Source organism: Streptomyces griseus, from assembly GCF_001715295.1.
In the GTDB taxonomy this organism is placed as follows: Bacteria; Actinomycetota; Actinomycetes; order Streptomycetales; family Streptomycetaceae; genus Streptomyces; species Streptomyces griseus_G.
In genome coordinates, this window is sequence record NZ_MDKB01000001.1 from 266,017 (window position 1) to 381,359 (window position 115,343).

A 115,343-nucleotide genomic window follows, 5' to 3' on the forward strand; every position below is an offset into this window, starting at 1 on the left:
TGATCGCTCATCGGCGTGCCCTCCCCCCGCAGCTCCCGGGCCGCGGCCCCGACGGTCTCCGCCGTCCAGGGCCTGCCCTCCAGGACCGCCTCGGCGGCGAGGGAGCGGATCGGGGTGGCGGCCACGCCGCCCAGGCCGATGCGCGCCTTGCGGACGATCCCGTCCTGGACGTCGAGCGCGAAGGCGACGGCCACGCTGGAGATGTCGTCGAAGCGCCGCTTGGCGATCTTGTGGAAGGCCACGACCGGCGACAGGGGCAACGGGATGCGCACCGCGCGGATCAGCTCGCCGGGACGCCGTACGCTCTGCCGGTACCCGGTGAAGTAGTCGGCCAGCGGGACCTCGCGCTCGCCGTCGGCGTCCGTGAGCACCACCGACGCCTCCAGCGCCAGCAGCACGGGCGGGCTGTCACCGATGGGGGAGCCGGTACCCAGGTTGCCACCCAGGGTCGCGCCGTTGCGGATGAGCCGGGACGCGAACTGCGGGAACAGCTCCGCGAGCAGCGGGACGTCGCCGCCGAGTCGGCGTTCGATCTCGGTGAGCGTCAGCGCCGCCCCGATCACCAGGGAGTCCGGCTCGACGCGCAGTTCGCGCAGTTCGGGCAGCCGGTCGACGGCGACCACGCAGTCCGCCCGGCGGGCCCGGAGGTTCACCTCGACGCCGAAGTCGGTGGAGCCTGCGATCACCACCGCGTCGGGCCGCTCGCGCAGCACCTGCAAGGTGTCCGCCAGGGTGTGCCTGCGCAGGAACACCCTGCCGTCCTGGACGTACTCGGTGGCGACCGGTGCGGGCGGGGCCTGCTCGCGCCGCTGCGCCAGCGGGTCCCCGTCGGCGGGCGTGCCCACGGCGAACGCGGCATCGCGGATCGGGCGGTATCCGGTGCACCGGCACAGGTTGCCGCTCAGCGCGTGCAGGTCGAACCCGTTCGGGCCGTGCTCTGCGTCGGCGCTGCCGGCCGGGTCCGCGCCGCCGTCCTGGGGCGCGCCCTCGACCCGCTCCGTGTGCGCGCAGCGGTCGGAGCGGTAGTACTCGGCGGCCATGCTGCAGACGAATCCCGGGGTGCAGTAACCGCACTGGGAGCCGCCCCGGGCCGCCATCTCCTCCTGCACCGGGTGCAGGGCGGCCGCGGTTCCGGCGGGGGCGAGGCCCTCGGAGGTGATGACCTCCTGGCCGTCGAGCGCCGCGGCCGGAATCAGGCAGGCGTTGACCGCCACCCAGTCCGTGGGCCTGTCCACCCCGGGTCGGGCCACCAGGACCGAACACGCGCCGCATTCACCCTCGGCGCAGCCTTCCTTGGTGCCGGTGAGGCCGCGCTCGCGCAGGAAGTCCAGCGCGGTGGTGTGCGTCGCGGCCGGTGTGAGCGGGGCTTCTTCTCCGTTGACAGTGATCCGCGCCGCTACCATGACAGGCCTTCGCACCTGTGCACGATCGGTCGATCCATGATGTTCGCCAATGGTCAGGCAGCTTTCTGTGTGCAGACACGCCACACGAGGGACGCGGGCGCAGAGAGGCGCGCGGCGGTGACGTGCTGGAAGGCAGGGAGGAAGAACCAGGGACGTGCCGGAACAGGCACATCAGAACGGCGCGATCAGCAGCCGTGCGCGATCCGGCCCGGGACCCAGACGGTGCACTGGGCAAGGCGACCGAGGTCGGAGCAGGTGTACATCCGGCGGTCGCCTCCTTCCGGCAGTCATGGACCGATGGTCACCGCAAGTTAGTGGCTTGCGCCACAGAGGTCAAGGGTCCCGCTCGGCCGCGGCACGCGCAAGCGGTCGCGCGCGGAGGGGCGGCATGACCGCCGGGGCAGAACCGCCGGGCCCCTCGACGGCATCCGGCCGTCACCGGTTCCGGCGTGGCCGGGGGGCGGTGTCGCGGCCCCAGGTGCCCGGAAGGCCGGTACGGCCCCGGAAGAACGATCCCGCGGCGCGGGCCGGGATGTCTCTGCTCCTGGACGCCGCGCACGCCGTCGGCGGGCCGGAGCGGGACCCGCTGGACCGCGTGACCGGCGATGCGCTTCAGGTCGGACCGGCTCCGTCCCGCCCGCGGAGGCGTTCCCGGGGCCCGAAGCCAACACGTGCCCGATCGTCCGAGGCGCGCTCCCGCGCGTTTGGCGGCCGGGCCGAGGGCAGGCGTGAGCCGCCCGCCGGCGGCGGTGGGGGTACGCCGGGGAGCGCCGGCCGTACCCTCAACCGCGTGCCCCGGGTCCTCGGGCCGGTGGACGACGGATCAGTGGATCAGTGGATCACTGCGCCGGCGCGTCGGCCGGTCAGTGGTCGGAGTAGCTGAAGTCGCCCATCGTCCAGGCACTGACGTCCTCGATCGCCACGCGGTACATCCCACCCGTCTCCGGGATTCCCACCTCGCCCTGGAGGATGCGCGCCACATGGAAGTGCAGGTGCGTGGGCGGCCCTTCCTTGCGCGCCGCCGCGGTGAACACGGCGGAGAAGTCGCTCAGGCGGGCGGAGTCCGCCAGCACCTCCGACACCCGCTGCCGCCACACGGCTTCCGGGGCGAGCCGCCCCGTGATGACCGCGCCGCTGGCGACCACGGTCAGGGACATCTGATTGCTGTGCCCGGACTCCACCAGGGCGGCAACGTCAACGAGCAGTTCGTCAGGCTTCGACATGACAGAGGATTTTAGACCGTGTCCCCGCGTGCGGTTCCGTCGCCTGACGGGTACGGGCATCGGGCACGAGACGGCGGACCCACGCCGTGGCCGGCCGGCAGCGCTCCTGCGGACTGCCGGAGCGGAGGCGGAGAACCGGAGCGGGTGGGGTGGTCAGGCGTCCGCGGAGCCGCCCCGGACGACGCAGGACCGGTTGTTCTCCCAGCCCCAGCCGGCGCCGTCGGGGTCGGGGGAGCTGCTCGCGCAGTACGGGTAGCCGTTCGGTGCGGTGCCGCCGTTCGAACCGTCGCCGTGGACGGTGGCGCGCTGAGATGGGCTTCGCCGTTCCCGAGGACCTCTCGCTGCTCGCGTGGGACGACTCCCAGCTCTGCCGGATCACGCATCCCACCCTTTCGGCCATGAGCCACGACGTGCACCAGTTCGGAGCGGAGGTGGCCCGTTCGCTCTTCGCCCTGCTGGACGGCACCCACAGCGGCCCGCTCCAGGTCGCCACCCCGTCACTCACCCCCCGCGGCTCCACGGGGCCCGCGCCCCTGTAGAACACCGGCCACCCGCGGAACACCCGCCGTGTCCCGTGCCCGCCGCCGTTCGGCACACGCACGCGTCGGTGCGGGAAGCGGTGCGGTCCCCGGGGCGAGTCGGGCAGGCGCCTCCGGTCGCCGGACGGGTCCCGTGCAGCACGTCGGCCCGGGCGTCGCCGCCCGGCGGGGGAGCGCCCGTAGGCCCTCCTTCTCCGCATCGAGGAACGGCACTCCCCATGGCCCTGCCTGCCTCCCGGTGTACGGGGCGCCGGGGGCTCGTCGTGCTCGTGCGTACCGGCACGGGCGGCCGCCCCTCCCTGCCGCCAGGGGCCTCCGCAGGGCTGAAAAATACCCCCCAGGGTATTGCTGTTACAGTGGGGTGGACGATACCCCCCGGGGTAACAGCCTACGAAAGGAGTCCTCCGTGTTCTTCGTGGACACCCTGGAGACCGAAGGCCTGGGCAACCGCAGCTACCTCGCCGGCGGAGCCGAGACGGCGGTGGTCGTCGACCCGCCGCGCGACGTGGAGCGGGTCGTGGCCGCGGCGGCCGGCCGCGGGGTGCGGATCGCTCACGTGGTGGAGACCCACGTGCACAACGACTATGTCACCGGTGGTGTGGAGCTGGCACGGCTGACCGGCGCGCACTACCTGGTGCCCGCCGCGGCGCGCGTCTCCTTCGAACGGGTCCCGGTCGCCGACGGCGACACCGTCACCGTCGACTCCGGCCTCGGCCTGCGGGCGCTCGCCACTCCCGGCCACACCCCGCACCACACGTCGTACGTACTGGTCGAGGACGGTCGGGAAGTCGCCGCGTTCACCGGGGGATCGCTGCTGATCGGCACGGTGGGGCGACCCGACCTCGTCGAGCCGAGGCTGACCAGGCAACTGGCCCACGCCCAGCACGCCTCCGCGCACCGGCTCGCCGGAGAACTCCCCGACGACGTGCGCGTGCTCCCCACCCACGGGTTCGGGAGCTTCTGCTCCTCCTCCCAGGCGGAGGGCGACGCGAGCACCATCGGCACGGAGCGGGCCACCAACGACGCCCTGACCCAGGACGCCGACACCTTCGTGGCCCGGCTGCTGGCCGGCCTGGAGGACATACCCGCCTACTACGCGCACATGGGCCCGGTCAACGCGGGCGGCCCCCCGCCGGTGGACCTGACCCCGCCGAGGACGGCCGACGCCGAGGAGATCGCGGAGCGCCTGGCCGCCGGTGAGTGGGTCGTCGATCTGCGCAGCCGTACCGCGTTCTCGCAGGGTCACGTCGCCGGGACCTACAACTTCGAGGCCGACGGCAAGCTGGCCACCTACCTGGCCTGGCTGATCCCGTGGGGGAAGCCCGTCACGTTGCTCGCCGAGTCCGCCGCGCAGCTCGCCGACGCCCAGCGTGAGCTGGTGCGCGTCGGCATCGAGCGGCCCGCTGCCGCCGCGACGGGCGAGCCGTCCCACTGGGTGCGGGCGGGCGAGAGCCTGCGCTCCTTCCCCCGCGCGGACTTCGCCGCCCTCCGGGAGGCCCGGGAGCGCGGCGAAGACGTCGTGGTGCTCGACGTGCGCCGCGACTCGGAACGCGCCGGCGGGCACGTGCGCGGCTCGGTGCACATCCCCGTGCACGAACTGCGCGGGCGCACCGGCGAGGTCCCGGACGGGACGGTGTGGGTGCACTGCGCGGGTGGGATGCGGGCCGCCATCGCCGCCTCGCTCCTCGACGCGGAAGGACGCGACGTGGTCGCCGTCGACGACGGCTTCGACGCCGCCGGGGACGCCGGCCTCACGGTCGCCCCCACCAGCTGATCCTCCACGAGCAGAAAGGCACACCACGATGTTCTTCTTCCGACGCGGATCCGGCCGCGGCACTTCCGGCCGCCTCACCCCTCACCAGGCCCACCGGCGCACCCGTAGCGGAGAAGCGGTGCTCCTCGACGTCCGCGAGATATCCGAATGGAAGGCGGGGCACGCGCCGGACGCGGTGCACCTGCCGCTCTCACGCCTGCTCACCGGCGCCGAGCTGCCCGTGGGCGTGGCCGGCAGACCGGTGGTGGCGATCTGCCGTTCCGGGAACCGCTCCCAGCAGGCCGCGAAGCACCTCGCGGCGAAGGGGATCGAGGCGGTCGACGTCAGGGGTGGCATGACGGCGTGGACCCAGGCCGGTCTGCCCGTCGTCGGTGTGGGCAAGGGCGGCTCCGCGGCGTGAGCGTGCTCATCCTGGCTGTGGCGGCGGGGGCCGTGGTCGGCCTGGCGCTCGGCGCGCTCGGAGGGGGCGGCAGCGTCCTGGCCGTACCGGCCCTGATCTACCTGCTCGGCTTCACCCCGGCCGCGGCCACCACCGCGAGCCTCTTCATCGTCGCCGCCACCTCCGCGACCGCCCTGTACGCGCACGCCCGCGCCGGACACGTCCGCTGGAAGGCCGGAACGGCGTTCGCCGCCGCGGGCATCGTTCCCGCCGCGCTCGCAGGGTCGGCCGCCGCCCGTATCCCGCAGCCGGTCCTGATCTCGGCCTTCGCCGTGATCGCCGCCCTCGCGGCCGTACAGATGCTGCGACCCGCGTCTGCCGCCGGCCCGGCGCCGACCGTACGGCCCCTGAAGGCGGGAGGCGCCGGAGCGGGGCTCGGGGCGGTGACGGGGCTGCTCGGTGTGGGCGGCGGATTCCTCGCCGTCCCCGCCCTGGTCACCGTCCTGGCGTTCGAGATGCAGGCCGCCGTCGGGACCAGCCTGCTGGTCATCACGGTCAACTCGCTGGCGTCCCTGTTCACCCGGGCAGGCGGAGCGGCGGGGCTGGACTGGGCGGTGGTGGCGCCGTTCACCGGGGCGGCGATCCTGGGCGCCTGGGACGGCAAACGGCTGGCTGCCAAGGTGTCCGGAGCGGGGCTGCGACGGGTGTTCGCCGTCGTGCTCCTCGCGGTCGCCGCCTTCATGCTCGTCGACGCGCTGCTCTGACCGGCAGCGGAGCACGAGCGGGCCGGCAGCCGGGTGCGACCGGGCGTCCGGGTGTGGCACCGGCCCCTGTCACAGGATCTGACAGGTGTGATCGCGCGATGGCGCCCGGTGCGGGACGGCAGGGGCCCGGCAGCCGGCGGGGCCGGCGGTGTCAGGCGAGGGAGAGGAAGAGCTTCTCCAGGCGGGCCCGCATCTGGTCACGGTCCCCGGTCGCCTGTCCGCCCTCGGCCATGCACTGCTGGAGGCCGGTCGCGATGATCGCGAAGCCGGCCCGGTCGAGAGCGCGGGAGACCGCCGCCAGCTGCGTGATCACATCCTCGCAGTCCCGGCCGTCCTCGATCATCTTGACGATCCCGGCGATCTGGCCTTGGGCCCGCTTCAGCCGGTTGAGCACCGACTTCAGCTCGTCGGCCGCCATGTCCAGTTCCACACGTCCTCCTGTTTTGATACCCCGAGGGGTATCTATCCTACCGTGTCCGGTGACCTGCTCGTGGTGTGCGTCCCGCCGGGCCGTTCAGGGGCCGGGTGGCGGCCCGGGCCGCGCGGCAGACCCCCTGAACTTCGGGCCCGCACGCATGGGTCCCACAGGTCCGACGAATTCTGGCCGGGGGCGGGTTCCGGAGGCGAGGGGTCCATGTTCGGGATCCGAAGGTGAGGCCGACCCTGTGGACCGGCGAGCCGTCACGTCTTCGATCCGTACTCGCGGGGGCCCCATGGTGGGGGTGTCGTCCCGGCGCCCCGGACCCGGTGGATTCCGTGCGTGTCCAGCACCTTGCCAGCCCGCCCGGAGCAGCCCTATTCTCACCTGGAGAAAGCGCTTTCCCCCTCTGTGGGGCCCCGTACCGGTGAAGTGGAGTCGCGCAGCGGACATGCGGCGCGACGCGTGAGCCGCCATCGAGTCGGCACGGGGCTGACCAGGCTGTTCAGCGGTGAAGGCTCGCCGTGGTGGGTGGCTCCTCCTGTCTCCCGCCGCAGTGGCCGCCGCCCGGACGGCACGGCCCGGGCGGGCGGGGGTGCGGCAGCGGTGGCCCCGCGGCCGGTGCCCGCGCACGTGCCGGCCCGGGCTGTCGCGGAACGGCCGGTCGGATGTGTTGCAGGGCACCGTCAGCTGGGCCGACCGGAACCTGTCCGGCGGGGAAGGGTGACTCGACGCCTCGTCGTTGAATGTCATGCCCACGCCAAAAGGGACGGTCCCCGGTATCCGAAGGACGAGTAGGGAGACAGACATGGGACGACCAGTCGCTCGGCGACTCTGTGCGGGACTGGCCACGATGGCCCTGGCGGCCGCCACGGGAGCGATCCTCACGATGCCTCAGGCGTCGGCCGCCACCGGCGGTGCCACCGGTTACGCGACCCAGAACGGCGGAACGACCGGTGGGGCGGGGGGCCGGACGGTACGGGCCACCACCGGGACCGCGATCCACGCGGCCCTGTGCGGCCGCGCCAGCAGCAGCACTCCGATCACCATCCAGGTCGAAGGGACCATCAACCACGCCAACACCGCCAAGGTGTCGGGTAGCAGCTGCAACACCGCCGCAGGTGTGATCGAGCTCAAGCAGATCAGCAATGTCACCCTCGTGGGCGTCGGCAGCGGAGCCGTGTTCGACCAACTGGGCATCCACATCAGGCAGTCGAGCAACATCATCATCCAGAACGTGACGGTCCGGAACGTCAAGAAGTCCGGCTCGCCCACCTCCAACGGCGGTGACGCCATCGGGATGGAGAGCGACGTCCGCAACGTCTGGGTGGACCACGCCACGCTCGAAGCCTCGGGCGGGGAGTCGGAAGGCTTCGACGGGCTCTTCGACCTGAAGGACAACACCCAGTACGTGACGCTGTCCTACAGCTCGCTGCGCAACTCCGGGCGGGGCGGTCTCGTCGGGTCCAGCGAGACCGAGCTCTCCAACGGCTTCATCACCTACCACCACAACCTGTACGAGAACATCGACTCCCGTGCACCCCTGCTGCGTGGCGGCATCGCGCACATGTACAACAACTACTACGTCAAGCTCAACGAGTCCGGTATCAACTCCCGGGCCGGGGCGCGCGCCAGGGTGGACAACAACTACTTCAAGAACTCCAAGGACGTCCTTGGCACCTTCTACACCGACGCGGCCGGATACTGGCAGGTCAGCGGCAACATCTTCGACAACGTGACCTGGTCCGCCCCGGGAAGCGAGAACAAACCGGCGGGCCCCGACGTGAAGTCCACCACCACCGTGAGCATCCCCTACTCCTTCGGCCTCGACCCCGCCGGCTGTGTGCCGGACGTCGTCAGCCGTACGGCGGGCGCCGACAAGGGTCTGAAGGTCTCGGACGGCACGTGCTCGCCGCAGAGTCCGGACCCGACCACTCCCACGCCGGACCCGACCGACCCCACGCCCGACCCCACCGACCCGACCCCGCCCAGCGGCACCAACCTCAGCCTCGGCGCCGGTTCCGACGGCAGCAGCAAGGCCGACGGGACGAGTTACGGCAACGTACGGGACGGCGACCTGAACACCTACTGGTCACCCGTCGGCTCGACCGGTTCCGTATCGGTCAAGTGGGGCTCCGACACCGCCATCTCCACGATCAGCATCCGGGAGGCGGCGGGTTCCGCGGGCACCATCCGTTCCTGGAGGCTCGTCAACGGGGACACGGGCGCCGTTCTGACCTCGGGAACCGGGGCCGGCGTGATCGCGGTGCCCCGGACCTCGCTGCGCAAGGTCACCTTCGAGATCACCGGTGCGACCGGCACCCCGAAGGTCGCCGAGTTCGAGACCTACGCCGGCTAGCCGGCCGTCTCCTCCCCTGCCCGGGGATCGGAGGGACGGCCCGGAGCGCGGTGCCGGTGTGATCACCGGCCCGGCCTCCGGGCCGTCCGCCGGTCCCGGCGCCGCGCCCCGTCCACGCGACCTGTCACTCGAAGAACTTCAGACTCCAGCCCGTGTCGGTGGTGGGGCCGGGGACGTTGGCCCGCCGGTAGGTCGTGTCGCCCCACCAGGCGAAGGTGCCCGTGTACCAGTAACGGTTCTCCCAGGAGTACGGCGTCCCCTTGGGGACGGCGTGGAACATCAGGGGGAACCTCGGGCCCGCCGGCGGGCTCGTGGCGATGTCACCGTCGAGCAGGACGAAGCTGTGGTGGCCGGGGCCGTTGACGTACAGGGTGGGGTCCCAGCCGGACATCATCGTCGCGCGGTGGGAGCCGAACAGGCAGCCGTTCGACTTGTACCAGTCCCATACGTACGTCGGGTCGCCGCCGGCCCGTAGCCTCAGGTCGGCCAGGCAGTACTGGTCGCTCCAGCTCCCGTTGGCCGAATAGGTGATGTGCAGCTGGCCGTTCGGGTCCTTGACTGGCTCCGGCCCCTCGTTGATGTACGGGTTGCCCACCACCCGTTCCCAGCTCTCCCGCGGCTGCGAGATGACACTGCGCGGGCCGGTCGGAGTGGTCGGGCTGCTCATCCGTGCGATGTAGAGGTTCTGCTCCACGTTGGTGTCGCCGGCCCAGCCGGACCAGACGAACCAGCGCTGTCCACCGAAGGTGAACATCGTGCCGTCGATGGCCCACTTGTCGTCGGGCAGGGCGAGTTTCGTCTCACCGGTGTATCCGCTGTCCGGTGCGGCGGAGCTGATGACGTACATCCGGTGGGCCGGTCCGCGGCCGGCCGTGAAGTAGATGTAGTAACGGCCCGCCTCCCGGACGATCTCCGGGGCCCAGACCTCACCGAGGCCACGGGTGTCCGACCAGACCTGCCGGGCGGGGGCCGAGGCGAGGGCGGCCGTCGACGACGCCTGACGCACGGCGATGCCGCCGCCGGCCGACTGCACCGAGATGTAGGTGGCGCCGACCCGGAGCACGCTCGGGTCGGCGGCCCGGAGACCGGTCTGGTCCGCCCGGGCGGTTCCGGGAGTGGTGAGGGACAGCAGGGCGGTAAGGATTCCGGCGAGCGCAGCTGCGGCGGCGCCGGTCAGGCAACGAGAACGCGTCATCATCCCGTCCGTGGTCGGCCTCCGTGTCCGGCCGGAACCGGCGGAGGGGTGCGGGTGCGAGGGGCAGGGTTCCGGCATGGACGACGCGGCGCACGGCAGGGGAGGGGGGTGGTTTCCGTCCTGCGGCCGAGCCCTACGCCGGTGTGCCCGGGTGGGCTTCCGTGCCGGGCACAGAGATCTGCACAGGCCGCCGTCCCGCGTCTACATCGATGGAAAGAGCGTCCATACAGGATTGCGTTCGGTTGTGAGCATGTCAATAAGCTGGTCGGGTCGGCATCGTGCCGGTTTCCGTACGGCCCCGCACGCGGTGCGGTCCGCCACGTGGCGCGCGCCCGCTCAGGAGAGCGAGGTCGCGGGTGCTGCGGAAGGGCCCGTGGGCAGCGGGCGTTTCGAGCGGCCTCCGTCGCACTGCAGGGAGATCACGACCAGGGTGGTGGGGGAGCCCGCCGACCCCGTGCCGGGAAGCATGGTCGCCGCGGTCCAGTCGGCCCTGCGCAGGGTGAGCCCTCCGCTGTCCGGGGCCGACTTCCAGCCGAACTCCGAACGGGCCCGCGCGAAGCCCGACGTGAGGGCGATGTCGGCCGTGTCCGGCGGCAACTCGGCCGACAGGCTCTCATGGCACTCGAGCGGGATCAGTTCCTGTGGTGCCCGTTCGAGAGTGACACCCTCCGCCTTCATGGCCGAGGTCAGTTCCGCCACCACCGTGTCGGCGGGTACCGGGGGGCCGGAGGAGGTGGAGGGAAGCGGGCCGAGGTCCCGGAGGAGGAAGGAGCAGCCCGTCAGCGTCACCGTCGCAGCCACGACCCAGGCCGCCGCCCCGGTGAGGCCCCGTCGCACTCGCATGATCCCGCCCGCTCCCTGTGGTGCCGCCCGAGGCCGATCAGTCTCCCATCCGGGCGGACGGGACAGGGCGTCGGCCCTGAACGGCGTCCCCGGTCCGCGTTCCGCACGTGAGGAACCGCTCTCGTGAACGGTGTGTTCGCGGGTGGTACCGGCGGGTCCGGGCGGAGGACGCTCCTCCCCGAGGCGGGCCGCCTGAAGCTGTCCGCGCTTCTCGGTGGGCATGCGACGGGCGCCGACCTCCACGGGGTCACCGCCCCGGCGGAGGGGTGTCCGGCGTGCACGACATAGCCACGAGGAGAACAGGAAGTTTCACCCGCCTTAACGGCGGTCCACTTCACAGGTATCGCCACACGAATTCGTCCCGGAGCAATGGAATGTGGCTCGCGACGCATTCGGAAATCATGGGCGGAGATCACCTTCCACGGTTAGGCTGACGGCGCTTCGCCGAGTGGCGTAGCAGCTGCTCACGCACTCCGGGGAGGGTGCTGGACGCAGTGGCCTGGGGGTGCGGAGCGACTCGGGGACGGCGCTGTCGGTGGGGGAGTCCTTTCCGGCGGGTTGCGGGAAATCCCTCAGCCGTGCATTTCCCGGGAAGGTGAGTCGAGACCTGGTGTGGGCCCCTTGCTACGCCGCCCCCGGAATCGGCCCGTTCTTCCGCGTACGGCGGTTCCTGGGAGGGCTTCGCCTTCGAGTGGAACGCGACCACCGAGACGTACGCCCTGAAGTCCCTGGCGAACAACCGCTACGTGGCGGTCGAGAAGAACTTCACCGGCAGCGCGCAGAACGTGCTGCGCGCCCGCTCGGCCGGTGCGGGCGGCTGGGAGCAGTTCGTCCTGTACTACAACGAGAGCCTGGACCGCTGGGCGCTCCGGTCCACGCTGAACGGGCTCTTCGTCGCGATGGAGAACGGCTACACGGGATCCCTTCAGTACGCACTGCGCGCCCGCTCCACCGAAGTCACCGGTTCCTGGGAGGAGTTCACCCTCTACGGCATCGGTGCCTGACCTGCGCCCCCGCCCACCGGTATCCGCCACCGCGCGGGCGCCGGCGGGCCGGGGCGCTCGTACGGGCGGCGAGAGCCACGAGCACGGCGCACGCCGGCCGGCTTCCCGGGAGGGGCGGCGCGGTGGAGCCTCCCGGCGACCTCGGCATCCCGTACGGGGCGGCGGCCCTGCGCCGACTCCGCGACGCCGCCCGCCCGGAGCGCTCGTCCCCGCCGTACCCCCAGCGGTGGTGGACGGCGACAGGCCGTCGTGCTCGCTTGCGGCCGGGGGACCGGGACGGCAGGGTTCGGGAACGTGGCCACCTTGCTGATCGTCCATCACACGCCCTCGCCGAACTGCCAGGCGCTCTTCGAGGCCGTCGTCGCCGGCGCGACGACGGACGAGATCGAGGGGGTACGCGTCGTCCGACGCGCCGCGCTCGCCGCGACGGCGTCCGACGTGCTCGCCGCGGACGGCTTCCTCCTCGGCACCCCCGCGAACCTCGGCTACATGTCCGGGGCCCTCAAGCACTTCTTCGACCAGGTCTACTACCCGTGCCTGGACACGACGCGCGGCCGCCCGTTCGGCTACTACGTGCACGGCGGCAACGACGTCACCGGAGCGGTGCGGGGCGTTGAGTCGATCACGACGGGCCTGGGATGGCGCCGCTCCGCCGACGCGGTGACCGTGACCGGTGAGCCGGGCAGGGCGGACATCGAGGCCTGCTGGGAGCTCGGGGCCACGGTCGCCGCCGGGCTGATGGCCTGACGGAGCCGGGCTGCCGGCTGAGCTCGCCGGGGGACGGGCGGGCCCCCAGCCGCTTCTACCCGTCGGCCCCCGGACGCCCCGGCCCTCCGCCGCGGCCGGGGCTTCCGCGGCCTGAGCCGCGCCGGGTCTGCGGGCCCTCCGCCGTGCTGGGCCGCGCACCGGAACCGTACGCCCCGATTCCCTGGTCCGGCACCTGCGCCGGGCACCGCCGGGCTCGGGGGCCGCGGTGGCCCGGCCCCGCGGTCCCGGCCCTCCGCGGTGTGATGCGCGGGCCCCCTGCGTCGCTGGGATCTGTGGGAGGAGCGGACCCTCCCACGGGACGACAGGTGGGGAGTCGCGAAGTGCTGGGACGGAGCGTCAGCGGCTGGATTCCGGTGGCCCGGCGGGGCCCGCACCGCGGGGGGCGGAGCCGGCCGGTGTTACCCGCGTCCATCGAGGCGCTGGGGCCCCTGCTGCCGACGACGTACGGAATCGACGAGCAGGTCGACTGGGCGGTCGCCGAAGCCCGCTGGGGCGCCCCTTTCCCGGCCGACTACAAGGCCTTCATGCGGGCGTACGGGGAGGGCTCCGTGGACGGCGCGATCGTCGTCCACCGGCCGTTGCCCACGGACGCCGAGGGTGGACGGACCCCCGATGCCATGGCCGAGGGGACCGGCGCCGTACAGGAGGCCTGGAGGGTGGAGGCCGACGAGGTGTGGGCCGATCCCGCCGGCCCCGACCTGGTACTGGATCCCGGGTCCCTGCTCGCCTGGGGGACGACGACCGAGGCCGACATCCTGTGCTGGCTGACGATGGACGAGGACCCGGACCGCTGGCCCGTGGTGGTCTGTGGGCGTCACACCGTACCCACGTTCGCGCTGTACCGGTACGGGATGGCCGAGTTCCTGCGCAGACTGCTGACGGGCGCGTTCGAGATGTCGCCGATCACCGTGGACGGGGTGATGGGGCGCAGCCGCCACGCCTTCGTGAGCAGGGCCGTGCAGCGGGCCCGTCGCAGGGCGGGCCTCGATCCGTGGACCGGCGAGCCGCCGGCCGGCTGACGGACGGGGGTCCGGGGTCCCCGCGCCCGGGCCGCCATGCGGCTGCCGGGCGGGTCCGGCCGCCGCACGGAGGAGTGACCGGGGCCTGGGGAGTGCCGCCGGCAGCCCCAGGCGCCGCGCTCCCGCTCAGTGCCGCCTCCAGGTGAGTTTGCCGCCGCCCACCCACCGCACGACCGCCGGGTCCTCGAGGTCGTGGACCGTGATGCCGGCGTCGGCGGCGAGGAGCAGGAGGTCCGTCATCGACGTCGCCGCGCCGGCGACCTCTCCGTCGATCTCCACGACGCGGAAGGGCGGATGCCCGGGCTGAACGGGCAGGACGGTGATCCGCGGGTTCGCCAGGTCGGGGTTCACGCTGTCGGTCATACGAGGACGCGTTCCACACGGGGGCCATCGATATGCCCGCCAGTGGCACAAGTGAGTCGTATGCCCGTTTTGATGTCTTTTCTTAAATTAACACCTTAATATCCGCCTGGGTGTCGAGTGGCGGCGACGGCCCTGCGGTCCACCGCAAATCGCCCTTATCGGGCGCGGTGACCAGGGTCACGCTTCTCGCCCGGGACGCCGTGACGTGCCTCCCGGTTCCCTTGCCTGCCGGGAAAGTTGGGAGCGCCGTGTGGGGCCGGTCACGCGAATTCCCGTGAATTGATCTTGCCGATGAATTGTGATCACGAATTCGGGGCTTGTTCCTTTCGGCATTTCTCGCCTACGGTCACCCTCATTCCGGACGGAACGCCGAATCCTGCCGCCGTCCGGGAACCCGACCACATCTCGTACGGCAGGAGCGGGGGACCCAGGTAAGCGCCGATCCGGTATCCGGAGCGGCTCGGGGTGAAGTCGCATTCGTGTGCGGCCGGGCATCTCCAGCCCGAACCCGACAGCTCACTTCGTAGGCGGCGGAGAGGAATTCAGCATGCCCGCAAAGTTCAAGACCCGTCGTCCCGGGACCCGTTCGCTGACCCGCGGCATCATCGCCGTGAGCACGGGCGGAGCCGCCCTCGCCCTCCCCGTGATCGGCGCGACCGGAGCGTTCGCCGCGCCGGCGCATCCGGTGGCGGCGGAAAAGTCGATCACCTCGACTGCCGTGTCCGGCAAGGAAATTGCCGCGCAGAAGTCCGAGCCCGTCACGTATTCCGTGATCTTGGGTGATTCCCTTTCCAAGATCGCACGCGACCATTCCGTGAGCGGTGGCTGGCAGGAGCTCTACAACGGCAACCGAAAGGCTGTCGGCGGTAACCCGAACCTGATTCACCCCGGTCTGAAGCTGACCATCGGGGCCAAGGCCGAAAGCAATGTGCCGGACGCTGCGGACAAGGCCGGGAAGAAGGCCGAGCCGTCCGCCGACCGCGCCGCGCAGAACACCGGCCGCGCCGACCGTTCCGAGCGGACCACGGAACTCGCCGCCCAGGGCGCGCCCGCCGCCGCGGAGGCCGTCGCCGCCGAGCCGGTCACCTACACGAACGACCTCGACGGCTGGATCAAGGAGTCGCTGGCCGTCATGGCCGAGCACGGCATCCCCGGCACCTACGAGGGAATCCACCGCAACATCATGCGGGAGTCCTCGGGTAACCCCCTGGCCATCAACAACTGGGACATCAACGCGATCAACGGCGTTCCGTCCAAGGGGCTGCTCCAGGTCATCGACCCGACCTTCCAGGCCTACCACGTGCCCGGTACGTCGATGGACAGCTACGACCCGGTCGCCAACATCACGGCCGCGTGCAACTACGCCGCCGACCGGTACGGCTCGATCGACAACGTGTTCGGCGCCTACTGAGGCTGACCGTGTGACAGCGGACCACGCCTGACGGGTGGTGCGGGTTCTGACGGACCCGCACCACCCGTCCTTCCGTGTGCGGGGACCCGGGCGCGCGGGCCGGCCGCCGGCGCGGGACGGGGCCCGCACGCGGTTCCGGGGTACGGGGGCGCGGATCCACGCCCCCGCGACTGGTCTCGTACAGGTTCGTCGTCCATACTGCCCGCCGTGGAGCAGCGCATAGATTCCAACACCAAGCCAGAGTTCGCCGCGGGCACGGATCCGGCGTACATCCCCGGCCTGACGGCCCCTGCCCCCGCCCGGACGGAGGGGAAGGCGGACGAGGCCGCCGACGCGCGTGCCGGGGCGGAGGGCCGGGAGGAACCAGCGGCTGCCGCCGGGCGGGCGCCGGTCGCGGACGACGCGGACCCGGTGGCGGACGACGCCGGCGCGGCGGTGCGGGAGGAGGGCGAGCGCGGTCCCGGCGCCGGTAAGGAGGACGGGCCCGTCTTCGAGGTCAGCGACCGGCGCGGATCGATCCGGGTGGACCGCGAGGGCGTGCGGTTCCGGCTGGACGACCAGGAGGCGGACTTCGACTGGTCAGAGATCGGCGCGGTGGAGGTCCGGACCGCCCGGTTCGGACGCCGGTTCACCGTCACGGTCCATCTGTCGAGCCGCCGCTGGTTCAACGCCGAGGTCGAGGCGGCGGCCCGGAGCAGCCTCAAGGAGTGGACGGCCGACCTCGACGCGGCGCTGGACGCCTACTTCGACGAGGCCGCCTGACCCGGTCCTCCGCGGGGGGTGCCGGGCGGACGGACCCCGCCCGGCACCCCCCGCGTGCGCAGGATCAGGCCCCGGCGGCCTCGTCGAGGACCACCGACCGGGTGAGGTGACGGGGCAGGTCCGGGTCGAGGTCGCGGGCCACCGCCCGGGCGATCGCGAGCCGCTGCACCCTGACCAGCTCCGCCAGCGGGTCAAGGCCGCTCGCCACCCAGCGGGCTCCGGTTGCCCGTACCTGCTCGGCGAGGCCTTCCGGGGCGGCGCCGAACATCCACGTCGCCGTCCCGGCCGTGGCGATGCTGATGGGTCCGTGGCGGTACTCCATCGCCGGATACGACTCCGTCCAGGACAGTGACGCCTCCTTCATCTTCAGCGCCGCCTCGTTGGCGAGCCCGACCGTCCAGCCGCGCCCCAGGAAGCTGAACTGCGCGCACTGCGTGAGCCCTTCGGGTAGCGGCTCGGCCAGCGCGGTCCTCGCATCCCGCACCACGTCGTCGGTGTGCAGCCCGAGGTGGGCGCGGAAGAGGGTGAGCGCCGTCGTGGCGAACCGGGTCTGCACGACGGACCGTTCGTCGGCGAAGTCGAGCACCACCACCTCGTCGGCGGCCGCCATGACGGGGGTGTCCGGGTCGGCGGTCACCGCGAGGGTCGGCGTGGTGCCGCGCAGCCGGGTCAGCAGGCCGAGCACCTCCGTCGTCGTGCCCGAGCGTGTGAGGGCGACCACCCGGTCGTACCGGCGGCCGAAGGGGAACTCCGAGGCGGCGAAGGCGTCGGACTCACCCTGCCCGGAGTCCTCGCGGAGCGAGGCGTACGCCTGGGCCATGTAGAAGGACGTGCCGCAGCCGACCACGGCGATGCGCTCACCCGTGGCGGGCAGTACGGCTGCGCGGTCGGCCGCCACCTGCGCCGCTCGGCGCCAGCACTCCGGCTGGTCGGCTGTCTCGGTTTCGACGTGGGACATGTCCGCGCTCCGCTTCCACTGCTGCCCGCACCCGGGAGGTGCGGGGCCTGGGGTGTGCCGTGCCTGGTGTGCCGTGGCCGGGCCCGGTGCGGGTCTGCTCCGTACCGGCCTGGTTGAAGTCGTCATTTTGATGATTGATTCTGCATGTTACATGGGTCAAAAGAGCAAGAACAAGCATGAGTCCCGTGGTCCGGAGGGGAGATGTGCAGCTGTTTTCGGCCAAGCTCGGTGGGTAATCGGCTCAATCTGGTTCTCTGCGTCCGAGCGGGGTACCACCGTCCCAGCCCCGGGCCGGTGACCGTTACGGGAGGGATCGGGGGATAGGTCCCGTACCGGCTCCGCGCCCGGCGACCTCGTACGGTCACGTCCGGACGCCGTTCGGCGGGTGGAAGGGTCGGTTTCGCGCCACCGGGCGGACTTCATGGCCGAGTTCGAACGCGCGAGCGCACCACTGTCGGCATAATCGCCCCATGTCGATCACGGGTGGGGACGTCGTTGACCTCGGCACAGGCCTGTACGCCTGGCTGCCGCCGAAGCGCGGCTGGGGGCTGGCCAACTGCGGCCTCCTGGTGTCCCCGAGCGGCGGGCTGTGGATCGACACCCCGTACGACCCGCTGCTGGCGGGCCGGTTCCTCGTGGAGAGCCGGAAGAGGCTGCCCGACGGGGTGGACATCGACCGGGTGATCGTGACCCACGCCAACGGCGACCATTTCTGGGGCGCCGGCGTGCTGCCGGACGCGGAGATCATCGCGACCCGTGGGGCCAGGGAGCACATCCACTACGACCCCACCCCGCAACAGCAGCACGCCCTGGTGACCGGGGGTGACCGAACCACCCCGCTCGGCGCGTACCTCGCCCGCCACTTCGGCGTCTTCGACTGGTCGGACACCGCACCGGTGCGGCCGACGACGTACTTCACCGGAGAGCTCGAACTGACCCTGGGCGACCACGTCGTCCAGGTGTCGTCGCTGCCGCCCGCCCACACCGCGGGTGACCTCATGGTGCATCTGCCCGCGCAGCGCGCCGTGTTCAGCGGTGACGTGATCTTCTCCTCCACGGCGGGGCAGCCCGGGGACCACCCGGTGCACTGGGCCGGCCCCCTGGACAACGTGATCGCCGCCTGCGAACGCGTCCTCGCCACCGGTGCCGAGGTGATCGTGCCCGGCCACGGACCCGTGCTCGACCCGGCCGGAGTCCGGGAGCACATCGGCTACCTCGCCCACGTACGCGACCGGGCGCACGCCCTTCACGCCGCCGGAGTGCCCGCCACCGAGGCGGCCCGCCGGGTGATCCGCGAAGGCCGTTACCCGGACCTGGGCCTGCCCGAGCGCCTCGTGGTCACCATCGGGAGCGAGTACCGGCACCTGGACGGCTCCGAACTGCCCGGCGTCCTGCAGGTGATGGCCGAGGTCGCCGTCGTCGCCCAGGAGACCGCCGCCGGCGTCACCACCGGCGGCGAACCGGCGTGACGGCCGAGCCGAACGGCCGCCGTACGCCCTCCCGCCGCACGGCGTGCGCATCGTGCCCGACCACAGAGAAGCGGTGACGCCGTGCCGGCATGGATCACGACCCTGATCGCCGTCTGCGTGGCGGTATGGGCGTCCACGCGGACCCACCAGGCCAGGCGGGACGCCTACGGGGCCGCCACACGCGTCGAGCTGATGGAGCGTCAGCTGAAGGCGGCGGAGGCCCGCACCCTCGCCCTGGGCGAGGAGATACGCCAGCTGGCCGAGAAGCGGATCCCGGCCGCCGCGACCGCGCTCTCCCACCGCTCCGCGCCCGTCCCCGGACTGCGGGAGGCGGCCGGGGTCGAGGGTGACGCCGCGCGGCTGCTGACCGGTGCGGTCGAAGCGGCGCGCACCGCGATCCTGGAGGAGCGGGGCCGGGTCGACGCGGCCGCCCGGTCGGCCATGCGCGGCACCTCCGCGAAGATCCAGTCACTGCTCAACCAGTCGCAGCACCTGCTGCAGGAGCTCCAGCACGAGTACGACGACCCGCGGATCCTCCAGCTCGACTTCCGCAACGAGCTCGCCCTGCGCCGCACCCAGGCCACCGCCGTCCTCTGCGACGCCTGGCCGGGCCTGGCCCGGCAGAACTCCTCGCTCGTCGAGGTCGTGCTCGGCGCCCAGTCCCGGGTAGCGGGGTACGAGCGGATCAAGGTCGCCAACCACCTCCGCCAGGAGCGGCTGGCCCTGGTCGCCCGGGCGGCCGAGCCCTTCGCCATCGCACTCGCCGAGCTGCTGGCCAACGCGACCGCGTACTCGCACCCCGACACGGAAGTACCGGTGACCGTCCAGCAGACGGCGGGGCGCGGTGCCCTGGTCCTGGTCGACGACGCCGGTATCGGCATGGACGACGACGCTCTGAAGCGCGCCCGGACGCTTCTGGCGGGGCCCTCCGAGGTGCTGCTGACCGAGCTGGGGGATCCGCCGCAGACCGGCTTCGCCGTGGTGGGACGGCTCGTGGCGCGCTACGGATTCAGCTGCCACATCGAGGCGTCCCCGTACGGCGGTATGCGCACGATGCTGCGCGTACCGGCCCACCTGCTGACGGTGATGGACGACGACCGGACGCTGTCCGTGCTCGCGCCGAAGGCAGTCGACGCCCGGGGGCCCCTCGCGGAGCCGGAGCCCGGGGCCCGTACCCCGGCGCCCACCGCAGAGCCGGCCGGCGACGGCACCGGGGAGCCCGCCACCGGCCGGACGGCCGGACCCGCCGCCGGGACCTCCGCGACCGGACTGCCCAGCCGTCGCCGCAGGACCCCCCGCCGGGCGCCGGCCCCGGGCCCCGCCCCGGAGACGCACGAGGAGCGGCCCCCGCTCCGGACACCCGAGCAGGCCGAGGCCTCCTGGGCCGCCCTCCAGGAGGGCACCCTCAGCGGCAGGAACGCGCCCGCACCCACAGCTTCCTCATCGGACGACCAAGGAGACGACGAGACGTGAGCGCCACCCCCACCCCCACCGGTGATCTCGCCTGGGTGCTGACCCCGCTGCTCGAACTCCCCGGCGTACAGCACGCCGTGGTGGCCACCGGCGACGGCCTCGTCGAAGGCGCGTCACCCGGCCTGGAGCGCGCGTCCGCCGAGCGGGTCGCCGCGATGACTGCCACGCTGCACGCGGCGGCCCGCGCCTTCACCACTGCCTTCACCGAGGCCGAGTCGCCGCGCCTGGCCCAGACGGTCGTGGAGTCCGATCAGGGCTTCGCCGTCGTCGTACCCGCGGGCCGCAACACCACCCTGGCGCTCTTCGCCGCACCCGACGCGCACCTGGGGAACATCGCTTACCAGATGCAGGTGCAGGTCACCGCGCTGACCCGGGCCATGCACGCACCCACCCGCCAACCGGACGCTGCCACCCGGCCATGACCCCCGGTCCAGGGCGCCGCCTGATCCCCGCCTATCTGGTCACCGGTGGCCGCTCGGCTCCCACCGGCCCCGCGCTCGACCGGCTCGCCGTGCTCGTCCGTACGGACGAGGCACTACCGCCGAACGCCGGTTCGGAGCAGCGCAGACTGTGTGAACTCCTGGAACCGGGAGCCCTCACCGTCGTCGAGTGCGCCGCCCATCTGGAACTGCCGGTCAGCGCCACGGTGTTCCTGGCCACGGATCTCGTGGCCGGGGGACACCTGCACGCTCGGCCACCGATCCCCCGTGCCGGTGAGATCGACCGGTCGCTCGTCGAGAGGCTGCTCGTTGGACTCCGTACCCTCCACTGACCGGCGCGGCGTCGGCTATCTGCCGAACGCCGCCGAGACCCTGATGAAACTGGTCGTCACGGGTCCCTTCGGCGTGGGCAAGACGACCCTGATCCGTACCCTGTCGGAGATCCCGACCCTGCACACGGAAGAGGCGATGACGCAGTCGAGCGCCGGACTCGACGACACCGCCGGTCTTCCGGGGAAGACCACGACCACGGTCGCCGTCGACTTCGGCCGACTGACCGTCCAGGACGACCTGGTGCTCTACATGTTCGGTACCCCGGGGCAGGAACGCTTCCTTCCCCTCTGGGAGGACATCGCGCGGGGGGCCCTCGGCGCCCTCGTCATGGTCGACACCCGCCGCCTGGGGGACTCCTTCGCGGTCATGGACATGGTGGAGGACCAGGGGCTGCCCTACGCCGTCGCCGTGAACCGCTTCCCGGACGCGCCCGCCCACACGGACGAGGTGCTCCGCACGCACCTCGACCTCGATCCGCGGACCCCGCTGGTCCAGTGCGACGCCCGCGAACGCCACGGAAGCATCCACGCACTGATCGCCCTCGCCGAGCACGCACTGACGTGCCTGTCCCCGACCCAGGACCCGGCATGAACCTCCCCGAAGCCGGTACGCCCTCCGGAGCCGCACCCGGTGCGGGCACCCCTTCCCACGAGCCGCTCCCGCTGTACGGCCCCGCCTTCGCCGCAGATCCGCACGGCCACTACCGCCGGCTGCGCGCCCAGGGGCCGCTGGCACGCGTCCGGATCGCTCCGGACATCGACGCGACCCTGGTCACGGACTACCAGGCCGCCGTCGACCTGCTGAGGGACACCGACACCTTCACCAAGGACCCGCGGGCCTGGCAGGCGGGTGTGCCCGCCGACTCCCCGGTCCTGCCGGTGCTCGGCCACCGGCCCACGGCGCTCTTCAGCGACGGCGCCGTGCACGCCCGCTACCGCGAGGCCATCAACGACACCCTCGCCCTCATCGAGCCGCACCTGCTGCGCGCGGAGGTGGCCGGGATCGCCCGGCGGCTCATCGGCACGTTCTCCGCCACCGGCACCGGCGACCTCATCGCCCAGTACGCGCGCAGGCTCCCCCTGCACGTCTTCACCTCGTCCTTCGGCGTCGCACCGGGCGACACCGAACGGATCGTCCGCGGCGCCTCGGGCATGATGGACACCGCCGAGGACGCGGCGGCCGCGTACGCCGACCTCGTCGGAGTCGTCAGCGGACTCGTCGCCGAGCGCCGGGCGCGCCCCGGGCGCGACCTCACCAGCTACCTCCTCGCCCACCCGGCGGGCCTCGACGACGACGAGGCCGTGCGCCAGATCACACTGATCATGAGCGCGGGCCACGACCCGACGACGAACCTGATCGGCAACGCGCTGCTGCGCATGCTCAGTGACACCCGGTACGGGGGTTTCCTGCACGGCGGGGCGATGACGGCGCAGGAGGCGATCAACGACGTGCTGTGGCGGGACCCTCCGCTGGCCAACATGGGGGCGCACTATCCCCGGCGCGACACCGAGTTCCACGGTGTCCCGCTGCGCGCCGGACAGCTGGTCCTGGTCTCGTTCGCCGCCGCCAACACGCAGTCCCCGCCGGCAACTTCCGGGCTCGCGGTGCGTTCCGGGGACAGCGCCCATCTGGCCTGGTCGACGGGGCCGCACCGGTGCCCGGCGAAGCAGCCCGCCCTGCTCATGGCGATGACCGCGATCGAGCAGCTCACCAGCCAGCTCTGCGACCTCGAACTCGCCGTCGACCCGGAGGGACTTCTGTGGCGGCCGGGCCCCTTCCACCGTGCCCCCGCCCATCTCCCGGTGCGCTTCACCCCGCTCGACACGCTTCCCGGGACCCCGGCCGGCACCGCGCCCGGGAGTGTCGATCACGGTCAGGCCCGTGTCGGTGGTACGCCGAACGGGTGAGGGAGGTCAGAATTGCCCGATGGACAACGAGCGCAGCCGGCGCACAGCCAACCGGCATACCGACGGGGTGGTTCTGTGAGCAGGTACGACAGGTACGACAGGTACGACGCCACCGACGAACAGTGGGAAGGGCTCGCACAGGTCGTACCCCTGAGGGGGCGCAACGAGTGGCCGTCGCGGGTCGACCACCGCGCCGTCCCGGAGCAGCGGGAGGCGGCGGAGCAGCGCCGCCTGGTCGTCCTGCGGGTCCAGGTCTTCGCGGACGCGCGTGAGGTGGCCGAGTACCTGGTGGCGCAGATTCCGGTCCTGCTGGACCTGACCGGGGCGGAGAGCGACGTGGCCAAAAGGATCCTGGACTTCAGCAGCGGTGTCGTCTTCGGGCTCGGCAGCGGGATGCACCGCGTGGACCGCAACGTGTTCCTGCTCGCGCCGGTCGGCATGGAGGTCGAGGGGGTCACCGCGGCGGGCGTACCTCAATCGTAGGAAGGTCGTGCGGGCGGAACGGTTCGCCGGTCGCGGGCGTGCGTACGGTCCGGTCATGACTGTGACCTCCACGGCGACGGACCGGTCCCCCGCGCCCGGCCGAGCCGCCCGCCCGCCCCGCCCGTTCGTCGGTGAACTCAGGCTCCCCGCCTTCGGACCCCACCGCCGCACCGTGCTCCCGCTCGGTCCGCTCACCCTGCTCGCCGGGGGCAGCGGCAGCGGGAAGTCGACTGCCCTGCGCGGGTACGAGGCGCTGGCGCGGCTCGCCGCCGGAGATCCGCTGGAGGACGTCTTCCCCGACCCGGCCGCCTGGGTGCCCGAGCGGGCGGGGGCCGACGCGCAGGGGCGAAGGGGCTTCCGGCTCGGCTGCACGGTGGAAGGTCCGGCCGGTCCGGTGAAGCTGGAACTGGCAGTCCAGGCCGAGCCCACCCTGCGCATCGTCGGGGAGCGGCTGACGGACCACGGCGAGACGCTGCTGACCACGGCACTGCGTGATCCCCGGGGCTCCGCCGTGCAGGCGGCCTGGCACACCGCCGGGGCGGTGCCCGTGACGCGCGCGCCCTTCCCCGACGACCGGCTGGGCACCGCCCTGCTGCCGCTGCGGGTCGCGGGCACGACGGCGGGGCAACTGCGGGTACTGGCTGCCGCGGAACAGGTGGTGGTGGCGCTGCGGTCGGCGTTCGTCTGCGATCCCGTGCCCGGCCGTATGCGCGCGGCGGTCCCGGTCGGGGAGGGCCGGCTGACCTCCGGCTGCGACAACCTGGCCGAGGTGCTGTACCGCACCCACAGCCAGTGTGCGCAGCGGCACGCCCGGTTGGTGGCCGGTGCCGACGCGGGGTGCGCGGGACGGGTGACGGGACTGGGCGTCGAGCGCCTGGAGGACGGGAGGGTGCTGGCCCGTACGGAGCGGGGGCCGGGGCACAGCACGCCCCTCGGCCGTCTCGGGGACGGGGAGTTGCGGTACCTGGCGCTCGCACTGGTCCTGCTGACGGGGCCTCATGTCCTGGTGGTGGACCCGGTGGCGGAGGTGCCCTCGGCGATGCAGGCGCTCACGGTCCTGGCCGACGGGTTCGACCGCTGCATGGACGCGAGGCAGACGGGAGAACTGCTGGCGCTGGCCGCCTCGGTCTGCGCGGGCGGGCACATGCGCCTGCTCGGAACGGTCACGGAGGCGACTGCGGCGGTGGCCCGTGCGACGGCCGGTGTGGCAGTGGTAGACCTGTCCCGGTGACGGAACTCGACGTAGCACGACTCCAGCGGCGGCTGGCCGACTTCGCGGCGGCCCGGGCCTGGGAGCGGTACCACACCCCCAAGAACCTCGCTGCGGCCCTGAGCGTCGAGGCCTCCGAACTGCTGGAGATCTTCCAGTGGCTGACGCCCGAGGAAGCGGGGCGGGTCATGGAGGACCCCGGGACGGCGGACCGCGTGGAGGACGAGGTGGCCGATGTCCTGGCCTATCTGCTGCAGTTCTGTGAGGTGCTGGGCGTGGACGTACTGGCCGCGCTGGCGGCCAAGATCGAGCGGAACGAGTCCCGTTTCCCGGTCGCGGACCGACCCGCACCGCAGCATCGTCACTCTTCGGAGTGATCGACTTATCCACAATCGGTTTCCTGTCCACAGATTTCCGATTTCCTCTGGCTTTACGGTGCCGTCGACCTCACTGTGGGTAATGAGAAAGGTGAGCGGGTTTTCGGCGGACGGGGGAGTGTCATGGAAGCGGAGCGGCTCATCGAGGACGGTCGGCGGTCTCTGGCTGCGAGCCGGGGTGCGCCTGCGGTGATGACGGAGGCCTGGCAGGCCCAGGCCCTCGCGCGGGCGGTGGGCGGGCAGTTGGTGCGGTGCGGCCCGGCGGAGTTACGGACGGACGCCCGCGGCCTCAGCGAGATCGGGGCGGCGGGAGCGCCGGTGCTCGACCACCCGATGGTTCCGGCAGGGGGCGTGCGTGCGACCCGGCTCACCGAAGTCGCCGACATCCCGCGGACGCTGGACGTGCTCGCCCTGCTCCTCGGCGAGGTGGGGATCGCCCTCGTCGGCGTCGCCTGCGGGACTGAGGAGGAGGGGCTGTACTGGCAGTGCATCGAGGCCATAGACGCCGTCGACGAGTCGGTGGACCGGGTGCAGGGGATGCAGCGACGGCTCGCCGAGCAGGAGTGGGAGCGGGATCCGGACCAGGAGCGCGCCGGCCCGTACGGGGTGATCCGGGGACCGGCGGGCTCCGTGACCGGCCGGCCGTGAGCCCGCGGGTCCGGGTGGCCGGCCGCGGCCGACCACGGCTCGGGCGGGGACAGGCCGAGTCGTGCGGTGCCGAAGGTGCAGGATGGAGGCATGGATCTTCGAATTTTCACCGAGCCCCAGCAAGGGGCGAGCTACGACACACTGCTCACCGTCGCCAAGGCCACGGAGGACCTCGGCTTCGACGCCTTCTACCGGTCGGACCACTATCTGCGGATGGGCTCCGGCGACGGCCTGCCCGGGCCGACCGACGCGTGGATCACGCTGGCGGGGCTGGCCCGCGAGACCAAGCGGATCCGGCTCGGCACCCTGATGACGGCGGGCACGTTCCGCCTGCCGGGTGTGCTGGCCATCCAGGTGGCACAGGTCGACCAGATGTCCGGCGGCCGGGTCGAGCTGGGGCTGGGGGCGGGCTGGTTCGAGGCGGAGCACAAGGCGTACGGCATCCCGTTCCCGAAGGAGAAGTTCGGCCGGCTCGAGGAGCAGCTGGCGATCGTCACCGGCCTGTGGGGGACCGAGACCGGCAAAACGTTCAGCTACGACGGCGCGTACTACCAGCTCACCGACTCACCGGCGCTTCCGAAGCCGGCCCAGGCCAAGGTGCCGATCCTGATCGGCGGGCACGGCGCGGTCCGCACCCCGCGCCTGGCCGCGCAGTACGCGGACGAGTTCAACATCCCCTTCGCGTCGATCGAGGACAGCGAGAAGCAGTTCGGCAGGGTCCGGGCCGCGGCCGTCGCGGCGGGCCGGGCGGCGGACGACCTGGTGTACTCCAACGCCCTGGTGGTCTGCGTCGGGAAGACCGACGCGGAGGTGGCGCGCCGTGCCTCCGCCATCGGACGTGAGGTCGAGGACCTCAAGGCGAACGGCCTGGCCGGCTCGCCCGACGAGGTGGTCGACAAGATCGGCCGGTACGCAGCTATCGGGGCGTCGCGGATCTACCTCCAGGTCCTGGACCTGGACGACCTGGAGCATCTGGAGCTGATCTCCTCGCGGGTGCAGTCCCAGTTGCGGCGGGAAGCCTCAGCCGGGAAGTGACCGCCGCGGGAGCCGGCCTGGGGAGGGGCGCGCGGAGAGGCCGGCCGGCGGCAGGATCGTGAGCCGCCGGCCGGTGGAGGGGGCCGGGCGCCCGTCGGCCCACGGGGGACGACGGAGCGGCCGGTCCGCAGGTGACCGGTGGGGGAGCAGCCGGCCGGCGTGGAGCGTCGGCGGGGACAGCCGATGTCGAGGAGCAGCCGTGCCAGTCGTCCGAATCCCGCCGGTGCGGCCGGCCCGTCCGCTCGGTGAGGCGCTCGCCGAGGGCCCCGTTCTGCTGGACGGCGGCCTGTCCAACCAACTGCAGGCGCAGGGCTGCGATCTGTCCGGCGAGCTCTGGTCGGCCAGGCTGCTGGCCGACGCGCCGGAGCAGATCGAGGCCGCCCACGCGGCCTACGTGAGGGCCGGGGCGCAGGTGCTCATCACCGCCAGCTACCAGGCGACGTTCGAGGGCTTCGCGCGGCGCGGTGTCGGGCGGGCCGGGGCCGAGCGGCTGATGGCGCGCAGTGTGGACTCGGCCCGCAGGGCGGGGGCGCTGACGTCCCGGGACGTCTGGGTCGCCGCCTCGGTCGGTCCGTACGGGGCGATGCTCGCGGACGGCAGCGAGTACCGGGGCCGCTACGGGCTGTCCGTCCGGGAGCTGGAGCGCTTCCACCGCCCCAGAGCCCGGGCGCTGGCCGAGGCGGGACCGGACGTGCTGGCTCTGGAGACCGTGCCGGACATCGACGAGGCCGAGGCCCTGCTGCGGGCGGTCCAGGATCTTCCGGTGCCCGTCTGGCTTTCGTACAGCGTCGCCGGGGACCGGACGAGGGCGGGGCAGCCGCTGGAGGAGGCCTTCGGACTCGTGGCCGGGAACGACCAGGTGGTGGCCGTGGGGGTCAACTGCTGCGCACCCGAGGATGCGGGCGGCGCGGTGGAAGCGGCGGCTGTGCTCGGCAAGCCCGTCGTCGTCTACCCGAACAGCGGCGAGACGTGGGACGCCGCACGCCGGGCGTGGTCGGGCGGGAACACCTTCCGGCCTGAACGGGTGCGGGACTGGCAGCGGGCAGGGGCCCGGCTGGTCGGGGGCTGCTGCCGGGTCGGCCCCTCGGAGATCGCGGAGCTGGCCACCGTGCTGGAAGGACCGTGTCCCTGAAAATCCCTGGTGGGGGGTGGAGGGCGGGATCATACTCGAGCGTGTGTTCCTGACTATCGGTACGACCGGAAGCCCTGAACGTCCCGCCACCGATCTCGGATACCTGCTGCACAAGCATCCCGGGAAGGCGCAGGAGTTCTCCACCTCGCACGGCACCGCGCACGTCTTCTACCCCGAGGCCTCCGCGGAGAGGTGCACGGCCGCGCTGCTGCTGGAGGTGGATCCGGTGGCGCTGGTCCGGCGCGGCAAGGGCAAGGGCCGGGGCGGCGCTCCCGACGCGGCCCTCGCGCAGTACGTCAACGACCGGCCCTACGCGGCGTCCTCGCTCCTCTCGGTCGCGATGGCGGCGGTCTTCACGACCGCGCTGAACGGTGTGTGCCGGGCCAGGCCCGAACGGGCGCTGGAGCCGTTGCCGCTGCGCGTCGAGGTGCCCGCACTTCCGGCGCGGGGCGGTGCCGAACTGGTCCGCAAGCTGTTCGGACCGCTCGGCTGGACACGGGTGGACGCGGTGACCGTGCCACTGGACGAGGAGTTTCCCCAGTGGGGTGACTCGCGTTACGTACGGCTGGTGCTGGAGGGGGAGATGCGGCTGGCCGACGCGCTGCGCCAGCTGTACGTGCTGCTGCCCGTCCTCGATGACGCCAAGCACTACTGGGTCGCCCCCGACGAGGTCGACAAGCTGCTCCGGGCCGGCGAGGGCTGGCTGGCCGAGCACCCGGAGCGGACACTCGTCACCAGCCGCTATCTCTCCCGCCGCCGGGGTCTGACCCGGCAGGCGATGGAGCGGCTCGAACTGGTGCGGCTGGCGGAGTCGGACGACCTGGAGGTGGAGAGCGTCGACAACGCGGTGGACGAGACCACCGACACGGAGGAGAAACCGGTGCCGCTCGCCGAGCAGCGGCGCGAGGCGATCCTGACGGCGCTGCGTGCCTCGGGCGCCGCCCGGGTGCTCGACCTCGGCTGCGGACAGGGCCAGTTGGTGCAGGCGCTCCTCAAGGACGCGCGCTACACGGAGATCGTGGGGGTGGACGTGTCGATGCGGGCGCTGGCCGTCGCCTCGCGCAGGCTCGAGCTGGACCGGATGGGCGAGCGGCAGGCCGCCCGCGTCCTTCTCCGCCAGGGTGCGCTGACCTACACCGACAAGCGGCTGAAGGGGTACGACGCGGCGGTGCTCAGCGAGGTGATCGAGCATCTGGACCTGGAGCGGCTCCCCGCCCTGGAGTACGCCGTGTTCGGCTCGGCACGACCCCGCACCGTGCTCGTGACGACGCCGAACGTCGAGTACAACGTCCGCTGGGAGACGCTCCCGGCCGGACACGTGCGCCACGGCGACCACCGCTTCGAGTGGACCCGGCAGGAGTTCCGGGACTGGGCGGGACGGGTGGCGGGACGCCACGGTTACACGGTGACGTTCGTGCCCGTGGGGCCGGACGACCCCGAAGTGGGACCGCCCACGCAGATGGCCGTGTTCACGATGAGTATCTCCTCGGCGGGACCCGCACCCGGGGCAGCCCCCACGACGACCGCGACGGCCGCCACGGCGGGGACGAAGGAGGCGAAGGCAGCATGACCGGTACCTCACGCACGCTGCCGGTGACCGACCTGTCCCTCGTCGTGCTCGTCGGCGCCAGCGGATCGGGGAAGTCCACTTTCGCACGTCAGCACTTCAGGCCCACGGAGATCGTCTCCTCGGACTTCTGCCGCGGACTCGTCGCCGACGACGAGAACGACCAGAGCGCCAGCCGCGACGCCTTCGAGGTCCTGCACTACATCGTGGGCAAGCGTCTGGCCGCCGGACGGCTCACCGTCGTCGACGCCACCAACGTGCAGCCGGAGAGCCGTAAGCAGCTCGTGCGGCTGGCCAGGCAGTACGACGTGCTGCCCATCGCCATCGTGCTGGACCTGCCCGAAGAGGTCTGCCGGGCACGCAACAGCACCCGCCCCGACCGCGCGGACATGCCCCGCCACGTCGTGCAGCGGCACCGCCGTGAGCTGCACCGTTCGCTGCGCGGCCTGGAGCGCGAGGGTTTCCGCAAGGTGCACGTCCTGCGCACCGAGGAGGAGGCCGCCTCCGCCGAGATCGTCCTGGAGCGCCGCTACAACGACCTCCGCCACCTGACCGGCCCGTTCGACATCATCGGCGACATCCACGGCTGCAGTTCCGAGCTCGAGTCCCTGCTCGGGAAGCTCGGTTACGTGGACGGCAGGCACCCGGAGGGGCGCACCGCCGTGTTCGTCGGCGACCTCGTCGACCGCGGACCCGACAGCCCCGGGGTGCTGCGCCGCGTCATGTCCATGGTGGCGGCGGGCAACGCCCTGTGCGTCCCCGGCAACCACGAGAACAAGCTCGGCCGTTACCTCGAGGGACGCAAGGTCCGGCACACCCACGGCCTCGCGGAGACCGTCGAGCAGCTGGAGCGGGAGGACGTCAGGGACCCCGCGTTCCGGGCCCGGGTGGCGGAGTTCATCGACGGCCTGGTCAGCCACTACGTCCTGGACGAGGGCAGGCTGGTCGTCTGCCACGCCGGGCTGCCGGAGAAGTACCACGGCCGCACCTCCGGACGGGTCCGTTCGCACGCGCTGTACGGGGAGACCACCGGCGAGACCGACGAGTTCGGGCTGCCGGTGCGCTACCCGTGGGCGGAGGAGTACCGCGGGCGTGCTGCCGTGGTCTACGGTCACACGCCCGTGCCCGTCGCCTCGTGGCTCAACAACACCCTCTGCCTGGACACGGGAGCGGTCTTCGGTGGAAAGCTGACCGCGCTGCGCTGGCCGGAGCGTGAGATCGTCGACGTGCCGGCCGAGCGGGTCTGGTACGAACCGGTGAAGCCGCCGGCCACCGAGGCGCCGGGGGGCCGGGAGGGGCGGCCGCTCGATCTCGCCGACGTACAGGGCCGCCGTGTCGTGGAGACACGGCACATGGGCCGTATCGCGGTGCGGGAGGAGAATGCCGCGGCCGCGCTGGAAGTCATGAGCCGCTTCGCCGTGGACCCACGGCTGCTGGCCTACCTCCCGCCCACCATGGCCCCGACCGCCACCTCGCAGGAGCCCGGCTTCCTGGAGCATCCGGCGGAGGCCTTCGCCCGGTACCGCGCGGACGGCGTCGGTACGGTCGTCTGCCAGGAGAAGCACATGGGCTCGCGGGCGGTGGCCCTGGTCTGCCGCGACGCCGAGGCGGCACGCGAGCGGTTCGGCACCGACGGCCCCACCGGCGCCCTGCACACGCGCACCGGGCGGCCGTTCCTGGACGACGTGGCGCTCACCGAAGTCGTCCTCGGCCGACTCCGCGCAGCCGTCACCGCCGCCGGCCTCTGGGAGGAATGGGACACCGACTGGGTGCTGCTGGACGCCGAGTTCATGCCCTGGTCCCTCAAGGCCGCCGGGCTCCTGCGCGCGCAGTACGCGGCCGTGGGTGCCGCCTCCGGAGCGGTGCTCCCCGTGGCCGCTGACGCACTCACCGCAGCGGCCGCCCGAGGGGTGGACGTCACCGCCCTCGCCGGGCGGCAGAGGGAACGGGCCGCGGACGCCGCCGCGTTCAGGGAGGCGTACCGGCGGTACTGCTGGAGCACCGAGGGGCTCGACGGTGTCCGGCTCGCGCCGTTCCAGGTCCTCGCCGTGCGGGGCCGCTCGCTGGCCCGCGCACCGCACGACGAGCAGCTGGCCTGGCTGGACCGGCTCGTCGAGCACGACCCGACCGGGCTGCTCCAGGTCACCCGCCGCCTGATCGTCCACACGGGCGACGAAGCCTCCGTGCGCTCCGGCATCGACTGGTGGCTGGAGATGACGGGGCGCGGTGGGGAGGGCATGGTCGTGAAACCCCTCGGCGCCTTCGTGCGGGATGCCGGGGGACGGCTCGTCCAGCCCGGCGTCAAGGTGCGCGGCCGGGAGTACCTGCGGATCGTCTACGGTCCCGAGTACACGCGGCCGGAGAATCTGGAGCGCCTGCGGTCACGGTCCCTCGGCCACAAGAGGTCGCTGGCCTTGCGCGAGTACGGCCTGGGTCTGGAGGCGCTGGACCGGCTGGCCGACGGGGAACCGCTCTGGAGGGTCCACGAGGCGGTCTTCGCGGTCCTGGCCCTGGAGTCGGAGCCGGTCGACCCGCGGTTGTGAAGACGACGGCGGTGGCGGGGCGCCCGGTTGCCCGGTCCGGTCGGTCGTCCGGTCGTCCGGTCGTCCGGTCGGTTCGTCACCACGTTGTTCCGTCACCGCATCCGTCAGCTGCGCCCGGCTCGGCCACCCTGGTCCGGTGGCCGGCCGGTGACCACTGGTGACCGGAGGCCGGCGCACCGCCGCCCGGTCCTCCCCCACGCCGGTGCGGGGGAGGGAATCAGCGGGCGGTTCGAAGGGGTGAAGGGCGCTCCACGCGGTGAGGATGGAGGCATGGGATTCCATGTCGACTCCGAGGCCGGGCGGCTGCGCCGCGTCATCCTGCACCGCCCCGATCTGGAGCTGAAGCGGCTGACCCCCAGCAACAAGGACGCGCTCCTCTTCGACGACGTGCTGTGGGTGCGCCGCGCCAGGGAGGAGCACGACGGCTTCGCCGACGTGCTGCGTGACCGGGGTGTGGAGGTCCATCTCTTCGGTGATCTGCTCCGGGAGTCCCTCGACATCCCGGTGGCACGGCGACTCGTCCTCGACCGGGTGTTCGCGGAGAAGGAGTACGGGCCGCTCGCCACCGAGCACCTGCGCGCGGCCTTCGAGGAGCTGACCGCCGCCGAGCTGACCGAGGCCCTCGTCGGAGGCATGACGAAGAGGGAGTTCCTGGCCCGGCACTCCGAACCGACGTCCGTCCGCTTCCACGTCATGGACCTGGACGACTTCCTGCTCAATCCCCTGCCCAACCACCTCTTCACCCGTGACACCTCGGCATGGATCTACGACGGCGTGTCCATCAACGCGATGCGATGGCCGGCCAGGCAGCGCGAGACCGTGCACTTCGAGGCGATCTACCGGCACCACCCGCTGTTCACCGGAGCCGAGGCGGGCGTCTTCCACCACTGGTCGGAGGGGCAGGACGACTATCCGTCCACGATCGAGGGCGGTGACGTCCTCGTCATCGGCAGGGGCGCGGTCCTGATCGGGATGAGCGAACGCACCACCCCGCAGGCCGTGGAGATGCTGGCCAGGGGCCTCTTCGACGCCGGCTCGGCCCGGGCGATCGTGGCCCTCGACATGCCCAAGCGGCGTGCGTTCATGCACCTCGACACGGTGATGACGATGATCGACGGGGACACGTTCACGAAGTACGCAGGTCTCGGGATGCTCCGCTCGTACACCATCGAGCCCGGGAGCGGTCCCCGCGAGCTCAAGGTCACCGACCATCCGCCCGAGCACATGCACCGCGCCATCGCCGCGGCGCTGGGTCTGGACTCGATCAGGGTGCTCACCGCCGTCCAGGACGTCCACGCGGCCGAGCGCGAGCAGTGGGACGACGGGTGCAACGTCCTGGCCGTGGAACCCGGAGTCGTCGTCGCCTACGAACGCAACGCCACCACCAACACGCATCTGCGCAAGGAGGGCATCGAGGTCATCGAGATCCGCGGGAGCGAGCTGGGCCGGGGACGGGGCGGCCCGAGGTGCATGAGCTGCCCCGTGGTCCGCGATCCGGTATGAGCTCCGGGGAGGACTCCGCCCCGGGAAGCCTTCGCACCGGGCGCTCTGTATAGCAATGCGAACCTTCGTATATACTTCCGGTTCCGGTGTGCACATCTGTGCACACCGGAACCGTGCGGCGCCCGAGCGGAGCGGCACGGGTCCACGCCCGCCGCCCGCCCGCGGTCCGACCCAGGAGAAGCACCATGGCCCTAGACCTCGCAGGCCGCCACTTCCTCAAGGAGCTGGATTTCACGGCCGAGGAGTTCATCGGCCTGATCGCCCTGTCCGCCGAGCTCAAGGCCGCCAAGAAGGCCGGCACCGAGACGCGGCGGCTCACCGGCAAGAACATCGCGCTGATCTTCGAGAAGACCTCGACCCGTACCCGCTGCGCCTTCGAGGTGGCCGCCGCGGACCAGGGTGCCTCGACGACGTACCTCGATCCCTCGGGCTCCCAGATGGGGCACAAGGAGTCGGTGAAGGACACCGCCCGGGTGCTCGGCCGGATGTTCGACGGCATCGAGTACCGGGGCGACAGCCAGCAGGCCGTCGAGGAGCTCGCCGAGTACGCCGGTGTCCCTGTCTTCAACGGGCTCACCGACGACTGGCACCCCACCCAGATGCTCGCCGACGTACTCACCATGACCGAGCACAGCGAGAAGCCGCTGCGGGAGACCGCCCTCGCCTACCTCGGCGACGCCCGCTTCAACATGGGCAACTCCTACCTGGTCACCGGCGCACTGCTCGGCCTGGACGTCCGGATCGTCGCCCCCGCCTCCTACTGGCCGGCCCAGGCCGTGGTGGACCGTGCCCACAAGCTCGCCGAGTCCAGCGGAGCGCGCATCACGCTCACCGAGGACGTCTCCGAGGGCGTCCGGGGGGCCGACTTCGTCGCCACCGACGTCTGGGTCTCCATGGGGGAGCCCAAGGAGGTCTGGGACGAGCGCATCACCGCGCTCGCGCCCTACGCCGTGACCATGGACGTGCTGCGCGCCACCGGCAACGCCGACGTGAAGTTCATGCACTGCCTCCCCGCCTACCACGACCTCGGCACGAAGGTGGGCCTGGACATCCACGCCCGGCACGGCCTGACGGAGCTCGAGGTCAGCGACGAGGTCTTCGAGTCGGCGCACTCCGTCGTCTTCGACGAGGCGGAGAACCGGATGCACACGATCAAGGCCGTCCTCGTGGCGACACTCGCCGACGGCGGGCACATCGCATGAGAATGCACCCAATGGGGTGAACATGCGCGGTAGTGGCTACGATGGGGCCACTTGGTGGGGTTCGGGCTCGCACGCTCGAACCCCCTTTTCGTGGTCCCGCCCCCGGCCGCTGTCCCGCCCGGTGCGGGCCGGAACCCCCACCGTTCCGTACGCCGCGCACCCGCTCCCCCTTGCACCGCCCTGCCCCACCCCTGCCCCACCGGAGATGAGAACGCCCGCCATGAGTACGGCCCCCCACATCCCGCCGGGTCCCGCGAGCCCCTCGCGCCGCGAGGGCGCGCGCATCAAGAGCCCCGCCGTACTGCTCGCCGAGTCCGGAGCCGACCTGGAGGGCCACGGCCTGCGCCGCACCATGGGCCTGTTCCAGCTCGTGTGCTTCGGGGTCGGGGCCATCGTCGGCACGGGGATCTTCGTCGGCCTGTCCGACAGCGTCGCCGAGGCCGGTCCCGCCGTGGTCGTCTCCTTCGTCCTCGCCGCGGTCACGTGCGTCTTCACCGCCTTCTCCTTCGCCGAACTCGGCGGGGCCATCCCCGTCTCCGGCAGCTCCTACTCCTTCGCCTACGCGACCCTCGGGGAGCGCGTCGCGTTCCTCGTCGGGTGGTGTCTGCTCCTGGAGTACGGAGTCTCGGTCTCGGCCGTCGCCGTGGGCTGGAGCCAGTACGTCAACCAACTGCTGGACAGCCTCGTCGGCCTGCGCCTCCCCGACGCCCTCTCCGCCGGGCCCGCAGACGGCGGCGTGATCAATCTCCCGGCGGTCGTCGTGATCGCTATGGCCGCCACCCTGCTGGTACGCGGCATCCGGGAGAGTGCGGGCGCGACGGCGGCGATGGCCGTCCTGAAGATCGGCATCCTCATCGCCTTCTGTGTGATCGCCTTCACCGCGTTCCAGGACGGGCACCTCTCCCCGTTCGCCTCCCAGGGTGTGGCCGGGGTCACCGCCGGCGCGTCGGTGGCGTTCTTCTCCTACATCGGGTTCGACGCCATCACCACCGCGGGCGAGGAGGTCAAGAACCCCCGGCGCAACATCCCGATCGCGATCATGATCTGCCTCGGTCTCGTCACCCTGCTCTACTGCGCGGTCGCCCTCGGGGCCATCGGCGCCCTGGGTCCGGACGCCGTCTCCGACAAGCCCGCCGCACTCTCGCTGCTGGTCGACCAGGTCACCGGCTCGGCCGTCGGTGGCGGCATCATCGCCTTCGGGGCGGTCGTCGCCATCGCGTCCGTCGTGCTCGCGGTGATGTACGGCCAGACCCGCATCCTCATGTCGATGTCGCGCGACGGACTCGTCCCCAGGGTCTTCGAGCGGGTCTCGCCCCGCACCCACACACCCGTCGCCAACACGTGGATCGTGGCGGCCGTCTTCGCGGTCCCGGCCGCGTTCGCGTCCCTGGGCGTCGTGGTGAACCTGACGACCATCGGCACGCTCGCCACCATGGCGGTGGTGAACATCGCGGTGATCGCGCTGCGCCGCCGCGAACCCGGGCTGAAGCGCTCCTTCCGGGTGCCGCTCTACCCGCTGAGCCCGGTCCTGGGCGTCGGCTTCTGCCTGTACCTGATGTACGGGACGGGCTGGACGACCTGGCTGCAGTTCCTGGTCTTCCTGGCGGCCGGCGCCCTGCTGTACGCGGGATACGGGCGCAGCCGCTCGCGCCTCGTCAGTCCCCGGACCGGCCCGTCGGAGCCGTCGGGGGAACCGGAGCCGTCGGCGCCGCCGGCAGAGTGAACCAGACGGCCTTGCCGTGCTCCGTGGCGCGGTGACCGCAGGCGGAGCTGAGCGTGCGGATCAGGAGCAGGCCCCGGCCGTGCTCCTGCCAGAGGTCCGGCGTGCTGCCCGGCCGGAGCGCCGACAGGTCGCCCGGCGGGCCCGGGTCGTGGTCGTGGACCTCGACCTGGCAGCCGGTCGCCAGCAGCTCGACCACGATTTCGATGGGGCGCGAGCCGTCGGTGTGCTCCACGGCGTTCGCGACCAGCTCCGCGGTGAGCAGTTCGGCGGTGTCCCTGTCCGCGACCGCCCGGATGTCCGCCAGCACCGCACGGACCAGGGCACGGGCGATCGGCACGGCGGCCGTTGAGTGCGGCAGGGCGACGCGCCAGGAGGCGGGCCGGGGCGCGGGTGCGGGGGCGTCGGACGGCAAGGCGAATTCCGTTCGGGTACGAGACATCCGGTGACGGGACTCCTGATCCAGGGGCGTGCGTCCCGGTGCCTGGGGGCTGCTTGCCCGGGACGGCTGCTTCAGGGGTTCTGTTCCGAGACTTCCTGCGTTCAACCATACGAAGGGCGCCGTGCCGGACCTAGGGGCGGGCGACCAGTACGAAAGGGACTTTCGCCACAGTCACCGCACGGATCGCTGACCGGGCAGCCCCGACGACCGCCGCGTACGGACGCCTGGGGATCACTGCCTCCACGGCGACCGGGGGGCGCGCCGCCCACCGCACCCTGGCCCCGCCCCCCGGCGTACGACCCCCACCGGACGCCGGAGCCCGGCGCCCCCCGCTGCGGCGGCCGGATACCTCTGCTCCGCCGGAGGGCTCCCCGGGCCCGGCCGTCACGCGGGCTCCGCGGTGATCAGCAGCCGGTCGGAGACCGGCGCGCAGCCGATGCGCCGGTAGACGCCGTTGCTGGTCGGGTCGGCGAGGTCGGTGAAGAGCAGCACCTCCCGGACGCCCGCCCCGCGTGCCGCCCGGCTGACCTCCGCCGTCACCGCCGCCGCGTACCCGTGGCCGCGGTGTTCCGGCGGGGTGTAGACCGTCGACACCCGCACGGTGCCGGCGATCCGGGGCGAGACGCCCGCCATGGACACCGGGACGCCCCCGTCCTCCCAGAGCGTCAGCCCGCCATACGCGATCCGGTCGTCGACGATCCGCCCGGCCCGGTCGCCCGGCCGGCCGGTCTCCTCGCCGAAGGCCAGCAGCCACTGGACGAGCAGCGTCCGGTCGGCAGTGGTGGCGGTGCGCGGCCGGCCGCCGGGTGCGGGGGAGGGCGGCACCGATGCGCCCAGCCGGTACAGGCGCAGCTCCTCGTCGACCCGGTGGCGGGGCCAGCGGGCAGCGAGGGCCTGCGCGGTGGCGCGGTCCGCGTCGACGCCGGGCAGCGGGAACACCTCGGCCAGCGGGCCGAGGGCTTCCGGGGCGACCGTCCCCAGGAGCGGCAGACGGGGCGGCGTCCGCACCAGCGTCCCCGCCACCTCGCCGTCCTTCCCGCGCCACCAGCCCAGCACCGGCGGGGCGTCGCCGTAGGCGTACGGGCCGCTGTCGCGCAGGGTCGCTGTGACGGTGAGGACCAGCGTGTTCTCGGCGGGCCGGGCGGCCAGTGACGCGCCGGCCGAGTCGAGGAAGGCGTCGACGTCATCGGTGAAGGTCCAGGGCATGCCTCATACTGCCGGGTCCTGGGGCGGCCGGTCATCGGGGTTTCCACCCGGCCGGCCGGGCTGCGTGACTCGGGCGCCGGGACACGAGTCACCCTGCGGAGCGGGAAGCCGGCCGGACGTGGGCGTGTGCGAGGCGCGCTCCCGCACGCACGTCTGCCGTCGGACTGCCGGGAGCGCCGGTGTCGTACCGGTAGCGGCCGGTGTGCCGTGGGGCGAACCTGAAGGGGGCGCACACTGCCCAGTACCGGCGGGAAGGGGGCGGCGGTGACCGGAGAACCGGGCGCGCACGGCGCGGAGATGTCGCGCGAGGGCGAGGGCATCACGATCCGTGACGACGTGCACTGCTGTCCGCACCCGGCCCGAGAGGTGCCGCCCATGCCCGACGAGGTCCCCGACGTCCCGGCGCATCTGCCCCTGACCTCCGGACGGGCCCTGCGGGCGAGGGAGGACGACCGGGGGACGGCGGCCGGGGAAGGCGGTCGGCGTTCCGCCGTGTGACCGGCGGCCGACCGGGCAGACGCCGTTCTGTGACGACAGCGGGGCGAGGGACGACCACGGCCGGCGCGCACCCGGATCACCGGGCCGCGCGCCGCGCGGCGCGCCGGACGGGTGAACCGGGCAGGGCGATATATCTGTATTCGGTGCCCTTCGTTCCGGACCTCTCGTCGTGATCGCGCTCATCGTCTGCCACTTCGCCCTGGCGGCGTGCGCGGTCCCGCTGGTGCGCCGGCTCGGCAGGTACGCCTTCGTCGTGCTCGCCCTGCCCCCTGCGGCGGCCACCGTCTGGGCGGCCACCCGGTGGACGGACGCGGCCTCCGGACACCCGGTCACCTGGTCGTGGGAGTGGATCGGTACGTACGACGTAGCGCTCGCCCTCCGCCTGGACGCGCTCGCCGAACTGATGGTCCTGCTCGCCGCGGGCGTGGGCACGCTCGTCCTGCTGTACTGCGCCTCGTACTTCACCGACGACTCCCCGCAACTGGCCTCCTTCGCCGGGAATCTGCTGGCCTTCGCCGGTGCCATGCTCGCCCTGGTCCTCGCGGACGACCTGATCTCGCTCTACGTGTTCTGGGAACTGACCACCGTCTTCTCCTACCTGCTGATCGGCCACGCCAGCGAGCGCAAACAGAACCGCCGCTCCGCCCTCCAGGCCCTCACCGTCACCACGCTCGGCGGCCTCGCCATGCTCGTCGGCTTCCTGATCATCGGTCAGGCGGCGGGCACCTACCGCATCTCCGCGATCGTCGCCGACCCGCCGGAGCCGACGCTCGCCGTGTCCGTGGCCGTCGCCCTCGTCCTGTGCGGGGCGCTCTCGAAGTCCGCGATCTGGCCTTTCAGCCTCTGGCTGCCGAACGCCATGGCCGCCCCCACGCCCGTCAGCGCCTATCTGCACGCCGCGGCCATGGTCAAGGCCGGCGTCTACCTGGTCGCGCGGCTCGCCCCCGGCTTCGCCGACGTACCCCTCTGGCGGCCGGTCGTCCTCGTGCTGGGCGGCGCGACCATGCTCCTCGGCGGCTGGCGCGCCCTGCGCCTCAACGACCTGAAACTCGTCCTCGCCTACGGCACCGTCAGCCAGCTCGGCTTCCTCGTCGTGCTCGCCGGGGCGGGCAACCGGGACGCGGCGCTCGCGGCCGCCGTGCTGATCCTGGCCCACGCCCTCTTCAAGGCCGCGCTGTTCCTCGTCATCGGCATCGTGGACCACGCGGCCGGCACCCGCGACCTGCGCAGGCTCTCCGGAGTCGGCCCGGCACTGCCGTACGTCCGCGCGGTCGCCGTGCTCGCCGCCGCGTCCATGGCCGCCCTGCCGCCCTTCCTCGGATTCGCCGCGAAGGAGGCGGCCTTCGACGCGTTGCTGCGCGGCGGCACCCTCGACCGCTGGCTGCTGGCCGTCACCGTCCTGGGCTCGTTGCTGACCGTCGCCTACACCGCCCGCTTCGTGTGGGGCGCCTTCGCCCGCAAGCCCGGGGTCGCGGACACCGCGGTCCACCCCGTCGGCGCCGCCTTCCTGGCACCGCCCGCGCTGCTCGCCGTGGCCGGACTGGTGCTGGGCCCCGGTGTCGGCTGGACGGACCGGCTGCTCGCCGCGTACGCCGACTCCTTCCCTGCCTCCGCCCACCCCTACCACCTGGCGCTCTGGCACGGCTTCGGGAGCGCCCTGCTGCTGTCCGCCGTCGCCTGGGCCGGCGGTGCCGCGCTCTTCGCGGGACGGGCCACCGTCACCCGGGTCTCCCGGCGCCTCGCCTGGCCCACCGCCGACAGCGTCTTCGGTCACCTCCTGCTCGGTCTGGAACGGATCGCCCTGCAGATCACCGGCTTCGTCCAGCGCGGCTCCCTCTCCGGCTACCTGGCGATCACCCTGATGGTGATGCTGGCCGGGCAGCTGGCGGTCCTCCTCACCGACCGCCCCTGGGAGGGAGCGGTCGCCCCCCGGATCTGGGACGTGCCACTCCAGGGGGCGGTGGCCGTGCTGACGTGCGCGGCCGCGCTCTGCTGTCTGATCGCCGGGCGCCGGATGAAGGCCGTGGTGCTGGCCGGGCTGACCGGCTACGGGGCCGCACTCCTCTTCGTCGTCCAGGGCGCCCCCGACCTGGCGCTCACGCAGTTCTGCGTGGAGACCGTGTCGATGATCGTGTTCGTCCTCGTCCTGCGCCGCCTGCCGGTGCGCTTCGAGGAACCGCTCGGCGGCTGGCGCCGGACGCTGCGGATTCCGGTGGCCCTGGCCGCCGCTGCGACCGTCGGCGTGGCCGTGTGGGTGGCGGGAGCCGCACGCGTGGCCGACCCGGCCGGCGCGGCGATGATCGAGGAGGTCTCCCACCACGGCGTCAAGGACGTGGTGGCCACGATCCTCGTCGACCTGCGGGCCTGGGACACGATGGGGGAGTCCGCCGTCCTGGCCGCCGCGGCGATCGGCGTGACCAGCCTCATCTACCTGCACCGCCGCGGCGAGGCCTCCATGAACCGGGAGGAACTGACGGGGGAGACGGCGTGGGCCCTGTCCGGCCACCGGCTGACCGGACTGCCGCAGGGCGACGACACCGCCCCCGAGCGCAGCTGGCTGGCCGCCGGCTCCACCCTCGCCCCCGAACACCGGTCCGTCGTCTTCGAGGTGGTGGCCCGGCTGCTCTTCCATCCGATCCTGGTGCTCTCCCTGTACCTCCTGTTCTGCGCGGAGAACGTGCCCGGCGGCGGCTTCGTCGCCGGACTCGTCGCCGGACTCGGGCTCATCACCCGCTACCTGGCCGGCGGCCGGTTCGAGCTCGCCGAAGCGGCGCCCCTGCAGCCCGGACTCTTCACCGGCTTCGGACTGTTCCTGTCCACCGGGGTGGCCCTGGCCGGCCTCGCCGAGGGGACGGTGCTGCACGCCTGGACCTACCACGGACACCTGCCCGTGCTGGGCGACTACCACCTGAGCACCGCGGTGCTCTTCGACTGCGGGGTCTACCTGCTGGTCCTCGGCGTGGTCCTGGACATCGTGCGGGCCCTGGGCGCCAAGGTGGACCGGCAGATCGAACGGGCGGCGGGCGCGCTCGCCCCCTCGGCCGGCACCGGGGCGGGGGACGCCCGCCGATGACCATGAGCGTCTCACTCCTCGCCACCGCCGTGGTGCTCTGCGCCGTGGGCGGCATACTCATGCTCACCCGCCCCCTCACCCGCATCCTGCTCGGAGCGGTGGTCGCCGGCAACGGCATCAACCTGCTCGTGCTCGCGTCGACCGGTTCGGCGGGCGTGGCGCCGCTGCTCTACGGGGCGCCGCTGCGCCGGATGACCGATCCGCTGCCCCAGGCCATCGCCCTCACCGCCATCGTCATCACCCTCGCCACCACCGCGTTCCTGCTCGCCATGGCCTACCGCAGCCACCAGCTCACCGGTACGGACGAGGTCCACGACGATCTGGAGGACCGGCGCATCTTCCTGCGCGCCGAAGTCCTGGGGGAGCGGGCCGAACTGCGCGAGGAGTACCGGTCGGAGTCCGGCCGCACGCGCGAGGCGCGCGCCCGCTACCGGGCGGAGCGCCGCCGGCTGCACGCACGCCTGCGTGCCGACCGCGCCCTGCAGGCGCGCGGCCGGGACGCGGGCGGCAACCTGTGGCACGACGTGCTGGGAGCCGATCCGGAGGACTACGTGAACCACGAGGACGACCCCCGAGGAGCCGCCGGATGAACGCGCTCGTACCGCTGCCCGTGCTGCTGCCGCTCAGCGCCACCGGGCTGAGCCTCGCCTTCGGAACCCGGCTCGCACGTTTCCAGCGCGTCATCAGCGTCGTCGTCCTCGCCGCCGTTCTCGGCCTCTCGGTCACCCTGATGATCGCCGCCGACCGGCAGGGGCCCCTCTCCGTCCACCTCGGCGACTACGCCCCGCCGCTCGGGATCACCCTGGTCGCCGACCGGCTCTCCGGGCTGATGCTCACCGTCTCCTCGGCGGTCACCCTCTCGGTCCTGGTGTACTCGCTCGGCCAGGGCATGACGGAACGGGACAAGGAGACGCCCGTAGCCGTCTTCCACCCGGCCTACCTGATCCTCGTCGCCGGGGTGTCCCTCACCTTCCTCGCGGGCGACCTCGTCAACCTGTACGTCGGCTTCGAGATGATGCTCGTCTCCAGCTTCGTCCTGCTCACCCTCGGCGGGACCGGCCCGCGGATCAGAGCCGGCTCCACGTACGTGATCATCTCGCTGTTCTCGTCGATGGTGTTCCTGACCGCCATCGCCATGACGTACGCCGCCAACGGCACGGTCAACCTCGCCCAGCTGGCCGTCCGGCTGCCCGAACTCCCGCTCGGCGTCCAGACCCTGATCCAGGCCATGCTGCTCACCGTCTTCGCCGTCAAGGCCGCCGTCTTCCCCCTCGCGGCCTGGCTGCCCGACTCCTACCCGACGGCGCCCGCGCCCGTCACCGCGGTCTTCGCCGGCCTGCTGACCAAGGTCGGCATCTACTGCATGCTGCGTACCGAGACGCTGCTCTTCCCCGGCAACCGTCTGGGCGACCTCCTCATGGCCGTCGCCCTCGCCTCGATGCTCGTGGGCATTCTAGGGGCGGTCGCCCAGACGGACCTGAAGCGGCTCTTCTCCTTCACCCTCATCAGCCACATCGGCTACATGGTCTTCGGGATCGGCCTCGCCACCCGCGCCGGGTACGGGGGCGCGGTCTTCTACGTCGCCCACCACATCACCGTCCAGACCAGCCTCTTCCTCGTCGCCGGACTCATCGAACGCCGGGGCGGTACGAACGAGCTCACCCGGATCGGCGGACTGGCCCGGTCGGCCCCGCTCCTCGCCGTCCTCTTCTTCGTCCCGGCGATGAACTTCGCCGGGATCCCCCCGCTCTCCGGCTTCATCGGAAAGCTGGGCCTCATGCGGGCCGGCGTCGCGGACGGCAGCCTCTGGGCCTGGATCCTCGTCGCGGGCGCCACGGTGACCAGCCTGCTCACCCTGTACGTGATGGCCAAGGTCTGGAACCTGGCGTTCTGGCGCGCGGAGCCCCCCGGCCAGGCCGCCTACGGCACCGTCCTGGAGTCCCCGGACGACAGCGACGACGACGACGACAGCGGACCGGACCGGGTTCCGGGCACGGGGGACGAGGGGATCGCCCCGCCGCGCGAGCCGGCCGGGGCGACCGCGGTCGCCACGCTGCACGGGCGGGTCGTCACCACCACGACCCGGCCGCCCACCGCGATGACGGCCGCCACGGCGGGCGCCGTCCTGCTCGGCCTCGCGTTCACCGTGCTGGCCGGCCCGCTGACCGCGTTCACCGATCGATCGGCAGCCGAACTCATCGCGCGCCGCCCCTATGTGGAGGAGGTGCTCGGCCGGTGAGGAACCTGATCACCCTGTCGTTCCGCAACCCCGACCTGCCCCCGTTCAGCTGCGAGTTCGCCGGCCGCCGGCGCCGGGTGCTCGACCTGCCGCTGATCGCCTGGCTCACCCTCATCTGGGTCCTGCTGTGGTCCACCCTGAGCTGGGCCAACGTCGTCACCGGGGTGGTCGTCGCGGTCGTTGTCTGCCTGGCGTTCCCGCTGCCCCAGGTCGACTACGGGCTGCGGCTGCACCCCTGGGGCATCCTGCTGTTCGGCGGCTACCTGCTCTACGACATGTACACCTCCGGAGTGAAGGTGACCCGGCAGATCTTCGCCGGCCGCCCCCACCGGCCCGCGGTCATCGCCGTTCCGCTGCGCTGCCGCAGCGACCTGATGCTCGCGGCGACCGCCGTGGCCGTGTCCAACGTGCCGGGCGGCTCCGTCGTCGAGGTGCGCAGGGCCACCGCCACGCTCTTCCTGCACGTCCTGGACGCGGACCGGCCGGAGGAACTGGACGCGGCCCGGCGCTCCGTGTGGCGGCTCGAGGAGCTGACGGTACGGGCGTTCGGCACCCCGGACGAGATCGGCAGGGTGTCCGGACCACCGCCGTCGATCGAGGGGGACGACGACCGGAGGGAGGAGGCGTGAGCGGGCCCGAGACCGTCGACCGCGTGCTGCTGACCGCCGCCGTCGTGATCATCCTCGTCGCGGGTGGGCTCCTGCTGGTCCGGATCGCCCGCGGGCCCTCCATGCTGGACCGGGCCATCGCCCTGGACGTGTGCGCCGCCCTGATCATCGCGGGGCTCGGCACCAAGTCGGCGTTCGCCCGGGACTCCTTCTACTTCCCGATCATGCTGGTGCTGGCGTTCCTCGGCTTCACCGGGTCGGTGGGCATCGCCCGTTTCATCGCGGTGCGCGACCGGCCCCGGCCGAGGCGTGGGCCGGCCGGCGAGGAGGGGCGGCGGTGACCGTGTGGCAGCAGATCGCGGACACGGCCGGGGCGGTCCTGGTGTTCATCGGCGCCGCGATCTGTCTCCTCGGGGTGGTCGGCATGCTGCGGCTGCCCGACGTCCTGTCGCGCAGTCATGCCGCGACCAAGCCGCAGACGCTGGGCCTGCTGCTGGTGCTGGCCGGGGTCGCGCTGAGGCTGCGCGGCGGCATGGACGTGGCGACGCTGGCCCTCATCGGCTTCTTCCAGTTGCTGACCGGCCCGGTGGCCGCCCACCTGGTCGCGCGGTCCGCCTACCGCACAGGCCAGATCGAACGCTGCGAGCTGCTCTTCGACGACCTGGACGCGCAGCTCACCGAGATCCAGGACGCGGGGCCGGCCCAGGAGCCCGGGCGGAGACCGGAGGACGGGCGGGAAGGAGGCGGGGAACCGGGGCAGGAGCCGGGCCCGGCTCCCGGCCCTTCACGGAGCTGAACCGCTCCCGGCACGCACGTCCGAACGGCCCGCACGGCCCGCACGGCCCGCACGGCCCGCACGGCCCGCACCGGGCCCGTCCGGCGCTCTCACGCCCCCGGCAGCCGGTCCAGGAAGCCGCTGACCGAGCTGATCCGGCCGTCCTCGGCCAGGGTGATCACATCGAAACCCGCGGCCGGCGCCGAGCCGTCGGCCCGCGAGACCAGGTCCCACGTGAAGCGGACGAGATGGTGGTGGGCGTCCGGGGTGCCGGTGGCCACGAAGTCGAAGCCGGGGAACTGCTGCCGCGCACCGCCGATCGCCGCGATCAGCGCGTCGTGTCCGCGTACGTCGGCCAGCGGATCGGTGTAGGTGGCGTCCTCGGTGAAGGCGGCGGCCACCGCCCTCGCGCGCTCCTCGTCGGTGCTCGCGTTCCAGGCGGCGAAGTAGCGCTGGACGGCGTCCTGATGCACAGTCACGATGGTGTCCCTTCCCGGTGCTGCGGTGACCGCCGCGGTCTTCCGCCGCGGTGGTACCAGCCTGTCCGGGTGCGGGCGGGGCGTCGATTACCCGCCGGGTAATGCGGCCGTACCCCACGTCCTCCGCCGCCGTTCTGTCATGATGCAGCGGTATCGGGCCGGGGCGCTGGGGGGCGTATGGAAAGTACGGGTACGGTGCTGCGCGAGTTGCGCGGCGCACAGAAGTCGTCCAAGGGCGTGTCCCTCTACTCGCGGTTCGTGAACCGGCCGGCCGGGCGGCTGCTCGCCGCCGTCGCCTTCCGGCTGGGCCTGACGCCCAACCAGGTCACCTCGGTCAGCGCGGTGTTCACCTTCGGCGCCGTCGCCGGTGTGGCCCTGGCCGAACCGTCCTGGTGGCTCGGGGCCGCCGTGTACGCGGGGCTGGCCGTCGGCTTCGCCCTCGACTCGGCCGACGGGCAGCTCGCCCGGCTGACCGGAGGGGGCGGGCCGGACGGGGAGTGGCTCGACCACGTCGTGGACTGCGCGAAGATGATCCTCGTCCACGTCGCCGTACTGGTCTCCTTCTACCGCTTCGGCGGGCCCCCGGGCGGCGCGTGGCTCCTGCTGCCCCTCGGCTTCCTCTTCGTCGCGGTCCTCACCTTCTGCGCCGGGCTGCTGCGGGAGCAACTCGGCAGGAGCGCCGCCCGTGGCGCGGCGGCGTCCGCCGGCGCCCCGGCGTCCCGGGTGCGGGCCGTGGCACTGCTGCCGGCCGACTACGGGGTGTTCTGCCTTCTCTTCCCGCTGCTCGGCGCACCCGCCGTCTTCCGGGCCGGGTATGCCGTGCTCGCGGCCGTGCACACCCTGTTCCTCGTGGCCTTCCTGGCCAAGTGGTTCAGGGAGCTGAAAGCGCTCCGGGCCGGCTGACCAGCACGTCCAGTGCCCGGCGCAGCTGGGTGCTGGAGGTGTGCACGGTGTACGGGAAGTAGACGACTTCGACCCCGACCTCCGCGAAGTCGCGCTCCAGGCGCTTCCCCCGCTCCGTGCCCTTCCAGTCGTCGCCCTTGAAGAGCACGTCGAAGCGGACCTGCTGCCATGTCTCGACCTTGTCCGGAACGGTCTCCACGAAGGCCGCGTCCACGTACCGTACGCTGCGCACGATCTCCAGCCTCTCGGGCAGCGGGATCACCGGGCGGTGGCCCTTGGCGAGCGCGGCCATCTCGTCGGACACGACTCCGGCCACCAGGTAGTCGCACCGGCTGCGGGCGTGCCGCAGGATGTTCAGGTGGCCGACGTGGAACAGGTCGTACACCCCCGGCGCGTACCCGACCCTGTGCTGCGCCATCCGTTCTCTCCCCCCACGGTGGAACTGGTCCATCGACCTTACTGTGAAGGACACTTGTGGATCGCGTGAACGGATAAGCTCGACCGGGAGGCTGTTCCGGGGGGAAGGCGATCGTCCGATGTCCGCTGCTGAGCACAGACCGTTCGACCACCGCACCCTTCTCGTGGTCTCCACCAACTACGCCCCGGAGATGACCGGCATCGGCCCCTACGCCACCCAGCTGGCCGAGCACTGGGCCGCGTCGGGTGCCAGGACCCAGGTGCTGACCGGGATGCCGCACTATCCGGCCTGGCGCGTCGACGAGCGCTACCGGGGCGCGTGGCGCAGGCGGGAGACGCGGGAGGGCGTGAGCGTGTACCGGCGCCGCCACTACGTGCCGAGCCGTCAGAGTGCCCTCAGGCGCGCCGCGTTCGAGGTGTCGGTCCTCGCGCACGGCCTGCTCGCGCCGCCGCCCGGACGCCCCGACGCGGTGGTCTCCCAGATGCCGAGCCTGGCCGGCGGCGTGATGGCCGCCCGTATCGCCCGCCGCCACCGCGTTCCCCACATACCCGTCGTCCAGGACCTGATGGGCGCCGCCGCCGCGCAGAGCGGCATCCGCGGCGGGGGCAGGGCGGCGGCCGTCGCCGCCGCGGCGGAGCGGTACGCGCTGCGTGGCGCGGCCCTCGTCGGAGTCATCCACGAGAGCTTCGTGCCCGGCGTCACGGCGCTCGGCGTCGACCCCCGCCGCATCCGGCTGGTGCCCAACTGGACTCATGTGGCGCCCCCTTCGGCCGAGCGGGCCGCCACCCGGTCCCGGCTCGGCTGGCGCGAGGACACCCCGGTGCTGCTGCACTCCGGGAACATGGGCCTCAAACAGGGTCTCGACGTCCTGGTGGAGGTCGCCCGGCTGGCCCCGGACGTCCGTGTCGTGCTCATGGGCGACGGCAACCAGCGCGAGGCGCTGCGCGAACTGGCCGGCTCCCTGCCCAACATCGACTTCGTCCCGCCCGCCGGCACCGCCGACTTCACCGACGTGCTGGCGGCCGCCGACGTCCTCGCGGTGACCCAGCGGGCCTCCGTCCTCGACATGAGCGTGCCGTCCAAACTCACCTCGTACTTCGTCTCCGGCCGCCCGGTCGTCGCCTCCGTGGCCGGTGAAGGGGGCACCGCCGAGGAGGTGCGCCGCTCGGGTGCCGGCGTCCTCGTCGCCCCGGAGGACCCGGCCGCCCTCCTGCGCGCGGTGCGCGCCCTGGCCGCGGACCCCGCGGCGGCGGACGCCCTGGGTGCGCACGGGCCGCGGTACGTCGCCCGGCACCTGGGCCGGGAGGCGGGCCTCGCGCGCTACGACGACCTGCTCACGGAGGCCCTCGGTGAAGCGCGGCCGGACGCACCCGGCGGCGCACCGAGGGACGCACAAGGGAGACCACGCCGATGACGCATCCGATCCGCACCCTCGACGACCACGACGAACCGGCCCTGCTCAGGGACCAGTTCCGTCAGCTGCTGCGCTACCGGGCGCTGCTGGCCGTGGGCGTCGTCGTCGGGCTCGTCGGCGGCGGTTACCTCGCGCTCAGCGGCGAGGACACCTACACGGCGACCGGCGAGGTCCAGGTGCGCTCCGCCACCGCCGACCCGTTCGCCACCGGCGCCTCCGCCGACAAGGGCATCAACATCGGTTCCGAACGGCAGACCGCCGTCAGCGACACCGTGGGCACCCTCGCCGCCGGCACCCTCCTCAAGGAGGGCGACGACGTCACCGCCCGGAAGCTCCTCGCCGGACTCCAGGTCACCAACCCGCCCAACACCCTCACCCTGCGCTTCTCGTACACGGGCACCAGCCCCGAGCAGGCCCGCGCCCGCGCCGAGGCCCTCGCCGAGGCCTACCTGGCCCACCGCAAGGCGCGCACCGAGGACAGCATCGAGAACATGGCCGACGGCTACCGCGCCCAGCTGAAACCGCTGGAGGAGAAGCGCGACCTGCTGGAGGACCAGGCCGGCGCGACGGACGACGTCAGCAGCGCCCGCGCCAACATCATCGTCGCCATCTCCGAGCTGAGCCGGAAGATATCCGAGCTCAAGGCCCTCGACACCACGCCCGGCTACCTCAACAGGAAGCCCGTCGCCCCCACCGCGCCGACCGGCGCCGGGCTGCCCATGCTGCTCGGTCTCGGCGCCGTCGTCGGTCTCGCCCTCGGCCTGCTCCTGTCCTGGGTGCGGCTGGTCTTCGACCCCGCCGTGCGGTCCCCCCGCGAGCTCGTGCGCTCACTCGGCGCCCCGCTGCTCGGCACCCTGCCCCGTGAACGCGCCGCGGCGGGCACGCTGCTCGCCATCGGCCGCAGCGGATCCCGCCTCGCCGAGGAGTACCGGGCGGTCGCCTTCCGGCTCGCCTACGACCCCTCGTTCGCCGAGCGGCGCCGCCTCCTGGTCACCGCCCCGCGCGGCGACGGCGCGTCGGCGGCCGCCGCCGCCGTCAACCTGGCCGCCGCCTTCGCCGAGATGGGCCGGGACGTGCTGCTCGTGGAGGCCGATCTGCGCACCCCCTCGCTCGCCCGCGACCTGGGGCCGGCCGCCCACGAGGTCCGGCCGCCGCGCTGGGCGGCCGAGGGCGGCGAAGGCGCCTGGCCCACCGGCGCGCGCTCCCACGTGGACGTACCCGGCTCCGGGGCCTTCGCCCTGGTGGCGGGAGCGAAGGCGGACAACGTGCCGCGGGCCCTGACCTCCGCCCCCGTCGGCCGGATCGTCGCGGAGGCCGACCGGCCCGGCGCCGTCGTCATCGTCCTCGCCCCGCCGGTCCTGTCCTACGCGGACGCGGTCGCCCTGGTGGACCGCGTGGAGGGCGTCGTGATCGTCTGCGACCCCCGCGAGGTCCACCGCAGCGACCTGGAACGCATCCGCGAGATCATCGGCGCCTCCGGGGGGTCGGTGCTCGGTGCCCTGCTCCACCCCGGCCGCCGCCGGCTGGGCCGCGTGGACCGCCGGGCCAGGCCCTCCCGGCGCCGCACCGGGAGCGGGCCGGGCAGCGGGGACGCGGCCCCGAACGCGCGGGATTTCACCGGAGACTTCACCGAGACCGTCAGTCTCCGCACCGTCACCTCCCCGGGCACGCGCCGGTGAGAGCCCGCACCGCGATCCTCTGCTCGGTCGCGGACCAGGGGGTCGCGGCCCTCACCAACATCCTGGTGCTCGTGGCCGCCGCCCGGCTCTCCACCGTGGCCGATTTCGCCCGCTTCTCCGCCGTCTACCTCGTCTTCACCGTGCTGCTCGGCGTCTTCGGCGCCTACGCCGGGCAGCCGCTGGTCCTCACACGCGGCGAGGGCGAGGCCGTCCGGAGCGCCTGCCGCTCGGCCGTGGCGTTCACCGTGCTCGGCTCGGCGGTGCTCGGGGGGACGCTCGCCGCCGTCTGCCTGTTCCTGCCCGGCGACACCGCACGGGCCCTGACGGCGCTCGGCCCGGTCCTCCCGGTGGTGCTGGGCCAGGACGCCCTGCGCTACGCCTTCTCCACCCTGCGCCGGCCCCACCTGGCCCTCGGCTCCGACCTCCTGCGGCTGGCGGGCGTACTGGGCGCCCTGTCCCTCCAGGAGTACGGGGCCGCGCCCGCGCGGCTGATCGCTGTCTGGGGCCTCTCCGCCCTGCCCGCCCTCCTGCTGTCGGCCGCGCTGCTGCACCGCTCCACCGCGAAGGCCCCGACGCCGCTGCGTCCCCTGCTGCGGCGCGGCCACCTCGGACAGCGCTTCGTCGTGGAGTTCGGTGTCGGCAACGCGACCGGCCAGCTCTCCGTCCTCGGCCTCGGCGCGGTGGGCAACCCGCTCCTGGTCGGCGCACTGCGCGGGGCGACCACCCTGTTCGGGCCGCTCAACGTCCTCTTCACCTCCGCCACCTCCTTCGGTCCTCCGCTCCTGGGCCGCATCGGCGAGGAGCGGCGCCGCATACGGGCGACGGCCCTGCTCGCCGCCGTCCTCGCGGCCACCGCCGCCCTCTGGGCCACCGTGCTCGCCCTGCTGCCCGCCCGGGTGGGACGCGAACTCCTCGGGGACACCTGGCCCGCCGCCGCCGCCCTGCTGCCCGCGACCGGCAGCCAGTACGCGGCGATGGCCGCGGGCACCTGCGGGCTCCTCGCGCTGCGGATGCTCGACCCGCGCACCACCCTGAGCATCCAGGTGGTGTTCTCCCTCACCGCGGTGGGCTTCATGGCCACCGGATACGCCGTCGGAGGCGTCCCGGGCGCGGCCTGGGGGCTGTGTCTCGGCTCGCTCTGCAAGGCCGCCGCCACCTGGGCCAGGGTCGCGCGGCTGCACCGCCGGAGCCGGCCGGCGGCGGGGGACGCCGTCACCGCCGACGCCCTGCCTTCCGCTCCCTGAACGTCGTGATCAGCAGCAGGCACAGAGCCCCGATGGCCAGCTTCCCCGCCGCCTGGAGCAGCGGCCCGCGCAGCAGGATGAAGGTGTACCCGGCGATCAGCGGCGCGGCCACCGCCAGCACACTGCCGGGGCCGGGGCCCGCCCGGGTGACGGCCAGCGCGTACCTGCGGTCCGTACGGGCCGCCACGTAGCCGACCAGCGCCAGGCCGCCGGCCATGCCGGACGCGCCGAAGTCGACCCAGAGCTCCGTCCACAGCGGGGCCGACAGGTTGGTCATGTTCAGCCCCATCCACTCGCCGACCCGGACCCCGGTGTCCTTGGGCTTGCCGCTCCACACCGCGCGCGGCACGAAGAAGAGCGCCGAGCCGGCCAGTTGACGGCCGTAGGTGTGTCCCTGGGTGTCGACCCAGGAGACGGTGTTGGCGAACATGACCGTCTGGTCGTAGTCCTTGGTGGTCAGCGGCTCGAAGACGGACGACGCCTGCGCGGGCCGACGGCCCGCGTCGTCGTACCGGAAGCGGTCGGCGTACGGGAACAGCACCAGCGCCCCGACCACCCCGGTGGTGAGCACCGTGCGGTACATCGCGGCACTGCTGGGGAACGCGGTGAACAGCAGCGACACCAGGACCGTCACGAACCAATAACGGGCGTTGGAGACGGGGTTGTTGACGAGCGCGTTGAGGAGCAGCAGCGCCACCCACACCAGCACGGTCGAGGGAGAGCGCCGGGCCTGTCGCGAGGTGGCCAGGCGCCTGGTGTAGAAGAGCAGGGCGAGCAGCGCCGGTACGGTTCCGAAGCCCTTCAGGAACGCCGAGCCCACGTTGGACTCGGGTGAGGCCACGCCGCTGACCGCGACCGACGCGCTGATCTCCTGGCGGCTGGAGAAGAAGACCGCGGGCCCGCCGACCTTCAGGACGTAGAACGCGCTCGCCGCGAACGCCACCAGGGCCAGCAGGCGCAGCCTGACCCGGTGCGCGGTGGCCGGACCGAGCCGGGTGCCCCGCCCGCGGCGCAGGGGACGCCGGGAGGCGAGCAGCGACCCGAGGTCGAACGCGGCACAGCCGACGATGATCAGCGCCACCGCTGTCACCAGGTCCGAGCGCGGCCCGACCATCGGTGTGGGCGTCCTCCCGATCACGACCTGGGCCAGCGGGGCCACGCCCATGGCGATGTACACGAACATCCAGAAGACGCCTTGGAGCAGCCGACGGTGCGTGGACAGGATCATGGTGGCCAGCCGGGTGCCCGAATAGCACGTGAGGACGAGCTGCAGCCAGAACGCGGTGTCCCGCACGTCCGATCCCGGCTGGACGGCGACCACGGCCGGCAGGAAGCAGACCAGCCCCAGGATCAGCGGCACCGACAGCGCGCGCGAGAGCATCGCCCACGACGTGGGCGCGGCCGCAGGAGTGGTCCTCGCCGTCGGCGTCGTCTCGTGCACGGACGTCATGCGCTCCCCGTTCCGCGGACCCGCGACCGGACGGGCGGCCGCCTGAACACCTTAGCGATTCCGCCCACTTGAGGTGATCCGTTGACTAGTCTGTGAACAGTCGGCCGAGGTTGAGGGGAACCCTGGTGAAGGTCCTGCACATCGTCACACTGCACACTCCGGATCACGCGTTCGGCGGCCCGACCCGGGTGGCGCTGAACCTGGCGAGGGTCCAGCGTGCCGACGGCGACGACGCGCGCGTCATGGCGCTCGGTGACGATTTCGGGGGTGCACTGCCACGCGAGGTCGAGGGCGTCCCGGTCCATCTGTTCCAGGCCCGCCACCTGCTGCCCGTGTTCGAGGTCAGCGGCATCACCTCCGGCTCCCTCCTGCGCACCGCGCACCGCATGATGCGTGGCGCCGACCTCGTCCACGTGCACCTGATGCGCGACCTGGTGACCCTGCCCGCCGCACTGCTCGCCCTCGCCACCCGTACGCCCCTGGTCGTCCAGACCCACGGCATGGTCGACCCCACACGCAAGCGCGTCGCCCAGCTCACCGACCTGCTCGGCGTGCGGACGGTGCTGCGCCGCGCCGACGCGGTACTGCACCTGACCGAGACCGAGCGCGTCGACGTGAACGCGGTCGCCGCACCGGTCGCCCTCACCAACACCGTCCGGCTGGTGAACGGCGTACGCCCGCAGGAGCGCAAGCCGGCCCGTGAGCCCGGCCGGCCGCCGACCGTCCTCTTCCTCGCCCGGATCCAGGAGCGCAAGCGGCCGGAGGACTTCGTCGCCGCGATGCCCGCCGTCCTGGCCCGGCACCCCGACGCCCGCTTCGTCCTGGCGGGCCCGGACACCGGTTCGCTGCGCCGCACCCTCGCCCTCGCCGAGGAGCTCGGCGTGACGTCGTCGCTGGACCATGTGGGGCCTCTCGAGCACGAAGAGGTCCTCGCCGCCGCGCGGCGGGCCGACGTGTACGTGCTTCCCTCGATCGAGGAGCCGATGGCCGTCTCCCTCCTGGAGACGATGTCCGTGGGCACTCCCGTCGTCGTCACCCGGTCTACCGGCCTGGCCCCGTACGTGGCGGAGGCCGGGGCCGGCCGCGTGATCGACAGCAGGGTCGGCGAGGACGCCGCCAACGCGGAGAAGGTCGCCCTGGCGGTCCTGGAGCTCCTGGAGCCGGAGGCCAACGAGAAGGCCGGCAAGGCCGCGTGGGACCTGGTCAACGAGCAGTTCACCATCGAGGTCGTCGCACGGACCCTCCGGCGGACCTACGAGGACGTGGTCCGCAGGAGGGCGTGAGGCGTCAGCCAGACCTTCGCTCGCGCGACTTGAGGGCTATCTGCCAGCGGTAGAAGCTCATCGCCAGGGCGAAGTCCAGGCCCGCGCGCCCGTCGAGGAAGCCCCGCCGGTAGACGTACATGTAGGCGAAGGACACCAGCGGCTTGAACGGCGCCTTGTGGAAGAGCTGTCCCTGCCGGGACTTCACCTTCCGCACCTGCTCCTTGACGTCGGGGTGGTGCTCGAGCCAGGCCTCCCAGTCCGAGTAGCGGTTGTGCCGCTCGAACCACGCGGTGACCGGGTCCAGGTCCTGGTGCTCGATGGGGTTGCGCAAGGTGCCGACCGTCGCGGCGACCGGCTGGTAGTGCCCCTCCACCTCCCCGATCCCGGGCGCCGCGAGGTCCCCGACCTCCGGGTAGTGGCAGCGGGTGCGGTCGGTCAGGGACCGCTTGCGGATGGTGTAGCCGTGCCGCAGCCGCTTCCCCGAGAACCAGTAGCCCAGCGGGATGTCGTACGCGGCGGGCTGGGGGGAGCGGGGATCGGCGAACGTCCTCCGCAGTTCGGCCAGCAGACCGGGGCTGATCCGCTCGTCGCCGTCCAGCAGGAGGATCCAGTCCAGGTCCGTGCGCACGTTCTCCAGGCACCACTGCTTCTTGCGCGGATGGCCTCCGTCCCAGGTGTACGTGACGACCTCGGCCCCGCACTCCTCGGCGATCTTCACGGTGTCGTCCGTGCTGTGGGAGTCGACCACGACGACGGCCTCGAAGTGGCCGAGCACCGACTTCACGGCCTCGGCGATGTTCAGGCTCTCGTTCTTCGTGGGGATCGCCACGGCGATGGGCAGTCTGCTCAACTCTTGTCTCCTTCGGGCAGCCAGGCGTAGCAGCCTGTGGAGGTGAGGGTCCGTGCCGACCCGGCGACGGTGACCGACACGGGCCTGCCGGTGCCGGAGGAACCCGACGCCAGCACCGTGCCGCCCGCGCCCGTCACCTGCCAGGTGCAGTGGGCGGTGGGGGAGGGGGCACGGTAGCGGCCCGGGCGGAGCCGTGCCCCCGTGTACGTGCCGTCGGCGTAGCCCAGCGCGGCCTCCTTCACCAGATCCTGGTGCTGCGGGCACAGATGGGCCACGGCCGGTTCCGCGTCCGCGACCTCGCCGGTGACGATCGCCCCGACGGCGATGTCCCGGTCCGCCTTGACCAGGTAGCGGAGCCGGTCGCAGGTCTCCTGGCCGGTCTGCAGCACCGCGGCGGGGTCCATGCCCACGGGGACGCGGTCGGTCAGATACTCCCTCTGCTTCTCGGAGAAGGAGCCCGTGGCCGGAGTGATCTCCCCGGCGGGCGCCTTCGGGGTGCCGGCGGGGTCGCCGGAGGGCCGGGCCGCCGACGGGCCGGAGGACGGACCGGTGACGGCGGACCCGGCGGCCGGGGGGCCGGCGGAGGGGGAAGCGGTGGCGGACGGCCTGCTGCCCGCCGCCTCCTGACCGCCTCCGTCGGCGGACGAGCCGCAGGCGGCCAGCGCCGCCGTCGCGATGACGACGGCGGCGCCGGCCAGGAACGGATACCTCATCAACCTGTCCTCAGGGCGTAGTGCGCGCTCACCTGCGAAGCGCTCAGCGCGGTCGGGTAGACGGCGGTCTCGTCGATCTGCCCTGCGAAGAAGTTGCTGGTCGGGCGGTTCGGCCAGCCGCTCAGGTTGTCCCCGCCGACACGCCAGTAGCCCGCGTAGTTCTCGTTGGTGGTGTACAGGGAGCTGAACGCGCGGAGCTGCCCGTCGACGTACAACGCCATGCCGCCGGTGCCCTGGGTGGCGACGACGTGGTGCCAGGTGCCGTCGTTGTAGGCGGCCGGTGTGGTGACCGTACGGGCTCCGCCGGCGTAGACGCCGAAGACGAGGCGCCCGTCGTCACGCATGTAGACGTGCTTGTCGAGGCGGGTGCTGTTCTGCATGGTCAGGTTGCCGAAGCCGATGATCTTTCCGCCCCGGACCGTGGTCGTCCTGATCCACGTCTCCACGGAGAACCGGACGGGCTGCGCGTGGCGCCTGTTGCTGTACGCGTACTCGCTCCCCCCGTCGAAACCGATGGCCGTCGATCCCCCCGCCACGGCGGCCGGGGTCTGCCGGTAGGCGGGCCCGTTGCGCAGGAAGCCGCTGTCCAGACCGGCCGTCGTGTCGGCCGCGAAGGTGGAGCCCTCCTCGTCGTACCGCCAGTACAGCGAGGCGCCGTCGGCGAGGACCCGGGCCGGGTACCTCTCCGCGGTGGCCGCCACGGTGGCGGACCGGGCCGGGGACTTCGCGCTGGTGTTGGTGCCGTCACTCGCGGTGATCCGGTACGAGTGCGTCTCGCCCGGTGCCACGTCGGTGTCCGTCCATCTCAGCTGCGGCCGGTTCCAGAAGACGGAGTACCCGGTCGTGGTGTGTACGGGGGTACTCGCACCGTCCTTGTAGATCCGGTAGGTCAGCTCCCCGTCGTCCGTGTCGAAGCTGGTCTGCCAGTTGACGTCGATCCGCCCGGGGGTGACCGTGGAGAGGCTCACGTTCGGCACCCACGGTGCCCCGGTGTCGGGACCGTCGGCGAACCGGGTGAGCCCCTGCTGGGCCGAGCCGTTGACGGTGGTGAACTCCCCGCCGACCCAGAGGTAGTGGTGGCCGCCCTTGTCGGTCTGGGTCATCACCCGGGGCCCGACCGGCTCACCGATGCCGTCGTTGGTGTCGGGGAACCAGGGGAGGAGCGCCGGATCGTTCACGGACTGGGCCAGCAGGTGCCTGCGCGGCTGGTCGGGGAACCCGCCCATGCTGGAGCAGTCATGGGCGTGGCTGCCGCTGTACAGCACGCCCGAGTGGACCAGGACGGCCTGGGTGGCGCCCAGGCAGGTGTCCCGCCAGCGCTGCCGGTAGTCGTCCAGGTCGATGGCGATGCGGCCGTCGAAGACACCGCCTCCGGTGCCCTCGTTCGCGGTGTACAGCCCGGTCGCGTCCGTGGTGAGGTCCTGCACCGTTGAGGTGTCGGGGATGAAGCCCGGGTAGCTCGTGGTGAGCGCGCCCGTGGTGGCGTCCACCACGGCCAGGGCGTGCGTGGCGGTCCCGTTGACGGTGAAGAAGTCTCCCCCGAGCGCCACGTGCTTCCCGTCCGGGGTCACCTGGACGGCACGTGCGACCTCGTCCGCGTGGGCGGTCCACGGCAGCAGGCCGGCGCTCGTGGTGACGGCGGCGAACTTGTTCCGGGTCTGGCCGCCCACGCTGGTGAAGTCGCCGCCGAGGTAGACGGTGTCCGCGGTGGCGTCCAGAGCCCGTACCGTCGCCGAGACGGAGATCTTGAAGTCCTTGCGCGGGGTGCAGGTCGCGGTGTCCACGGCCGCGAAGTTGCTCACGCCCTCCCCGTTGACCGCCCCGAACTGGCCGCCCGCGTACAGGGTCCGCCCGTCCGGCGAGAGGGCCAGCGCACGGACGGTGGCCGTTCCGGAGGACATGGTGAACGACAGGGAGCACCCGGTCGGTGCCCCCGTCGCCGCGTCGAAGGCCGCGAAGTTGACCGCGGGCCGCTCCCCGGTGCCCGGGGCGGCATCCGGTGGCCGGACGGTGGAGAAGGTGCCGCCGGCGTACACGACGCCGTCCGTGGTGGCCATGGACCAGACGATGCCGTTGGTCTGCCAGGTGGTGAGGTCGTCCGCGGTGAGCGACACCGGAGGCGTCAGCGCCGCGGCCGGGGACGTCCCGGCCGCCGTCGCGGTCAGGGCCCCGGCGAACAGGCAGAGTGCGGCGGAGGCGGCCCGTACACGGCCACGTCCCCCGGTTCTCCGCCCCGTACGTGTGTTCATCTTTCGGCTCCGAAGGTGAGAACGAGCTGCGGCCCGCAGGCCGCGGACACCTCGCTCGACCGGACGCGGGGACGGTCCGTCCCGCTGCCGGCCGGAGCGAGTGGGCGGCCGGAGCCGACGGCTCCGGCCGGTGCCGGCGCGATCCGGTCCACCGAGGAGCCGGTGGAGTCGAAGAGCGCGTCGGTGACGGTCCCCGGCACGGGCGCGGTGAGCGCCGGCCGGGTGTCGTGGGTGGACGCCGGTCCGGTCCACGCGCCGGTGACCCGCACGGTGGCGGGGGCGCCGACCGGGCGGGCCGTGGCGGACGCACCGCCGCGGGTCCGCCCGGCCCGCCCCGGCCGTCTCACCGGTCCACCCGCACGGCCGCTCCCGTGAGCTGGTCGGCCAGCAGCCGGATGTCCGCGTCCACCATGATCCTGGCCAGTTCCCGCGACCTCACCTCGGGTTTCCAGCCGAGCAGTTCGCCGGCCTTGGCCGCGTCCCCGATGAGGGCGTCCACCTCGCTGGGCCGCTCGTACTTGGGGTCGTAGCGGACGTGCTCCGCCCAGTCGAGGCCCGCGTGCTCGAAGGCGTACTCGACGAACTGCCGGACGCTGACCCCCTCCCCGGTGGCCACCACGTAGTCGTCCGGGGCGTCGCACTGCAGCATCCGCCACATCGCGTCCACGTACTCGGGGGCGTACCCCCAGTCCCGTACGGCGTCGAGGTTGCCGAGATGCAGCCGGTCCTGCAGACCCGCCTTGATCCGGGCCACCCCCCGGGTGATCTTGCGGGTCACGAAGGTCTCGCCGCGCCGGGGCGACTCGTGGTTGAAGAGGATGCCGTTGACCGCGAACATGCCGTACGCCTCCCGGTAGTTGACCGTCGCCCAGTACGCGTACACCTTGGCGACGCTGTACGGGCTGCGCGGGTGGAAGGCGGTGTCCTCGTTCTGCGGGGGAGGGGTCGCCCCGAACATCTCGGACGAGGAGGCCTGGTAGATCCGCGTCTCGATGCCGCTGGCGCGGACCGCCTCCAGGAGCCGGACGGTGCCCAGACCGGTGACGTCGCCGGTGTACAGGGGTGCGTCGAAGGAGACCCGGACGTGGGACTGCGCCCCCAGGTTGTACACCTCGTCGGGCTGTATCTCGCGCAGCAGGTTCACCAGGGCGACGCCGTCGGAGAGATCGGCGTGATGGAGGATGAAGGAGCGGTCCGCTTCCTCGGGGCCCTGGTAGATGTGATCGATCCGCTCGGTGTTGAAACTGGACGAACGGCGTATCAGGCCGTGGACGGTGTACCCCTTCCCCAGCAGCAGCTCCGCCAGGTACGAACCGTCCTGACCGGTCACGCCGGTGATGAGCGCGGACTTTGCCATGACTCCCCCCTTCTCTGGTCGCCCGATGGGCGTGTGGTGCACGGACATTTCATGATCTGGGCGCGTTGCGGCAAAACGTCACCGGACCGCGGTCCTGCTGGCACAATCCGAGCCATGACGACTGACCTGCCCGGCCCTCCCCCCGAGCCGGCCCGCCCCCTGCTCGGCCCCGGCTCCCGCATATTCGTCGCGGGCCACCGCGGCCTCGTCGGCTCGGCACTGGTGCGCCGGCTCACCGATGACGGCCACGAGGTGGTCACCCGCGGCCGCGACGGCCTCGACCTGCGCGACGCGGCACCGACCGAGGCGTTCCTGCGCGACGTCCGGCCGGACGCGGTCGTGCTGGCCGCCGCCAAGGTGGGCGGGATCATGGCCAACAGCGCGTACCCGGTGCAGTTCCTCGAGGACAACCTGCGCATCCAGCTCAGCGTGATCGCCGGCGCGCACGCCGCCGGGGTGGGACGGCTGCTCTTCCTCGGCTCGTCGTGCATCTACCCGAAGCACGCGCCGCAGCCGATCCGGGAGGACTCCCTGCTGACCGGCCCGCTGGAGCCGACCAACGAGGCCTACGCACTGGCGAAGATCGCCGGCATCGCGCAGGTCCAGGCGTACCGCCGGCAGTACGGCGCCGCGTACATCAGTGCCATGCCCACCAACCTCTACGGCCCCGGGGACAACTTCGACCTGGAGACCTCGCACGTGCTCCCCGCCCTGATCCGCCGGTTCCACGAGGCCACGCGCGACGGGACGCCGGAGATCACCCTGTGGGGTTCCGGCAGCCCGCGCCGCGAGTTCCTCCACGTCGACGACCTCGCCGCCGCCTGCGTGCGGCTGCTGGAGGCGTACGACGGGGACGAGCCGGTGAACGTCGGCTGCGGTGAGGACCTGACGATCCGCGAACTCGCCGAGACCGTGCGCGAGGTGACCGGATACCGCGGGAGCATCGCCTGGGACACCTCGAAGCCGGACGGCACCCCGCGCAAGCTCCTCGACGTGTCGCGGCTCTCCTCCCTCGGTTTCCGGCCACGGATCCCGCTGCGGGACGGCATCGCACGGACCTACGCCTGGTGGCTCGGCCGGTCGGCACCGGTGGGCTGACCGGCCGGCGGGCGGGGCAGGGGGACGCCGGGACCCTCCGGCGTGCCCCGCCCTGCTCGCACACATCCGGCGCCCTCCCACTCAGTACGCCCCGCGGCCGTCGGTGACGGCGCGTACCGTGCGGGCGAGCAGCCCCACGTCCGTGGCCACCGACCAGTTGTCGACGTACCAGAGGTCCAGCGCCACCGTCTCCTGCCATGACAGGTCGGAACGGCCGCTGACCTGCCACAGGCCGGTCAGTCCGGGCTTCACCGCCAGCCGCCGCAGCTCCCGCTCGTCGTAGCGGGACACCTCCTCGGGCAGCGGAGGCCGCGGACCTACCAGGGACATGTCGCCGCGCAACACGTTGATCAGCTGCGGGAGTTCGTCCACGGACGTCCGGCGCAGGGCGTGGCCGACCCGGGTCACCCGCGGATCGCGGCGCATCTTGAACATCGGCCCCTCGCTCTCGTTCGCCGAGGAGAGCTGGTCCCTGCGGGACTCCGCGTCCGCGACCATCGTGCGGAACTTCCACATGGTGAAGGGCCTGTTGTGCCGCCCGTGCCGGATCTGGCGGTGGAACACCGGTCCCGGTGACGTGAGCCGTACCGCCAGCGCGACCGCGAGGAAGAGCGGGGCGAGGACCAGCAGTCCCAGGGCGGCGCCCGTCCGGTCCACCAGGGCCTTGAGCGCGGTCTGCGGGCCGCGCCGCAGCGGCGGCGCCACATGCAGCAGCGTGAGCCCGGCGGCCGGGACCGGGCGCACCCGGCGGGCGGCGACCCCGGAGAGCTCCGAGAGCACGCAGAGGGCCACCCCGCCGTCGTGCAGACCCCACGAGAGCCGGCGCAGCCGGTCCTCGTCGAGCTGCGGGCCCGGAGCGACCAGGACCAGATCGGCGTCATGGGCGAAGGCGCCGCCCAGCACCGTGGAGACGTCGTCGTCGGCCGGCTGCGGGGCGAGGCGGCCGGGCACCGGGGCCTCGCAGTCCGGGACCGCCGGCCCCACCGGTATGACGGCGACGGCCGTGTAGCCGCGCGCCGTACGGGAGTTGAGCAGCCCGACCGCGCGGTCCAGGCCGGCCGCCTCGCCGACCACCAGCACCCGGCGCACCGCGCGCCCCCGCCGCGCGGCCCCCCACCGGCCCGCCGCCGCGGCGAGCACGGCCACGACCGGACCGGGCACCAGCGCGGCGACGGCGGTCGCCGGGTCGTGGGACGAGCCCGTCACCGCCACCAGCACGGCCAGCACCCCGACCAGCACCAGCCAGTCGCCCCACGGGTGGTACGGAGCGCGGCCCGGCGCACCCGGGAGCAGGTCCGCGTACCGCCCGCGCGCCGCACGCACCGCGGTCCACGCGAGCGCCGCCAGGGCCGCCGTGAGCAGCGGTCTCGGCTGTGCACCGGTGTGCAGGACGGCCCAGGCGGGGATCCCCAGCCCCGCGAGGTCGGTCAGGACGATAAGGGGCAGGCGCCGTGACCGCCTCTTCTTCGCCTGCGGCCGGTCCGCGCGCTCGCGCCGGACGGCCGGGGCTCTCCACACCTGCTGTGGAGCGGCCGTGCGGTTCGGGGCCTGTGGGTGCCACTGCCGCGGAGCCTCCGCGGCACCCACAGGCCCGGATATCCGTGTCCCAGGTAATTCGACATGCCCCATGAGCCCCCCAGCCACAGTCGCATCCCCGTAAACGGGACGCATCCGCCGATCCCATGGACTGACGGATGCGCCCTCGCCCGGTGCACGATATCCACAGACGTGCCATTTCGCTGGAGTTCTCGTGAAGTTCAGACCCTTCGGACCCGTTCCGGTCCTGCGGCTCACCGCACCTGGCGGAATGAGTCCTTCAGGTGCGAGGCACCGGTTTCCACGAGCACCCCGCTCGCCCCTGACGTCCCGCTGCCGCCGCCCGGCCGTGACGGGGCGTCGGCGGACACCCGGCGGCATTGTCAGTGCTCACCCGTAGGTTGAGTCGTGTTCCGCCGACGTGGCGGGAACAACCCCCTGCTGCGGAGGAGATGACGCGTTGTCGAACTGGGAGAGGTCGAGCACGGCACGGGTGGTCCCACCCGCACGGCCGCGCAAGCTCGCCAAGGTGCCGTTCGTCGAGCTGGCCGACGGACGTCTGCAGGGCGTGGTGTCCAGCGGATCCGACATCGGACGGGTGTACGTGTCGTCGGTCGCGGCCGGGAGCTACGCCTTCGCGTGCAGCACCAACAACAACCGGCCCTGCGGCGGGGCGCGCGGATCCTTCTGCAACCACATCGCGGCCCTGGTCGACCAGGCGGTCCTCCAGTACGGTCCCGAGCGCGTCGCCCGCTACCTGAAGATCGACCTCCCGGACGGCGAGCCGGACGCGTCCGGTCTGCGCCAGGCGATGGCCCTCACCCGGCCCGCGCCGGACGACGCCAAGGCCGCCGCGGCCGTCTTCAGCCGGTTCCTGAGGCACCTCGCCTATCTGGAGCTCGCCCCCGTCACGACGCCGCTGCCGGAGATGCAGTTCTTCCCGCCGACGAGGGCGGCTGCGTGATGCGTACCGATCTGCTGACCGCGCCCGTCGACGGACTCGACGAGGCCCTCGCGGCCGTCGACGCGTTCGACGACGCCCTCGTCGCCGGGCTGCTGCGGCCCCGTACCTCCGATGGCGCGGGCCCGGAGGCCCTCGCCGTGGCCGTCGCCGGGACCCCCCTGGCCGCCAGGGTCGCCGAGGCCGCCGGGAAGGCCGCCGCGGGGGCCGCCGGGGAGGACCACTTCGTCGCCCTGGCCGCCGCCCGTACCGCGCTGCTCGGCTCCGTGCACGACGCGCTGCTCATCCGTGTCGAGCAGGCGACCGGCCGCTCCGGCGCGGAGGGGGAGCCGGCTGCCCCGGGGGAGCGGCAGGCGGCGAACCTGCTGACGGCCGCCCGCGCCTGGCTGTCCGACCTGGCGCGCTGCGGCTGGCAGGGCCTCGACCACGACGTGGTCTCCGGGGCGGCCGAGGTGGTCTCCGCGATGCTGCCCGACCCCGCTCTGCGTCGCCTCGCGACGCTGCTCGACGGCTTCGCCGCCGAGCTGGCCGCTTCCTGCCCCGGCACCGCCATGGAACGCGTACCGGTGCGCCGTTGGGCCGATCTCTGGTCCCGCGGGATGATGCTGACCGTGCCCGGCGCGGCGGGCGCACCGCCCACCGGAACGGCCACCGGGCGGCTGCTGCCCCTCGGCGTCGACCTGCGGGAACACGCGACGGCGGCGCAGGCTCAGGTGCACGCCGTGTTCGAGCCCGCCGACGGCTCCGCGCCCCGGCTCGTACGCGCCGGGGTCTCGGCACCGAAGCCCGACACCGTCGTCGGAGCCGGCATCTGGCAGCTGCTCCGGCCCCACATGTCGCTCCTGGCGGCCGCCGGCGAGGGCCGCTCCATGGACCTCACCGACATGCCCGTCACCGACGAGGGCGACCTCCTGTGGAGCGACGGCCACGCCCGCCCCGGCGAACCTGCCGACCCCTTCGCCACCGCCCGTGTCGCCCTGCCCACCGCGACCGGACCGGCGACCGCGCCGCTGGACCGGCATCCGGCGCGTATCGCCGTCCCCGTCTTCCTGGAGGGGTACTCCGCCGGTACGGAGGACGACGGCACGGTGACCTTCACCGTCTCCGGGACGGCGCTGACCGTCGACACCGACCTGATCCCGGTCGCCGGCCCGCTGACCCCGCGTGCGGTCGCCACGTCGAGCGCCTGCATAGGCCTGCTCCGCTGGGACGCCGGGACGTTCGGGATCCAGCCGCTCGCCGTGGAGACGACGGTGCGCCGGAAGGTCGTCGCGGTGCACGCGGGAGCCTGGGCCGGTGGCACGGAGGACAAGGTGGGCGTCAAGGGGGAGAAGGCCGCCACCGACACCGTGAAGGTGCTCGGCGAGCGCGCCGGAAGGCTGCTGCGGAAATGACCGGACAGCAGAAACCCGCGACTCCGGCCGTTCCCGCGGCCCCGACGCCCCCGGAGGCCGCTGTGACCCCGGCTGCCGCCGACAGCGCGCACGACAACCGCCGGCAGGTCATGTACTGGCGTCTGCTCGCCCGGCTCTTCGACCCCGAGGAGCAAGCGACCCTGGAAGCGGCGAGCCTCGCCGTCGTCGAGGACATCGGGCTGCCGGCCGCGCTGCTGGACCCGCAGACCTCGGTCGACTCGGTCGTGCAGCGGCACCCCGGACTGGCCGCCGAGTTCGACGGCCTGATGGTGCCCGGCGAGGACGCGGGGCAGGTCGCCGCGCAGGACGCGGGCCAGGTCACCGGTGATGACGCGACCCGGGCCGCGGGCCAGGACACCGCACCCGCCACAGGCCCGGATCCCGCGCAGGAGGTCGCCGCGCAGGGCGCCGGCCGGGACAGCCGTGACCGGGCCGCCGAGGTGCGCCGTGCCGCCCTCGTCTCGAAGGTCCTCCTCAACGTCTTCCAGCCGGCCCGGGGCACCGTCACCGCCGGCCAGCTGTCGCGCTGGCAGTCCGACGCGGGCTGGCTGGAACGCGCCCTCGGCTGCGGGCCCGGGGAGCTGCGGGGCGGCCGGGCCGGAGGTCCGGGCGTCAGCCCGACCGGCACGGGTGGTGGCGGCAGGACACCCGACCTCGGCCGGCTGATCCCCGAGATCGGTCCCGCGCTCGGTGCCATCGAGGCCGACCTCGTCCAGCGGATGCGGCTGCGCGAGGTCCTGGCCGACCCGCAGCTCGCCGCGCGGCTGACCCCGAGCATGTCGCTCATCGAACAGCTGCTGCGCGACAAGGACAACCTGTCCGGCGTCGCCCTCGCCAATGCCAAGGCGCTCATCCGCCGCTTCGTCGACGAGGTCGCCGAGGTCCTGCGCACCCAGGTCGAGAAGTCGACGGTCGGAGCCCTGGACCGCTCGGTCCCGCCCAAACGGGTGTTCCGCAACCTGGACCTCGACCGGACGATCTGGAAGAACCTCACCAACTGGAGCCCCGAGGAGGAACGGCTCTACGTCGACCGCCTCTTCTACCGGCACACCGCCCGCAGGACGACACCGCAGCGGCTCATCGTGGTCGTCGACCAGTCCGGCTCCATGGTCGACTCGATGGTCAACTGCACCATCCTGGCCTCGATCTTCGCCGGTCTGCCCAAGGTGGACGTCCACCTGATCGCGTACGACACCCACGCCCTCGACCTCACCCCGTGGGTGCACGACCCCTTCGAGACCCTGCTGCGGACCAACCTCGGAGGCGGCACCGACGGCACGGTCGCCATGGCGCTGGCCCAGCCGAAGATCGCCGAGCCCCGCAACACGGTGGTGGTGTGGATCTCCGACTTCTACGAATGGCAGAGCGAGCCGCTCTTCGAGAGCATGGCCGCCATCCACCGGTCAGGGGCCAAGTTCATACCGGTCGGCTCGGTGACCAGTTCCGGTCGTGCCAGCGTCAATCCGTGGTTCAGGGAGCGTTTCAAGGACCAGGGGACACCGGTGCTCTCCGGCCACATCCGCAAGCTCGTCCACGAACTCAAGACCTTCCTCACCTAAGGGCAGTCCCGCAATTCCCGGCGGGCGTGCGACGACAGCTACGGCACCTCGCCGCGTTGTCGGGACGTCCACATACATCCAGTATGCGGACGTTCCTCCGCCTTGCGATGCACCGCATCCGACGCCGCACGCTGATCCACCGGGAATCGCGGGACAGCCCCAAGGGCTGTCCCGCGATCGGAGGCGGGCGTACGACGGCGGCCACCGCACCTGGCGGCGTCGCCGCACCGCCCCACGACCGCCGGTCGTGCACGCCCGCCCCGGCGTCCGCGTCCCTGTTCCGCATTCCGCTTGCCCAGAAAGGCTTACAGACATGTCCGACCTGTTGCGCGCCCCCGCCGAGATCAAGTACGCCGAAGAGCTCGACTGGCTGGAGTCGGTCGACGACGGCCCCAAGCCGTTCTCCTGGCGGCTGTCCCCGAAGATGGTCCGGCTGTTCATCCTGGGGTCCGAGCGCGCCGACGGCCTCGACCGGGAGATCTCCCAGAAGTGGTACGGCGACCGCAGCTTCGTCGAGCGCTCCATCGTCACCCTGGCCTCCGACCGCGGCCTGCTGCTGATCGGCGACCCGGGGACGGGCAAGAGCTGGCTGGCGGAACTGCTGGCCGCCGCGATCTCCCGCAACTCCACCCTGGTGGTGCAGGGAACGGCCGGCACGACCGAGGACCACATCAAGTACTCGTGGAACGTGTCCATGGTGATCTCCAAGGGCCAGTCGCGGGAGTCGATGATCCCCTCGCCGATCATGACCGCGATGGAGACCGGTGCGATCGGCCGCTTCGAGGAGCTCACCCGGTCCACCAGCGACGTCCAGGACGCGCTGATCTCGATCCTGTCCGAGAAGTACATCTCCGTCCCCGAGATGGACAGCGACAACATCGTCTTCGCCAAGCCCGGCTTCTCCGTCATCGCCACGGCCAACAGCCGCGACCGTGGGGTGAACGACCTCTCGTCCGCGCTCAAGCGGCGCTTCAACTTCGTCCGCATCCCCGTCGTGACGAACAAGAAGAGCGAGGCGGAGATCGTCCGCTTCCGCACCGAGGAACTGCTGCGCCGCCATCAGATCGATCTGGACGTGCCGCCGACCCTGCTGGACGTCCTGCTGCAGAGCTTCGCCGACCTGCGTGCCTCCTCGGCCGCGGCCGGCAGCGACGACGAGAAGCTGGAGTCCGCGCTGTCCAGCGCCGAGCAGATCGGCGTGCTCGAGGACGCCATCCTGCACAGCAACTTCTTCGGCGAGCGCGAGCTGACGGCCCGCACGCTCGCCTCCTCGCTCGTCGGCTCGCTGGCGCGCCGCGAACCCGAGGACCTCGCCATACTCAACAAGTACCTGCACGGGGTCGTCGAGCCACGCAGCAAGGAACAGGGCGGCTCCTGGCCGGAGTTCCTGGAGGGCGGCCGCGACGCGATCGCCACCCTGTCGTGAACGCCCCCGGCCAGGGGACGCCCTTCGCTGCCCTGCGAGGACAACTCCAGCAAGCGGCGACGGAGTTCGCCGATGGACCCGACGCGCTGGAGGGCATCCTCCTCGGCATCGTCGACGACGTCGACCGGGCGGTGCGCGAACCGCTGGAGATCTTCCCGGTCTGCCACCACTCGCCCGCCTCGGCCGTGGCGATGGCACGCCGGCTGCGCGAGAAGCAGCCGAAGGTCGTGTACCTGGAGCTGTGCGAGGACATGGCACCGCTCCTGTCCGAACTGCGCAACTGCAGGCTGCCGGTGGCCGTGCAGGCGTTCGCGAGCGAGGTGAAGGGATTCCCCGCCGAGTGGGCGCCCCTGTCGGTCATCGCCCCGATCACCGAGGCGTCCGCCGAGTACCAGGCCATCGCCTACGCGCTGGGCACACCGGGTGTCGAGCTCGTCCTCGTGGACCGCTCCTCGGACCACGTGTTCCAGTGGCAGGCGGGCACCCCGCAGGGCGCCGGGCCCGCCGATCCGGACGCACCGCCCGCCGACGGGGAGGCGGCCCTGCACGGGGACGCCGTCGGCGTGGAGATCGGCGACCTGCGGCCCCGGTTCGCCGAACTGGAGGAGCACCTGCTGCGCCACGGCAAGGTGCGTCATTGGTCGGAGTGGTGGCACCAGTACGTCGAACTGCCCCTCGGCGACAGCGACCACGACACCTACCGGCAGGTCATGCTCCTGATCGGCAGCCTGTTCCGCCGGCTGGCACCCGGCGACCAGGACCGGGTCAGGGTGGACGAGGACCGTGAGCGCCACATGTGGACCCGGATGCGCGCCCACCTCGCCGCGACCGGTACCGACCCCGAGGACTGCCTCTATGTCTGCGGCGCGTTCCACGCCTCCAGCCGGGTCGCGGAGTTCGGCGTCCACGGCAGCGACACCTTCGAGATCACGCCACCGAGCGGCAGCACCTGGCAGCACGGCCTGATCCCGTCCAGCCACGCGGCGATCGAGGCGCAGTTCGGCCTCGCCGCCGGCTCCGTCTCGATCGCCGCCACCCAGTGGTCGAAGAACCTCAGGCGCACCCGGGTCCGGCCGTTCCGTCTCACGGACCGGCCGGGCTCCAAGAAGGCGGCGAAGCCGGGGAAGGCCGCACTGCCGCCCGTCCCGGTGGTACCGGACGCACTCTCCGACAAGCTCTCCGGATTCCTGCGGAAGCCGCCCGTGCTCGACCGCCTGGACGAGGCGGAGCTGCTCGGCTGGTCGGTGGAGATCGTGCGCTCCGCACGCCGCAACAACTACCTCGCCTCCACCGCCGACGCCATCGCCGTCTTCGAGACGTCCATCCTGCTCGCCGGAATGCGGGACCGGGCCAAGCCCACCCCGTACGACTTCCAGGACGCCGCGGTCACCTGCATCGAGAAGGAGACCGTGCCGGGGCGGCGCGACGTGCGCCGGCTCGTGGAGATCCTCATGGGCGGCGACCGGGTGGGTCAGGTCGGTTACGACGCCCTGCCGCCCCTCGCGCGCGACGTCCACGACCGGCTGGCTCCGCTGAACCTCGCACTCCAGCAGCGCGGGGTGCGGCGCGCCCTGCTCGACATGGCCTCCCGGCCCGAGTTGGAGCAGGTGTCCGACGTGCTGTGGATGCTGCGCCGCCTGATGCCGGACGGCGCGGCCCGGCCGATCATGGGCGAGCGGGGTCTCGGCACGCGGTCGATCCAGGAATCGTGGGACCTCGCCCTGGGGACCCACCAGCGGGCGCTGATCGAACTCGGCTACGAGGGCGTCAGCATCGAGCAGGTCCTGGAGCAGCGCCTGCGCCGTACGGCGTACGCGCCGGACGCCACGGCGGCGACCGTCCTGGAGGCCGTGGAGGACGCGGTCCTCCATCTGCGCGGCGACCGCCTCGCGGACGAGCTGGGCACCCGCGCGCTGGAGGTGCTGTCCACCGAGCGCAGTGTCGACGGCGCACCGGAGGTGCTGCGGCGGGTGCGCCGGCTGCTGGCCTACTACCGGATCAGCCGGCCGGCGCTGCCGGCGTGGATCGAGTCGTTCGCCAAGACGGGCTACGCGCACTACTGCACCCTGCTGCCGAAGGCGTTCACCGACGAGGACGCGACCGTCCGCCAGGTGGCGGCGATGCTCGGATTCCTCTTCAGCATGGAGAATCTGGCGCTGTCGCTGGGCTGCGACCGTACGCAGCTGGAACTGGCCTTCGCGCAGTCGCACCCGCGCGAGCCGTCGAAGACGGCACTGCTGTGGGCGGCGCAGGTGCAGCTCGGGCAGCTCTCCCGGGCCGGTCTGCGGGAGCGGTGCGACGCGCTGCTCGACAATCCTCTGGTGCTCCCGGCCTATCCCCGCTACCTCAGCGGGTTCCTGCACGCGCTGGAGCCGGTGCCGCAGCTGGCCGGTTTCGTCGTGGAGGCCGTGTCGAACGCGTTCGCGCGGCTGCCCGACCCGGTGCTGCTGCCCTGGCTGCCCTCCCTCATCACGACGCTGCGCAACGACGGCGCGGACCTGGCACCTCTGCTGATCCGGGAGGCCGGGCGTGTCTTCCCCGGCCGGCTCGCGGCACTCGACAGCTGGGTGCCGCCCTGGCGGGAAGCCCCGCAGCCGCCGGCCGCCGGGGCGCCCACGGCTCTGCCCGGCCCGGGAGCCGGGGGCCGCGCCCTGCTGCTCGCCGCCCACCCCGCGACCTGCGACAGCGTGGCGGAGCTGCTGGGCTGCGAGGGCACGTGGGAGGAGACGGTCCCGGCCGCGTCGCCCGGCGGCGCGGCGCTGGTCGCCCGCCACCCGGAGACGGCCGAGGCCCTGGAGGCGCTGCTGGCCGGGGTCTGACGGGGACGCAGGTCCCGGCCCAAATCCGCAGGCGCGGTACCGGGAGGACGTCCCGGTACCGCGCCTCGGCACCCCCGCACAGCCCGCCGCAGGGCCGCGGGACGAGGTGTCCCGCGGCCCGGGTCCGACGGCCGGGTGGTCACCCCGAGACACGCCGGGCAGGGCCGGACGGCGGATCCGGCCCGTGGACCGGACGGCGGGCCCGGCCCGGGATCCGGGTCAGCGGACTTCGGTGACCCGGCGTTCCTTCAGCGCCGCGCAGTTGGAGTTCTCCACCGACACGTACACGTTGCTGATGCTGCCGCCCCAGCTCACGCAGTGGCCCTTGCCGTAGACGTACGCCGGCCCCGCGTACGACGTGTAGGACCCGGAGTCACCGGCCCACGCGTCGGTGTCGGGGACGTAGATGTACGTGGACATCTCCTTGGCCGTGCCCGGGTTGGTGCGGATGGTGGCGACGCAGTTCTTCCCGTTCGAGGAGTTGTACGTCAGGTAGACCGTGCCCAGCGAGCCGATGGGCGCCGAGTTGACGGTCTTGTAGGCGCTGCCGCAGACGCCCTGCGGGGTGACGTTGGGCGCCGCCGAGGCGGTCGCACCGAGCACGGCGGTGCTGCCCGCCACCAGAGCGGCGAGGGTTCCGGCGGTCGCGATGGTACGTGCAGTTGTTCGCATATTTCCCCCATGTATCCCGAGGAGTGGTTTGCTCCCACTTGATGTGACCCGCGAACGGCGGGGATGGTTGTGCCGGCCGCAGGGTGAAAAAACCGCCGCCCCGGTCGAGTGGCGCACACGGTCACCGCCGCGGGCGGCGCGCTGCCGGCGCCCGGCGCCGGTCCCTGCCCGACGCGGTGGCGGCGCGGTGAGCCCGGTTCCCCCGAGTCGGGTCCGGGTCCGCCCGAGGAGCTACGGAGTCCGGGGCACCCCGCCACCCCTGCCCTCCGCACGGTCCGCGGCCTCCCTCCGGCTTCCGCCGCCACTCCCACCGGGATGTCTGCGGGTCGGAGCGGGCCGGGCCGTCGGCCATGCGGTAGGCATGGAGGGTGTCTGAGGCGAGGGGTGGCCGGTGGAGTCGCACCAGGTGGATGATTCCCTGGGGAATCATCGTGGTGGCGGTGGCCTTCGACCTGGCCACGCCCCGGGAGGTCAGCGGCGCGCCCCTGCTCGCCGTGGCCCCCGTCGCGGCCGCCCCGTTCATGCGGGCGGGCCCCATCATCGTCGTCGGCCTGGCCTCCATGGGCGTCCACGCCGTGCTGGTCGCGTTGGACGGCACCTTCGGGTGGCGTCTGGGCGTCGCACGCCAGCTCACGCTGGTCTGCGTGATCGTCCTGGCGGTGCTGCTGCGCCGCACGATCGAGCGCCACGAGAAAGCCGTCGGCCGGGCCCAACGGGTGGCGGAGATCGCCCAGCGGGCACTCCTGCCGGATCCGCCCGACACCCTCGACGGATTCCGGATCGCCACACGCTACGCCCCCGCGGACGAGGAGATCATGGTGGGCGGCGACTTCTACTCCGTACGCGGCTCCTCGGATTCCGTCCGGGCGATCGTCGGGGACGTACGGGGCAAGGGGCTGGCCGCCGTCCAGGCGGCCAACGTGATCGTCGGGGCCTTCAACGCCCTCGCCGACGACGCCGCCGACCTGGAGGAGGTGGCCGAACGGCTGGACCGGCAGCTCCAGCGCGAGGGGGAGCGACGGGGAGGCCTCGAGCAGTCGGAGGGCTTCACCGCCGCCGTCCTCGTCGAGCTCGACGTCACCCGGCACCGGGTGCGCGTACTCAACCGGGGGCTCCCCCCGCCCCTGCTTCTCACGCCCGGTGGCGGGGTCACCGAACTCGCGCCCTCCCAGGAGGCGCCACCGCTCGGGCTCTACGCGCTGGGGAACTTCGGGGCGCCGGCGGACACCTTCCCCCTGAGCCCCGGCTCCACGCTGATCTGCTGGACGGACGGACTGACCGAAGCCCGTAACTCCCGGGGAGAGTTCTACGACCCGGTCGCGCGCCTGCCCCGTCTGCTGACCCGCCACGGCGCCCACCTCACGGAGAATCCCGACCTCCTCCTGGGCGCGCTCGCCTCGGACGCCGAACGGCACGCGGGTGGCAGACGTACGGATGACCAGGGCATGCTCGCCGTCCACTGGCCGCTCCCGCCGGGAGCCGTATCCGCCATCCGACAGGCGGACGAGACCCGCCGGGGGTGAACGCCGTCCTCCGTCCGGGCGTGGCGCCCAGAGCCCAGCGCCCGGGTGGGCGTGCCGAGGGCCTAGGGCCGGCCGGGAGGCCGCCGCGGCGCACGACCGCACCTGGTGCGCCGGGGCGGGGCAGGACGCCCGCGTCCGTCGGCCCGGCGGCGAGCCGCGCCGACGGTGGACCGTGCCGGTGGGCACCGGACCGCGTCCCACCGCACGCGCGGCCCGACCCGTCAGTGGCGTAGCGCCGCCGCCTCCGGGGGCAGGTCCTCCGCGATCAGCAGGCGCAGGTCGTCCAGGCCCGGCGCGGACATCGCGCCGATCCGCCCCGCCTGGCGGGTCATCATCCCCTCAAGGATCTGGCGGGCCGTACGCGCGTTGCCGAAGGAGTGGTCGCGCGGCAGGGCGTCCAGATAGCCGCGCAGGGCGGTCATCGCCTCCGGGGAGCAGTCGTAGCCGTAGTCGGTGGCCTGCTTGGACAGGATCTCCAGAAGGTCGTCCGTCGAGTAGTTCTCGAACTCCACCGTCCGCGAGAACCGCGAGGCCAGGCCCGGGTTGGAGTCGAGGAAGCGGCGCATCTCGCGGGTGTAGCCGGCGGCGATGACGACGACCTCGTCGCGGTGGTCCTCCATCAGTTTCAGCAGCGTGTCGACGGCCTCCCGGCCGAAGTCCGAGGTCGCGCCCTCCGGGGTGAGCGTGTACGCCTCGTCGACGAACAGCACGCCCCCCAGGGCGCGCTCGAACGCCTCCTTGGTGAGCTGGGCCGTGTGGCCCACGTAGCGGCCGACCAGGTCGGCGCGGGCGACCTCGACCAGCTGGCCCTTGGGCAGCACGCCGAGGGAGCGCAGCAGGTCCGCGTACAGGCGCGCGATGGTGGTCTTACCCGTACCGGGCGGCCCGGAGAAGATGAGGTGGTTGCTGATCCTCGGGGTGGGCAGCCCGGCGGCCTTGCGCTGTTTCGCCGCCGTGAGCAGGTTGACCAGGGCGGTCACCTCGTTCTTGACCGCCGTGAGGCCGATCATCGCGTGCAGCTCGGCGAGCAGCTCCTCCGAGCCGGGGCCGTCGTCCGCCGGGGTGCTCTCCGTCGCCACGTCCTCGGGCAGCAGGAGGGTGAGGTCGCTCTCCGCCGGGTTGCTCATGGAGGCGAGGCGGGATGCCTGCCGGTCCACCATCTCCTCGAAGACCCGGCGCGCGGCTCGGCCGTTGCCGAACGTGGCGTCGCGCGGCATGCGTGTGTAGTGCAGGGCGAGCGCGTCCAGGGTCCGGGGGTCCAGCGCGTAGCGGTGGCCCGCGCACATGTTCTCGGTGATCGTCACCAGTTCGTCGACCGAGTAGTTGGCGAACTCGATGGTGCGGGTGAAGCGGGAGGCCAGACCGGGGTTGGAGGAGAGGAAGGAGTCCATCTCGCCGGTGTAGCCGGCGGCGATGACGGCCACGTCGTCGCGGTGGTCCTCCATCAGTTTCAGCAGCGTGTCGACCGCCTCCCGGCCGAAGTCGGCGCCGGAGCCCTTGCTGTCGGAGAGCAGCGTGTACGCCTCGTCGATGAACAGCACGCCGCCGAGGGCCTCGTTGAACGCCTCGGTCGTCTTGATGGCCGTACCGCCGATGACCTGCGCGACCAGGTCGGCCCGCGAGACCTCAACCAGGTGCCCGGAGCGCAGGACGCCCAGATCCGCCAGGATGCCTCCGTACAGCCGGGCCACCGTGGTCTTACCGGTGCCGGGCGGGCCCGAGAACACCAGGTGGCGGCTCATCTGGGGGACGGGCATGCCCAGCTGGGCGCGGCGCTGGTTGAGCTGGTTGAGGTTGACGAGGGTCCGGACCTGGCTCTTGACCTCGGTCAGGCCGACCAGCGACTCCAGCTCCTCCAGCGGCCCCTCGGGCTTCTTGGCCGCGTCGCCGGACCCGCCGGTCGCCACGTCCGGCGGGAGGGTGTCGCCCCACGCGTCCGGGGCCACGTTGCCGCTGCTGTTGAGGTTCTCGACCGTGAGCCGTTCGTTCACCCTCGTCTGTCTGAGGCCCGCGCCGCGGTTGTCGCGGACGGCACAGTCCGTGACGGTGACGGGCTCGGCGGTGTCGATCCGGACGCCGTCGCCGACGCTGCCGATGACCTGGGAAGACGTGAGGGTGGCGCGGGCACCGTTGGCGAGGAGCACCCCGTGGGCACCGGAGTCGGTGATGTGGGCCCGCAGCGCGGAGAGCTCGCCGCCGTTGTCCACCGTGACTCCGCCGGCCGTGGGCGACTCGATACGGCAGTCCCGGAGGGTGGCGCGGCCCTGAGGGCCGACGGAGACGGTGGCGTCGGTCGCCGCCCGCATGACCGTGTCGCGGATGTCGGGGTTGCCGCCCGAGACGACGCGTACCGCGGAGCCGCCCGCCCGGTCGATCTCGCAGTGCTCCAGCCTGCCGCGCCCGTCCTCGGCGACCTCGACGCCGTGGCCGCCCGGCGAGGTGATCCGTGCGCGGCGCAGCAGCGGGTCGGCGCCGGCGCGTATCCGTATGCCGGTGCCGGCCGCGTCCGTGACCAGCAGGTCGTCGAACTCCGCCGCCGACTCCTCCTCCAGCAGCACGGCGCCGCTCGTGTCCGCGCAGTCGCGTACCGCGCAGCCGGTCAGGAAGGGCGCGCTGGAGCTGACCACGCGGATGGCGGGCGCGGCGGAGGTGTCGAACTCGCAGTCCTGGAAGGTGCCCCTGGACCGCTCGGTGACGGTGAGACCACTGCCCTTGGTGCGTGAGGTACGGCAGTGCAGGAACTCGGGGTCGGCGCTCGCGGCCAGCATGATGCCGGGGCCCGTGGTGTCGCTGACCGTGACGTGCTCCAGCACCGGGCGGGCGGAACTGGTGATGTAGACGCCGACCGACGTGTCGTGCACGGAGGTGCGCACGACCCGGGTGCCGCTGCGGCCCTCCAGGGCGATGGACGGCTTGTCCGTGCCGGAGATGTCGCAGTCCTCGACCAGGCCCTGTGCCTCGTCGGAGGTCAGCACGCCGTTGGCGCGGGCGTCGCGGATCCGGCAGTCCCGTACGGTCGCCCGGGCCTCCGCGCCGATGACGACGCCGGAGGTGCCGAGGTTCTCGATGAGACAGCCCGCGATGATGCTGCCGGTGGGCGCGGAGTCCACGACACCGGCGCCCTTCGGGTTGCTGACCCGGCAGTCGCGCATGGCCACCGAACCCGACTCGCGGGCCAGGACGGCGGTCCAGCCGGAGCCGATGACCGTGCAGCCGTCCATCGCGACCTGGCCGCGCGGCGCGTCGACGACCGGCAGGTCCTCGCTCCCGCCCCGCAGGGTCAGGTCGGTGAGCATGACGGCGTCGGCGACGAGGACGACGGCGGTGCCCCGGCGGGGGCAGATGTCGACACTGCCGGGCTCGCCGTCGGCGACGATGGTGACCCGGGTCCTGACCGTGAGGTTCTCCGGGTAGCGGCCGGGTTGGACCCGGATCACCGCGCCCGTGCGTGCCATGTCCAGGGCATCACCGATCGTTCGGAAACTGTCCGGTTGTCCCGATCCGACCCTGAGCAACTGCCGTGACACGCTCGCTCCTCCTCCTTGTGGTGCCGCCGTCGCGCGCCTCTCCCACCGAGGGGACCGACAGGGGACTGTTCCGCGTCCGGGGTACGTACGGCTGTGCGCACGCGACGAAGGCTACGGGACCGGTGCGGCGATGTTCCAGGAGGGACCGAAGAGTTGGGTCGGTACCGCGTGTACGTCCCGTTACGTCGTCCGAGGTCACCTCCCGCTCGGCACGCCGTCGGACGCGACGCCTATCATGCGCGCCATGCCCCGTGCCCGAGTTGATCCCCGCCGCCGCCCCTGGGCCCCGGTCGTGGCCGCCCCCCTGCTGACGACCACGATCGCGACCGCGCTGGCCGTCGTGGGAGCCGCGCCCGCCGCGGCCGACTCCGTGGGGCTGCCGGTCGTGCGCTCCGTCCTGGCGGAGGACGACACCTGCGCCTCGGTATCGAGCGAGAGGGCCACGGCCGAGCCCTGGGCGCTCGGCGCTCTGGGCGCGGCCCGCGCCCGGCCGCTCTCCCAGGGGGAGGGCACGACGGTCGCGGTCGTGGACACGGGGGTGGCCGAGGCGGCGCCCGCGCTGTCGGGGCGGGTGACCGCACTCGGGCCGGCCGGCGAGGACTGCGTCGGGCACGGCACGTTCGCGGCCGGCCTGATCGCGGCGACGCCCGGGGACGACGGGGGTCCCTCGGGGCTGGCGCCGCAGGCCCGGATCCTGGCCGTACGGGGCACGGGTGAGCGCGGCGGGAGCACGGTGGGCCAGGTCGCCGACGCGATCCGCCTGGCGGCGGACGAGGGCGCCGGCGTCATCTACGTCGCCGCGGCACTGGACAGCGGCAAGGCGCAGCTGACGGCGGCGGTCGCGTACGCGAGCGGCAAGGACGCGCTGGTGGTGGCTCCGCTGGCGCCGGACGCGCTGGAGCGGAACGCGGAGCCGGCGCCCTGGTACTGGCCGGCGGCGGCGCCGGGCGTGCTGGCCGTGACGGACTACGGCCCCGACGGCGGCCGGCCGGCCGACGCCCCTCTGGTGGGCGGGGCGGACCTGGCCGCGCCCGGCGACGCGGTGGTGAGCATCGGCCCGAAGGGGCCGGGCCACTTCATCGGCTCGGGCGCCTCGTTCGCGGCCGCGCACGTCGCGGGGGCGGCGGCACTGGTGCGGGCCCGCTATCCGGAACTGAAGGCCGCGGAGGTCTCGCGCCGCCTGACCGAGGCGGCGTACCCGGCGGCGCCGCCACGCCTCGACCCGTACGGCGCGCTGACGGCCGTCCTGACGGACGCCAGGGGCACCGAGCCCCGGCCGGAACGGGCGGTGGTCCCGGACCCGCCCGCGACCCAGCCGCGCACCCGGGCTCTGGTGGTGGCGGGCGTGGGCGCCGGGCTGGTGCTGCTGGTGGCGGCGGGCGCCGTGGTCATCCCGCGCGGCCGGGCACGGAACTGGCGTCCGGCGGGCAGCTGACGCCCCGCGGGGCGTCAGCTGCCGCCCGCCCGACGGGCTCCGGGGCCGCCGGGGCCCGTCGCGCGGCGAACCGTGGCCGCCCGGGGACCCCGGGCGGCCCGACCCGGCCCCGCCGGTGGACGTCCGGCACAGGAGCGCGGGAGAGGAAGCGGCGCCCGGCAGGCACGCCCGCCGCGGGCCTGGGGGAGACACCCCTTACGGCTCCTGGTCCTCCAGCACCGCGGTCTGTACCTGGGTCTGCTTGCGGCGCGTCACCCGCGTACCCCGGCCCGGCGGCAGGTTCCGCCCCTTGACGCTGCCCAGGATGAAGCCCTCCGACGGCGGGCACGAGAGCAGCAGCGTCGGGGTGTTGACCTCCTGCATGCGGCGCAGCATCGGTTCGCCCAGCCCCCGGCCCGCGCCGGCGGCGGAGCGGGAGACGACCATGTGCAGGCCGACCTCGTAGCCGAGGGCCAGGTGGTTCAGCAGCGGGTCGAAGGGCGCGTTCATCGCGCTGGTGCCCAGCATGTCGTAGTCGTCCACGAGGATGAACAGCCGCGGGCCGTCCCACCAGTCGCACGTGCGCATCCGGGCCGGTGTGATCTCCGGGCCCGGCACACGGGCCGTCACCGCGCGGGCGGCGCCCGCGATCAGCTCCTTCAGGGCGTCCATCGACACCGCGTGGCCCAGGCGGTACTCGTCCGGGATCGCCTCCACCAGCGCACGGCGGTAGTCCACGACCATGATGCGCGCCTCGGCCGGGGTGTACCGGTCCATGATGGCCTTGGCCGTCAGGCGCAGCATGTTGGTCTTGCCGCTCTCCGCGTCACCGACCACGATCATGTGCGGGGTCTCGGAGAAGTCGTGCCACACCGTGGACAGACGCTCCTCCTCCAGGCCGATGGGCATCTTGAAGTCGCCCTTCGGAGCCGGGAGCGCGGACAGGGGGAGCCGGGTCGGCAGCATCCGGACCGGCGGGGCCGGCGGGCCCTGCCAGCTCTCGCGCACCGCCGCCACCAGACCGGCCACACCGTCGGACAGGTCGTCCGCGGACTCCACGCCGTCGATCCGGGGGAGCGCGGTGAGGTAGTGCAGCTTGGCGTCGCGTGTCAGGCCGCGGCCCGGCAGCCGGGGTACGGTCGCGGCGCGCCGCATGTCGATCTCGGAGTCCATGGGATCACCCATCCGCAGCTCCAGGTGGGTCGCGGCCTGGTCCCGGATGGCGGACGTCAGTTCCACCCAGCGGGCGGTGGTGACGATCAGGTGGATGCCGTAGTTGAGACCGCGGGCGGCGATCGAGCCGAAGGTCTGGATGTACCGGTCGAAGTCCTGGCGCACCGTCGACCAGCCGTCGATCACCAGGAACACGTCCCCGTGCCGGTGCTCGGGGAACTCACCGGCGGCGAGGCGGCGCCGGAAGGAGGCCATGGAGTCGATGCCGTTGTCCAGGAAGAATCGCTCACGCTCCGCCAGCAGCGTGGTGACCTCGGCGATCGTACGGCCGACCCGCTCGGTGTCCAGGCGGGCGGCGACACCGCTGACGTGCGGCAGGCCGGCCAGCCCGGCGAGCGTGCCACCACCGAAGTCGAGGCAGTAGAACTGCACCTCGCGCGGGGTGTGGGTGAGCGCCAGCGCGGTCATGATCGTGCGCACCATCGTGCTCTTGCCGCTCTGCGGCCCGCCCGCGACGGCGATGTGACCGCCCGCGCCGGAGAGGTCGACGGTCAGCAGGTCGCGGAGCTGGTCGAAGGGGCGGTCGATGATGCCGATCGGGATGGTGAGCCGTCCCCGGTTCGAGGACCCGACGGTCGTCAGACCGAGCTCGGGATCCTCGGTGAGCGGCGGCAGCACCTGGTCGAGGGTGGCGGGCAGGTCCAGCGGAGGCAGCCACACCTGGTGGGCCGGCGGCCCTGCGGTCAGCAACCGCTCCACGGCGACGGAGAGCAGGGTGTCCCCGGTCTCCTCCTGCTCGGGGGCGGGCTCGGGGGCCGGGGTGTCCGGAAGCCGGCGCGGCACGACGTAGCCACTGGTCCACGGGACGGTCTGGCTGGCCACCCGCGCCTGGTCGGCGCTGCCGCCCCGTCGCCGGTACGGGCCGGAGACGTACGCGGCGCGGAAGCGGGTCAGCGCCTCCACACCCGACTTGAGGAAGCCGCTGCCGGGCGCCGAGGGCAGCTGGTACGCGTCCGGTACGCCGAGGACGCCGCGGCTCTCCATGGCGGAGAACGTACGCAGACCGATCCGGTACGACAGGTGGCTCTCCAGCTGGTGCATCCGGCCCTCATCCAGGCGCTGGGACGCGAGCAGCAGATGCACACCGAGGGACCGGCCGAGGCGGCCGATCATCACGAACAGCTCCATGAACTCCCGGTGGGCCGCCAGGAGCTCGCTGAACTCGTCGACGACGACGAAGAGGCTGGGCAGCGGTTCCAGCGGCACGCCGGAGGCGCGGGCCTTCTCGTAGTCCAGCGCGGAGGTGTAGTTGCCCGCCGACCGCAGCAGTTCCTGACGACGCATCAGCTCGCCGTGCAGGGCGTCCTGCATGCGGGACACGAGGGCGGCCTCACCGGCCAGGTTGGTGATGACGGCGGAAGTGTGGGGGAGTTCGTCCAGACCGAGGAAGGTGGCACCGCCCTTGAAGTCCACGAGGACGAAGTTGAGTGTTTCCGAGGAGTTCGTCAGGGCGAGTGACAGGACGAGGGTGCGCAGCAGTTCGCTCTTGCCGGAGCCGGTGGCCCCGATCAGCATGCCGTGCGGCCCGGTGCCGCCCTGGGCCGATTCCTTGATGTCCAGCTCGACCGGCTCGCCGTCGGCGCCGACCGCGATCGGCACCTTGAGGCGGGTGGGTCCGGTGTGCTGCCGCCACAGCGTCTCCGGGTCGTGGCGGTGCAGGTCGGGGATGCCCAGCAGTGTGGTCAGTTCGACGTTGGCGGACAGCGGCTCGGACGAGTCCGAGGCCGTGCCCAGACCCATGCGGTACGGAGCGAGCCGCCGCGCCAGGGACACGGCGCCCGTCACGCCGAAGCGGTCGGGCCTGCCGAGCCGGGTGGTCTGCTCCTTGCGCTCGCGGTCGGTGCGCACCAGCCCGAGGTCGTCCTCGCCGACCTCGAAGCGCAGCGTGATCCGGCCGGGCCGCCAGGAGAGGGCGCCGCTCAGGTCCAGTACGACCGCGTTGCGGAAGCCGGGGCCGTCCAGGCGGTGTCCTGCCGGGACGGTGCCCCCGTCCACCACGATCACGGTGAACGGTTCCTCGCGCCCGGGTACGGCGTCCGGGTCGAACGGGGGGCGCTCCATGAACTCGGCGCCGAGCAGGTTCTCCAGCTCACCCAGCGCGGAGACGGTCATGCGGGTGGGGCCCGCACCGTCCGTGTCGTGCGGGTGCAGGCTGTGCGGGAGCCACTTCGTCCACTCCCAGTCCGCGCGCCGCTCGTCGGACACGCACAGGGCGATCCAGACGTCGTCGGGCGAGTGGAAGGTGGCCAGCTGGGCCAGCAGCGCGCGGGTCACGGACCGTATCCGCTCCTCGTCGCCCCGGAACAGGACCCGGGCCCAGGCCCGCAGATAGATCGCGATGGGCTGTTCCGGCACCGTCGAGTAGGCGCGGATGAAGCTGCGCAGGGCGTGCGCGCTGAGCGGTTCCAGGTCCTCGACGGGGTTCGTGGAGTTCGGGGTCAGCTTCAGGCTCAGCTTCTGCTCGCCGACCGCCATCCGGACCTCCCCGAAGTCCTCGTCGCGCGGACGGCGTTCCCACAGCCGGGTGGTGCCCGTCATGGACCACAGCGCGGCGGGCTCGGGGTGCCGCCAGGCCAGGGCCAGCTGCTGGTCCACGACGGCGCCGCGGACCTTGCGCCGGATCTGGGTGAGGTAGCGCAGGTAGTCCCGGCGCTCGCCCTTCAGCTTCTGCTTGCGCTCGGCGGCCTTGCGCATGAACTGGCCGATGAACATCGCCGCGGCGCCGAGCACCATCAGGCCCAGGGCGATGTAGATGAAGCCGCCGGAGCCCCGGGTCATACCGGGCCGCATGAACATGAACATCATGGAGACCGACATCAGGGCCATGGGCAGGTACGTCCACACGGCGGAGGTGTCGGGCACCGTCTCGGGGAGGATCGGCGGTTCCTGGAGATTCAGCTCCCCGTCGGGCATCTCCGGGCCCCGGCGTCGGGCCGGGCGGCGGAACAGGACCACACTCAAGGAAACCGTCTCCTTACGGGGCAAGGGGGGAGAGCGGGCGGAACGACGTCGACGTCGTCGCCGGCGGCACCCGTCGTGGTCGGCACGGTGCCAGGACGCCGGACGGGGCCTCGCTGTCGCACGCACCCTACGCCGCGCCTCCGGCCGACGACGACCGCGCCTCCGGCCGACGACGACCGCGCCTCCGGCCGACGACGACCGCGCCTCCGGCCGGCGCCGCCGGAGGACGTGCCCACCGTGCCGCCGTGTCACAATCTCGCTACAGGACCGGTCGTGGCCGCAACCACAGCGGGCGCGACGGTACCCACGGGACGTGTCGCGCACCCCGTCCGTTCACGATCTCTTCCGCGCCCGTACCCCGAAGCCCTCAGCGCCGCGTCGTACGGTGAGCCCGCGGTCACGTCGCGTTTCATGACCCGGGGCGCGTCGCGCAGGGCAGGCGGCTGATACTACGATCAGCGCGCCGACCGCCAACTACCGCCCCGTCCCGAGGTTTCGGAGCGCCCCCCAGCGACGTGTGATGTCCGGCGGTGCGTCAGACGGCGTTCCCTGACCGTTCGCAGCAGTAACCGGAGAAGCGTGAGCCATCCCGATGAGTGATACTCAGGTGGCCGAGCTGTGCCGTCTGACGGTACGAGCCCCCGCCAGGACCATCGATCTCGCCGTGCCCGCCGACGTCCCCGTGGCCGACCTGCTGCCCGCGGTGCTCGGATACGCCGGGGACGACCTCGAGGAAGCCGGTATCGACCACGGCGGCTGGGTGCTCCAGCGGCTCGGCGGAGAACCACTGGACGAGGAACGCACCCTCGACTCCTACGGTCTGCGCGACGGCGACACCCTCTACCTCCGACCACGCACCGAGGCCCTGCCCGAGGTGCATCTCGACGATCTCGTCGACGGCATAGCCACCACGATGCGGGACCACCCCTTCGGCTGGACCCCCAAGGTCAGCCGGTGGGTGCTGCTCGGCATCGCGGTCGCGGTCCTCGCCGCGGGCATGGTGGTGATCGCGTGGCCCGGCGGCTCCGCGCTGTCCCGGGCCGTGTTCGCGACCGCCGCCGGCCTGCTCCTGCTGGCGGGTGCGGGCGCGGCGAGCCGGGCGGTCGGGGACGCCGGCGCCGGAGCCGCACTGGGCTTCATGGTGGGGCCCTACCTGGCCCTGGCCGGGTGGCTGCTGCCGGGCGGCGCGCTCAGCGGGCCGCACGCGCACGAGACGCTGGGCGCCCGGCTGCTCGCCGCCGGCGCCGCCGCGGCGGGCGGAGCGGTGCTCGCACTCGCCGTCGTGGCCGCGTTCGCCGCGCTCTTCCTGGGCATCGCCGTCGTCTCGGTCTTCGCGGCCCTGGCCGCCGTCCTGCTCATCACGACCGACCTGGCGCCCGTGCACGCGGCCGGGATCATCGCCGTCCTCGCGGTGGTCCTGGGCGCCTTCGTCCCGTCACTGGCCTTCCGCATGTCCGGGATGCGCATGCCACCCCTGCCGACCAACGCGCAGCAACTGCAGGAAGGCATCGAGCCGCACGCCACCTCCGTGGTCTCGGCCCGCGCCATCCTCGCCGACGGCTGGATGACCTCGCTGTACGGGGCGGTGGGCGTGGTGGCCGCCGGATGCCTCGTGGCGCTGGCCCGGGAGCGCGACCTGGCCGAGATCATCATGACGGTGGCGCTGTCCCTGCTGCTCGTCCTGCACGCCCGGGGGCTGGGCAACATCTGGCAGCGCATGTCGCTGGTGGTCCCGGGTGTCGCGGGACTGGTGATGCTGGTGCTGGTCGCCGCCCCGGCCGCGACGGCGGGTAGCCGGCTGGCGACGGCAGCGGGTCTGCTGGCCGCCACGGCGGGAATCGCGATCGCGGCCTGGACCGTACCCGGCCGCCGGCTCGTGCCGTACTGGGGCCGCGCGGGCGAACTGCTGCACTCGGCCCTGGCGGTCAGCATGCTGCCGCTCGCCCTGTGGGTGCTCGGCGTGTACGGCACCCTGCGGTCCATCAACGGCTGACCGGAAGGGAGACACGCTGCCATGCAGTCCAAACGCGATCAGGTCCACGCCCACATGTTCGTCATGGGCCGGCTGACCTCGGGCATGCTGCGCGCGGATCCGGACGCTCCGGAGAGCCCCCAGGGGCGGACCAACCGGGGGGTGGTGATCGGCATCGTGATCGCCGTCCTCCTGTCGGCCGGCTCCTTCGTCCTCGGGCTGCTCAAACCCGGCACCAAGGACTCCTGGCGAGCCGCCGGGACCCTCGTCGTGAACAAGGACACCGGATCCCGCTACCTCTACCTGGACGGGCGGCTGCGGCCGGTGCGCAACTACGCCTCGGCGCGGCTCCTCGGGGGCGCCGACATGAAGGCGGTGACGGTCGGGTCCGGTTCCCTCAAGGGGACGCCGCACGGGTCACCCGTCGGCATCACCGGCGCCCCGGACGCGCTGCCCGGCAGCGGGGACCTGAACACCGGTCCGTGGCGGGTCTGTTCGGGCAGCGGGACGGGTGCCACCGCCACCACCGTCGCGGTGGGCGCTCCCGCCGACGCCGCCGGCCTGCCCACCGGCAAGGCCATGCTGGTGACCGGGCCCGACAAGGCCGGTTATCTGGTGTGGCGGGGCAGCAAGCTCCTGCTGGACGAGGACAGCCGCGCCCGCGAGGCACTCGGCTACGGCTCCACCCCCCGCCTCCCCGTCTCGGCGGCCTTTCTGAACGCCCTGCCGTCCGGCCCCGACCTGCGCCCGCCGGACGTACCCGGCAAGGGCAAGGCCGGGCCGTCGCTGGGCGGCCGGGAGACCCGGATCGGCGAGGTCTTCCGGGTCACCGTGCCGGGCTCCGCCGACCGCTACTACCTGCTGCGCAAGGAGGGGCTGTCCCCCCTCACGTCGACCGGTGCCGCGCTCGTGCTCGGGGACCCGGAGACCCGCGAGAAGGTCTACGGGGGCGGTGCGGCGAAGCTGACCGCCCTGGGCGCGGACGTGCTGAGCGGCCATCTGGCCCCCGGGGCGGGCGAGACCGCCGAGGACCCCGACCTGCCGTCGGCGCCGCCGGAGGCGGTGGCCCTCGGCGAGGACCACACCGTCTGCGTACGGATAGAGCCGGGTGAGCGCGGCCCCCGGATCAGTGTGGCCCTGACCGGTACGGGCTCCCTGGGCCCGGCGGCCCAGGCACCGCCCGAGGGGCTCACCCCGGCCTGCATGCCGGTCGGCACGATCACCGTACGGCCCGGCGGCGGGTCCCTGGTCCGCGCGCTCGGGGCGGGCGGGAGCAAGGTCGGCACCACCGTCTACCTGGTGACGGACACCGGGATGAAGTACCGGGTGGGTACGGCGGACGCGCTCGGGGCACTCGGCTACACGCAGGGCCAGGTGCGCGGACTTCCGGCGCCGCTCCTGGCGATGCTGCCGACGGGGCCGGACCTGACGACGGAGGCCGCGGCGACGGGCCGCAGTTCGAACACCACTCCGCGCTGCGACCGGAAGTGACGGAGCCGTGGTACCGGCCGCGCGGTGGGGCCGGGAGAACGCGTCGAGACCGGGAAGGAAGGTGAACATCAGATGACAGGACGAGAATTGATTGTGCCGCCCGCAACGCGACGGGGGCATCAGCCGTCCTGATACGGGAAGGTACGAGGTCTCGGCTGACGGTCGGGTGGACATCTCCCACCTCGAAGCCGCGGCAGAGGGCCTGGAACATCCGGTGGGAGCCGAGAAGGTGTCTCAAGCCATTGAATCCTCAACTCCTTTCTTCATAGGCTCCCTTAGTCCGAACCATCCGGACGCCGGTCCTCCGGCCGCGTCCGGTCACGCACCGCGCTGCCCGGGTCAGAGGCCCGGCGGCGTGACACTCCAGGAGGAGCAGGCACATGGCAGGCACAGGCGGACAGCAGTCACTGGCATCAGCGACACAGAACGGTGTCACCGCGCTGGAGATGGCCTTCACCGGCGTGCAGAACAGCCGCCAGGACGTGGAGAACATGAAGCACAACCTGTCCTCCGGCTACGCCGGTAGCGACGGTGGCGCGTTCCAGAAGCTGCTCGACCGGTGGGACGGGCAGGCGGAGATCATCTCCAGCAACCTCCGCGACATGATCACGACGCTGGAGGAGACCATGCGCGCGCAGGGCATCCAGCAGTCCACCGCGAACGAGTCCATCCAGCAGGCGTACAACCGCTCCGAGGAGATCTTCAACGCGCTGGCGGGCTCCACCGCCGGTCGCTGACGACCGCCCCCGCGTCCGGATTCCTGACCGGCACCCGGACGTAGCGCGACACCCTTCCCCTCTGCACTACCCGGCGCGAGACGAGGACCACCATGACCCCCCCGCTTGACTTCACCGACGGCCAGATCTACGTCGACTACTCCCACATGCAGAACGCCGCCGACGACATGGTCCAGCAGACCAAGGCGATCGACAGCATCCTCACCAACCTGGAGGCGGAGCTCCAGGAGCTCCAGAAGACCTGGGAAGGTGACGACAAGGCGGTGTACGCCCAGAAGCAGGCGTCCTGGAACAACGCCGTCGAGGAGATGAAGCGCATCCTCGCCGAGAACTCGGCCCTGCTGAACGACGTGTCCGACAGCTACCAGTACAGCGAGAAGTCCCTGACGTCGCTGTGGGAGAGCGTGCGCATCGGCAGCTGACCGGAGGGCGACACGCCCTCGGTTCTCTTCGGGCGGCCGTCCGCGTGTGTCACGCGAGCGGCCGCCCGCTGTCGTGAGGCCGGCGTGCCGCCGCCCCGTTCCGCATGGATCGCCGGCGCCGCCCGCCCGCGCGGAACGCCCAGGAAGCCGACGGAACCCCATGGAGACAGGAGTAGTACGGCATGGCGGACAATTCCCCCGCAGTCAATCTCAACAAGGCATGGCTGCAGAACTTCCTCGACAACGACGTCGTCCCGTTTCTCGCCGCGGTCAAGAAGATCAGGGAGGACGGGGACTCCCCGGAGGGGGTCCTCGTCCCCGCGATCCCCAATCTGCAGGGCGGGGAGGACGGGGCGAACAAGGCGCCGGGCTTCTTCGACGGGCAGAAGGTACCGCTCGCGATCGGGACGATGGCGGGTGACAAGGACGGCCGCACCAACGGCGGCTACCTGATCAAGTGCCTGAACGAGATGGTGGATCAGATCGACGAGCTCCTCAAACTCCAGGTCGAACTCTTCGAGGAGATCGAGGACAACCTCGAGGACACCATCGAGGAGATGTTCAAGACCCAGGACGACAACCTGGAGAAGATCGACGGGAAGAAGCTCGTCGACTTCTTCGAGGGCGTGGACGAGGTGCTCTCGGAAAGCAGCGGCGGCTCGAACGACGAGAACGACTGAGGGTCGCTCCGGGGACGGAGCCGTCGCGGCCGTCCGCGCTGCCGTCCTCACCGGCGTCCGCCGACGCCTCGGCACCGTACTCCCCGGGCCGGCACGTTTCCCCCATCCGCCCTGACCGAAAAGGCACCTTGGCATGGCGCTCGACTCCAGCAAGATCACCGGAAACCTCACCAGCACCAACGACAAGTGGGCCGAGGCGGTCAGCTTTTTCACGGGATACAAGGTGCCGGCCAGGAGCGACCTCTTCGACACCCTCGTCGGAAACGAGGGAATCCCCCTGATGAAGGTGGAGATATCCGACGTGGGTTATGTCGACTACGTCGACACCGAAGACCTGAACTGGCTGTACGAGAACGCCGGTTCCGACATCCAGAACACCGACTTCGTCATCCCCTTCTACTACACGTCGGGCGGGACGGGCTCCGACGTGTCCATGCACAAGGCCCGCATCACGCTGCTCGGCAACAAGGGGGACGGCCGGCTCCCGAGCCAGGGCTACTACGAGGGCGGGCAGTTCTCCAGCAGTATCGACGGCCACCTTGGGATGGACGGCAAACCCACCTGGGACACCACTCCACTGACCCAGTACGCCTTCGGTGCCGGGCTGGCTCTGGAGGAACTGCGCAACAACGAGAAGGACGGCACGTACGGCTTCAGCTGGAGCGGAAAGGACGTGGCGGACGCGGATTCCGTCACCCTCGCCAACTTCGACGTGGTGGCCGGCGCCTTCGACCGGGTCGCGCAGTTCTTCTCCACCCAGCAGAAGGTGGTGGAGGAGTGGCAGAGCAGGGTCGGCAAGGAGAAGAACGACGCCTGGCGGGGCAAGGCGGCCGGCGTCTTCTGGGACCTCGTCAACAAGGTCAACAAGCAGTACACGGACTATGCGGAGGACATGAGTTCGGGTACGGGCTACTCCAAGCAGGGCAACGAGATCCGGCAGGCCAAGAAGGACTTCGCGGAGGCGGTGAGAGACCTCCACAACGTCTGGATGAAGTGGGAGTGGGAATACGGCAACCCGTTGATCCTCCTGCACAAACTGCTGTCCGCGGTGGCGAAGTACATCTGGGACAACAACCTCACGAAGATCACCTATGAGATCGAGACCTACGGGTCGTACGGCGGGGGATACACCTCCTACACGAACTACATAGCGGAGGAGCATTTCAAGAACAACGCCGCCATCGACGAGATCAAGGACATAGGCGGAAAAACCGTCGCAGCTCAGGAATTCGGCGATCTCAAGGATCTCGGCACCTGGCTGAAGGTCGGCAACAAGGCCGTCGAGATGTGGCAGCAGACCGTCATCGACCAGCTCGACGCGGCGGCGATCACGGCCATGGAGAAGGTGCGCAACAGCTGGAGCAACAGCAACTTCGACCTGGGTTCCGTGAAGTCCCGGGGAACCAGCGGCACTCTCGCGGATGACTACAAGGAGGAGAAGGCCGAAGTCGCGGAGGAGGAGGCGGAGAAGAAGGAGGAAGAAGCGGAGGCCGCGGCCGCGGCCGCAGCCAAGAAGCAGGAGGAGTTCATCCAGTGGCAGAAGGACCAGGCCGCCAAGGCCGAGGCGGAGCGGAAGAAGGAGAAGGAGGAGGCCGAGCGCAAGGAGAAGGAGGCCAAGGAGGAGGCCGAGCGCAAGGAGAAGGAGGCCAAGGAGGAGGCGGAACGCAAGGAGAAGGAGGCCGAGGCCAAGGCGGCGGCGGCCAAGGCCGAGCAGGAGGCCAAGGAGAAGGCGGCCGAGGAGAAGGCGGCGGTCAAGGAGGCCGAGCAGGAGGCCAAGGCTGAGGAGGCGAAGAAGGAGCAGGACGCCAAGGAGGCCGAGGCCAAGGCCGAGCAGGAGGCCAAGGAGAAGGAGGCCGAGCAGAAGCAGGCCGAGCAGGAGGCGAAGCAGGAGGCCAAGCAGGCCGAACAGGAAGCCAAGCAGGAGGCGAAGGAGGCCGAACAGAAGGCCAAGCAGGCCGAGCAGGAGCAGAAGCAGGAAGAGATCCGCAAGGAGCAGGAGGCCAAGCAGGCAGCCGCCCAGGCCCGCGCGGAGAACATGCAGATGATGCAGATGAACCAGGCGAAGTCCCAGCAGGAGGAGGCGAAGAAGGAGCAGGCGGCCAAGGAGGCCGCGGCCAGGGCCGAGCAGGAGGCCAAGGAGAAGGAGGCCGAGCAGAAGCAGGCCGAGCAGGAGGCCAAGCAGGAGCAGAAGCAGGCGGAGCAGGAGGCCAAGCAGGCGGCCAAGGAGAAGGAGGCCGAGCAGAAGCAGGCCGAGCAGGAGGCGAAGCAGGACCGCATCCGCACCGAGCAGGAAGAGCGCCAGGAGCAGCAGCAGGCCGAGCAGGAGCAGAAGCAGGCCGAGGCCGAGGCCAAGGCGGAGGCCAAGCAGGCCGAGCAGGAGGCGAAGCAGGCCGCCAAGGAGAAGGAGGCCGAGCAGAAGCAGGCCGAACTGCAGGCCGTGCAGGAGCAGAAGCAGGCGGAGGCCGAGGCCAAGCAGGAGGAGATCCGCCAGGAGCAGGAGAAGAAGCAGGCCGAACTGCAGGCCGTGCAGGAGCAGAAGCAGGCGGAGGCCGAGGCCAAGCAGGAGGAGATCCGCCAGGAGCAGGAGAAGAAGCAGGCCGAGGCGCAGGCCAAGCAGGAGGAGATCCGCCAGGAGCAGGAGAAGAAGCAGGCCGAGGCGCAGACCGCGTTCGACAACTCCCGTCGGGACCTCTTCGGCGGCGGCGATCTGCCCGACCTGTCGTCCACCCACATCTCCGGACCCGTCAACGACGGCGTTCTGGACCTCCCCGGCGGCGGTGAGTCGCGCATCGACTCCAGCGGCCGGGTGATCACGGACTACCCCGACGGCTCCACCGTCACGATCGATCCCGAGACCCACTCCTCCACCGTGACCAGGCCGGACGGATCGACCATCTCCGGGCCGCTCAACACCGGCGACCTGCTGCCCCTCCCCGGCGGCGGCACCACGCACCTGGACCCCAGCGGCAACGTGGTCACGGAGCTGCCGGACGGCTCCACCCAGACGATCAACCCGGACACCGGCACCGCCACCATCACGCGTCCGGACGGCTCTACCGTCTCCGGCTACCTGGACGACTCGGGCCCGTCCGCCTTCAACTCGGGACACCTGAACAACGGATCGCTCGACTACACGCCTCCGTCCTACGACTACTCCTCCTACGAGGAGGAGCTGTTCGACGACAAGCCCTACGAGTCGCCCCTGGCGGGCAGCGGGGCATCCGGCGGGACGACCACCCCCAGTCACAACCGCCCGTTCCTCAACAGCGGCGCGTTCCCCGGTCCCGGCGGCGGTGCCATGGGCGACCTGGGCGGCGGTATGGGCACCGGCACAGGTCCCGGCGCAGGCACGCCGATGGGCGGCGGCATGGGCGGCGGCATGGGTGGCGGCATGGGTGGCGGCATGGGCGGCGGCATGGGCGGCGGCATGGGCGGCGGGGGTGGGCAGTCGGACTCCGGCGAGCGTGTCCGCAACGTCATCGACGGCGAAGTGGTCAAGAACCGCCGGACGCGCCCCGGTGCGGGCGCGCCGGTCAGGAACGGCCGGTACGCGGACGACGAGGTGCGCGTTGCCACCGGCGCCCCGACCGCCGGTGGCACGCCGTTCCTCCCGCCGATGGCCGGCGGTGGCGGTGCCGGCGCGCCCGGCCAGCAGACGCAGACCCAGAGCGGTGACCGGACCCGGGACTCGTGGGTGCCGGAGGACGAGGACGTATGGGGTACGGACGAGGGCGGCGCGCCGGCCGTGATCGGACGATGACCGGTACGGCTGCGGCCTCCGTAGGGCCTCCAGCAGCTTCTGTGCGGAGGGGAGTTCGCATCATGGACACGCGTACGGCAGAATCGTGTACGAGCAGGTGGAGAGGGAACCGTTGAGCGAGTCGATGGAACAGAAGCTGGCCGAGGCCATGGCCGAGCTGACGGCCGTGCAGGAGGCCGTCGCACGGGCCGAGAGCGAGCTCGGCGAGGCCTCGGCCACGATCCGGTCCCGGGACCGGGCCGTGGAGGTCACCGTGGGTCCGCAGGGCGAGCTGACGGCGCTCAAGTTCCCGGACAACAAGTACCGCGGCATGACGGGCCCTCAGCTCGCGGCCTCCGTGCTGGAGGCCGTGCAGGAGGGGCGTGCGCAGATGGCGCGCCGAGTGATGGACGTCTTCGAGCCGCTGACGCGCGCGAGCGGCGGCGCGACGGGCCTCAGGGGCGTGGACATCGACTGGGACCGGGCGTTCGGCTCGGCACTCGACGGCCCGGACGGCGGGAGGAGGCGCTCGGCGGCCCGCCTGCACGACGAGATCCACGAGGACTGACTTTCCGTAGAAGGCGACGAGGGAGGTACCCATGGCAGGTAAGTTCACCGCTGACCCCGGCCGTATACGCCGCGGTGGCGAGATGATGGAGGCGTTGCCGGAGAGGACGAACAAGATCGCCGACGACTTCATCTCCGACATCCAGAACTACCGGGGCTGGGCGGGCTACAACGACGACTTCGCCCTGGAAGTACTCCCGAAGTTCGAGGCGAACAACCAGGCCTGCCTGGACCTGATCAGGGCCGTGGGCACCGCCTTCTCGGAGCTCCGGCAGGCGGTCTGGGCCAACGGCAAACACATCGAGGGTGTTTCGGCGTACGCGCACGAGCAGATCGGGCGGCAGGCGTCGAGCCTCGACGCGCTGGGCGGGGACTCCGCCGGGGGCGGCAGGCACTGAGTGGAGGAGATCGACTTCCCGCCGGAAGTCCGGACGATGCTCTGGATCCTGCTGGGCGAAATGCCCCTGCAGGCCAGGGAGAATCTGGCGTGGGAAAGTCGTCAGCTCTACCTTGCACTCCAGAAGGGCCTGATCGACCTGCGCGCCGGCGCGCGGGAGACGATCCAGATGGTGGAGGAGGCGCTGCCGCCGGAGGTGGCCCAGCCGTACATCGACAGTGTGCGGATGCTCACCGACATGCCCGGCGGCAACGACCCCATCCAGAAGCTGCTGTACCAGCTGGACGAACTCGCCAACGGTCAGGTCGACTACTCCCAGAAGATCCAGGGATCCAAGTGGGAGATCATCGCCGAGATCATCATGCTGCTCGCCGAACTGGCGCTGCTGGCGGCACTGATGGCGTTCACCGGCGGCGCTTCGGTGTCGCAGATGTTCCTGGCGCGAGCCCGGAGCAAGCTGGCGATCCTCATGATCATCGACCGGCTGCTCCGGATGTCGCACATCGCGCCGACGCTCGGGCAGGCGATCCAGGAGGCCATCCAGTCGCTGGGTGTCCGGCTGGCGCAGATCGGCCTGAACACCGGTGGCCGTAAGCCCGGCGGCGTCGACTGGAAGGACGTCGGGGTCGCCGCCGCGTTCGGCGCGCTCACCGCCGGTTTCATGGAGATCTTCGACAAGTTCCTGAAGCCGATCCAGAACTATTTCAAGGACCTTCTCGGGGACGTCTTCAGCAAGTTCAAGTTCGACCCGAACAGCCTGGTGTTCAAGGGGCTGGTGAACGGCCCGCCGGCCGCCGTCACCGTCTTCGTCGTCGGGGGTGCCGCCGAGAGCACCGCCGAGGTCATCATCAACGGGGCCTTCTACGACAAGTGGGAGTTCAAGTGGGAGACCTTCGTCGGGTCCGGCACCAGCAGCCTGTTCGACGTGGGTGCGGGGCTGGCCATCGGCGCCGGTGCCTTCACGATCTACAACAACTACTTCAACAACAAGAACCAGTTCACCGACATCAACGACCTGCCCGGCCCTGACAGCCCGCTGGGCGGCGACCCGGGGCCGTCCGGTTCCGGCAAGCCGGACGTGACGCCTTCGGACGGTCCGTACGGCAAGGGTCCGTCGACGTTGAAGAGTGACCTGTTCACGCCCGGCCCGGCGACCCCCCTTCCGAACACGGTCTCGGCCGATCTCCCGGACGGGGTGGGCAGCGGTATCGACGCCCCACCCATGCCTCCGTACACGCCGCCGCCGGGGATCACGCCTCCGTCGGGGCTGAACACACTGCCCACCGGCGGCCCCGGCACGGTGTCCGGACCCTTCGACCTCACCACGCGGGCACCGGGTAACCCCGGCGGCACGGGTGGCTTCGACGGCACGGGCGACTTCAACGGTACGAACGGCTTCAGCGGTACGAACGGCTTCAACGGAACGAGTGGGTCGCAGGTCCCCTATCTGCCCCCGCCCACACCGTCGCCGGCCTCCCCGCCCGCCGCCTCACCCTCCACGCTCCCGTCCTCGTCCCAGCCGGACACCACGCCGCTGACGTCCGGAGCGTCCGGGCGTACCTCCGGGCCGTCGTCCGGTGTGGACGCCGATCTCACGACGCCGGACCTGATGCCGGACCCGGAGCCGGACCTCACGCCCGATCTGGCGCCGGACCCCCTGCCGGGCGCCTCTTCGAACGCGCCGAGTGACCTTCCGCAGGGACTCACCGCGCCGAAGGGCTCCTCCACCGCCCCTGACCTGAGCACCACGGGTGGTGCGAACGGTACGGACGTGGGGGCGATCGATCCGGAGGAGGTGCCGGGCGGTCAGGACGGGACCCCGGACGTCCAGGACGACACCGCCGGGCAGGAGTCGCCCGGACGCGGGACGGCGGGCCGGGCCACCGGCGGGCAGCCGGACGTGGAGGGCGGTACGCACCCGCGGACGGGCGACGCCCCGCCGGTGACCGATGCCGAAACCGGCACCGTCGGGCCGCCGGCACCCGTGGGCACATCGGCCGGCCCGGCCACGACGGCGCCCGGGAGCCAGACGGCTCCGCCCGCCGCGGCGCAGGGTACGGCCGGTCAGGGCAACCAGTCGCAGCAGTCGTCCCAGAGCGGCCCGGCCGACCGGGAAGACGCTGCCGATCTGCCGGACCGGGGGACGGACCAGGACGGCCAGGAGGACGCGTCCGACGGTACGGAGCGGACACTCGCCCCGCCGTCCCGTGGCGGCGGGGTGGACGAGGCCGTGGCGAGCCCCGGCGGGTCCACGGACACGAGCGCGCCCGACGGCCGGCCGGTGCCGGCGACGGCGCCGGCGGAACTGCGTACGTCCTCCGGCACCCCGCAGCCGGACGCCCCGTCCGCCCCCGCTCAGCCCTCCCGTGCGGACCTGACGGGGGAACCGGCCCCGTCGCAGGACGCAGCGGCCGACCCCACGGCCCGCGCCACCGACGCGGACTCCTCCACCGGGACGGACGCGGCCACCGACGCGGCCACCTCCACCGGGCCGATGCCGGAGCCCGCCGTCCCCGTCGCCGATCCGGTTCGGCCCGAGCAGTGGCGGGCCGGGCGCCACGACGCACCGGCGGTGCCCGTACGCACCGAACAGCTCGACCCGGCACCGGACCCCGAGGCGCCCGGCGACGTCCGGGAAACCCTCGTACGCGCGTGGGTCCAGCGGATCCAGGCGGACGACGGCCGCTGGATGAGCAACGTCTCGCTCCACCTGCCGGTCCGCACCGGGGAGGGCTTCGCCCCGGACGAACTCGCCGCGTTCCAGGAGCGGATGCAAACGCTCCTCGACACTCACCTGAACAACGGTCTGCTGCTGCCGCGATCGGGCGACCAGCTTCACATCGACCTCACGCTCACGCCGGCACCCGGTCACTCCGAGGCCGTCGAACTGAGCCGGAGCCCTCAGCCGGACGACACCGACCAGGTGCACTGGCGTCTGCACACCGTCGATTCCGCCGCCTCGCCGGAGGAGACGGCGGCGCGGCAGGCACAGGACGACGCCGCGGTGCTGCACAAGCTGCTCGCCTACGCGGGCGTACCGGACCGTGGCCGGGCGGCCGAGGGGCTGCTGCGCCGGCTGGTGCAGCCGGGCGACGGCGGCACGTCCGGCTCCGGCAGGCGGCCCGATCCCGCCCCCGCCGTGCCGCTGCCCTATCTGGAGACCATCGAGAACGTCATCGGTGCCCATGCCACCGTCCTCGACCACCCGCTCTCCGCACGCGGCACCCGGCCCCCGAGCGGTGTCGACGACCCGGCCCGCGCGCCGCAGATGCTGGCACCCGACCGGCCGGACCGTGACGCACCGGTCGCACCGGCCACCCCCGTCCGGACCGCCTCTGCCGGGGCCTCCGCGTCCGCGGCGTCCACCCCGTCCGTGGCGGACACCGACGAAGGACAGCCGGCCACCGCCCCGCTCCCGGCCGTCGCGGTGCCCCCCGCAGACGCGCCCCTGACCGCCCCCGAGGACAGTCCCGGGCCCGGCAAGGGCAAGGGCAGTGCCACCGGCCCCGGCACGGGCACCCTCGGCGTGTCGAGTTCGGTCGACGGCACCGCCACCTTCACCGACCTCACCTTCGACCGGACGCTCGGCGACGACGCTCCCGTCGACGACGCCATCGCCGCCGAGCTCGCCATCGAGGAGGCACGCCGGGAGCACGGCGACGCCCTCGGCGCCTTCGACCGGGCCGTGCGGTCCGCGGGCACACTCACCGAAAGGGTGGAGAGCGGGCGGGGAGGCACCGACGACGCCGCCAGGCTCCAGGACACGTGGGAGGACGTCGAAAGGGCGCAGCGACGGCTCGACGAGGCGCGGGACCGCCTGCGCAACCTCGGTGCGGACGCCGCCGCCGACGCCGCCGCGGCCTCGGTCGTCCCGCGTGTCCGCCGCACGGAGGACGAACAGCGGCGCACCGCCGCCCTGGTCACCGCCGACGACCTGCCCGCCGACCCGCCCCGGCTGGCTCCCGACGACAGCCTCACCCCGGCCGCTCTGACCGCCGCCGGCATCACGCTGGGCGAGGGCCCCGCGCTCCAGGCCGCCCTCAACGGCTCCGTACTGGTCCAGGACAGCGGGCTCGGTCCCGTCGACCACGTCCGGCTGCTGATGACCCGGCCCGGCCCGTGGACCGACGCGCTCGACGCCATCGCGGCACGCGCCGCCCGCCGCACCTGGAGCACCGCCTACCAGGACTTCGCGCTCGCCACGGACCGGGCCTCCGGGGTCCCGGCCGGCACGGATCCCGCCGAGGCCTGGCAGCGGGCGGTCTCGCTGGTGCTGCCCCTGGAGCTGCACCCGGTACTCGCCGACTCGCGTCACGCGCGCGGCGACTTCCGCGACGCCGTACGCCGGGTGGCCGAGCACCTCGCCGTGCACGGGGTGGACGCCGTCTCCGGCAGGGAACTGGCGACCCGGGTGCGGCACGAGCTGGGTCTGCCCACGCGTCTGCCGGGCGGATCACCCGCGCTGGCGCCGGTGGTGGTGGAGTTCGGCCCGGGGTCGTCCTCGGTGGGCGGGGACGAGCGCCGAGAGCTACGGGCGCTGGCGGGCCGGGTGGCGGCCGCCGGTCTCTCGCACCTGCGGGCCGGGCTGACCCCGCCCGAGGTGGTGCTGACGGGGTACGGCCGCGGTGGCCGCTCGGCGCGGGGCCGTGTCGAGGCGGTCGCCGAACTGTTCTCGGAGGACCTGACACAGGCCCTGGTGGAGCTGGGCGCCGGTGACGTGGCGGACTCGTTCGACATCGTCGTGCGCACGGGAACCGGCGGTACGGGCCGGGTGACCGCCGAGGTGGTCGCACCGCAGTACGCGGGCGCCGTCGCCGAACTGGAGCGGCTGAGGCTGCTGGACGAACCCGGCGGTACCTTCGACGTCCACGCGCTGGCCCGGCGGATTCTGCATGTGCCCGCGGACGCGGAGGTGACCGCGGATCACCGGACCGAGTTGTTCGCGCTGGTGGAGAACGCCATGGCGGCCGGCTGGTCGTCGAGTGTCGCGTCGCTCGGTGCCTACCACCTCGCGGCCCACGGGGCGTTGGGCCCCGAGCGCCACATCGTGTCGGCGGACGGTTCGTACCAGGGCCTGAACCTCACCGGGCAGCAGGTGGGCGCGGTGGACGCGTCGCAGGTGTGGCAGCGGCGTGCCGGGCAGTTCCAGGGACCGCTGGACCCGATGTGGGACGCGGACCAGGGCGCGTACGTGGTGGTGGCCGAGGGCGGCCACGACCACGTCCTGCTCCCCGGCGGCCAGGGCGGGACGAGGATCCCGTGGCAGGAGTTCGTGGAGCTCGTGGCCCATGACCCGGGGGTGACGGCGCTCCCGGCGGGCGTGCCCGTCGTGCTGGTGCTGGACCACGGCGGTGACCAGGGTCTGGCCATGCCCCGGACCCTGGCGTTCCGGGCGGGCCGGGACGGCGTCTGGGCGCACAGCGGCCAGGTGGGCCTGGCCTTCGACCCGGCGTCCGGCCGGCACCGGATCGTGGTCGAGAACCAGCGGTCCCAAGGGGTACCTCTGGGCGGCTGGTTCGGCAGCGACGCGGACGACCTCGGCCCGGACGGGGTGCCGGACGAGGGCTTCCTGACCGCGCTGGACGGGACGGTGATCCCGGACCGTGCGGTCAAGACGCGGACGATCGCCGAAGGTGGCCGCTCATTCGGGCGCGTCACCATGTCGGACACCGACCTCGTGCTGAACGAGCCGATGCTCGAGGCGCTCGGCGACATCTCCGAGTTCTCCCATTTCGACCCGGTGACGGAGCGGGCGCTCGGCGACCCGGTCCCGCTTCTCGAGGACGGACGGCCGGTCTACCACTTCGCCCAGCACGGAATGCCGCTGCGGGGTGTGGTGGAGGTGGCCGACGGCCGCCCACCGGTCCAGGTGGACGGGGTGGAGACCGGTCGGTACATCAGCCGCCGGCCGAGTATGAGGAAGCTCGGCAGCCAGGCCGTGATCGATCTGGGGGCGTGCTGGGCCGACGCCGTCGCGGAGGACCTGGCGTACGTGACGGACGCCGGCACGCCTCCGTACGTGTTCGACGTCCTGGGCGTGACGTCCTACGCGCAGGGCGTGGCGAACGGCAGCGGGGCCGGTGTGGTGGCGGTGGACCGCGTCCACGTGCTGACGCGGGGTGCGGCGCTCGCCTCGGGCGTGCTGGCGGGGCCCTCGGGCGAGCCGGGCGAGCGCCGCCTGCTGCTTCCCGAACCGGACACGGCCGAACTGACCCGCCTGGCGCGGTGGGCTGGACTGCATCCCGGAACGGGCCCGGTCCCCTCGGACGTGCTGGACACGACGATGCGGCTGGTACGAGCCCTGCGCAGGTCGTTCGGCGCCGACGTCCACGCGGACCCGGCGTTCCGGACGCTGCTGCAGGGGATCGGCGCGCTGGAGAACATGCGCCGGGCGGACCGCCACATGCGGGTGACGGGCCCGTTCACACTCCACCACCTGCACCTGGTCGTGCACGCGCGCCACCAGCGCACCAGCAACGACGCCCCGGCCCCGGACGAGATCCGCCGGGTGCTGTCCGACGCCGCCGGGAAGGCGGACGAGGCCGCCGCCGGGCAGCTGACCCTGCACGGCTACACGCCGATGCCGTCGCTGGACTGGGCGCTGAAGCGGCTGGCCGGACGGGACCTGGGCCCCTCCGCCACCGATGTGCTGCGCCTTCCGCCCACTCGGCCGGTGGCGCAGGCGGACGTGAGCCGGCTGGTCTGGGGAACGGTCAAGGGAGCCGAGGCGCTGCGGGCCGTCACCGACCCGATGACCCTGGCGAAGAAGGTCCTGCACCTGCCCGCGGGGACCGACCTCACCACCGACCAGGCCGGTGACCGGCTGCTGTGGCTGATGGCGGGCGCGGCGGTCTCCGGATTCGACCCGTCGGACCCTGCGGATCTCGCGGCGTGGGACCTCGTACGTCACGGCGCTCTCGACGACGGCACCCGCCTGATGGCCGGCGGCGTGGCGACGGGCCGCAACTGGACCGGCCGGCCGGTCACCGGCGACATCGCCACCCAGGGGTACGTCGTCTCGCCGGACGGCTCGGTGGGCGGCGGCACGCCGTACGACGCGGTGTGGCCGGGCACTCCCTCGGGGTCGGCGGCGAGTGCCTACCTGGTCTACGCGGACAGCACGAACGGCCATGTGTCGATGCCGTGGCCCGACGGCTCCAGCAGGTGGATACCGGGCAGCGAGATCGCCGCGCTGCTGCGCCACGACCGGGTCCACCAGCAGACCCTCCTGGCGGCGCCGCTCCTGATGATCGGCACCCACGTCAACCCCGCCGGTCTCGCGCAGTACGTCGCGAGCCGCTCGGGGACGGCGCGGACGACGGTCCTGTCGGAGCTGCCCAGTGCTCCGGTCCACGACCCGTCGAGCGGCCGGAACGTGATCGTCCTGGCGGGGGATCCGGCACAGGAGGCGTCGCACTGGCAGACCCGGCGGCCTGCCGTCCTGCCGGGCACCTCCGCCGAGCAGGGCACCCTCCACACCTTCCCCGGCCCGGCCACGCCGCCTGCCGCCCCGCCGGCGGACAGCGACGGCGCCGCCGATAGCCGCATGCCGCGCGGCGACGACGAGGCAGGTGACGCCCCCGCCGCGAGCCGGCCCGGCGGAACCGATGCGACCGTCGATGCCGACGACGCCACCGGCACCCCCGGCCCCTCGCCCGTCGCCCCGCTCGCCGACGACGCCAGGCTCGACGTCGGCCGACGGTTCAGCACGCTCATGCGGGACCTCGGCCACCCCGTGCTCCTGGCCGGAGTGGCCCGGGGCAGGGTGCTGTTCGACAACCCGCGCCCGCTCGGCCGCCTGGAGTTCGAGCTCCCCGCCGATGTCGCCCTGTACGCGGACTCCATCAACGAGGCCGTCGCCAGGCAGTTCCCCGGAACGCACCGGCACGCCCTCCGCCTGAGCGCGGACGGGCGCACGCTCTCCGGTGTGCTGCACGGCGCCGAGATCGTCGTCGGCCCCGCCCCGCACGCCCCCACCGGCCCCGCCCGTCCCACCGAGACCGACGGCTTCCTGGTCCCCGACGTCACCGAGGCGCTGGCGGACACCGCCTACACACTGGCCCTGGCCACCGACGAACAGCGGCGCGCCCGCGACCTCTTCGACCTGCTGTGGGCGCTGTCCTACGCTCCGGACGACGACGCGCTCCCGGCCGACCGGCCCGAAGCACTGCGGGGCGACGCCTATCGTGCGGCACGCCCGTCCGGGGCGGCACCCGGCCTGACCGTCCGGCTCAGCGAACTGCTGGACGGGGTGGCCCGGAACCCCGAGGCGCTGTCGGCGATCGAGCGCACCTGGCTGTCGCTCGGCGCGGTACCGGCCGACCTGAGGTGGCTGAACGACGAACTCACCACGCTCGCCGACGCGTTGCGTGCCACCGACGCGGTGGCCTCGGACCCGGTCCGGCGGCTGGCGTCGCAGCTGGCGGACCTGGCGCAGGACGTCCGGGAGCAGGAGCTGGCCGCGCTGTCGCCCGGTGAACGCGAGCGCCTGGCCTCCGACCCGGCCCTGGTGGACGCTTTGCGGACCACCCTGTCCGCCGCGGACTTCGCGGAGACGGCGGCACAGCTGATGGTGCAGGTGCCGCCAGGCGTGGACCAGCCCGTCTCGGCACGCCAGGAGGTGCGCCGGCAGATCGCGCGCATGCTGCGTGATCCGGACGTCACGGCGCGGCTGCTCCGGGACGGGGCCCGCGTGATGGTGGTGCCCCGGAGCGAGGCGATGACCTCACTGGACCCGTTCCGGGACCTGGAGGGGCGGACCACCCGGGACGGCCGGCCGTGGGCCGAGGTTCGCGGCGTCGGCCTGCGCACCGCGGGGGTGACGGAGGAGAACCTCCTCGGTGAGTCCACCTCCGTGCCGGGTGCCGATCCCTCCTACGCGGACGGCTACTCCACGACCCTCCACGAGTTCGCCCACACCGTCCACCAGTACGGGCTCAGCGAGGAGCAGCAGCAACTCGTCCTCGACGTGTTCCAGGAGACCAAGGCCGAGGACGGGGCCCTGTGGCCCGACGGATGGCTGCACGGCACGGACGGCGACGGGCGCCGCACGGGGGCCAACTACTCGAGCCGGGACGAGCTGGAGTTCTTCGCCCAGCTCACCAACGTCTACTTCCGGGCGAACCGGGGGACGGACGCGTACACCGGGCTGAGGCGCCACAACGGCGGCCCCGACTGGGTCCGCAGGCATTTCCCGGCGCTGTTCCCGCTGATGCGGCAGCTGTACGGCGAGATCCCGGACGGTGCCGAGCCGGTGCCGGTCAACCCCGTCGCGGCCGTACAGGAACAGAACGAGATCTACGAGGGCTTCCGGGCGCTGTGGGACCAGGCGGAGGGCGTCCACGTGCCGCAGCCCCACGCCCCGGCACCCGTGACCGCGCCCCCGGCCCGTGCGGCCGACGCGGCCCGTCCGGCCGACGTGAGCACGGACGCTCCCGCGCCGCCGCCGGACACAGGCGGGATGACGCCCGCGAAGTGGTACGAGCTGTCTGCCGTCCTTACGCAGGTGTTCGGTCCGGACGCCGCCGCCAACCCCGCGTTCCCTCAGACGGTGAACTCGCTCGCGGTGCTGGACGCCGCACGCCGGGGCGACCGCCGCTTCGGCGCCGGGCCGATCGATCTGTGGGGCATCACCGGCCGCGTGCTGCACCTGGGCCCCTCGGTTCCGGTGACCCCGGACCTCGTCTACCAGGCCCTGTCGATCGCCGGCAGCGCGGCGCGTCGTCACCGGGCCAGGACCCTGGCGGCCGTGGCGGCGTACCAACTGGAGCGGGCGGGAGCACTGGCGACGTCCACGGCACTGACCGGTCCGGGCGGCCAGGCGGTCGGGCGTAACCTGACGGGCCGTCAGCCGCTGAACCTGCTGCTGGACAGGACGGGCGTCCAGGACGAGCAGGGAGTGATCAGGCCGGGGCCGCTGCCCTGGCGAGGGCAGGCCCACGCGGTGGTGGCGCAGCGCGCCCCCTCGGGCCGGATCGTCGTGGACGACGGCCGCGGGACCCCGGTGGAGGTCGACGAGCGGGAGTTCGTCGAGCTGCTGGCGCACGACCCCGGCCGGCCCGCGGGTGTCCCGGTGGTGCTGCTGGTGGAGGACGCCGGCGAGTCGCTGGCCCGACGGCTCGCGGACCGCGTCGACGGGCGGGTGTGGTACACCGACGGCACCTTCCGGCTGCAGCCGGCGGCCCAGGGCAACAGCTGGCGGTACGCGGCCCTGGAGAACCGCGAGCCGGGGCGGGTGCCGGTGGGGACCTGGCTTCCCGCAGACCCCGGAATGGTGCCGGACGACCCCGGCGCCTTCGTCACCCTCGCCGACGGCACGCAGGTCGCCGAGGACGACCTGGAGTCGTACGCCCTGACGACCGCCGACGGGCAGGAGCTGACCGGGCGGGCCTTCCTGGACCCGCAGGACATGGCGATGCGGGAGGAGGGCCTGCGCCCGATATCCGCGGTCCAGTACTACACCGACCTGTACGAGGGACTGCCCGGGGTCGACAGTGACCGGGAGAGCGGGCTGCGGCCGCTGCCCAGGCCGCTGGCGGACTCGTACATCTTCGTGGGACACGGCCGCACGGGGATGAAGGCCGTCCCGGTGCGCAGCACGGGTCGCGGCCACATGCTGGGCGACAAGGAGTTCGGCCGGCTTCTCGCCCGGCGCAAGAGCCTGCAGCGGATGCGACCGGACAAGCCGGTCTGGGCGCTGTGGTGCGAGCTCGGCCAGGTGCGGACGGGGAAGGACCGGCTGGAGTCCCCGCCCCCGGCCCAGTCGGCCTCGAACATGTCCGGCCGTACGGTGTTCACCGCGGAGGCGACCCAGGGGTGGAGCGCGGCGGAGGGCACCTGGCCGCCGCGGCTCATCAAGTTCGACGACCCGGACCGGCCCGTCTTCCGGTACCGGGAGTTCCGCCCGGAGCCCGGCGCCACCACCCTCACCTCCCTCGCCGACCTGGCAGGCCTGCCCGCGCACGCGGAGCGCAGGACCACCCGGGTGCTGCGGTGGGTGCGGGCGTTGCGCGAGACCCACGGGGTGGACATCGACACCGCTCCGGGCCGGGTGTCGGAGTTCCACAACCTGATCCGCGGCTTCGGCGCGCTGGAGCGGCTACGGACGGACAACCCGTACAACCCGGACATCGGGCCGCTGACCTGGAGGTCGCTGGAGCAGATCGTCGGCGCCTATGCCCGGACCCAGGGCTGGGACCGCTCGCTGACCGCGAGCGCGCTGGAGCACGTGCTGTACCAGGCACAGGTGGGGGGCCTGTCGCCGCAGTCCGTGATCGCTACCGCCCCCGCCGCGCCGCCCGCCGCCCCGCCGGCGCCGCTGCCGGCCGTGCCCGAGCTCTCGGAGTACGCGCGCACCCACGGCACCCGGCACGACGGGCACGTCGGTCTCGTCATCCACGAGCCGACCCCGGACCCCGTCCTGGAGGGCCTGCACGTGCAGATCATCCTTGCGCTCGGGGCCGACCCGGCCGGCACGGAGGGCCGGGAGCTGCGCGCCCAGCTCCGCGACGTGCTGAGCGCGGCGGAGATCGAGCTGAACCGGCCGTACCTGCGCAGCCGGCAGGGATACCGGATCACCCTCCGCCAGGGCCGCCGTGACCGGTCGGTGGACGTACGGCTCGCCTACGCCGACACCGCGCAGTCCGCGAAGTACGGCCGGAACACCGGGCAGCGCCCGCCGACACTGCCGGACATGCAGGTGGAACTCCGGGCCATGGGCGCGCAGTCGTCCTCGCACGTGGAGAGCTCGGGCACCGTCCGTACCGGTTCGGTGCCGTGGAGCGGGATCTTCCCGGAGGACGCCGCAGGGGCACTGCGCTGGTGGGACGCCACGGTCAGCCTGTCCGCCACGCACAACCAGCTCGCCCAGTCCGTCACCGTCGGCGAGACGTTCCAGGTCACGAGCAAGCAGCAGGCCGAGGAACCCGCGCATCCGATGGACGTCGACGGGCGCTGGCAGATCCAGGTCGACACCCCTCGCGAGGATCCGGTCGGCGCCTGGCAGCCCGAGCAGTCCCACGGCACCCTCACGTTCTGGTTCCACGAGCACCTCGCCTTCGACGGTGACGACTCCACCGACCTGCCCGAGCCCGGAGACGTGGACGACCTGCCGCTGTGGGGCGGTGACAGCGTCGCCGAGCCGCGCCGGCTGCTGACCGAGCTCCTCCAGGACGACAACTTCAGCTCTCTGCGGAGCCTCGACGGGGACTCGGGGAAGGCGCTGGAGAACTTCCTGTCCCAGCGGATGCTGCAGGGCACCCCGCATCTCCAGCACGCGGGCGGTGTGTTCTCGCCGACGCTGCTGGACGAGGACGGCAACGCGGTCGGGATGCTGGAACTCACCGTGGTGATCGAACCGGGGCGTCCGATGCGCAAGAGCGCCGAGGGCAAGTCCACGCTGGAGACCTGGTTCTCGCACTCCTCCAGCGTGGACCGGTCGGCGAAGCTCACCAGCGGCCTGGGGATCGAGGCCGCGGGCGGCGCGTCGTTCACCACCGACCACGCCCCGGGGCACCCGCGTGCCACGGCGTCGTTCGGCGGCAACGTCATGGGCAAGGCCGGCCTCAACTGGCAGATGAACGACCAGCTGAACAGCGTCAGTAGCGCGACGCTCATGTACGGCATCCGCACCAAGACCGGCCATCTGCTCACCCCCGCCCGGGTCACCTACACCATGACGCTGCACCGGGCCGGCGGTGGCCAGGACACCAGCACGTTCGGGCCGTGGGACGACGGTCTGCGACTGCGCATCGCCCGCCGGGACGCGATGGCGGGCCACCGGCCGACCCCGGAGGAGGTAAGGGAGCTTCCCGAACACCTGGAGAACCTGGAGAGCATCGGGTACACCGAGACGCCTCTCAGGATCGACGGGGCGGACCCCCTGTTCACCCGGGCGGAGGCGTGGCTGCGGGCGGAGGGGTTCCTGCCGCCCGCGGACCCCCGGCGGCGGTCGCTGCCGTTCCGGCTGGACGAGCCGCTGGTCGTCGCCCAGCTGGAGAACCTGCGGCGGCTCCGCCAGATGCGGTCGAGGTTCGGCCTCTCCACCTCCGCGTCGGACGCCGTGGACGGCGGGGAGCCGGTCTGGTTCGACCGGCCTCACGCGGTCTCGGGCACGCGCCGGGTGCAGCTGCGGTTCTCCGTCGCGCGGGACACCGCGCGGCCCTCGGTGCACACCCGCAGGCTGCCCGACATCCTCCAGGTCGGTCTGAGTTCGTACGAGGCCGGCGGCGGGCGGCGCCTGGGCACCGCGCTGAGCGGGTCCGGCGGAGGCGGTGGCGGCTTCAACGCCCCCCTCGCCGACGGCGGCTGGGGACTGAACGTCGCTCCGGACTACCTGGGCACCAGGCAGCTCGTGGACGCCGGGAACACCGGCGACTCGGTCGGCTTCGACCAGTTCACCATGACGACCCGGAACGGCAGCGAGCTCTTCGAGGTGCCCGCCAGGCTCGGCCTGGACCTGTACGAGGGCCCCGGTGACGACCCGCGCATCCACTTCGCCGACGGTGCCGGGACGGACGACGACGGCGGCGGTGCCGCGGACGGGACACTGCTGCTGGCGCCGGGCGCCATCCCGCACACCGTGCCCGGCGGCGTCACGCTGCTGGTACCGCACTACCGCACCCACGCGCCCGCCACGAGCCCCGTGCCCGCCACCCGGCCGGGACACGTCATCCGGGAACCCGTCACCGACGGCGGGCCGTCGGACGACCTGCGGCGCCTGAACCTGGTCGACGCCCGGGGCAACCCGCTGCCCGGCCTGACGAGGCTGCCGGAAGGCGCCCTCGTGGACACCTTCCGCGGCACCGCCGCGCTGCTGGAGGCCCTGGGACAGATCGTCGCGGGGACCTATCCGGGCCACCCGGAGCAGGGACCGGTGGGCCGGGCGGTGCGGCGTGCCTCCGTGCAGCTGAGCGGACTGGCCACGGAGACCGCCAGGCGGGGGTCCGCGGTGAAGGAGGCGCTGCCCGAAAGCCTGACCGGTGCGGTCAACCGGGTCGGATCGGCCGTCAACTGGGCAGCCACGCCGGTGACCTGGGCGGCCAGGACGTCCGCGGACGGAGTGGCGGCGACCTACAAGTGGACGTCCGTCGCCGTGGCGGGCGCGTCCCTGAACGACCAGGGCACCCTCGCGACCGAGGCCCGGCACGACGCGATCCGCCCTGCCCAGCTCATGTCCCGGGCCGCGCAGATCCTGGACGGGGTGTACGTCGTCGAGGGGCTGACGCTCCCGGGCATGGCGGCGGACCAGGTCATGATGCTGGAGGTCACCGGCTACCTGACCGGCCCCCGCATCCTGGGAACCGAGTCGCTCTACACGGAGCAGGACGTCCTGGCCTCCGACACCGCCGGCCGGCAGCGCGGCATCGGTGTCACCCATCAGGGAAACCTCCAGCTCACCGCTCTGCAGGCGGCCCCCACCCCGCCCGACCTCCTGGTCCACCAGGCCAACCCGGGCGGCCGGTACTCCCAGTCCCGCCGCACCGACGACCTCAGCACGGTCAACTCCGCGACGAAGGGCACGCACGCCACGGAGCACTCGGGCGACAAGCTGTGGATCGGCAGCGACGCGACGCTGCTGCTGACCGTGCGGTGGGGGGTGCGCAACATCGCCGGGAACGCGGTCGGCCTGGGCACCTACGCCCCGGTCACGGTCGCCGTCGACCTGCCCCGCGCCGTGACGTACCTGGCCCCCGTCCAGTCCCTGGCCCGCCTGGCGCCCTGGTTCCGCGGGATGCCCGGACTGCCCACCCTCTCGCAGCCCCCGCTCGGCGTCCCCCTCCCCGGCCGGTTCGTCCGGACGCGGGAACTCGGCAAGGCGACCGTCCTGACGGTCATTCAGCTCGACGGCAGCACGGACCGCAGGGAACACCGGGACCGGATCCGCCAGGAGCTCGTCACCCTCGTGGAGAACGAGGCGCCGGGCATCACCCGGCCCGGACACGCCTCCTACATGCCCGGTGTGGCCACCCAGATCGCCCGCGTCACCGAGCCCGCCGCGCTGCGGGGCCTGCCACGGCGGGGCCCCGGCGGCCATGTCCGCTTCCACTTCGTCCACGTGGCGTACGGCGGTGCCCGTCTCGTCGAGGTGACCCTGCGCGCCGAACCGGTGCTGCAGACGCCCGCCCTGCGCGGCGTACGCGGCCGTCCCGCCGACGCGGGAACCGGCATGGAGCACGTCGACACCCACATCCCGCAAGGGAGGGTGACGTCCTCCGGGGTGACCACGACGCGCCAGGGAACGGCCAGTCTCGTCTCCCGCTACCCGCGCAGCGGCGGCACCGCGCCCACCGACCGCGAAGGCCCGTCGATCGCGCTGGCCAGCACCCGGACCCGTACGGCGCGGTCAGACGTGGCGACGGAGGACCGCTTCTGGACGCGTACCGGAAGCGCCGCCGACTTCGACGTCGACTACCGCTACACCGCGTCGGTCCGCTCGGAGATGGTGTGGCAGTGGCCGCCCAACATCCCCGGAGCGGTCTTCCAGCACGGGCTGCTGAACCTGTACGGCCTCGAAGGGGACGCGGCGCAGCGGGTGCGCACCTGGATCAGGCGTGTGCTGCGGGGCCGGCCGGTCAGCCGGGTCTCCGTACCCGCCGCGACGGCCCTGCGGTTCACCGGCTCCGAGGCCGTCGAGCCGCGGCGGCACGCCGGGCCGCGGCCCCCCGCGCTGCTCACGAGCGACCCGCTGCTGCTGTCGCCGCGCGACGCCGCGGCCCTGAACACCCTGCCGTTCCCGGGCGGCGCGCGGCTGGAGCCGACCGGCCCGACGCCCGTGTACGACTCCAACGTCGCCCCGCAGCTGGTGCAGGCGCTGCTCGAGGTCGATCCGCGTACGGCCGTGTCCTGGGGCCTGCCCGCCAACGCCTCGGCGGAAGCCGTGGCCGTCCGGCTGGGCGAGATGGTCCAGGCCGGCGAGATCAGCCTCGACCCGAGTGGTAACGCGGCGGGCCTGAGCACGAGGATGCCCGGAAGCTGGCCCGTCGAGCGGCCCGATTCCCCGCCGACCCTGCAGATCTCCCTGCACCGTCCCCGGCCGGTGACGGAGGCGGGTGACGTCGCCGTGGACCGGGTCCGCCGGCAGGTCCGCACCACCGCGACGGCGTCCTCGGCCGCGAGCTCCTTCGCCCTGAACCAGCAGGGCACCTACAGCCTCGCGGACGGCAACGTCCAGATGCTGGGCCTGACGTTCCCCCTGGCCGCGCAGCAGCCGCACGCCTCCTCCACGGGCGGCAACACGTCCGCCGCCGTGTTCACCCGCCTCCGGATAGGCACCACCAGCGAGCCCACGGACCGGCGCGGCACGCGCAGTTACGAGACCCTGGTCGACACGGTCATCACGGTGGAGGGCACCAAGGGCGTCCGGTACGTCACCGGAAGTTCCACCGTGCGGCTGTGGGAACGCGACGTGCTCGGCTTCGGTGTCACCCCGGCGCGGCCCGGCGCCCGGATCTACGACCTGCCCGCGATGCTCGCCGACCTGGCCGCGGACGATCTGCGGGACTGGGCGCGACACCCGGTGACCGACCTGCCGGACGTGCTGGCGGAGGGCATCGACGAGCACGACCCCTCGGCGGAGATGTGGCTCGCGCTCGGCCCCGACCCGGACGGGACCCGTCTGGCCCGCGCCCTCTTCGTCGGCTCCCGTACGGCCGCGCTGGCCGGGAAGCCGGTCGAACTCGTGGTGCGCACCGACGAGGGGCTGCGCTCCTGGCCGTTCGACGCCGACGGCTCCCTCGCCGACACGACCGACGCCACCCGCGACTCCTGGGAGGCCGTGAGCGACGCCATCGGCACCTACCTCCGGGCGGTGGGAGCCGAGGCGGTGGCCCGTCACCGGGAGGAGGGGCTGGCACGGCGCCGGACCGGTGCGCTGCGGGCTCTGGAGGAGGCCGGCCGCGCGGTGGACACCGCCACCACCGCGCACCGGGCGGCCGACGTGGCCCACACGGGCGCCGTGCGGGCCGCCGGGACCGTACGCTCGGAGCTCACCGCGGTCCGGGACGGGATCGTCGCGGCGCGGGAGGAGATCGCGCGGCTGGACGCGACCGCGCGTGACGCGCAGACCCGCTACGAGGCGGCTGCGGACGAGGAGCGGCGGCTGCGGGAGCAGTGGCAGCAGGCACGGTCCGAGGTGGACCGCCTCGGCCGGATCGTCGCCGCCACCGCGGAGACCGACCCGGCCGCCGCCGCGTCGCGGAGCGCCCTGGCCGCGGCCGAGGAGCACGCCGAGGACCTCGGGGAGCGGGCTCCGGCCGCGGCCCGGCAGCGTCAGCTGGACCTCCAGGAGATGACCACGGCCCGCGCGGCGGCCGACGAGCTGCGGACCACCCTGGACGAGGACGTCACGCGGGAGGCGGCCCTGGCCGGGGACCTCGCGCGCGCCGAGGGGGACGTGTCCCGCGCGGAGCGTACGGAGCGGCAGGCGGACGCCGAACTGAGGCGCCGGACCGCGGCCCGTGACGCGATCCGGTCCCAGCTCGGCGGGATCGAGGCAGACCTCACCACGGTCCGGCGGGAACTCGAGGAGCAGGCGCGCCGCCACAGCCAGGCGTGGGAAGGACTGCCGGGCCGCACGAGCGCCCTGGACACCGCCCGCCGCGCGGAGAGCGTCGGCGGGGGCCCGTCCCTGCGCGGCTCCGTGTCCTCCGCGCCCGCCCGTGCGACCCGTTCCGGCCGGTTCGGCGGGCAGCCCCTGCCCGCGCCGCCGCCCGGGGAACAGGCGACGGCCGAGGTCCCGGACACGGCGGCCGTACCTGCTCCGGCCCCGGCGCCGCGGCCTGCCCTGTCACCGGCCGAACGGGCGGATGCGACCACGCGGTTGCCCGGCATGACCGAGGAGGAACGGACCTCCCGGCTGCTGGCCCTGTCCTCGCCTGACCGCGAGGCGCTGGCCTCCGACCCGGCGCTGGCGGCTGCGCTGCGCCGGGCCCTGCCCGCCGACGAGTTCGCGCGTACCGCCGCGCTGCTGATGGTGGACGTCCCGGCCGGTGCGGACCTGCCCGTCTCGGCCGGCATCGAGGCGCGAGCCCAGGTGGCGCGGATGCTGCGTTCCCCCGCAGTGGCGGAGCGGATGCTGAACGAGGGCGCCCGGATGACCGTGGTCCCCAAGGACGCCGCCACGACGTCGCTGGACGCGTTCGGCGTCCTGCGGGGGGAGTCGGCACAGGACGCGCGCCCCTTCGCGACCATGCGTGGTGTCGAGACCGACGGACTGGTCGCGGTCGGTGAGGAGAATCTGCTGGGGGGCGCCACGAGCGTGCCGGGCGCGGGGCTGTACGCCGACGGGTACTCCGCCGCGACGCACGAGTTCGCGCACGCCGTCCACCGCCACGGGCTGACCGACGACCAGCGGCGGCTCGTCACGGAGGCGTTCCACGACAAGGTGCTGGCGGGCGATCTCGCGACCTGGCCCGACGGGCCGTTGTACGACCCCTCCGGCACGCACCGGAACTACTCCGCCCGTGACGAGTTCGAGTTCTTCGCCCAGCTCACCAACGCCTACCTCGGCACGAACACCGGCACCGACCCGTACACCGGCCTGCCCCGCAACAACGGGGCGAGGTGGGTCCGGCTCCACGAGCCGAAGCTGCTGCCGCTGCTGCGCGAGCTGTACGGCACCGACCCGAAGGGTGCCCACCCCTGGAGCGCCAACCCCCGGGCGGAGGAGGACGTCTGGGCCGCCTTCCGCGCGTTGTGGGACGAGACGGGGAACACGTACGAGCCACAGCCCCACGCACCCCTCCCCGCGGCACCGCCCGCGTCCGGGGACGCCCGCGGTTCCGGCATCCGTGGTCCTCTCGGTCCCTACAGCCGCGCGGAGCTGACGGCGATGGCACGCCGGGTGGCGGGCCGAGCGCCGGCGGTTGAACTGTCCGTCGAGCGGTGCCTGGTACTGCTGCGGGCGCTGCGCGGCGAGCTGTTCCCGCGCGGTGTGCGTCCGGCGCTGACGGTGGACGACGCGGTGGTCGGTGTGAAGTCGGCGCCCTCGTCGCTGGTGGTGGGCCCCGGGTGGCGTGGGGTGCGGTCGTGGCTGTCGGTCGTCGGGGCGGTCGCCCTCCAGGGGCCGGGTGCGGTGGCGTTCGTCCTGGCGCGGCGTCAGGGCGGGGCGCTCGGGCACGCCTGGGCGGCGTACCACCTGGGCGGCCCTGACGGCGTGGTGTGGGTGGACCTGACGGCCGGTGAGGGCCGCCAGGTGTCGGCGCTTCCCCCCGCGGTCGCGGCCTCCGAGGCACAGGTGGTGGTCGTGGACCCTGCCGGGCAGGCCGTGGAGCGTGCGCTGCCGGAGTTCGCACCGTCGTCGTCCACCCCGCACTCCGTGGTGGACGCGGCGACCGGGCGCCGTTACGGGGCACTCGGCCTGGAGGTCGAGAAGCGCCAGGTGTTCGTGATCAGCGGCATCGGCGACCTGCCGGCCAAGGTGGTGCTGGCCGAGGCACCGGGCTTCAAGATCGTCACCGATCACGCCGGGCTCTGGCGGACCGCCGACGGCCGGCTCCACTTCACCTTCCCCGCGACCGCACCGGGAGAGCCGCAACCCCTCCAGGGCTCCTACCTCATCGGCGAGATCGTCGTCGAACCGATGGCGGTGCTCCCGGGGGAACGGAGGCAGTCCCAGGAGGAGGCACTGGCGCGGCTGGACAGGGTGGAGCGGGCTCTGGACGCCAGGAACGAGCCGAACGCCGCTCCGCAGGTCCCCCTCGCCGCCCTGCTCCCCGCCCAGGACGGGTGGAAGACCACCGGGTTCGGCGACAAGGCCCTGGTCGGCCCCAACCCGTCCGGGACGGACCTCGCCTACGTACAGCCCACCCTGGGCTTCCCCGCCCTGGGCCTGAGCGCGCTCCTGGACGCGGCGGTCGACCGGCTCCCGAAGGGGTCCATCGGGGCGGTGGAGGCGTCGGGCAGGGAATTCGGGATGAAGGCCACCGCGCACTTCGTCCGCGTCCTCACCGGCCGGACCGATGTGCCCGACGTGGTCGTGCCCTTCCTCGCGCCGATCCCGGACATCGACGAACTGTGGGGCTACCTGCGGTTCATCTACGCCCACACCGTCGCCAGGCCGAGCGGCGTCATCCTCAACCAAGGCCCGACCGGGTTCATGGCAAAGAACGGCCTGGCGGTGGCGTCGCGCCCGGCCCTGGACCGCGTCCTGCGGGCCCTGCGGCCTCGCACCCGGGAGTTCCTCGACCAGCACCACGACGGAGTCAGCGCGAGCCTCGCCGCCACGCTCGCGAGGCTGCTGGAGCTGTACCGCAAGACCATCACACCGGACAAGCCGTTCTTCCCGGGCTTCTTCGACGCCACGATCGGCGATGTGCCGTCGGCCCGCGAGCACACGACGTCCGCGCTGACGGGGCGTACCTCTTCGGGCAAGGTCGTCACCCAGAAGCAGATGGTCGACATGGACGACGACCGGTACCCGACCCTGGACACCGACGACGGCCGTCTGGAGATCCCGCTGGTCCTCGCCGAGCTGCGGCACTTCGCCTACGACGGTGGTCAGCTGATGACACCGCAGGACATCCGGCGGGCCGTGGCCGAGTTGTCGGAACTCAGCCGCGAGGCCTACCGGCGGGCGCTCACCCACCGGGCCCCGCTGCCCGAAGACGTCCTCCGCGAGTCCGTCAACCGGGTCCTGGACAACCAGGCCGTCCGGGGCCTCGCCCACTTCGTGCAGATGGTGCTGATGGCGGGGCTGCCGCAGCCCGGCGGCAGTACCCGGCGACTGATGTCGGTGGGGGAGAGCCAGGAGATCTCCCGTGCGCTGGGTGAGTACGCCCTGGGCATCCCGCTGCCCGCCGCCCACCCCGTGCACCAGGCCCTGCGTAGGGCCTTCGACGAGGCGTCCGAGGCCCTCGACACGCTGCCCGCACAGCATCAGGCGAAGCTCCGGGCGCTGGTCGACGTGGCGCGGGGCGCTCTGGAGATCCTGGCCGATCCCGAGCGGACTCCGCCGCCGATGGTGTGGGCGTCGGAGCTGGTCGCGGTGGACGGCTCCCGGATCCTTCTGGACCGGGTGCTGGCGATCAGGCACCGCGACGCGCGCGACCAGCCGGTGGGGACGTCCTCCCGCCCGGTCGAGGACTGGCAGGACACCCACCGCCAGACGTACGGCCTGCTGTCCGACGTGGTCGGTTACAGCTTCGTGCGTCCGGGCCCGGTGCCGCTGGAAAGCCCGGTCCAGACGCTGCCGTTCGCCGACGCGTACCTGGTCGGGCTCCGCGGCGGCCCGGGAGCCGCCGCGCTGGCACTGTCGGACGGCACCGACGCGGTGGTCGACTACGAGCGGATCGTGGACTTCCTCTTCGCGGTCGACGGAGACCTGACCGCACTGGCCCCCGAACGCCCCGTCGTGGTAACGGGAGCCGACCTGGCCGGTCCTCCGCCCGCCGACCCGCTGGAGACGCCGGTGGCCGGCCAGATCCTGGCCAACGGCCTGGGCCGCTGGGTCTGGACCACCGGCAGCGGCATCGAACCCTTGCTGGCTCCCGCGGACGGCCCGACCGGACCGCGCTGGCAGCTGGCCGAGGGCGACTGGTGGGCAGGTTTCCGCCCCGAGCCCTCGACCCCCGAACTGGCCCGGTGGGCCGAGCAGATCACCGGCCATCAGGGGCGGGCTCCGGACGTCCTACGATGGGTGCGGGCGATCCGGCTGGTCTACGGTCCCGCACTGGAGAGCGACACGGCCGCGTTCGAAGTGCTCCTCCGGGGCTTCCGGGCGCTGGAACAGACCCGCGTCGCCCAGGGCTTCCAGACCTCACTCACCTGGAGCGACCTGCGGTACGCCGTCAGCTCCTACTTCGCGGCCAACGGCCGGCCCGAGCCCCCGCTGCCGGTGGCCCTGCAGTTCCTGCTGCTCTCCGCCGCGGGATCGACCGGTGTGGACCTGGAGCTGTCCAGGTTCTCGATCGCTCCGCAGCACCACAGTGCGCGGGCCTGGGACCGGGCCGCGATCGGCGGCGAGAGCACGCAGGACGAGGAGATGGTTCTCTTCGCGCCACCGCCGGGAGCCACCGCGCCACCGGCGCTGCCGTCCGCGCCGTCCGCCGCGGAGAGCGTCCCCGTGTCCCCGGCGGCGCCGGGCACGGCCACCGGGCCGAACGACCCCCTGCTGTCGGCGGAAACGCTGATCCCGGGGCCGTCCGGCCGCCCCCATGGCCGTAACTGGACCGGCGGGCCGGTCAGCCAGGTCGTGACGGGGTCGGTGCGGGTCATCGAGACCCGGCCGGGCGCCGAGCCGAAGACCGTGTCGCACTTTCCCGCCCCGTGGTCCGCAAGGGCCTACGTGGTGGCGGCGACGGGCGAGGACGGCCGGATACGGCTGCCGGACGGCCGCGTGCTGGACGGCGAGGAGATCGGCGACGTACTGGCCGCCGACCCGGAACTCGCCGGGCTGCCGAAGGACGTCCCCGTCGTCCTGGCCGTCCCGTTCGCGGGACAGCAGTACCAGGAGACGCTGCAACGGGTCGCCGACCGGCTGGGCCGCGCCGTGCGGGGCCCGAGCGGCGACGGCGGACTGGTCCCCGACGGCACCGGCAACGCGCATTTCCTGGCGTTGGTGGACAGCGACCCGGACGCGCCGATCGGCTCCTGGGTGCAGGCGTCCCCTTCGGCCATGACCGACCCCTACCCGGATCGTGCCTGGACGGCGCTGGACGGGACCACGTTCCACGACAGCGACGTGTACACACAGCCGGTGGCGGACGGGCGGCAGGAGCGCTACGGCCGGCTGGCCGTACCGCGGGAGGACGGAGTACGGAGGCGGGAGGAGGGCTTCCGCGCCTTCCGCCAGATGCGGCGGCTGAGGCACCGGACACCCGCCGGCGCGGGCTACCAGGAGACCGGCTCGGAACCGGTCTCCATGGACCCGGCGGTCTACGTGTACGCCGCCCACGGGTTGCCCGGAGGGCTGGTGCTCCCGCTGCGTGACGGCCGGACGGTGTGGCTGGGCAAGCAGGACGCGGCCGCGTACATCGCGGGTCTGCGTGAGGTGCGGGAGCTGCCCCCCGGCCACCGGATCCACCTGGAGGTCTGCTGGAGCGCGTCGGACGGTGACCCCTCGCGGTCGCAGCCCTCGCACGCTCCGGCACCCCATGTCGACGATCCGCTGGGTGAGGTCCCGCTCGCCCAGCACGTGGCGAACCTGACCCGCCGGGACACCGACGGGGCCACCCGGCTGACCGGCTTCGACAAGGCCGGGCGCTCGACGGTGGACGCGGCGAACGGTGAGCGGGGCCGCCGGGTCGTGCGGCACCCCGAGCCGCTGGAGCACGAGCTGGACCAGCTGGCGCGGGACGCGGGGCTGCACCGTGTGCCGGGCGACGTGCCGCCGGAGACGCGGGCGACGACACTGCGCCTGGTACGGGCGCTGCGGACCGCCTTCGGCGACGGGATCGAGGACGACCGCGGGACTCCCGGCGGACGGTACGAGCAGGCACTCAAGGGCATCGGCGCGCTGGAACGCCTGCGGGCCAACGATCCGCTGCTCAGCCAGTTCACCCCGTTCCGCATGGACATGTTGGACTTCTACGTCCGGGAACACACCGACCGCACCCCGGACGCGGCGGGCTACCTCGCCCTGTTCGACTTCGCCGCGGCCCGCCTGGCGGCCGACCCCGAGGCAGAGCTGACCGCGGTGGTGGAGGTGCCGGCCCTTCAGGTCACCTTCAGGCAACTGGCTTCCACGGGTGAGCAGATGACCCGCCACGTGCAGTCACTGTCCGCCTCGGCGCCGTACACCCCGGCGCACGTCGCGTCCACGCTGTGGGCCATGGCGCGCGCCGCCCAGATCTTCAGCCTGACCACCCGGGCCGACCGGGAGGCCATGGGCCGCAGGGTCCTCCACCTGGACGCGGCGACCGAGTGGCAGCGGTCGCACCACGAGGCCCTGTGGACCCTTATGTCGCGGGCGATCGCGGAGGGCGTGGACGTCTCCGACCACGACCTGCTGGCCGCCCGTCACCTGAGGGAGGCCGGTGCCTTCGGCCCGGACACCCAGCTCAGGCGGGGATCCCACGTCCAGGGCGTCAATTGGTCCGGCACCGCCGCACCCGGCGGTATCGACTGGGGCGCCGTGAATCAGGTGGTGCCCGGGCCCGCCGGGGCCACCGT

The 115,343-nt window shown here is 72.7% G+C and carries 75 protein-coding genes, 3 pseudogenes and 1 riboswitch (2 of these 79 only partly in view); of the genes and pseudogenes, 56 read left to right on the top strand and 22 right to left on the bottom strand.

Annotation, left to right across the window (positions count from 1 at the left end; genetic code table 11):
* The 3 genes and pseudogenes from BA175_RS01025 to BA175_RS31530 form a co-directional block, all read right to left on the bottom strand.
* Positions 1-1,403 carry the 5' portion of a xanthine dehydrogenase small subunit gene (locus tag BA175_RS01025; RefSeq protein WP_069169262.1) on the bottom strand. It extends 88 nt beyond the left edge of the window, so 1,403 of the gene's 1,491 nt are visible here — the first part of the coding sequence; the start codon lies at positions 1,401-1,403; the stop codon falls past the left edge of the window.
* Between the two features lie 863 nt (positions 1,404-2,266).
* Positions 2,267-2,626 carry a hypothetical protein gene (locus BA175_RS01030; protein ID WP_069169263.1) on the bottom strand — a complete coding sequence of 120 codons (360 nt, stop codon included), beginning with the start codon at positions 2,624-2,626 and terminating at the stop codon, positions 2,267-2,269.
* A gap of 153 nt (positions 2,627-2,779) precedes the next feature.
* Positions 2,780-2,884, bottom strand: a pseudogene (locus BA175_RS31530) (carbohydrate-binding domain-containing protein); the annotation flags it as partial.
* A 47-nt stretch (positions 2,885-2,931) separates the two neighbouring features.
* Between BA175_RS31530 and BA175_RS01040 the strand changes: the two are divergent.
* From BA175_RS01040 to BA175_RS01055, 4 genes and pseudogenes are all read left to right on the top strand, one after another.
* Positions 2,932-3,165 (top strand): annotated as a pseudogene (locus BA175_RS01040) (substrate-binding domain-containing protein); the annotation flags it as partial.
* 406 nt (positions 3,166-3,571) lie between these two features.
* Positions 3,572-4,939, top strand: coding sequence for an MBL fold metallo-hydrolase (locus tag BA175_RS01045; RefSeq protein WP_069169266.1), 1,368 nt, complete (start codon positions 3,572-3,574; stop codon positions 4,937-4,939).
* A gap of 28 nt (positions 4,940-4,967) precedes the next feature.
* Positions 4,968-5,339, top strand: a complete 372-nt coding sequence (locus tag BA175_RS01050; protein ID WP_069169267.1) for a rhodanese-like domain-containing protein — start codon at positions 4,968-4,970, stop codon at positions 5,337-5,339.
* Positions 5,336-6,082 carry a sulfite exporter TauE/SafE family protein gene (locus tag BA175_RS01055; RefSeq protein ID WP_069169268.1) on the top strand — a complete coding sequence of 249 codons (747 nt, stop codon included), beginning with the start codon at positions 5,336-5,338 and terminating at the stop codon, positions 6,080-6,082. Before BA175_RS01050 ends, BA175_RS01055 begins: the two co-directional genes overlap by 4 nt.
* Before the next feature lie 151 nt (positions 6,083-6,233).
* Here the strand turns inward: BA175_RS01055 and BA175_RS01060 are convergent, their stop codons facing one another.
* Entirely contained in the window at positions 6,234-6,512 is a 279-nt protein-coding gene (locus BA175_RS01060; RefSeq protein WP_069169269.1) for a metal-sensitive transcriptional regulator, read from the bottom strand.
* Positions 6,513-7,308: 796 nt separating this feature from the next.
* Between BA175_RS01060 and BA175_RS01065 the strand changes: the two genes are divergently transcribed.
* Positions 7,309-8,859 carry a pectate lyase family protein gene (locus BA175_RS01065; protein WP_069169270.1) on the top strand — a complete coding sequence of 517 codons (1,551 nt, stop codon included), beginning with the start codon at positions 7,309-7,311 and terminating at the stop codon, positions 8,857-8,859.
* Between the two features lie 124 nt (positions 8,860-8,983).
* On the opposite strand, the gene BA175_RS01070 is transcribed toward BA175_RS01065, so the two are convergent.
* Both BA175_RS01070 and BA175_RS01075 read right to left on the bottom strand, forming a co-directional pair.
* A complete protein-coding gene (locus tag BA175_RS01070) occupies positions 8,984-10,054 on the bottom strand; it encodes a glycoside hydrolase family 43 protein (protein WP_069170271.1) in 1,071 nt (356 codons plus the stop codon).
* Between the two features lie 336 nt (positions 10,055-10,390).
* On the bottom strand, positions 10,391-10,897 hold the full coding sequence (locus BA175_RS01075; protein WP_079159325.1) for a hypothetical protein: 507 nt from the start codon (positions 10,895-10,897) through the stop codon (positions 10,391-10,393).
* 644 nt (positions 10,898-11,541) lie between these two features.
* Here BA175_RS01075 and BA175_RS01080 point away from each other — a divergent pair.
* The 3 genes and pseudogenes from BA175_RS01080 to BA175_RS01090 all read left to right on the top strand — a co-directional run.
* Positions 11,542-11,901 (top strand): annotated as a pseudogene (locus BA175_RS01080) (fascin domain-containing protein); the annotation flags it as partial.
* A 294-nt stretch (positions 11,902-12,195) separates the two neighbouring features.
* Positions 12,196-12,648, top strand: coding sequence for a flavodoxin family protein (locus tag BA175_RS01085; protein WP_069169271.1), 453 nt, complete (start codon positions 12,196-12,198; stop codon positions 12,646-12,648).
* Positions 12,649-13,064: 416 nt separating this feature from the next.
* Entirely contained in the window at positions 13,065-13,688 is a 624-nt protein-coding gene (locus tag BA175_RS01090) for an SMI1/KNR4 family protein (protein WP_069169272.1), read from the top strand.
* 126 nt (positions 13,689-13,814) lie between these two features.
* On the opposite strand, the gene BA175_RS01095 is transcribed toward BA175_RS01090, so the two are convergent.
* Entirely contained in the window at positions 13,815-14,051 is a 237-nt protein-coding gene (locus tag BA175_RS01095; RefSeq protein ID WP_069169273.1) for a hypothetical protein, read from the bottom strand.
* A 357-nt stretch (positions 14,052-14,408) separates the two neighbouring features.
* Positions 14,409-14,596: riboswitch (cyclic di-AMP (ydaO/yuaA leader) on the top strand.
* 2 nt (positions 14,597-14,598) lie between these two features.
* Here BA175_RS01095 and BA175_RS01100 point away from each other — a divergent pair.
* Both BA175_RS01100 and BA175_RS01105 read left to right on the top strand, forming a co-directional pair.
* Complete coding sequence (locus tag BA175_RS01100; protein WP_069169274.1) at positions 14,599-15,462, top strand: transglycosylase SLT domain-containing protein; 864 nt, start codon at positions 14,599-14,601, stop codon at positions 15,460-15,462.
* Positions 15,463-15,669: 207 nt separating this feature from the next.
* Positions 15,670-16,224 (top strand): hypothetical protein, encoded by a 555-nt coding sequence (locus tag BA175_RS01105; protein WP_069169275.1) that lies wholly within the window; start codon positions 15,670-15,672, stop codon positions 16,222-16,224.
* 64 nt (positions 16,225-16,288) lie between these two features.
* Here BA175_RS01105 and BA175_RS01110 read toward each other — a convergent pair whose 3' ends face one another.
* On the bottom strand, positions 16,289-17,182 hold the full coding sequence (locus BA175_RS01110) for an SIS domain-containing protein (protein WP_069169276.1): 894 nt from the start codon (positions 17,180-17,182) through the stop codon (positions 16,289-16,291).
* 470 nt (positions 17,183-17,652) lie between these two features.
* Here BA175_RS01110 and BA175_RS01115 point away from each other — a divergent pair, with 470 nt between their 5' ends.
* The 17 genes from BA175_RS01115 to BA175_RS01195 all read left to right on the top strand — a co-directional run bounded on the left by BA175_RS01115 (position 17,653) and on the right by BA175_RS01195 (position 36,227).
* The gene (locus BA175_RS01115; RefSeq protein WP_069169277.1) at positions 17,653-18,651 is read left to right on the top strand and encodes an MBL fold metallo-hydrolase; all 999 of its coding nucleotides are present in this window, start codon (positions 17,653-17,655) and stop codon (positions 18,649-18,651) included.
* An 81-nt stretch (positions 18,652-18,732) separates the two neighbouring features.
* Positions 18,733-20,124 carry an ATP-binding protein gene (locus BA175_RS01120; protein WP_069169278.1) on the top strand — a complete coding sequence of 464 codons (1,392 nt, stop codon included), beginning with the start codon at positions 18,733-18,735 and terminating at the stop codon, positions 20,122-20,124.
* Positions 20,121-20,546: a roadblock/LC7 domain-containing protein gene (locus BA175_RS01125; RefSeq protein WP_069169279.1), complete on the top strand. Its 426-nt coding sequence runs from the start codon at positions 20,121-20,123 to the stop codon at positions 20,544-20,546. Before BA175_RS01120 ends, BA175_RS01125 begins: the two co-directional genes overlap by 4 nt.
* Entirely contained in the window at positions 20,543-20,896 is a 354-nt protein-coding gene (locus tag BA175_RS01130) for a DUF742 domain-containing protein (protein WP_069169280.1), read from the top strand. The genes BA175_RS01125 and BA175_RS01130 overlap by 4 nt, the downstream gene beginning before the upstream one ends.
* Positions 20,874-21,488: a GTP-binding protein gene (locus tag BA175_RS01135; protein ID WP_069169281.1), complete on the top strand. Its 615-nt coding sequence runs from the start codon at positions 20,874-20,876 to the stop codon at positions 21,486-21,488. The genes BA175_RS01130 and BA175_RS01135 overlap by 23 nt, the downstream gene beginning before the upstream one ends.
* Complete coding sequence (locus BA175_RS01140) at positions 21,485-22,804, top strand: cytochrome P450 (protein WP_254667788.1); 1,320 nt, start codon at positions 21,485-21,487, stop codon at positions 22,802-22,804. The genes BA175_RS01135 and BA175_RS01140 overlap by 4 nt, the downstream gene beginning before the upstream one ends.
* Before the next feature lie 75 nt (positions 22,805-22,879).
* The gene (locus tag BA175_RS01145) at positions 22,880-23,287 is read left to right on the top strand and encodes a cell division protein SepF (RefSeq protein ID WP_069169282.1); all 408 of its coding nucleotides are present in this window, start codon (positions 22,880-22,882) and stop codon (positions 23,285-23,287) included.
* A 7-nt stretch (positions 23,288-23,294) separates the two neighbouring features.
* The gene (locus BA175_RS01150; RefSeq protein WP_069169283.1) at positions 23,295-24,518 is read left to right on the top strand and encodes an AAA family ATPase; all 1,224 of its coding nucleotides are present in this window, start codon (positions 23,295-23,297) and stop codon (positions 24,516-24,518) included.
* Entirely contained in the window at positions 24,515-24,874 is a 360-nt protein-coding gene (locus BA175_RS01155; protein ID WP_069169284.1) for a nucleotide pyrophosphohydrolase, read from the top strand. Before BA175_RS01150 ends, BA175_RS01155 begins: the two co-directional genes overlap by 4 nt.
* Positions 24,875-24,997: 123 nt before the next feature.
* A complete protein-coding gene (locus BA175_RS01160) occupies positions 24,998-25,522 on the top strand; it encodes a DUF6099 family protein (RefSeq protein WP_069169285.1) in 525 nt (174 codons plus the stop codon).
* A 90-nt stretch (positions 25,523-25,612) separates the two neighbouring features.
* The gene (locus BA175_RS01165; RefSeq protein WP_069169286.1) at positions 25,613-26,557 is read left to right on the top strand and encodes an LLM class F420-dependent oxidoreductase; all 945 of its coding nucleotides are present in this window, start codon (positions 25,613-25,615) and stop codon (positions 26,555-26,557) included.
* 199 nt (positions 26,558-26,756) lie between these two features.
* Complete coding sequence (gene mmuM, locus BA175_RS01170; protein WP_438947302.1) at positions 26,757-27,689, top strand: homocysteine S-methyltransferase; 933 nt, start codon at positions 26,757-26,759, stop codon at positions 27,687-27,689.
* A 43-nt stretch (positions 27,690-27,732) separates the two neighbouring features.
* Positions 27,733-29,259 carry a 3' terminal RNA ribose 2'-O-methyltransferase Hen1 gene (locus BA175_RS01175; protein WP_069170275.1) on the top strand — a complete coding sequence of 509 codons (1,527 nt, stop codon included), beginning with the start codon at positions 27,733-27,735 and terminating at the stop codon, positions 29,257-29,259.
* Positions 29,256-31,799: a polynucleotide kinase-phosphatase gene (locus BA175_RS01180; protein ID WP_069169287.1), complete on the top strand. Its 2,544-nt coding sequence runs from the start codon at positions 29,256-29,258 to the stop codon at positions 31,797-31,799. The genes BA175_RS01175 and BA175_RS01180 overlap by 4 nt, the downstream gene beginning before the upstream one ends.
* 270 nt (positions 31,800-32,069) lie before the next feature.
* Positions 32,070-33,302 (top strand): arginine deiminase, encoded by a 1,233-nt coding sequence (locus BA175_RS01185; protein ID WP_069169288.1) that lies wholly within the window; start codon positions 32,070-32,072, stop codon positions 33,300-33,302.
* Positions 33,303-33,487: 185 nt separating this feature from the next.
* Positions 33,488-34,504, top strand: coding sequence for an ornithine carbamoyltransferase (gene argF / locus BA175_RS01190; RefSeq protein ID WP_069169289.1), 1,017 nt, complete (start codon positions 33,488-33,490; stop codon positions 34,502-34,504).
* 220 nt (positions 34,505-34,724) lie between these two features.
* A complete protein-coding gene (locus BA175_RS01195) occupies positions 34,725-36,227 on the top strand; it encodes an amino acid permease (protein WP_069169290.1) in 1,503 nt (500 codons plus the stop codon).
* Here BA175_RS01195 and BA175_RS01200 read toward each other — a convergent pair.
* Together BA175_RS01200 and BA175_RS01205 are read right to left on the bottom strand one after the other, a co-directional pair.
* Positions 36,160-36,666, bottom strand: a complete 507-nt coding sequence (locus tag BA175_RS01200; RefSeq protein ID WP_069169291.1) for an ATP-binding protein — start codon at positions 36,664-36,666, stop codon at positions 36,160-36,162. The two genes, BA175_RS01195 and BA175_RS01200, sit on opposite strands and share 68 nt — an antisense overlap.
* Positions 36,667-37,050: 384 nt before the next feature.
* A complete protein-coding gene (locus tag BA175_RS01205; protein ID WP_069169292.1) occupies positions 37,051-37,872 on the bottom strand; it encodes a GNAT family N-acetyltransferase in 822 nt (273 codons plus the stop codon).
* 264 nt (positions 37,873-38,136) lie between these two features.
* On the opposite strand from BA175_RS01205, the gene BA175_RS01210 reads away from it, so the two are divergent.
* The 7 genes from BA175_RS01210 (at position 38,137) to mnhG (ending at position 45,086) form a co-directional block, all read left to right on the top strand.
* Complete coding sequence (locus BA175_RS01210) at positions 38,137-38,370, top strand: hypothetical protein (protein ID WP_069169293.1); 234 nt, start codon at positions 38,137-38,139, stop codon at positions 38,368-38,370.
* A 169-nt stretch (positions 38,371-38,539) separates the two neighbouring features.
* Positions 38,540-41,443, top strand: coding sequence for a Na+/H+ antiporter subunit A (locus tag BA175_RS01215; RefSeq protein WP_069169294.1), 2,904 nt, complete (start codon positions 38,540-38,542; stop codon positions 41,441-41,443).
* On the top strand, positions 41,440-42,033 hold the full coding sequence (locus BA175_RS01220; protein ID WP_069169295.1) for a Na(+)/H(+) antiporter subunit C: 594 nt from the start codon (positions 41,440-41,442) through the stop codon (positions 42,031-42,033). The genes BA175_RS01215 and BA175_RS01220 overlap by 4 nt, the downstream gene beginning before the upstream one ends.
* Complete coding sequence (locus tag BA175_RS01225; RefSeq protein WP_069169296.1) at positions 42,030-43,682, top strand: Na+/H+ antiporter subunit D; 1,653 nt, start codon at positions 42,030-42,032, stop codon at positions 43,680-43,682. The genes BA175_RS01220 and BA175_RS01225 overlap by 4 nt, the downstream gene beginning before the upstream one ends.
* The gene (locus BA175_RS01230) at positions 43,679-44,311 is read left to right on the top strand and encodes a Na+/H+ antiporter subunit E (protein WP_069169297.1); all 633 of its coding nucleotides are present in this window, start codon (positions 43,679-43,681) and stop codon (positions 44,309-44,311) included. The genes BA175_RS01225 and BA175_RS01230 overlap by 4 nt, the downstream gene beginning before the upstream one ends.
* On the top strand, positions 44,308-44,631 hold the full coding sequence (locus BA175_RS01235) for a monovalent cation/H+ antiporter complex subunit F (RefSeq protein ID WP_069169298.1): 324 nt from the start codon (positions 44,308-44,310) through the stop codon (positions 44,629-44,631). Before BA175_RS01230 ends, BA175_RS01235 begins: the two co-directional genes overlap by 4 nt.
* Complete coding sequence (gene mnhG, locus BA175_RS01240; RefSeq protein ID WP_079159326.1) at positions 44,628-45,086, top strand: monovalent cation/H(+) antiporter subunit G; 459 nt, start codon at positions 44,628-44,630, stop codon at positions 45,084-45,086. The genes BA175_RS01235 and mnhG overlap by 4 nt, the downstream gene beginning before the upstream one ends.
* An 89-nt stretch (positions 45,087-45,175) precedes the next feature.
* On the opposite strand, the gene BA175_RS01245 is transcribed toward mnhG, so the two are convergent.
* Positions 45,176-45,544 carry a nuclear transport factor 2 family protein gene (locus BA175_RS01245; protein ID WP_069169299.1) on the bottom strand — a complete coding sequence of 123 codons (369 nt, stop codon included), beginning with the start codon at positions 45,542-45,544 and terminating at the stop codon, positions 45,176-45,178.
* A 177-nt stretch (positions 45,545-45,721) separates the two neighbouring features.
* On the opposite strand from BA175_RS01245, the gene BA175_RS01250 reads away from it, so the two are divergent.
* Positions 45,722-46,447, top strand: a complete 726-nt coding sequence (locus BA175_RS01250; protein ID WP_069169300.1) for a CDP-alcohol phosphatidyltransferase family protein — start codon at positions 45,722-45,724, stop codon at positions 46,445-46,447.
* Here the strand turns inward: BA175_RS01250 and BA175_RS01255 are convergent.
* The gene (locus tag BA175_RS01255) at positions 46,416-46,865 is read right to left on the bottom strand and encodes an adenylyltransferase/cytidyltransferase family protein (RefSeq protein ID WP_069169301.1); all 450 of its coding nucleotides are present in this window, start codon (positions 46,863-46,865) and stop codon (positions 46,416-46,418) included. The genes BA175_RS01250 and BA175_RS01255 overlap by 32 nt on opposite strands.
* 118 nt (positions 46,866-46,983) lie before the next feature.
* On the opposite strand from BA175_RS01255, the gene BA175_RS01260 reads away from it, so the two are divergent.
* From BA175_RS01260 to BA175_RS01270, 3 genes are read left to right on the top strand one after another with little or no spacing between them, the layout of a single operon-like run.
* Positions 46,984-48,279 (top strand): glycosyltransferase, encoded by a 1,296-nt coding sequence (locus BA175_RS01260; protein ID WP_069169302.1) that lies wholly within the window; start codon positions 46,984-46,986, stop codon positions 48,277-48,279.
* Positions 48,276-49,958 (top strand): lipopolysaccharide biosynthesis protein, encoded by a 1,683-nt coding sequence (locus BA175_RS01265; RefSeq protein ID WP_069169303.1) that lies wholly within the window; start codon positions 48,276-48,278, stop codon positions 49,956-49,958. Before BA175_RS01260 ends, BA175_RS01265 begins: the two co-directional genes overlap by 4 nt.
* A complete protein-coding gene (locus BA175_RS01270) occupies positions 49,955-51,202 on the top strand; it encodes a hypothetical protein (protein ID WP_069169304.1) in 1,248 nt (415 codons plus the stop codon). Before BA175_RS01265 ends, BA175_RS01270 begins: the two co-directional genes overlap by 4 nt.
* Here BA175_RS01270 and BA175_RS01275 read toward each other — a convergent pair.
* Positions 51,171-52,652, bottom strand: a complete 1,482-nt coding sequence (locus tag BA175_RS01275) for a hypothetical protein (RefSeq protein WP_254667789.1) — start codon at positions 52,650-52,652, stop codon at positions 51,171-51,173. The genes BA175_RS01270 and BA175_RS01275 overlap by 32 nt on opposite strands.
* 125 nt (positions 52,653-52,777) lie before the next feature.
* Here BA175_RS01275 and BA175_RS01280 point away from each other — a divergent pair, with 125 nt between their 5' ends.
* Positions 52,778-53,935: a glycosyltransferase gene (locus BA175_RS01280; protein WP_069169306.1), complete on the top strand. Its 1,158-nt coding sequence runs from the start codon at positions 52,778-52,780 to the stop codon at positions 53,933-53,935.
* 4 nt (positions 53,936-53,939) lie between these two features.
* On the opposite strand, the gene BA175_RS01285 is transcribed toward BA175_RS01280, so the two are convergent.
* The 5 genes from BA175_RS01285 to gmd are packed head-to-tail and all read right to left on the bottom strand — an operon-like array spanning position 53,940 to position 59,086.
* On the bottom strand, positions 53,940-54,767 hold the full coding sequence (locus BA175_RS01285) for a glycosyltransferase family 2 protein (protein WP_069169307.1): 828 nt from the start codon (positions 54,765-54,767) through the stop codon (positions 53,940-53,942).
* On the bottom strand, positions 54,764-55,480 hold the full coding sequence (locus BA175_RS01290; RefSeq protein ID WP_069169308.1) for a hypothetical protein: 717 nt from the start codon (positions 55,478-55,480) through the stop codon (positions 54,764-54,766). The genes BA175_RS01285 and BA175_RS01290 overlap by 4 nt, the downstream gene beginning before the upstream one ends.
* A complete protein-coding gene (locus BA175_RS01295; RefSeq protein WP_069169309.1) occupies positions 55,480-57,729 on the bottom strand; it encodes a LamG domain-containing protein in 2,250 nt (749 codons plus the stop codon). Before BA175_RS01295 ends, BA175_RS01290 begins: the two co-directional genes overlap by 1 nt.
* A complete protein-coding gene (locus BA175_RS01300; RefSeq protein ID WP_069169310.1) occupies positions 57,726-58,076 on the bottom strand; it encodes a hypothetical protein in 351 nt (116 codons plus the stop codon). Before BA175_RS01300 ends, BA175_RS01295 begins: the two co-directional genes overlap by 4 nt.
* Positions 58,073-59,086, bottom strand: coding sequence for a GDP-mannose 4,6-dehydratase (gmd, locus tag BA175_RS01305; protein WP_069169311.1), 1,014 nt, complete (start codon positions 59,084-59,086; stop codon positions 58,073-58,075). Before gmd ends, BA175_RS01300 begins: the two co-directional genes overlap by 4 nt.
* A 114-nt stretch (positions 59,087-59,200) precedes the next feature.
* On the opposite strand from gmd, the gene BA175_RS01310 reads away from it, so the two are divergent.
* The gene (locus tag BA175_RS01310; RefSeq protein WP_069169312.1) at positions 59,201-60,184 is read left to right on the top strand and encodes a GDP-L-fucose synthase family protein; all 984 of its coding nucleotides are present in this window, start codon (positions 59,201-59,203) and stop codon (positions 60,182-60,184) included.
* Between the two features lie 81 nt (positions 60,185-60,265).
* Here the strand turns inward: BA175_RS01310 and BA175_RS01315 are convergent, their stop codons facing one another.
* Positions 60,266-61,813, bottom strand: coding sequence for a sugar transferase (locus tag BA175_RS01315; RefSeq protein WP_079159327.1), 1,548 nt, complete (start codon positions 61,811-61,813; stop codon positions 60,266-60,268).
* A 367-nt stretch (positions 61,814-62,180) separates the two neighbouring features.
* On the opposite strand from BA175_RS01315, the gene BA175_RS01320 reads away from it, so the two are divergent.
* The 5 genes from BA175_RS01320 (at position 62,181) to BA175_RS01340 (ending at position 69,900) form a co-directional block, all read left to right on the top strand.
* Entirely contained in the window at positions 62,181-62,684 is a 504-nt protein-coding gene (locus BA175_RS01320) for a hypothetical protein (protein WP_069169314.1), read from the top strand.
* Entirely contained in the window at positions 62,684-64,075 is a 1,392-nt protein-coding gene (locus BA175_RS01325; protein ID WP_069169315.1) for a hypothetical protein, read from the top strand. Before BA175_RS01320 ends, BA175_RS01325 begins: the two co-directional genes overlap by 1 nt.
* Positions 64,072-65,655 (top strand): vWA domain-containing protein, encoded by a 1,584-nt coding sequence (locus tag BA175_RS01330; RefSeq protein ID WP_438947303.1) that lies wholly within the window; start codon positions 64,072-64,074, stop codon positions 65,653-65,655. The genes BA175_RS01325 and BA175_RS01330 overlap by 4 nt, the downstream gene beginning before the upstream one ends.
* A gap of 313 nt (positions 65,656-65,968) precedes the next feature.
* On the top strand, positions 65,969-67,081 hold the full coding sequence (locus tag BA175_RS01335) for an ATP-binding protein (protein WP_069169317.1): 1,113 nt from the start codon (positions 65,969-65,971) through the stop codon (positions 67,079-67,081).
* On the top strand, positions 67,078-69,900 hold the full coding sequence (locus tag BA175_RS01340; RefSeq protein ID WP_069169318.1) for a DUF5682 family protein: 2,823 nt from the start codon (positions 67,078-67,080) through the stop codon (positions 69,898-69,900). The genes BA175_RS01335 and BA175_RS01340 overlap by 4 nt, the downstream gene beginning before the upstream one ends.
* A gap of 219 nt (positions 69,901-70,119) precedes the next feature.
* Here BA175_RS01340 and BA175_RS01345 read toward each other — a convergent pair whose 3' ends face one another.
* The gene (locus BA175_RS01345; RefSeq protein ID WP_069169319.1) at positions 70,120-70,572 is read right to left on the bottom strand and encodes a spore-associated protein; all 453 of its coding nucleotides are present in this window, start codon (positions 70,570-70,572) and stop codon (positions 70,120-70,122) included.
* 410 nt (positions 70,573-70,982) lie between these two features.
* Between BA175_RS01345 and BA175_RS01350 the strand changes: the two genes are divergently transcribed.
* The gene (locus tag BA175_RS01350; RefSeq protein WP_069169320.1) at positions 70,983-72,095 is read left to right on the top strand and encodes a PP2C family protein-serine/threonine phosphatase; all 1,113 of its coding nucleotides are present in this window, start codon (positions 70,983-70,985) and stop codon (positions 72,093-72,095) included.
* Positions 72,096-72,316: 221 nt separating this feature from the next.
* On the opposite strand, the gene BA175_RS01355 is transcribed toward BA175_RS01350, so the two are convergent.
* Positions 72,317-75,622, bottom strand: coding sequence for a right-handed parallel beta-helix repeat-containing protein (locus BA175_RS01355; protein ID WP_069169321.1), 3,306 nt, complete (start codon positions 75,620-75,622; stop codon positions 72,317-72,319).
* A 235-nt stretch (positions 75,623-75,857) separates the two neighbouring features.
* Between BA175_RS01355 and BA175_RS01360 the strand changes: the two genes are divergently transcribed.
* Entirely contained in the window at positions 75,858-77,057 is a 1,200-nt protein-coding gene (locus BA175_RS01360) for a S8 family serine peptidase (RefSeq protein WP_079159406.1), read from the top strand.
* 195 nt (positions 77,058-77,252) lie between these two features.
* Here BA175_RS01360 and eccCa read toward each other — a convergent pair whose 3' ends face one another.
* On the bottom strand, positions 77,253-81,224 hold the full coding sequence (eccCa, locus tag BA175_RS01365) for a type VII secretion protein EccCa (protein ID WP_069169323.1): 3,972 nt from the start codon (positions 81,222-81,224) through the stop codon (positions 77,253-77,255).
* A gap of 598 nt (positions 81,225-81,822) precedes the next feature.
* Between eccCa and eccD the strand changes: the two genes are divergently transcribed.
* From eccD to BA175_RS01410, 9 genes are all read left to right on the top strand, one after another.
* Positions 81,823-83,223 (top strand): type VII secretion integral membrane protein EccD, encoded by a 1,401-nt coding sequence (gene eccD, locus BA175_RS01370; RefSeq protein ID WP_069169324.1) that lies wholly within the window; start codon positions 81,823-81,825, stop codon positions 83,221-83,223.
* 21 nt (positions 83,224-83,244) lie between these two features.
* Positions 83,245-84,693: a type VII secretion protein EccB gene (eccB, locus tag BA175_RS01375; RefSeq protein WP_069169325.1), complete on the top strand. Its 1,449-nt coding sequence runs from the start codon at positions 83,245-83,247 to the stop codon at positions 84,691-84,693.
* A 380-nt stretch (positions 84,694-85,073) separates the two neighbouring features.
* Complete coding sequence (locus BA175_RS01380; protein ID WP_069169326.1) at positions 85,074-85,430, top strand: hypothetical protein; 357 nt, start codon at positions 85,074-85,076, stop codon at positions 85,428-85,430.
* 92 nt (positions 85,431-85,522) lie between these two features.
* Complete coding sequence (locus tag BA175_RS01385; RefSeq protein ID WP_069169327.1) at positions 85,523-85,852, top strand: WXG100 family type VII secretion target; 330 nt, start codon at positions 85,523-85,525, stop codon at positions 85,850-85,852.
* A gap of 182 nt (positions 85,853-86,034) precedes the next feature.
* Positions 86,035-86,532: a type VII secretion system-associated protein gene (locus tag BA175_RS01390; protein ID WP_069169328.1), complete on the top strand. Its 498-nt coding sequence runs from the start codon at positions 86,035-86,037 to the stop codon at positions 86,530-86,532.
* Between the two features lie 133 nt (positions 86,533-86,665).
* The gene (locus BA175_RS30985) at positions 86,666-90,292 is read left to right on the top strand and encodes an AAWKG family protein (protein ID WP_069169329.1); all 3,627 of its coding nucleotides are present in this window, start codon (positions 86,666-86,668) and stop codon (positions 90,290-90,292) included.
* 124 nt (positions 90,293-90,416) lie between these two features.
* Complete coding sequence (locus BA175_RS01400; protein ID WP_069170276.1) at positions 90,417-90,839, top strand: YbaB/EbfC family nucleoid-associated protein; 423 nt, start codon at positions 90,417-90,419, stop codon at positions 90,837-90,839.
* Positions 90,840-90,870: 31 nt separating this feature from the next.
* On the top strand, positions 90,871-91,236 hold the full coding sequence (locus BA175_RS01405; protein ID WP_069169330.1) for a hypothetical protein: 366 nt from the start codon (positions 90,871-90,873) through the stop codon (positions 91,234-91,236).
* On the top strand, positions 91,237-115,343 hold the 5' portion of the coding sequence (locus BA175_RS01410) for a lonely Cys domain-containing protein (protein WP_069169331.1). It continues 20,275 nt past the right edge of the window; only the first 24,107 of its 44,382 coding nucleotides appear in the window; the start codon lies at positions 91,237-91,239; its stop codon lies beyond the right edge, outside the window.

Coding starts and splice junctions, on each gene's coding strand:
- BA175_RS01325 (WP_069169315.1), top strand. CDS start 62,684: ATGCGTACCGATCTGCTGACCGCGCCCGTCGACGGACTCGACGAGGCC.
- BA175_RS01385 (WP_069169327.1), top strand. CDS start 85,523: ATGACCCCCCCGCTTGACTTCACCGACGGCCAGATCTACGTCGACTAC.
- eccD (WP_069169324.1), top strand. CDS start 81,823: ATGAGTGATACTCAGGTGGCCGAGCTGTGCCGTCTGACGGTACGAGCC.
- eccB (WP_069169325.1), top strand. CDS start 83,245: ATGCAGTCCAAACGCGATCAGGTCCACGCCCACATGTTCGTCATGGGC.
- BA175_RS01070 (WP_069170271.1), bottom strand. CDS start 10,054: ATGACGCGTTCTCGTTGCCTGACCGGCGCCGCCGCAGCTGCGCTCGCC.
- BA175_RS01345 (WP_069169319.1), bottom strand. CDS start 70,572: ATGCGAACAACTGCACGTACCATCGCGACCGCCGGAACCCTCGCCGCT.
- BA175_RS01250 (WP_069169300.1), top strand. CDS start 45,722: ATGGAAAGTACGGGTACGGTGCTGCGCGAGTTGCGCGGCGCACAGAAG.
- BA175_RS01110 (WP_069169276.1), bottom strand. CDS start 17,182: ATGTCCCACGTCGAAACCGAGACAGCCGACCAGCCGGAGTGCTGGCGC.
- BA175_RS01050 (WP_069169267.1), top strand. CDS start 4,968: ATGTTCTTCTTCCGACGCGGATCCGGCCGCGGCACTTCCGGCCGCCTC.
- BA175_RS01350 (WP_069169320.1), top strand. CDS start 70,983: ATGATTCCCTGGGGAATCATCGTGGTGGCGGTGGCCTTCGACCTGGCC.
- BA175_RS01200 (WP_069169291.1), bottom strand. CDS start 36,666: ATGTCTCGTACCCGAACGGAATTCGCCTTGCCGTCCGACGCCCCCGCA.
- BA175_RS30985 (WP_069169329.1), top strand. CDS start 86,666: ATGGCGCTCGACTCCAGCAAGATCACCGGAAACCTCACCAGCACCAAC.
- BA175_RS01165 (WP_069169286.1), top strand. CDS start 25,613: ATGGATCTTCGAATTTTCACCGAGCCCCAGCAAGGGGCGAGCTACGAC.
- BA175_RS01195 (WP_069169290.1), top strand. CDS start 34,725: ATGAGTACGGCCCCCCACATCCCGCCGGGTCCCGCGAGCCCCTCGCGC.
- BA175_RS01100 (WP_069169274.1), top strand. CDS start 14,599: ATGCCCGCAAAGTTCAAGACCCGTCGTCCCGGGACCCGTTCGCTGACC.
- BA175_RS01335 (WP_069169317.1), top strand. CDS start 65,969: ATGTCCGACCTGTTGCGCGCCCCCGCCGAGATCAAGTACGCCGAAGAG.
- BA175_RS01400 (WP_069170276.1), top strand. CDS start 90,417: ATGGAACAGAAGCTGGCCGAGGCCATGGCCGAGCTGACGGCCGTGCAG.
- BA175_RS01330 (WP_438947303.1), top strand. CDS start 64,072: ATGACCGGACAGCAGAAACCCGCGACTCCGGCCGTTCCCGCGGCCCCG.
- BA175_RS01295 (WP_069169309.1), bottom strand. CDS start 57,729: ATGAACACACGTACGGGGCGGAGAACCGGGGGACGTGGCCGTGTACGG.
- BA175_RS01140 (WP_254667788.1), top strand. CDS start 21,485: ATGAACCTCCCCGAAGCCGGTACGCCCTCCGGAGCCGCACCCGGTGCG.
- BA175_RS01205 (WP_069169292.1), bottom strand. CDS start 37,872: ATGCCCTGGACCTTCACCGATGACGTCGACGCCTTCCTCGACTCGGCC.
- gmd (WP_069169311.1), bottom strand. CDS start 59,086: ATGGCAAAGTCCGCGCTCATCACCGGCGTGACCGGTCAGGACGGTTCG.
- argF (WP_069169289.1), top strand. CDS start 33,488: ATGGCCCTAGACCTCGCAGGCCGCCACTTCCTCAAGGAGCTGGATTTC.
- BA175_RS01290 (WP_069169308.1), bottom strand. CDS start 55,480: ATGAGGTATCCGTTCCTGGCCGGCGCCGCCGTCGTCATCGCGACGGCG.
- BA175_RS01095 (WP_069169273.1), bottom strand. CDS start 14,051: ATGACCGACAGCGTGAACCCCGACCTGGCGAACCCGCGGATCACCGTC.
- BA175_RS01115 (WP_069169277.1), top strand. CDS start 17,653: ATGTCGATCACGGGTGGGGACGTCGTTGACCTCGGCACAGGCCTGTAC.
- BA175_RS01310 (WP_069169312.1), top strand. CDS start 59,201: ATGACGACTGACCTGCCCGGCCCTCCCCCCGAGCCGGCCCGCCCCCTG.
- BA175_RS01185 (WP_069169288.1), top strand. CDS start 32,070: ATGGGATTCCATGTCGACTCCGAGGCCGGGCGGCTGCGCCGCGTCATC.
- BA175_RS01255 (WP_069169301.1), bottom strand. CDS start 46,865: ATGGCGCAGCACAGGGTCGGGTACGCGCCGGGGGTGTACGACCTGTTC.
- BA175_RS01220 (WP_069169295.1), top strand. CDS start 41,440: ATGACCATGAGCGTCTCACTCCTCGCCACCGCCGTGGTGCTCTGCGCC.
- BA175_RS01390 (WP_069169328.1), top strand. CDS start 86,035: ATGGCGGACAATTCCCCCGCAGTCAATCTCAACAAGGCATGGCTGCAG.
- BA175_RS01180 (WP_069169287.1), top strand. CDS start 29,256: ATGACCGGTACCTCACGCACGCTGCCGGTGACCGACCTGTCCCTCGTC.
- BA175_RS01380 (WP_069169326.1), top strand. CDS start 85,074: ATGGCAGGCACAGGCGGACAGCAGTCACTGGCATCAGCGACACAGAAC.
- BA175_RS01130 (WP_069169280.1), top strand. CDS start 20,543: ATGACCCCCGGTCCAGGGCGCCGCCTGATCCCCGCCTATCTGGTCACC.
- BA175_RS01160 (WP_069169285.1), top strand. CDS start 24,998: ATGGAAGCGGAGCGGCTCATCGAGGACGGTCGGCGGTCTCTGGCTGCG.
- BA175_RS01275 (WP_254667789.1), bottom strand. CDS start 52,652: ATGACGTCCGTGCACGAGACGACGCCGACGGCGAGGACCACTCCTGCG.
- BA175_RS01260 (WP_069169302.1), top strand. CDS start 46,984: ATGTCCGCTGCTGAGCACAGACCGTTCGACCACCGCACCCTTCTCGTG.
- BA175_RS01075 (WP_079159325.1), bottom strand. CDS start 10,897: ATGCGAGTGCGACGGGGCCTCACCGGGGCGGCGGCCTGGGTCGTGGCT.
- BA175_RS01405 (WP_069169330.1), top strand. CDS start 90,871: ATGGCAGGTAAGTTCACCGCTGACCCCGGCCGTATACGCCGCGGTGGC.
- BA175_RS01265 (WP_069169303.1), top strand. CDS start 48,276: ATGACGCATCCGATCCGCACCCTCGACGACCACGACGAACCGGCCCTG.
- BA175_RS01360 (WP_079159406.1), top strand. CDS start 75,858: ATGCGCGCCATGCCCCGTGCCCGAGTTGATCCCCGCCGCCGCCCCTGG.
- BA175_RS01030 (WP_069169263.1), bottom strand. CDS start 2,626: ATGTCGAAGCCTGACGAACTGCTCGTTGACGTTGCCGCCCTGGTGGAG.
- BA175_RS01065 (WP_069169270.1), top strand. CDS start 7,309: ATGGGACGACCAGTCGCTCGGCGACTCTGTGCGGGACTGGCCACGATG.
- BA175_RS01315 (WP_079159327.1), bottom strand. CDS start 61,813: ATGGGGCATGTCGAATTACCTGGGACACGGATATCCGGGCCTGTGGGT.
- BA175_RS01225 (WP_069169296.1), top strand. CDS start 42,030: ATGAACGCGCTCGTACCGCTGCCCGTGCTGCTGCCGCTCAGCGCCACC.